The 114,031-nt window shown below is 50.6% G+C and carries 109 protein-coding genes, 1 other RNA gene, 4 pseudogenes and 1 other annotated feature (2 of these 115 only partly in view); of the genes and pseudogenes, 76 read left to right on the forward strand and 38 right to left on the reverse strand.

All coding sequences use genetic code 11. The features are described from left to right. From ACFK9X_RS10735 to ACFK9X_RS10765, 7 genes are all read left to right on the forward strand, one after another. Positions 1 to 1,156 carry the 3' portion of an MFS transporter gene (locus ACFK9X_RS10735; RefSeq protein WP_000435326.1) on the forward strand. The gene continues 224 nt to the left of window position 1, outside the view, so the window shows 1,156 of its 1,380 coding nt (coding positions 225-1,380); its start codon lies beyond the left edge, outside the window; the stop codon is at positions 1,154 to 1,156. Between the two features lie 10 nt (positions 1,157 to 1,166). After that, positions 1,167 to 2,210 (forward strand): NAD(P)-dependent alcohol dehydrogenase, encoded by a 1,044-nt coding sequence (locus tag ACFK9X_RS10740; RefSeq protein ID WP_001624385.1) that lies wholly within the window; start codon positions 1,167 to 1,169, stop codon positions 2,208 to 2,210. A 21-nt stretch (positions 2,211 to 2,231) separates the two neighbouring features. Beyond that, positions 2,232 to 3,068, forward strand: coding sequence for a ketose-bisphosphate aldolase (locus tag ACFK9X_RS10745; protein ID WP_000878870.1), 837 nt, complete (start codon positions 2,232 to 2,234; stop codon positions 3,066 to 3,068). Between the two features lie 4 nt (positions 3,069 to 3,072). Further along, positions 3,073 to 4,020 carry a sugar kinase gene (locus ACFK9X_RS10750; RefSeq protein ID WP_023210673.1) on the forward strand — a complete coding sequence of 316 codons (948 nt, stop codon included), beginning with the start codon at positions 3,073 to 3,075 and terminating at the stop codon, positions 4,018 to 4,020. Positions 4,021 to 4,029: 9 nt separating this feature from the next. Next, the gene (locus ACFK9X_RS10755) at positions 4,030 to 5,013 is read left to right on the forward strand and encodes an aldo/keto reductase (RefSeq protein WP_151116389.1); all 984 of its coding nucleotides are present in this window, start codon (positions 4,030 to 4,032) and stop codon (positions 5,011 to 5,013) included. Between the two features lie 129 nt (positions 5,014 to 5,142). After that, the gene (locus ACFK9X_RS10760) at positions 5,143 to 5,901 is read left to right on the forward strand and encodes a DeoR/GlpR family DNA-binding transcription regulator (RefSeq protein WP_000719104.1); all 759 of its coding nucleotides are present in this window, start codon (positions 5,143 to 5,145) and stop codon (positions 5,899 to 5,901) included. A 135-nt stretch (positions 5,902 to 6,036) separates the two neighbouring features. Further along, on the forward strand, positions 6,037 to 7,395 hold the full coding sequence (locus ACFK9X_RS10765) for an MFS transporter (RefSeq protein ID WP_057935504.1): 1,359 nt from the start codon (positions 6,037 to 6,039) through the stop codon (positions 7,393 to 7,395). Positions 7,396 to 7,497: 102 nt separating this feature from the next. Here the strand turns inward: ACFK9X_RS10765 and pncA are convergent, their stop codons facing one another. The 3 genes from pncA to sppA form a co-directional block, all read right to left on the reverse strand. Then, positions 7,498 to 8,154: a bifunctional nicotinamidase/pyrazinamidase gene (pncA, locus tag ACFK9X_RS10770; RefSeq protein ID WP_000184707.1), complete on the reverse strand. Its 657-nt coding sequence runs from the start codon at positions 8,152 to 8,154 to the stop codon at positions 7,498 to 7,500. Between the two features lie 26 nt (positions 8,155 to 8,180). After that, the gene (gene ansA / locus ACFK9X_RS10775) at positions 8,181 to 9,197 is read right to left on the reverse strand and encodes an asparaginase (protein WP_001170134.1); all 1,017 of its coding nucleotides are present in this window, start codon (positions 9,195 to 9,197) and stop codon (positions 8,181 to 8,183) included. Positions 9,198 to 9,292: 95 nt separating this feature from the next. Continuing rightward, positions 9,293 to 11,149, reverse strand: coding sequence for a signal peptide peptidase SppA (sppA, locus tag ACFK9X_RS10780; protein ID WP_023203937.1), 1,857 nt, complete (start codon positions 11,147 to 11,149; stop codon positions 9,293 to 9,295). Between the two features lie 173 nt (positions 11,150 to 11,322). On the opposite strand from sppA, the gene ACFK9X_RS10785 reads away from it, so the two are divergent. The 3 genes from ACFK9X_RS10785 (at position 11,323) to topB (ending at position 14,989) form a co-directional block, all read left to right on the forward strand. Continuing rightward, entirely contained in the window at positions 11,323 to 11,874 is a 552-nt protein-coding gene (locus ACFK9X_RS10785) for an NAD(P)H nitroreductase (protein WP_000339313.1), read from the forward strand. Positions 11,875 to 11,991: 117 nt separating this feature from the next. Further along, the gene (gene selD, locus ACFK9X_RS10790) at positions 11,992 to 13,035 is read left to right on the forward strand and encodes a selenide, water dikinase SelD (RefSeq protein ID WP_001294900.1); all 1,044 of its coding nucleotides are present in this window, start codon (positions 11,992 to 11,994) and stop codon (positions 13,033 to 13,035) included. A 4-nt stretch (positions 13,036 to 13,039) separates the two neighbouring features. Continuing rightward, positions 13,040 to 14,989, forward strand: a complete 1,950-nt coding sequence (gene topB, locus ACFK9X_RS10795) for a DNA topoisomerase III (RefSeq protein WP_151116391.1) — start codon at positions 13,040 to 13,042, stop codon at positions 14,987 to 14,989. A 29-nt stretch (positions 14,990 to 15,018) separates the two neighbouring features. Here topB and gdhA read toward each other — a convergent pair whose 3' ends face one another. After that, positions 15,019 to 16,362: an NADP-specific glutamate dehydrogenase gene (gene gdhA, locus ACFK9X_RS10800; protein WP_151116393.1), complete on the reverse strand. Its 1,344-nt coding sequence runs from the start codon at positions 16,360 to 16,362 to the stop codon at positions 15,019 to 15,021. A gap of 265 nt (positions 16,363 to 16,627) precedes the next feature. Here gdhA and ACFK9X_RS10805 point away from each other — a divergent pair, with 265 nt between their 5' ends. Then, on the forward strand, positions 16,628 to 16,876 hold the full coding sequence (locus ACFK9X_RS10805; protein WP_031619762.1) for a YnjH family protein: 249 nt from the start codon (positions 16,628 to 16,630) through the stop codon (positions 16,874 to 16,876). Here the strand turns inward: ACFK9X_RS10805 and ACFK9X_RS10810 are convergent. Both ACFK9X_RS10810 and xthA read right to left on the reverse strand, forming a co-directional pair. After that, the gene (locus ACFK9X_RS10810; RefSeq protein ID WP_000592135.1) at positions 16,836 to 17,252 is read right to left on the reverse strand and encodes a pyrimidine (deoxy)nucleoside triphosphate diphosphatase; all 417 of its coding nucleotides are present in this window, start codon (positions 17,250 to 17,252) and stop codon (positions 16,836 to 16,838) included. The two genes, ACFK9X_RS10805 and ACFK9X_RS10810, sit on opposite strands and share 41 nt — an antisense overlap. A gap of 72 nt (positions 17,253 to 17,324) precedes the next feature. Further along, on the reverse strand, positions 17,325 to 18,131 hold the full coding sequence (gene xthA, locus ACFK9X_RS10815) for an exodeoxyribonuclease III (RefSeq protein ID WP_000673954.1): 807 nt from the start codon (positions 18,129 to 18,131) through the stop codon (positions 17,325 to 17,327). Between the two features lie 445 nt (positions 18,132 to 18,576). Between xthA and ACFK9X_RS10820 the strand changes: the two genes are divergently transcribed. The 6 genes and pseudogenes from ACFK9X_RS10820 to spy all read left to right on the forward strand — a co-directional run bounded on the left by ACFK9X_RS10820 (position 18,577) and on the right by spy (position 25,424). Next, positions 18,577 to 19,803 carry an aspartate aminotransferase family protein gene (locus ACFK9X_RS10820; protein WP_151116395.1) on the forward strand — a complete coding sequence of 409 codons (1,227 nt, stop codon included), beginning with the start codon at positions 18,577 to 18,579 and terminating at the stop codon, positions 19,801 to 19,803. Continuing rightward, a pseudogene (gene astA, locus ACFK9X_RS10825) lies at positions 19,794 to 20,827 on the forward strand (arginine N-succinyltransferase). The gene ACFK9X_RS10820 and the pseudogene astA overlap by 10 nt, the downstream one beginning before the upstream one ends. Continuing rightward, positions 20,824 to 22,302, forward strand: a complete 1,479-nt coding sequence (gene astD / locus ACFK9X_RS10830; RefSeq protein ID WP_151116398.1) for a succinylglutamate-semialdehyde dehydrogenase — start codon at positions 20,824 to 20,826, stop codon at positions 22,300 to 22,302. The pseudogene astA and the gene astD overlap by 4 nt, the downstream one beginning before the upstream one ends. Next, a complete protein-coding gene (gene astB, locus ACFK9X_RS10835; RefSeq protein WP_000123949.1) occupies positions 22,299 to 23,642 on the forward strand; it encodes an N-succinylarginine dihydrolase in 1,344 nt (447 codons plus the stop codon). Before astD ends, astB begins: the two co-directional genes overlap by 4 nt. Beyond that, positions 23,635 to 24,603 (forward strand): succinylglutamate desuccinylase, encoded by a 969-nt coding sequence (gene astE, locus ACFK9X_RS10840; protein WP_151116400.1) that lies wholly within the window; start codon positions 23,635 to 23,637, stop codon positions 24,601 to 24,603. The genes astB and astE overlap by 8 nt, the downstream gene beginning before the upstream one ends. Positions 24,604 to 24,938: 335 nt before the next feature. Further along, a complete protein-coding gene (spy, locus tag ACFK9X_RS10845; RefSeq protein ID WP_001229001.1) occupies positions 24,939 to 25,424 on the forward strand; it encodes an ATP-independent periplasmic protein-refolding chaperone Spy in 486 nt (161 codons plus the stop codon). A 74-nt stretch (positions 25,425 to 25,498) separates the two neighbouring features. Here spy and cho read toward each other — a convergent pair whose 3' ends face one another. Both cho and nadE read right to left on the reverse strand, forming a co-directional pair. Further along, positions 25,499 to 26,380: an excinuclease Cho gene (gene cho / locus ACFK9X_RS10850; protein WP_001747715.1), complete on the reverse strand. Its 882-nt coding sequence runs from the start codon at positions 26,378 to 26,380 to the stop codon at positions 25,499 to 25,501. Positions 26,381 to 26,500: 120 nt separating this feature from the next. Next, on the reverse strand, positions 26,501 to 27,328 hold the full coding sequence (gene nadE, locus ACFK9X_RS10855; protein ID WP_000174981.1) for an ammonia-dependent NAD(+) synthetase: 828 nt from the start codon (positions 27,326 to 27,328) through the stop codon (positions 26,501 to 26,503). 218 nt (positions 27,329 to 27,546) lie between these two features. Here nadE and osmE point away from each other — a divergent pair, with 218 nt between their 5' ends. From osmE to chbG, 7 genes and pseudogenes are all read left to right on the forward strand, one after another. Next, entirely contained in the window at positions 27,547 to 27,888 is a 342-nt protein-coding gene (gene osmE / locus ACFK9X_RS10860; RefSeq protein ID WP_001039301.1) for an osmotically-inducible lipoprotein OsmE, read from the forward strand. 300 nt (positions 27,889 to 28,188) lie between these two features. After that, positions 28,189 to 28,509, forward strand: a complete 321-nt coding sequence (chbB, locus tag ACFK9X_RS10865; protein WP_000412161.1) for a PTS N,N'-diacetylchitobiose transporter subunit IIB — start codon at positions 28,189 to 28,191, stop codon at positions 28,507 to 28,509. A gap of 82 nt (positions 28,510 to 28,591) precedes the next feature. Next, positions 28,592 to 29,950 (forward strand): annotated as a pseudogene (gene chbC, locus ACFK9X_RS10870) (PTS N,N'-diacetylchitobiose transporter subunit IIC). A gap of 50 nt (positions 29,951 to 30,000) precedes the next feature. Then, positions 30,001 to 30,348 (forward strand): PTS N,N'-diacetylchitobiose transporter subunit IIA, encoded by a 348-nt coding sequence (gene chbA / locus ACFK9X_RS10875; RefSeq protein WP_000459883.1) that lies wholly within the window; start codon positions 30,001 to 30,003, stop codon positions 30,346 to 30,348. Between the two features lie 10 nt (positions 30,349 to 30,358). After that, positions 30,359 to 31,201, forward strand: coding sequence for a transcriptional regulator ChbR (chbR, locus tag ACFK9X_RS10880; RefSeq protein ID WP_000983393.1), 843 nt, complete (start codon positions 30,359 to 30,361; stop codon positions 31,199 to 31,201). Positions 31,202 to 31,325: 124 nt separating this feature from the next. Further along, positions 31,326 to 32,681 (forward strand): 6-phospho-beta-glucosidase, encoded by a 1,356-nt coding sequence (locus ACFK9X_RS10885; RefSeq protein WP_151116402.1) that lies wholly within the window; start codon positions 31,326 to 31,328, stop codon positions 32,679 to 32,681. A gap of 12 nt (positions 32,682 to 32,693) precedes the next feature. Then, complete coding sequence (gene chbG, locus ACFK9X_RS10890) at positions 32,694 to 33,452, forward strand: chitin disaccharide deacetylase (protein WP_000442730.1); 759 nt, start codon at positions 32,694 to 32,696, stop codon at positions 33,450 to 33,452. A gap of 43 nt (positions 33,453 to 33,495) precedes the next feature. Here the strand turns inward: chbG and katE are convergent, their stop codons facing one another. Continuing rightward, complete coding sequence (gene katE, locus ACFK9X_RS10895; RefSeq protein ID WP_151116404.1) at positions 33,496 to 35,748, reverse strand: catalase HPII; 2,253 nt, start codon at positions 35,746 to 35,748, stop codon at positions 33,496 to 33,498. Positions 35,749 to 36,112: 364 nt separating this feature from the next. Between katE and cedA the strand changes: the two genes are divergently transcribed. Beyond that, positions 36,113 to 36,355, forward strand: a complete 243-nt coding sequence (gene cedA, locus ACFK9X_RS10900) for a cell division activator CedA (protein ID WP_000977510.1) — start codon at positions 36,113 to 36,115, stop codon at positions 36,353 to 36,355. Between the two features lie 102 nt (positions 36,356 to 36,457). Here cedA and tcyP read toward each other — a convergent pair whose 3' ends face one another. The 3 genes from tcyP to hxpB form a co-directional block, all read right to left on the reverse strand. Next, positions 36,458 to 37,849 carry a cystine/sulfocysteine:cation symporter gene (gene tcyP / locus ACFK9X_RS10905; RefSeq protein ID WP_001010662.1) on the reverse strand — a complete coding sequence of 464 codons (1,392 nt, stop codon included), beginning with the start codon at positions 37,847 to 37,849 and terminating at the stop codon, positions 36,458 to 36,460. A 136-nt stretch (positions 37,850 to 37,985) separates the two neighbouring features. After that, positions 37,986 to 38,585, reverse strand: coding sequence for a metal-dependent hydrolase (locus tag ACFK9X_RS10910; protein WP_000505804.1), 600 nt, complete (start codon positions 38,583 to 38,585; stop codon positions 37,986 to 37,988). Between the two features lie 137 nt (positions 38,586 to 38,722). Further along, positions 38,723 to 39,391 (reverse strand): hexitol phosphatase HxpB, encoded by a 669-nt coding sequence (gene hxpB / locus ACFK9X_RS10915; RefSeq protein ID WP_000106848.1) that lies wholly within the window; start codon positions 39,389 to 39,391, stop codon positions 38,723 to 38,725. 148 nt (positions 39,392 to 39,539) lie between these two features. On the opposite strand from hxpB, the gene ACFK9X_RS10920 reads away from it, so the two are divergent. Continuing rightward, complete coding sequence (locus tag ACFK9X_RS10920) at positions 39,540 to 40,076, forward strand: YniB family protein (protein ID WP_151116406.1); 537 nt, start codon at positions 39,540 to 39,542, stop codon at positions 40,074 to 40,076. A 42-nt stretch (positions 40,077 to 40,118) separates the two neighbouring features. Here ACFK9X_RS10920 and ACFK9X_RS10925 read toward each other — a convergent pair whose 3' ends face one another. From ACFK9X_RS10925 to pfkB, 3 genes are all read right to left on the reverse strand, one after another. Then, a complete protein-coding gene (locus ACFK9X_RS10925; RefSeq protein ID WP_151116408.1) occupies positions 40,119 to 40,979 on the reverse strand; it encodes a fructosamine kinase family protein in 861 nt (286 codons plus the stop codon). Positions 40,980 to 41,085: 106 nt separating this feature from the next. Next, the gene (gene ghoS, locus ACFK9X_RS10930; protein WP_151116410.1) at positions 41,086 to 41,376 is read right to left on the reverse strand and encodes a type V toxin-antitoxin system endoribonuclease antitoxin GhoS; all 291 of its coding nucleotides are present in this window, start codon (positions 41,374 to 41,376) and stop codon (positions 41,086 to 41,088) included. Between the two features lie 96 nt (positions 41,377 to 41,472). Continuing rightward, positions 41,473 to 42,405 (reverse strand): 6-phosphofructokinase II, encoded by a 933-nt coding sequence (pfkB, locus tag ACFK9X_RS10935; RefSeq protein ID WP_000251706.1) that lies wholly within the window; start codon positions 42,403 to 42,405, stop codon positions 41,473 to 41,475. A 288-nt stretch (positions 42,406 to 42,693) separates the two neighbouring features. Between pfkB and ACFK9X_RS10940 the strand changes: the two genes are divergently transcribed. Then, a complete protein-coding gene (locus ACFK9X_RS10940; protein WP_000770981.1) occupies positions 42,694 to 43,452 on the forward strand; it encodes a YdiY family protein in 759 nt (252 codons plus the stop codon). A gap of 48 nt (positions 43,453 to 43,500) precedes the next feature. Here the strand turns inward: ACFK9X_RS10940 and ACFK9X_RS10945 are convergent, their stop codons facing one another. Further along, positions 43,501 to 44,460, reverse strand: a complete 960-nt coding sequence (locus ACFK9X_RS10945; RefSeq protein ID WP_001046438.1) for a lipid A deacylase LpxR family protein — start codon at positions 44,458 to 44,460, stop codon at positions 43,501 to 43,503. A gap of 141 nt (positions 44,461 to 44,601) precedes the next feature. Between ACFK9X_RS10945 and ACFK9X_RS10950 the strand changes: the two genes are divergently transcribed. The 3 genes and pseudogenes from ACFK9X_RS10950 to ACFK9X_RS10960 all read left to right on the forward strand — a co-directional run bounded on the left by ACFK9X_RS10950 (position 44,602) and on the right by ACFK9X_RS10960 (position 46,145). After that, complete coding sequence (locus tag ACFK9X_RS10950) at positions 44,602 to 44,916, forward strand: hypothetical protein (protein WP_024158272.1); 315 nt, start codon at positions 44,602 to 44,604, stop codon at positions 44,914 to 44,916. Then, on the forward strand, positions 44,913 to 45,767 hold the full coding sequence (locus ACFK9X_RS10955; protein WP_001044093.1) for a DNA/RNA non-specific endonuclease: 855 nt from the start codon (positions 44,913 to 44,915) through the stop codon (positions 45,765 to 45,767). The genes ACFK9X_RS10950 and ACFK9X_RS10955 overlap by 4 nt, the downstream gene beginning before the upstream one ends. Positions 45,768 to 45,939: 172 nt before the next feature. Beyond that, a pseudogene (locus tag ACFK9X_RS10960) lies at positions 45,940 to 46,145 on the forward strand (hypothetical protein). A 306-nt stretch (positions 46,146 to 46,451) separates the two neighbouring features. On the opposite strand, the gene ACFK9X_RS10965 reads toward ACFK9X_RS10960, so the two are convergent. Next, positions 46,452 to 47,675: an O-antigen polymerase gene (locus tag ACFK9X_RS10965; protein WP_023226934.1), complete on the reverse strand. Its 1,224-nt coding sequence runs from the start codon at positions 47,673 to 47,675 to the stop codon at positions 46,452 to 46,454. A gap of 890 nt (positions 47,676 to 48,565) precedes the next feature. Between ACFK9X_RS10965 and thrS the strand changes: the two genes are divergently transcribed. From thrS to selO, 14 genes are all read left to right on the forward strand, one after another. Further along, positions 48,566 to 50,494, forward strand: a complete 1,929-nt coding sequence (thrS, locus tag ACFK9X_RS10970; RefSeq protein ID WP_151116412.1) for a threonine--tRNA ligase — start codon at positions 48,566 to 48,568, stop codon at positions 50,492 to 50,494. Between the two features lie 3 nt (positions 50,495 to 50,497). Continuing rightward, entirely contained in the window at positions 50,498 to 51,040 is a 543-nt protein-coding gene (gene infC, locus ACFK9X_RS10975; RefSeq protein WP_001574431.1) for a translation initiation factor IF-3, read from the forward strand. Between the two features lie 95 nt (positions 51,041 to 51,135). Continuing rightward, positions 51,136 to 51,333 carry a 50S ribosomal protein L35 gene (gene rpmI, locus ACFK9X_RS10980; protein WP_001124225.1) on the forward strand — a complete coding sequence of 66 codons (198 nt, stop codon included), beginning with the start codon at positions 51,136 to 51,138 and terminating at the stop codon, positions 51,331 to 51,333. 50 nt (positions 51,334 to 51,383) lie between these two features. After that, positions 51,384 to 51,740: a 50S ribosomal protein L20 gene (gene rplT, locus ACFK9X_RS10985; protein WP_000124850.1), complete on the forward strand. Its 357-nt coding sequence runs from the start codon at positions 51,384 to 51,386 to the stop codon at positions 51,738 to 51,740. Positions 51,741 to 51,855: 115 nt separating this feature from the next. Then, positions 51,856 to 51,979, forward strand: a sequence feature (Phe leader region). Further along, positions 51,861 to 51,905, forward strand: coding sequence for a pheST operon leader peptide PheM (gene pheM, locus ACFK9X_RS10990; protein ID WP_001386830.1), 45 nt, complete (start codon positions 51,861 to 51,863; stop codon positions 51,903 to 51,905). It overlaps the preceding feature by 45 nt. 62 nt (positions 51,980 to 52,041) lie before the next feature. Continuing rightward, positions 52,042 to 53,025 (forward strand): phenylalanine--tRNA ligase subunit alpha, encoded by a 984-nt coding sequence (gene pheS / locus ACFK9X_RS10995; RefSeq protein WP_151116414.1) that lies wholly within the window; start codon positions 52,042 to 52,044, stop codon positions 53,023 to 53,025. Between the two features lie 15 nt (positions 53,026 to 53,040). Continuing rightward, positions 53,041 to 55,428, forward strand: a complete 2,388-nt coding sequence (gene pheT, locus ACFK9X_RS11000) for a phenylalanine--tRNA ligase subunit beta (RefSeq protein ID WP_000672408.1) — start codon at positions 53,041 to 53,043, stop codon at positions 55,426 to 55,428. A gap of 4 nt (positions 55,429 to 55,432) precedes the next feature. Further along, on the forward strand, positions 55,433 to 55,732 hold the full coding sequence (gene ihfA, locus ACFK9X_RS11005; RefSeq protein WP_001229266.1) for an integration host factor subunit alpha: 300 nt from the start codon (positions 55,433 to 55,435) through the stop codon (positions 55,730 to 55,732). A gap of 202 nt (positions 55,733 to 55,934) precedes the next feature. Next, positions 55,935 to 56,915, forward strand: coding sequence for a vitamin B12 ABC transporter permease BtuC (gene btuC, locus ACFK9X_RS11010; RefSeq protein WP_151116416.1), 981 nt, complete (start codon positions 55,935 to 55,937; stop codon positions 56,913 to 56,915). Positions 56,916 to 57,006: 91 nt separating this feature from the next. Next, positions 57,007 to 57,558 carry a glutathione peroxidase gene (locus ACFK9X_RS11015; RefSeq protein WP_001181565.1) on the forward strand — a complete coding sequence of 184 codons (552 nt, stop codon included), beginning with the start codon at positions 57,007 to 57,009 and terminating at the stop codon, positions 57,556 to 57,558. Beyond that, positions 57,558 to 58,307, forward strand: coding sequence for a vitamin B12 ABC transporter ATP-binding protein BtuD (gene btuD, locus ACFK9X_RS11020; RefSeq protein WP_000080607.1), 750 nt, complete (start codon positions 57,558 to 57,560; stop codon positions 58,305 to 58,307). The genes ACFK9X_RS11015 and btuD overlap by 1 nt, the downstream gene beginning before the upstream one ends. Positions 58,308 to 58,383: 76 nt before the next feature. Next, complete coding sequence (locus ACFK9X_RS11025) at positions 58,384 to 58,848, forward strand: C40 family peptidase (protein ID WP_001213256.1); 465 nt, start codon at positions 58,384 to 58,386, stop codon at positions 58,846 to 58,848. A 313-nt stretch (positions 58,849 to 59,161) separates the two neighbouring features. Beyond that, positions 59,162 to 59,875: an anti-FlhDC factor YdiV gene (gene ydiV / locus ACFK9X_RS11030; protein ID WP_151116418.1), complete on the forward strand. Its 714-nt coding sequence runs from the start codon at positions 59,162 to 59,164 to the stop codon at positions 59,873 to 59,875. A 61-nt stretch (positions 59,876 to 59,936) separates the two neighbouring features. After that, complete coding sequence (gene selO / locus ACFK9X_RS11035) at positions 59,937 to 61,379, forward strand: protein adenylyltransferase SelO (protein ID WP_151116420.1); 1,443 nt, start codon at positions 59,937 to 59,939, stop codon at positions 61,377 to 61,379. A gap of 34 nt (positions 61,380 to 61,413) precedes the next feature. Here selO and hemP read toward each other — a convergent pair whose 3' ends face one another. The 3 genes from hemP to ppsR all read right to left on the reverse strand — a co-directional run bounded on the left by hemP (position 61,414) and on the right by ppsR (position 63,797). Then, positions 61,414 to 61,605: a hemin uptake protein HemP gene (hemP, locus tag ACFK9X_RS11040; protein ID WP_000089115.1), complete on the reverse strand. Its 192-nt coding sequence runs from the start codon at positions 61,603 to 61,605 to the stop codon at positions 61,414 to 61,416. Positions 61,606 to 61,761: 156 nt separating this feature from the next. After that, entirely contained in the window at positions 61,762 to 62,808 is a 1,047-nt protein-coding gene (aroH, locus tag ACFK9X_RS11045; protein ID WP_151116422.1) for a 3-deoxy-7-phosphoheptulonate synthase AroH, read from the reverse strand. Positions 62,809 to 62,963: 155 nt separating this feature from the next. Further along, positions 62,964 to 63,797 carry a posphoenolpyruvate synthetase regulatory kinase/phosphorylase PpsR gene (gene ppsR, locus ACFK9X_RS11050; protein WP_000370992.1) on the reverse strand — a complete coding sequence of 278 codons (834 nt, stop codon included), beginning with the start codon at positions 63,795 to 63,797 and terminating at the stop codon, positions 62,964 to 62,966. A 336-nt stretch (positions 63,798 to 64,133) separates the two neighbouring features. Here ppsR and ppsA point away from each other — a divergent pair, with 336 nt between their 5' ends. Further along, positions 64,134 to 66,512 carry a phosphoenolpyruvate synthase gene (ppsA, locus tag ACFK9X_RS11055; RefSeq protein ID WP_000069340.1) on the forward strand — a complete coding sequence of 793 codons (2,379 nt, stop codon included), beginning with the start codon at positions 64,134 to 64,136 and terminating at the stop codon, positions 66,510 to 66,512. A gap of 99 nt (positions 66,513 to 66,611) precedes the next feature. Here the strand turns inward: ppsA and aroD are convergent, their stop codons facing one another. The 3 genes from aroD to ydiK form a co-directional block, all read right to left on the reverse strand. Next, complete coding sequence (gene aroD / locus ACFK9X_RS11060; RefSeq protein ID WP_000860215.1) at positions 66,612 to 67,370, reverse strand: type I 3-dehydroquinate dehydratase; 759 nt, start codon at positions 67,368 to 67,370, stop codon at positions 66,612 to 66,614. A gap of 59 nt (positions 67,371 to 67,429) precedes the next feature. Then, positions 67,430 to 67,537, reverse strand: an RNA gene (gene rprA, locus ACFK9X_RS11065) — antisense sRNA RprA. 182 nt (positions 67,538 to 67,719) lie between these two features. After that, positions 67,720 to 68,838 (reverse strand): AI-2E family transporter YdiK, encoded by a 1,119-nt coding sequence (gene ydiK / locus ACFK9X_RS11070; RefSeq protein WP_151116424.1) that lies wholly within the window; start codon positions 68,836 to 68,838, stop codon positions 67,720 to 67,722. A 264-nt stretch (positions 68,839 to 69,102) separates the two neighbouring features. Here ydiK and ACFK9X_RS11075 point away from each other — a divergent pair, with 264 nt between their 5' ends. The 3 genes from ACFK9X_RS11075 to ACFK9X_RS11085 all read left to right on the forward strand — a co-directional run bounded on the left by ACFK9X_RS11075 (position 69,103) and on the right by ACFK9X_RS11085 (position 72,853). Beyond that, on the forward strand, positions 69,103 to 72,159 hold the full coding sequence (locus ACFK9X_RS11075; protein ID WP_151116426.1) for an FAD-binding and (Fe-S)-binding domain-containing protein: 3,057 nt from the start codon (positions 69,103 to 69,105) through the stop codon (positions 72,157 to 72,159). Next, complete coding sequence (gene menI, locus ACFK9X_RS11080) at positions 72,156 to 72,566, forward strand: 1,4-dihydroxy-2-naphthoyl-CoA hydrolase (RefSeq protein ID WP_151116428.1); 411 nt, start codon at positions 72,156 to 72,158, stop codon at positions 72,564 to 72,566. The genes ACFK9X_RS11075 and menI overlap by 4 nt, the downstream gene beginning before the upstream one ends. A 98-nt stretch (positions 72,567 to 72,664) precedes the next feature. Then, entirely contained in the window at positions 72,665 to 72,853 is a 189-nt protein-coding gene (locus ACFK9X_RS11085; protein WP_001537749.1) for a YdiH family protein, read from the forward strand. Positions 72,854 to 73,140: 287 nt separating this feature from the next. Here the strand turns inward: ACFK9X_RS11085 and ACFK9X_RS11090 are convergent, their stop codons facing one another. Further along, on the reverse strand, positions 73,141 to 74,487 hold the full coding sequence (locus ACFK9X_RS11090; RefSeq protein WP_000261861.1) for an L-cystine transporter: 1,347 nt from the start codon (positions 74,485 to 74,487) through the stop codon (positions 73,141 to 73,143). 426 nt (positions 74,488 to 74,913) lie between these two features. Here ACFK9X_RS11090 and sufA point away from each other — a divergent pair, with 426 nt between their 5' ends. From sufA to ACFK9X_RS11125, 7 genes are all read left to right on the forward strand, one after another. After that, a complete protein-coding gene (gene sufA, locus ACFK9X_RS11095; protein ID WP_000418969.1) occupies positions 74,914 to 75,282 on the forward strand; it encodes a Fe-S cluster assembly scaffold SufA in 369 nt (122 codons plus the stop codon). Positions 75,283 to 75,290: 8 nt separating this feature from the next. Beyond that, entirely contained in the window at positions 75,291 to 76,778 is a 1,488-nt protein-coding gene (sufB, locus tag ACFK9X_RS11100; RefSeq protein ID WP_000089388.1) for a Fe-S cluster assembly protein SufB, read from the forward strand. A gap of 16 nt (positions 76,779 to 76,794) precedes the next feature. Then, positions 76,795 to 77,541: a Fe-S cluster assembly ATPase SufC gene (gene sufC / locus ACFK9X_RS11105; RefSeq protein ID WP_000948902.1), complete on the forward strand. Its 747-nt coding sequence runs from the start codon at positions 76,795 to 76,797 to the stop codon at positions 77,539 to 77,541. Continuing rightward, positions 77,516 to 78,787, forward strand: a complete 1,272-nt coding sequence (sufD, locus tag ACFK9X_RS11110) for a Fe-S cluster assembly protein SufD (protein ID WP_151116430.1) — start codon at positions 77,516 to 77,518, stop codon at positions 78,785 to 78,787. Before sufC ends, sufD begins: the two co-directional genes overlap by 26 nt. Then, positions 78,784 to 80,004 (forward strand): cysteine desulfurase SufS, encoded by a 1,221-nt coding sequence (sufS, locus tag ACFK9X_RS11115; protein ID WP_151116432.1) that lies wholly within the window; start codon positions 78,784 to 78,786, stop codon positions 80,002 to 80,004. Before sufD ends, sufS begins: the two co-directional genes overlap by 4 nt. A gap of 12 nt (positions 80,005 to 80,016) precedes the next feature. Beyond that, positions 80,017 to 80,433 carry a cysteine desulfuration protein SufE gene (gene sufE, locus ACFK9X_RS11120; protein WP_024158262.1) on the forward strand — a complete coding sequence of 139 codons (417 nt, stop codon included), beginning with the start codon at positions 80,017 to 80,019 and terminating at the stop codon, positions 80,431 to 80,433. Positions 80,434 to 80,587: 154 nt separating this feature from the next. Beyond that, entirely contained in the window at positions 80,588 to 81,589 is a 1,002-nt protein-coding gene (locus ACFK9X_RS11125; protein WP_000817060.1) for a L,D-transpeptidase family protein, read from the forward strand. Between the two features lie 66 nt (positions 81,590 to 81,655). Here ACFK9X_RS11125 and ACFK9X_RS11130 read toward each other — a convergent pair whose 3' ends face one another. The 10 genes and pseudogenes from ACFK9X_RS11130 to ttrB form a co-directional block, all read right to left on the reverse strand. Continuing rightward, entirely contained in the window at positions 81,656 to 81,898 is a 243-nt protein-coding gene (locus tag ACFK9X_RS11130; RefSeq protein ID WP_001521603.1) for a major outer membrane lipoprotein, read from the reverse strand. Positions 81,899 to 81,980: 82 nt separating this feature from the next. Then, complete coding sequence (gene lpp, locus ACFK9X_RS11135) at positions 81,981 to 82,217, reverse strand: murein lipoprotein Lpp (protein ID WP_001082307.1); 237 nt, start codon at positions 82,215 to 82,217, stop codon at positions 81,981 to 81,983. Positions 82,218 to 82,527: 310 nt separating this feature from the next. Then, positions 82,528 to 83,940, reverse strand: a complete 1,413-nt coding sequence (gene pykF, locus ACFK9X_RS11140) for a pyruvate kinase PykF (RefSeq protein ID WP_000751447.1) — start codon at positions 83,938 to 83,940, stop codon at positions 82,528 to 82,530. Between the two features lie 401 nt (positions 83,941 to 84,341). Then, the gene (locus ACFK9X_RS11145; RefSeq protein ID WP_000756089.1) at positions 84,342 to 85,685 is read right to left on the reverse strand and encodes an APC family permease; all 1,344 of its coding nucleotides are present in this window, start codon (positions 85,683 to 85,685) and stop codon (positions 84,342 to 84,344) included. Positions 85,686 to 85,706: 21 nt separating this feature from the next. Continuing rightward, positions 85,707 to 86,600, reverse strand: coding sequence for a proline iminopeptidase-family hydrolase (locus tag ACFK9X_RS11150; RefSeq protein WP_001000508.1), 894 nt, complete (start codon positions 86,598 to 86,600; stop codon positions 85,707 to 85,709). A 58-nt stretch (positions 86,601 to 86,658) separates the two neighbouring features. Beyond that, complete coding sequence (locus ACFK9X_RS11155) at positions 86,659 to 87,396, reverse strand: glutamine amidotransferase (RefSeq protein ID WP_000697187.1); 738 nt, start codon at positions 87,394 to 87,396, stop codon at positions 86,659 to 86,661. Positions 87,397 to 87,407: 11 nt separating this feature from the next. Continuing rightward, positions 87,408 to 88,634, reverse strand: coding sequence for a PfkB family carbohydrate kinase (locus ACFK9X_RS11160; RefSeq protein ID WP_000471809.1), 1,227 nt, complete (start codon positions 88,632 to 88,634; stop codon positions 87,408 to 87,410). A gap of 321 nt (positions 88,635 to 88,955) precedes the next feature. Continuing rightward, on the reverse strand, positions 88,956 to 92,018 hold the full coding sequence (gene ttrA, locus ACFK9X_RS11165; RefSeq protein ID WP_151116434.1) for a tetrathionate reductase subunit TtrA: 3,063 nt from the start codon (positions 92,016 to 92,018) through the stop codon (positions 88,956 to 88,958). Next, positions 92,011 to 93,033, reverse strand: a complete 1,023-nt coding sequence (ttrC, locus tag ACFK9X_RS11170) for a tetrathionate reductase subunit TtrC (protein ID WP_151116435.1) — start codon at positions 93,031 to 93,033, stop codon at positions 92,011 to 92,013. The genes ttrA and ttrC overlap by 8 nt, the downstream gene beginning before the upstream one ends. Beyond that, positions 93,034 to 93,767 (reverse strand): annotated as a pseudogene (gene ttrB / locus ACFK9X_RS11175) (tetrathionate reductase subunit TtrB). Between the two features lie 181 nt (positions 93,768 to 93,948). Here ttrB and ttrS point away from each other — a divergent pair. The 3 genes from ttrS (at position 93,949) to fumD (ending at position 96,632) form a co-directional block, all read left to right on the forward strand. Further along, positions 93,949 to 95,727 carry a tetrathionate respiration histidine kinase TtrS gene (ttrS, locus tag ACFK9X_RS11180; protein ID WP_001214415.1) on the forward strand — a complete coding sequence of 593 codons (1,779 nt, stop codon included), beginning with the start codon at positions 93,949 to 93,951 and terminating at the stop codon, positions 95,725 to 95,727. After that, a complete protein-coding gene (ttrR, locus tag ACFK9X_RS11185) occupies positions 95,702 to 96,322 on the forward strand; it encodes a tetrathionate respiration response regulator TtrR (RefSeq protein ID WP_000190927.1) in 621 nt (206 codons plus the stop codon). Before ttrS ends, ttrR begins: the two co-directional genes overlap by 26 nt. Before the next feature lie 97 nt (positions 96,323 to 96,419). Continuing rightward, positions 96,420 to 96,632 (forward strand): fumarate hydratase FumD, encoded by a 213-nt coding sequence (fumD, locus tag ACFK9X_RS11190; RefSeq protein WP_151116437.1) that lies wholly within the window; start codon positions 96,420 to 96,422, stop codon positions 96,630 to 96,632. A gap of 95 nt (positions 96,633 to 96,727) precedes the next feature. Here the strand turns inward: fumD and mlrB are convergent, their stop codons facing one another. The 4 genes from mlrB to ACFK9X_RS11210 form a co-directional block, all read right to left on the reverse strand. Beyond that, on the reverse strand, positions 96,728 to 97,687 hold the full coding sequence (mlrB, locus tag ACFK9X_RS11195; protein WP_001060717.1) for a transcriptional regulator MlrB: 960 nt from the start codon (positions 97,685 to 97,687) through the stop codon (positions 96,728 to 96,730). Positions 97,688 to 97,858: 171 nt separating this feature from the next. Next, entirely contained in the window at positions 97,859 to 98,587 is a 729-nt protein-coding gene (locus ACFK9X_RS11200) for a MerR family transcriptional regulator (protein WP_151116439.1), read from the reverse strand. A 178-nt stretch (positions 98,588 to 98,765) separates the two neighbouring features. Continuing rightward, on the reverse strand, positions 98,766 to 99,404 hold the full coding sequence (locus ACFK9X_RS11205; protein ID WP_151116441.1) for a two component system response regulator: 639 nt from the start codon (positions 99,402 to 99,404) through the stop codon (positions 98,766 to 98,768). 30 nt (positions 99,405 to 99,434) lie between these two features. After that, entirely contained in the window at positions 99,435 to 102,197 is a 2,763-nt protein-coding gene (locus tag ACFK9X_RS11210; protein ID WP_151116443.1) for a two component system sensor kinase, read from the reverse strand. Positions 102,198 to 102,597: 400 nt separating this feature from the next. On the opposite strand from ACFK9X_RS11210, the gene spiC reads away from it, so the two are divergent. The 18 genes from spiC to ACFK9X_RS11300 all read left to right on the forward strand — a co-directional run. Then, positions 102,598 to 102,999 carry an SPI-2 type III secretion system protein SpiC gene (gene spiC / locus ACFK9X_RS11215; protein WP_001539910.1) on the forward strand — a complete coding sequence of 134 codons (402 nt, stop codon included), beginning with the start codon at positions 102,598 to 102,600 and terminating at the stop codon, positions 102,997 to 102,999. A 1-nt stretch (position 103,000) separates the two neighbouring features. Beyond that, a complete protein-coding gene (gene spiA, locus ACFK9X_RS11220; protein WP_151116445.1) occupies positions 103,001 to 104,494 on the forward strand; it encodes an SPI-2 type III secretion system protein SpiA in 1,494 nt (497 codons plus the stop codon). Beyond that, positions 104,475 to 105,686, forward strand: a complete 1,212-nt coding sequence (gene ssaD, locus ACFK9X_RS11225; RefSeq protein ID WP_151116447.1) for a SctD family type III secretion system inner membrane ring subunit SsaD — start codon at positions 104,475 to 104,477, stop codon at positions 105,684 to 105,686. The genes spiA and ssaD overlap by 20 nt, the downstream gene beginning before the upstream one ends. 7 nt (positions 105,687 to 105,693) lie before the next feature. Next, positions 105,694 to 105,936, forward strand: a complete 243-nt coding sequence (gene ssaE / locus ACFK9X_RS11230; protein ID WP_000210201.1) for a YscE family type III secretion system co-chaperone SsaE — start codon at positions 105,694 to 105,696, stop codon at positions 105,934 to 105,936. 263 nt (positions 105,937 to 106,199) lie between these two features. Beyond that, positions 106,200 to 106,526, forward strand: a complete 327-nt coding sequence (sseA, locus tag ACFK9X_RS11235; protein ID WP_000972855.1) for an SPI-2 type III secretion system chaperone SseA — start codon at positions 106,200 to 106,202, stop codon at positions 106,524 to 106,526. 6 nt (positions 106,527 to 106,532) lie between these two features. Further along, positions 106,533 to 107,123 (forward strand): SPI-2 type III secretion system translocon protein SseB, encoded by a 591-nt coding sequence (sseB, locus tag ACFK9X_RS11240; protein WP_151116449.1) that lies wholly within the window; start codon positions 106,533 to 106,535, stop codon positions 107,121 to 107,123. Next, the gene (gene sscA / locus ACFK9X_RS11245; protein WP_000711025.1) at positions 107,120 to 107,593 is read left to right on the forward strand and encodes a SycD/LcrH family type III secretion system chaperone SscA; all 474 of its coding nucleotides are present in this window, start codon (positions 107,120 to 107,122) and stop codon (positions 107,591 to 107,593) included. Before sseB ends, sscA begins: the two co-directional genes overlap by 4 nt. Before the next feature lie 16 nt (positions 107,594 to 107,609). Beyond that, a complete protein-coding gene (sseC, locus tag ACFK9X_RS11250; RefSeq protein ID WP_151116451.1) occupies positions 107,610 to 109,064 on the forward strand; it encodes an SPI-2 type III secretion system translocon protein SseC in 1,455 nt (484 codons plus the stop codon). A 15-nt stretch (positions 109,065 to 109,079) separates the two neighbouring features. Next, a complete protein-coding gene (gene sseD / locus ACFK9X_RS11255; protein WP_151116453.1) occupies positions 109,080 to 109,667 on the forward strand; it encodes an SPI-2 type III secretion system translocon protein SseD in 588 nt (195 codons plus the stop codon). Positions 109,668 to 109,669: 2 nt separating this feature from the next. Next, entirely contained in the window at positions 109,670 to 110,086 is a 417-nt protein-coding gene (gene sseE / locus ACFK9X_RS11260) for an LcrR family type III secretion system chaperone SseE (protein ID WP_000249606.1), read from the forward strand. A 51-nt stretch (positions 110,087 to 110,137) separates the two neighbouring features. Continuing rightward, positions 110,138 to 110,572, forward strand: coding sequence for a SycD/LcrH family type III secretion system chaperone SscB (gene sscB, locus ACFK9X_RS11265; protein WP_151116455.1), 435 nt, complete (start codon positions 110,138 to 110,140; stop codon positions 110,570 to 110,572). A 15-nt stretch (positions 110,573 to 110,587) separates the two neighbouring features. Then, positions 110,588 to 111,370 carry a type III secretion systems effector SseF gene (gene sseF / locus ACFK9X_RS11270; RefSeq protein ID WP_000690722.1) on the forward strand — a complete coding sequence of 261 codons (783 nt, stop codon included), beginning with the start codon at positions 110,588 to 110,590 and terminating at the stop codon, positions 111,368 to 111,370. Further along, positions 111,367 to 112,056, forward strand: coding sequence for a pathogenicity island 2 effector protein SseG (gene sseG, locus ACFK9X_RS11275; RefSeq protein WP_151116457.1), 690 nt, complete (start codon positions 111,367 to 111,369; stop codon positions 112,054 to 112,056). The genes sseF and sseG overlap by 4 nt, the downstream gene beginning before the upstream one ends. A 93-nt stretch (positions 112,057 to 112,149) precedes the next feature. Beyond that, complete coding sequence (gene ssaG / locus ACFK9X_RS11280) at positions 112,150 to 112,365, forward strand: type III secretion system needle filament protein SsaG (RefSeq protein WP_000350226.1); 216 nt, start codon at positions 112,150 to 112,152, stop codon at positions 112,363 to 112,365. Continuing rightward, positions 112,343 to 112,633, forward strand: coding sequence for an EscG/YscG/SsaH family type III secretion system needle protein co-chaperone (locus ACFK9X_RS11285; protein WP_000444713.1), 291 nt, complete (start codon positions 112,343 to 112,345; stop codon positions 112,631 to 112,633). Before ssaG ends, ACFK9X_RS11285 begins: the two co-directional genes overlap by 23 nt. Before the next feature lie 11 nt (positions 112,634 to 112,644). Further along, positions 112,645 to 112,893 (forward strand): SctI family type III secretion system inner rod subunit SsaI, encoded by a 249-nt coding sequence (ssaI, locus tag ACFK9X_RS11290; RefSeq protein WP_001574409.1) that lies wholly within the window; start codon positions 112,645 to 112,647, stop codon positions 112,891 to 112,893. Beyond that, positions 112,890 to 113,639 carry an SPI-2 type III secretion system apparatus lipoprotein SsaJ gene (ssaJ, locus tag ACFK9X_RS11295; RefSeq protein ID WP_000862874.1) on the forward strand — a complete coding sequence of 250 codons (750 nt, stop codon included), beginning with the start codon at positions 112,890 to 112,892 and terminating at the stop codon, positions 113,637 to 113,639. Before ssaI ends, ssaJ begins: the two co-directional genes overlap by 4 nt. A gap of 17 nt (positions 113,640 to 113,656) precedes the next feature. After that, a protein-coding gene (locus tag ACFK9X_RS11300; RefSeq protein WP_001526945.1) for a type III secretion system domain-containing protein crosses the window boundary here: on the forward strand, positions 113,657 to 114,031 show its 5' portion. 174 nt of this gene lie beyond the right edge of the window; only the first 375 of its 549 coding nucleotides appear in the window; it begins with the start codon at positions 113,657 to 113,659; its stop codon lies off the right edge, out of view.

Below are 114,031 nucleotides of genomic sequence, written 5' to 3' on the forward strand. Positions count from 1 at the left end.
GCTGGTGGGCGGCATTATCGGCGATAAAACCGGACGCAGGAACGCCTTTATTCTTTATGAAGCGATTCACATTGCCTCGATGGTCGTGGGCGCATTTTCACCGAATATGATGTTCCTGATTGCCTGTCGTTTTGTGATGGGCGTGGGATTAGGGGCACTACTGGTCACGCTGTTCGCCGGATTTACCGAGTACATGCCCGGCAGAAACCGGGGAACCTGGTCGAGTCGTGTTTCGTTTATTGGCAACTGGTCATATCCATTGTGTTCCCTGATTGCAATGGGGCTGACGCCGCTAATTAGCGCGGAATGGAACTGGCGCGTGCAGTTACTGATCCCGGCTGTGCTGTCGCTGATTGCTACCGCGCTTGCCTGGCGATACTTCCCTGAATCTCCCCGCTGGCTGGAATCGCGCGGGCGTTATCAGGAAGCCGAAAAGGTTATGCAGGCCATTGAAGCAGGCATCGAACGTCAGACAGGAAAACCGCTGCCGCCGGTTGTTATTGAAAGCAGCGGCAAGCCGCCGCGTTCCGTACCGTATTCAGCGTTGCTCACTGGCGTATTACTGAAACGCGTTATTTTGGGTTCCTGCGTGCTGATTGCCATGAACGTTGTGCAATACACGTTAATTAACTGGCTGCCCACCATCTTTATGACACAGGGCATCAACCTCAAAGATTCGATCGTTTTAAATACCATGAGTATGTTCGGCGCACCGTTTGGCATATTTATCGCTATGCTGGTAATGGATAAAATTCCGCGCAAAACCATGGGTGTCGGTTTATTAATTCTGATTGCCGTGCTGGGATATATTTATTCGCTGCAAACCAGCATGTTGCTCATCACCTTAATTGGCTTTTTCCTGATTACCTTTGTCTATATGTATGTCTGTTATGCCTCGGCGGTCTATGTGCCGGAGATCTGGCCAACAGAAGCGAAACTTCGCGGTTCCGGCCTGGCGAACGCTGTCGGCAGAATCAGCGGTATCGCTGCCCCCTATGCGGTGGCGGTATTACTCAACGGTTATGGCGTGACGGGCGTTTTCGTCCTGCTGGGCGCTGTCTCGATTATCGTCGCCGTCGCAATAGCGACTATCGGAATCGAGACCAAGGGTGTTTCGGTCGAAAGTCTGGGCATTGATAAGGTCACGAGTAAATAAAGGAATAAAAATGAAAAATTCAAAAGCGATATTAAAAACGCCGGGCACCATGAAAATTATCGCAGCGGATATTCCGGTGCCAAAAGATAACGAAGTGCTGATCAAAGTGGAATATGTCGGTATTTGCGGTTCAGATGTTCACGGTTTTGAATCCGGGCCATTCATTCCGCCGAAGGATCCAAATCAGGAAATTGGCCTGGGGCATGAGTGTGCCGGAACGGTCATTGCGGTCGGCAATCGGGTAAGCAAATTTAAGCCAGGCGATCGGGTTAATATCGAGCCGGGCGTGCCGTGCGGCCACTGCCGCTATTGTCTGGAAGGAAAATACAATATTTGTCCGGATGTTGATTTTATGGCGACGCAGCCGAATTATCGCGGGGCCTTAACGCACTATCTGTGCCATCCGGAAAGTTTTACGTACAAGCTTCCGGACAATATGGACACTATGGAAGGTGCGCTGGTGGAACCTGCTGCTGTTGGAATGCACGCGGCAATGCTGGCGGATGTTAAACCGGGTAAGAAAATCGTCATTCTCGGCGCGGGCTGCATTGGTTTAATGACCCTGCAAGCGTGTAAGTGTCTGGGGGCGACCAATATCGCGGTAGTGGATGTGCTGGAAAAACGGCTGGCAATGGCTGAACGACTGGGAGCGACAACCGTTATCAATGGGGCGAAAGAAGATACTGTCGCGCGCTGCCAGCAGTTCACCGACGATATGGGCGCCGATATTGTGTTTGAAACCGCCGGTTCCGCCGTCACAACTCAGCAAGCGCCGTATCTGGTCATGCGCGGCGGGAAGATCATGATTGTTGGCACTGTCGCGGGAGATTCAGCGATTAATTTCCTCAAAATTAACCGTGAAGTCTCCATCCAGACGGTATTCCGCTATGCCAACCGCTATCCGGTGACTATTGATGCCATCTCCTCCGGGCGTTTCGATGTGAAATCAATGGTGACGCATATTTACGATTACAAAGACGTGCAACGTGCATTTGAAGAATCGGTGAATAACAAACGCGACATTATTAAAGGCGTTATTAAAGTTTGCGATTAATAAAAAACGGGAGAAACAGCGATGTTGGCAGATATAAAATATTGGGAAAATGATGCACAAAATAAACATTACGCGATTGCGCACTTTAACGTGTGGAATGCGGAAATGTTGATGGGAGTGATTGATGCGGCGGAAGAGGCAAATTCGCCGGTTATTATCTCCTTTGGTACCGGATTTGTGGGCAATACTTCATTTGAAGACTTCTCTCATATGATGGTTTCCATGGCTAAAAAAGCCTCTGTGCCGGTAATTACCCACTGGGATCATGGACGTAGCATGGACATTATCCATAATGCCTGGACGCACGGCATGAACTCGCTGATGCGTGACGCTTCATCCTTTGACTTTGAAGAAAATATTCGCCTGACCAAAGAAGCCGTTGATTTCTTTCATCCGCTGGGTATTCCGGTAGAGGCGGAGTTAGGGCACGTAGGGAACGAAACGGTGTATGAAGAGGCGTTGGCGGGGTATCACTATACCGACCCGGATCAGGCGGCGGAATTTGTAGCGCGCACCGGTTGTGACTCGCTGGCGGTCGCCATCGGCAACCAGCATGGCGTGTACACCTCTGAACCAAAACTGAATTTTGAGGTCGTGGAACGCGTGCGCCAGGCAGTTTCCGTACCGCTAGTGTTACACGGCGCTTCCGGTATTAGCGACGCGGATATCAAAAAAGCCATTTCGCTGGGCATCTCGAAAATCAATATCCACACCGAACTGTGTCAGGCCGCGATGGTAGCGGTAAAAGAGAATCAGGATCAGCCGTTCCTGCATCTGGAACGCGAAGTACGCAAAGCGGTAAAAGCCCGCGCGCTGGAAAAAATCAAACTGTTCGGTTCAGATGGTAAAGCGGAATGATGATATGGACGAAATCGAAGTTCTTTGCATAGGGGCGGCCATTGTCGACATTCCTTTGCAACCGGTTAGTAAAAATATCTTTGATGTCGATTCGTATCCATTAGAACGAATTGCCATGACCACAGGGGGAGATGCGATTAATGAAGCCACGATTATTTCGCGTCTCGGGCATCGCACTGCGCTAATGAGTCGCGTTGGCGACGATGCGGCAGGATATTTTATTCTCGACCACTGTCGGAAGGAGAATATCGATATTCAGAGCCTGAAGCAGGATGCTGATATTGATACCTCAATTAATGTTGGGCTGGTGACTGATGATGGTGAGCGCACCTTTGTCACTAACCGTAACGGCAGTCTGTGGAAGCTAAATATTAACGATGTCGATTTTGACCGTTTTTCTCAGGTCAGGCTGTTATCACTGGCAAGTATCTTTAACAGCCCGCTGCTGGATGGCAAAGCATTAACGGCTATTTTTACTCAGGCGAAAGCGCATCAACTGGTTATCTGCGCTGACATGATCAAACCGCGGCTGAATGAAACTCTGGACGATATTCGCGAAGCGCTAAGTTTTGTCGATTATCTGTTTCCTAATATTGATGAAGCCAAAAAACTGACCGGGAAAGAGACGCTGGATGATATTGCCGATTGTTTTTTGCAATGTGGCGTAAAAACAGTGGTGATTAAAACTGGCAAGAAAGGCTGCTTTATCAAAAGCGCCGATATAAAAATGGAGGTGCCTGCGGTGGCAGGCATTACCGCCATCGACACTATTGGCGCCGGCGATAATTTTGCATCGGGATTTATCACCGCGCTGCTGGAGGGAAAAACGCTGCGTGAATGCGCACGGTTCGCCAATGCGACGGCCGCGATATCGGTACTCAGCGTGGGCGCCACAACGGGCGTGAAAAACAGAATGCTAGTGGAACAACTCCTGAATGAATACGAAGGGTAATAGCGGCAGATGAAAATGATACCTTTAGGTAATACAGATATAGCGCTTTCCCGTATGGGACTCGGCACCTGGGCTATCGGCGGCGGTCCGGCATGGAATGGCAACCTCGATATGCAGGTCTGCATCGATACTATCGTTGAGGCGCACCGTTGCGGTATTAACCTGATTGATACGGCGCCGGGCTATAACTTTGGCAATAGCGAAGTGATTGTCGGCCAGGCGCTGAAAAAATTACCGCGTAACGAGGTGGTGGTGGAGACCAAATGCGGGATCGTCTGGGAGCGGGAAGGGAGCCTGTTCAATAAAGTCGGCGATCGCCAGCTTTATAAAAATCTTTCTCCGGACTCTATTCGTAAAGAAGTCGATGCCAGTCTCCAGCGACTAGGGATTGATTATATCGATATCTATATGACCCACTGGCAGTCGGTACCGCCGTTTTTTACGCCGATTGCAGAAACCGTTGGCGTGCTCAATGAGCTGAAAGCAGAGGGGAACATCCGTTCTATCGGGGCGGCGAATGTAGATGTCAGCCATATCCGCGAATACCTTAAACATGGCGAGCTGGACATCATACAGGCGAAATACAGCATTCTTGACCGGGCGCTGGAAACGGAGCTGCTGCCTCTATGCCGCGAGCACGGCATCGTGGTACAGGTTTATTCGCCACTGGAGCAGGGATTGTTAACCGGCACCATTACCCGTGACTATGTTCCCGGCGGGGCGCGAGCGAATAAACTCTGGTTCCAGCGTGAGAATATGTTGCGGGTTATTGATATGCTGGAGCAGTGGCAGCCATTGTGCGACAAATACCATTGCGCCGTCCCGACGCTGGCGCTGGCGTGGATATTGCGACAAAGCGAACTGATTTCGATACTGAGCGGCGCCACGTCGCCGGAGCAGGTACGAGAGAATATCGCTGCGCTGTCCATCACCTTAACGGATGACGATGCGTTATTGATGAGACAAATGGCGGAAGCGCTGGACAATCCATAAGCAATACATTACACCTCTTTTTTGGCGAAATGCAGATAAAATCTGTTATTCAAACGGCTTATTTTGAAAGTAAACATAGTCTGTGAGATACTCAACGTTTATCATGACGTCGAAAACAGAGGTGTAATCGTGGCGGCGAAAGACAGGATTCAGGCGATCAAACAAATGGTCGCTAATGATAAAAAAGTAACAGTCTCTAACTTGAGTTCAATTTTTCAGGTAACCGAAGAGACAATTCGACGCGATCTGGAAAAACTCGAAGATGAAGGCTTTTTGACTCGAACTTATGGCGGTGCGGTATTAAATTCGGCGGTGCTGGCTGACAATATCCATTTTTATAAGCGTGCAAAATCGTTCTATGAAGAGAAGCAAATTATAGCCCGTAATACGCTTCCGTTTATTAAAAACAAAACAACGATGGCCGCCGACTCCAGCAGTACGGTAATGGAATTGCTAAAACTGCTGAAAGACCGAAACGATCTTACTTTGTTAACTAATTCAGCGGAAGCTTTCCATGAACTGGCGCAATCGGACATTAATCTTGTTTCTACGGGCGGTGAGTTAAATAAAAATACGCTATCGCTGCAGGGGCGTATCACTAAAGAAATAATCAGCCGTTATCATGTTGATATTATGGTAATGAGTTGTAAAGGGCTGGATATGGCGAGCGGGGCGCTTGATTCTAACGAGGCGGAAGCTGAAATCAAAAAAACGATGATTCGCCAGGCCACAGAGGTGGCGTTATTGGTGGACCATTCAAAATTTGATCGCAAAGCGTTCGTGCGGTTGGTCGATTTTAGTCATATCCATTACCTGATAACGAATAAAACGCCAGGTGATGAATGGATCGCATTTTGCGATAAAAATAATATCCAGCTTGTCTATTAATCGATAGATTATCCTTGCCTGGATTGTTTTCGCCTGGACTATGCCAAAAAAAACGGCAGATGATAGCAAGTGCGGCAAATACCCCTTTGCCGCGAGACAATAATTTATTATTTTGCTGCGTTAGAGGCCATCCAGATGGAAGACAATGATCATATCGGCGCCAGACTAGACCGCTTACCTTTATCCCGGTTTCATTTTCGTATTTTTGGAATAATTAGTTTTGGCCTGCTATTAACGGGGTTTTTGAGTTACTCAGGAAATGTGGTTCTGGCCAAATTGATAAACAATGGTTGGTCGAATAATTATCTTAATGCCGCGTTCACATCGGCACTGATGCTTGGCTATTTTATTGGTTCGCTTACCGGCGGTTTTATTGGGGATTACCTGGGGCGTCGAAAAGCGTTTCGCATTAATTTGTTGCTTGTGGGCATCTCCGCAACGGCTGCCGCATTTGTTCCCAATATGTACTGGCTGATTTTCTTTCGTTGTCTGATGGGGACAGGCATGGGAGCATTGATTATGGTTGGATATGCTTCTTTTACCGAGTTTATCCCTCCCGTTGTACGAGGAAAATGGTCCGCGCGTCTCTCTTTTGTAGGGAACTGGTCACCGATGCTGTCTGCGGGGATTGGCGTAGTGGTCATTGCGTTTTTAAGCTGGCGGATGATGTTTCTTCTTGGTGGGATAGGGATGCTGCTGGCGTGGTCTCTTTCGGGGAAGTACTTTATCGAATCGCCCAGGTGGTTAGCAGGTAAAGGGCGGCAACGCGAGGCTGAACAGCAGCTTCTCATGATTGAATCGCAAATAGAAAAAGAAAAAAGTATTGTTTTGCCGCCGCATCAGGAAAGCAATAAATCCACGGAATCGCGCTTTGAAAACGGTACATTCTGGCTCTTATTCAAAGGACAAATGTTGCGGCGCACGTTAGTGGCGATCACTGTATTGATTGCGATGAACATTTCGCTTTATACCATTACGGTATGGATCCCGACAATTTTTGTTAATTCAGGAATTGATGTTACAAAATCCATTTTCATGACCGCCATCATTATGATTGGCGCGCCGGTGGGCATATTTATCGCCGCGCTCATTATTGATCATTTCCCCAGACGGTTATTTGGTTCGCTGTTGCTTATCGTTATTGCGGTAGTAGGATATTTTTACTCAATACAGACTGAGGAATGGGCCATTCTGGTTTATGGACTAGTTATGATTTCCTTTCTGTATATGTACGTCTGCTTTGCCTCGGCGGTTTACGTTCCCGAATTATGGCCTACGCACCTTAGACTACGTGGATCGGGTTTTGTGAATGCGGTAGGACGGATCGTCGCTGTCTTTACCCCCTACGGCGTGGCAGTTTTACTGACCCGGTATGGATCTGTCACCGTTTTTGTTGTGCTGGGTATGCTGCTGGCGGCGTGCGCGCTGATATTATTTTGTTTTGGCATTGAAACGAGAAGAGTTTCGTTAGAAGCGCTCTCCAGCCTGCGTTGAGCTTTGCCTGGTAGCGGCGCTGACGTGACGTATCCGGCCCAAAGATCTATGCAATGGTCTCACCGTTGCGTGATGTATTGACCGGATACGATACCTGCTCCGCTACCTGGCGACAGCCTGGCCCTGCGTCTCTTCCCAGTCTGCCAGCGTATACAGCGTCGCGCCTGCCGCCGCCATCTCCATAAACGCGTGTGCGCTATCCTGCGGGTGAATATTCACGCCGCGACAGCCATCGGTGATAACGTTAACGGCATAGCCCAACTCTAGCGCATCCAGCACCGTAAATTTTACGCAGTAATCGGTCGCCAACCCCATCACGATAAGCTCGGTAACGTCATGCTCGCGAAGCCAGGTATCAAGGGTAGTTTTCTGCCGATGTTCGTTGTCAAAAAACGCGCTGTAGCTATCAATCAGCGGGTTTTCACCCTTATAGATGCAGGCGTCAATCGCATGTTGGTTAAGCAGGGGATGTAACGCCGCGCCGTCGGTATGTTGAACGCAGTGATCCGGCCAGAGCGTTTGCGGCAGCCCGTCCAGCTTTCCCTGACTATAGGGTTCCGCCTGATGCTGGCTGGCGAAGCTGCCATGCTGCGCGGGATGCCAGTCCTGACTGGCCAGCACCGGAATCTGCCGGGGCTGGCACCAGTCAATAAGAGCGTTGGCGATGTCGATGGTGCTGTCGCCTTCCGCTACAGCCAGCGCGCCGCCGGCGCAAAAGTCATTTTGCAAGTCGACCAGTAATAAGGCCCGGTTTGTCATTATCTTCTCCTTGTCGTCGGGATTTTTTAATCATCCGGCGTCAATTCACCACGCAAGTTTTGCGCCATCGCGCTACGAATCGCCTGAGTGTCCAGCCCCTGGCTTAACAAATAATGCAGTTTGGTTAAGGTGGCTTCGACGGTCATATCGGCACCGCCAATCACGCCAGCGTGCGCCAGCGCATTACCGGTAGCGTACCCGCCCATATTGACTCGCCCTGACATGCATTGCGTCAGGTTAACCACCACGATGCCGCGCGAACTGGCCTCTTTCAGCTCCTGTAAAAACGCTTTATTTTGCGGCGCGTTGCCTACGCCATAAGAGCGCAGAATCAGCGCTTTTACCGGCTGACGCAGAAAGTTACGTACTACCTCGGCGGAAATCCCCGGATAAATCGTTACTACGCCTATCGGCTGCGGCGTAATAGGGTGAACGATTAATTCACCAGAACCGTAGGGCGCGGGAGGCGTATTTAAACGGCGAATGTGAATTCCTGCTTCCAGCAAGGGCGGCAGATTGGGAGAGGCAAAAGCGTCAAACCCATCCGCATGGGCTTTGGTCGTGCGATTACCGCGGAACAGACGATTATTAAAAAACAGCGTTACTTCATTAATAGGGTAGTTGGCGGCGACATAAAGCGCATTCAGCAAATTAATTTGCCCGTCGGAGCGCAGCTCAGCCAGCGGAATTTGTGACCCTGTCACAATAACCGGTTTACCCAGATTTTCCAGCATGAAAGAGAGCGCCGATGCGGTAAACGCCATCGTGTCGGTGCCGTGCAGAATAACAAAACCGTCATACTCATCGTAGTGCGCTTTGATATCTGCAGCGATATGCTGCCAGTCTTCCGGCGTCATATCTGATGAATCCATCAGCGGGGCATATTCATGGATGGTAAAATCCGGCATCTCCGGGCGGTGGAATTCCGGCATCAGCGCCAGCTGGCGCTGAAGGTGCCCGGACACCGGGATATACCCTTTATCTGAGCGCTGCATACCGATAGTACCGCCGGTATAGGCAACGTAAATTGATTTCTTTTGCATGATAATGTTCAGTCGTGTCGCGAAGGACGTATTAATGATTATCGGATGGCGGCTATGAGCAGACGCCGCCATCCGGTATGGCTATTGATGAAGCATTAGCGAACGTTCGCGCAAGTCAAACAGAACGCATAACGGTTTTGCGGATCGTTAAATGCCGCCAGTTTATCCCCCTCGGCCTTCACCGTGTTGGCGGCGGAAACGAGCGGCGCCGGGAGCATCGCCTGAATGGTCTCCGGCAGCATGGCGCGTACTGATCCGGTCATACTGTCCATGACCATATCAAGGACCGTCGGTTCGTCCTGATAGTAATCAAGATGCCACTGTTTCAGTTTCGCCAGCTCCGCCGCTTTGGCGACGGCGTCGTCAAAGTCGCCGAGACTGTCCACCAGACCATTGGCTTTCGCGTCTTCTCCGGTCCAGACATGGCCTTGTGCGATTTTATCAATCTGCTCCGGCGTACGCTTACGCGCGTCTGCCACCAGCGTGATAAAGCGTTTGTAGCCGTACTCAATACTGAGTTGCATCATCTGCTGCACTTCCGGTGACAGCGCTTTGGTCATCGAAATATCCGCCAGCGGCGAGGTGGAAACGCCGTCGCTGTGTACGCCAATCGACGACAGGCTGTTTTCTACCGTATTGATGACGCCGAAGATGCCAATTGAACCCGTCAGCGTGCTGGGGCTGGCCACGATATAGTTTGCCGGCGTAGAGATCCAGTAACCGCCGGAGGCCGCCATACCGCCCATTGAGACCACCACCGGTTTGCCAGCCGCTCTTGCTGCCGCCAGTTCGGCGCGGATAACTTCGGAGGCGTTGACGCTACCGCCTGGGCTATTGACGCGCAGCACAATCGCTTTCACTTTAGGATCAAGGCGTGCGTCGCGGATCTGCGATGCCGTAGTGTCGCCGCCGACATTCCCTGGCGTTTCTTCGCCATCCATAATCGCGCCATTGGCGAAAATAACCGCAATAGTACCGCCGGTATCCGCAGGCGTTTTCAGCGAATAATCGTAATAGCTGATCGCGCGATAGTTATTTTCGGTTTTGCTCCAGCCAAACTGCTTCGTCAGCGCTTTTTCAACATCTGCGCTGGAGGCGAGGGCGTCCACCAGTTTATGGTCGAGCGCATATTTGGCGGTGTCGCCGCCCACGCTGGTTAACCCGTCGATAATAGCCTGCGCGCCGGGGAAGAGTTGTTGCGGCGAAATCTGGCGATTGGCGGAAACGGTATGCAGGTAGTTCTGCCACAGTTCGCCTATCCAGCGGCTGTCGGCCTCGCGGGCGGCGGGCGACATATCGTCGCGGATAAACGGCTCGACGGCGGATTTATAGGTGCCGACCCGGAAAACGTGGGTAGAGACTTTCAGTTTATCCAGCAGCGTTTTGTAGTACAGGCCATTCGTAGCGAAGCCGTGAAGATCTACCTGACCCTGTGGGGAAAGCCAAATTTTATTAGCGAAACTGGCGAGATAATACTGACCTTGGCTGTAGTTTTCACCCACGGCGAAAACCGGTTTGCCGCTGTCGCGGAATTCGCGCAGCGCTTTACCGATATAGCGCATTGATGGCTGATCGGCGCCGGTGAAGTTTTTCAGATCCAGAACGATACCCGTGATGTTACGGTCATCTTTCGCCTGACGAATAGCGTTGACGATGTCAAACAGGGAGTTTTCCTGCAGACGGTCGGAGCTGGCGCCAAATAACTGGCGACCCAGCGCGCCCAGACGATGATTGGTGGACGGTTTATCCACAATGACGCCGGAAATATCCAGCAGCAGAGCGCCGCGCGCGGTTTGCTCACTGTTGTTGCCGTTACCGATCTGCATCCAGATCCCAACGCCCACCAGGACCAGAAAAATAAAGAACAGGTTGAGTACCATTTCACGGACGAAGTTCAACACTCGCCACGTCCATTTAAAAAATCCGGCAATAAATCGCCACAGGGTTCGCATGTATTCTCCCTATCTGAGTAACAACGCTTATACCTTGGTGAGGATAAAGCATTAAGATGTGGCTATCGTAATGACCCATCAGGCAGTTGTCAGCAGGAATCACTGCCTGAGCTGTAACAAAATCCGCTCCCGTGTTAATTTTGTGAATAAATATCATTGCTGGAGTTAATCAAATGGATGCACTAGAACTGCTGGTCAACCGTCGTAGCGCCTCTCGTCTCGCAGAACCGGCGCCTGTCGGAGAGCAATTACAGAACATTCTGCGGGCGGGAATGCGTGTTCCCGATCATAAATCTCTACAGCCGTGGCGTTTTTTTGTGATTGAAGGAGAGGGGCGCGACCGCTTCAGCGCCGTGCTTGAACAAGGCGCTGTCGCTGCCGGGGGCGATGAGAAAGCGATCGAAAAAGCGCGTAATGCGCCGTTTCGCGCACCGCTGATCATTACCGTGGTGGCGAAATGCGAAGAAAACCATAAGGTTCCGGTGTGGGAACAGGAGATGTCTGCCGGATGCGCGGTGATGGCGATGCAAATGGCGGCGATTGCGCAAGGGTTTAATGGTATCTGGCGTAGCGGCGCATTAACGGAGAGCGCTATCGTGCGGGAAGCCTTTGAGTGCCGCCCGCAGGATAAAATTGTTGGTTTTCTCTATCTCGGCACGCCGCAGCTCAAAGCGTCAACGACGATCAGTACCCCCGACCCCACGCCGTTTGTGCGTTATTTCTGACGCTGAGGGATAAAACTGTCTGGATTCTGAGCAAAGGCGCGGTAATTCAGACAGTGATACTTACCACATCAGGGAATGAGCGCTACCATAGCGCGAATGCAATGACAGGAGATGTCCATGAGCGAGCAAGCCATTCGTTTAACGCAATACAGCCACGGCGCTGGTTGCGGTTGTAAAATTTCCCCTAAAGTGCTGGAGACTATCCTGCATAGCGAGCAGGCGAAGTTCGTCGACCCGAATCTGCTGGTGGGTAATGAAACCCGCGATGATGCGGCGGTTTACGATCTGGGTAATGGCACCAGTATCATCAGCACCACCGACTTCTTTATGCCGATAGTCGACAACCCGTTTGATTTTGGCCGCATTGCGGCAACAAACGCCATCAGCGATATTTTTGCGATGGGCGGCAAACCGATTATGGCGATCGCGATCCTTGGCTGGCCGATTAACACCCTGTCGCCCGATATTGCGCGTGAAGTGACCGAGGGGGGGCGCTTTGCCTGCCGTCAGGCCGGTATCGCGCTGGCGGGCGGACACTCTATTGACGCCCCGGAGCCGATCTTTGGTCTCGCGGTCACAGGCGTAGTGCCGACCGAACGGGTGAAGAAAAACAGTACCGCGCAGGCGGGATGCAAACTCTTTCTGACCAAACCGTTGGGGATTGGCGTGTTGACCACCGCCGAGAAAAAATCGCTGCTTAAACCTGAACATCAGGGGCTGGCGACGGAAGTCATGTGTCGGATGAACGTTGCTGGCGCGGCGTTTGCCAATATCGACGGCGTAAAAGCTATGACTGACGTTACCGGTTTTGGCCTGCTGGGGCACCTGAGCGAGATGTGCCAGGGCGCAGGCGTGCAGGCGCTGCTTTGCTATCAGGACATCCCTAAACTGCCGGGCGTGGAAGAGTATATTGCTCTGGGCGCCGTACCGGGCGGCACAGAGCGCAACTTCGCCAGCTATGGTCATCTGATGGGCGACATGTCGCGTGAAGTTCGTAGCCTGCTGTGCGATCCGCAAACGTCAGGCGGTCTGTTGTTGGCGGTAACGCCGGACGCCGAAGACGATGTTAAAGCCACCGCGGCGGAATTTGGTATCGATCTGACCGCGATTGGCGAACTGGTCGAGGCCCGCGGCGGTCGCGCTATGGTTGAGATTCGTTAACCTGATGCGGTTGTTTATTGCCGAAAAACCGAGTCTGGGGCGCGCCATTGCGGATGTGCTGCCAAAACCGCACCGTAAAGGCGATGGTTTTATTGAGTGCGGAAACGGGCAGGTCGTCACCTGGTGTATTGGTCATTTGCTGGAACAGGCGCAGCCGGATGCGTATGACAGCCGTTATGCGCGCTGGAATCTGGCTGACCTGCCTATCGTGCCGGAAAAATGGCAGCTTCAGCCTCGTCCTTCCGTCACCAAACAGCTCAATGTGATTAAGCGCTTTTTGCGTCAAGCCGGTGAAATTATTCACGCCGGCGACCCGGATCGCGAAGGGCAGCTTCTGGTTGATGAAGTGCTGGATTATCTCCAGCTTCCTGCCGAAAAGCGCCAGCAGGTGCGGCGTTGTCTGATAAACGACCTTAACCCGCAGGCGGTCGAGCGTGCTATCGACAGGCTGCGAGCGAACAGCGACTTCGTGCCGCTGTGCGTATCCGCGCTGGCGCGAGCGCGAGCGGACTGGCTGTATGGCATTAATATGACCCGCGCTTACACGATCCTGGGCCGGAATGCCGGCTATCAGGGCGTGTTATCCGTGGGACGCGTGCAGACGCCGGTACTGGGGCTGGTGGTGCGGCGAGACGAAGAGATTGAGAACTTCGTCGCCAAAGACTTCTTTGAAGTGAAGGCGCACATCGTTACGCCTGCCGACGAGCGTTTTACCGCTATCTGGCAGCCGAGCGAGGCGTGCGAACCTTATCAGGATGAAGAGGGGCGCTTGCTTCATCGTCCGCTGGCGGAGCATGTAGTGAACCGAATCAACGGTCAGCCCGCGCTGGTAACCAGTTATAATGATAAACGGGAATCAGAATCCGCGCCGCTGCCGTTTTCGCTCTCGACGCTACAGATTGAAGCCGCCAAACGCTTTGGCCTGAGCGCGCAAAACGTGCTTGATATTTGTCAGAAGCTATATGAAACCCACAAACTGATTACCTATCCGCGTTCCGACTGCCGTTATCTGCCGGAAGAACACTTTGCCGGACGGCAGGCGGTCATGAACGCGATTAGCGTCCACGCCCCGGATTTATTGCCGCAGCCTGTGGTTAATCCTGATACGCGCAATCGCTGCTGGGATGACAAAAAAGTGGATGCGCACCACGCGATTATCCCGACGGCGCGCAGTTCTTCTGTCCATCTGACGGAAAACGAAGCGAAAGTGTACACCCTGATTGCGCGTCAGTATCTGATGCAGTTCTGCCCGGACGCGGTGTTTCGTAAATGCGTTATTGAACTGGAAATCGCCAAAGGGAAATTTGTCGCCAAAGCGCGTTTTCTGGCGGAGGCCGGTTGGCGGACGTTACTGGGCAGTAAAGAGCGCGACGAGGAAAACGACGGTACGCCGCTGCCGGTTGTCGCCAAAGGTGATGAGTTGCTGTGTGAAAAGGGGGAAGTGGTCGAGCGCCAAACCCAGCCGCCGCGTCATTTTACTGATGCGACATTGCTTTCCGCGATGACCGGAATTGCCCGCTTCGTGCAGGATAAAGATCTGAAAAAGATCCTGCGCGCGACCGATGGGCTGGGGACGGAAGCCACGCGCGCCGGGATTATCGAGCTGCTGTTCAAACGTAGCTTTCTGACCAAAAAAGGGCGCTACATTCATTCTACCGATGCTGGCAAAGCGTTAATACATTCGCTGCCGGAAATGGCTGCCCGTCCAGATATGACCGCGCACTGGGAATCTGTTTTGACGCAAATCAGCGAAAAGCAGTGCCGTTACCAGGATTTCATGCAACCGCTGGTCGGCACGTTATATCAGCTGATCGAGCAGGCTAAGCGCACGCCGGTGAAGCGCTTCAGAGGGATAGTCGCGCCAGGCGGTGGAGACAAGAAAAAGAGCGCGCCGCGTAAGCGAGCGGGCAAAAAAAGCCCGCCTGCTGAGGAGACAGGCCGTCAGACCGAATAAGCGTAAAGCTATCTGGCCTGACGACGGGATTAAATGACGCCCTGCGCCAGCATGGCGTCGGCGACTTTCACGAAACCGGCGATGTTGGCGCCCTGAACGTAGTTGGTATGCTTATTGTCGCCGCCGTACTCGACACAGGCGTGGTGGATATCCAGCATAATGTGATGCAGACGGGCGTCCACTTTCTCGGCTTTCCAGCTCAACCGCGCGGCGTTCTGCGCCATTTCCAGCCCCGATGTCGCCACGCCGCCCGCGTTGGCGGCTTTACCCGGCGCAAACAGTACGCCCGCTTCAAGGAAGAGATCGGTCGCTTCAATCGTGGTTGGCATATTTGCCCCTTCCGCCACGGCTTTTACGCCATTGGCAATCAGTACGCGCGCGGCGTCAACGTCCAGTTCGTTCTGCGTCGCGCATGGCAGGGCGATATCCACCGGTACGCTCCAGGGCTGCTGGCCTTCCAGATAGGTTAAGCCAAACTCACGGGCGTAGTCAGCGACGCGACCGTCACGGCTGGCTTTAATTTCACACAGACGCGCCAGCTTCTCTGGCGTGAAGCCACTTTCATCGACCACCGTCCCGCTCGAATCCGACGCGGTAACCACGCGCGCGCCAAAGGCCATCGCTTTCTCAATGGCGTATTGCGCTACGTTGCTGGAGCCGGACACGGCGACGCGCATCCCTTCGAAACCGAGACCATGACGTTTAAGCATCGCTTCGGTAAAGTAGACCAGGCCATAGCCCGTCGCCTCCGGGCGAATCAGGCTGCCGCCGAAGGAAAGCCCTTTGCCGGTGAAGACGCAGGAGCTGTTATTGGAAAGCTTGCGCATCATTCCCGCCATAAAGCCCACTTCGCGCCCGCCCACGCCGATATCCCCGGCAGGCACGTCGGTATCCGGCCCTAAATGGCGATACAGTTCAGTCATCAGCGCCTGGCAGAAACGCATCACTTCGCCTTCGCTTTTCCCTTTCGGATCGAAATCGCTGCCGCCTTTACCGCCGCCCATCGGCAACGTGGTGAGGGCATTTTTAAAGGTTTGCTCAAAGCCGAGGAACTTAAGGATGGAAAGGTTTACCGAAGGATGGAAGCGCATACCGCCTTTATAGGGGCCGATAGCAGAGTTGAACTGCACGCGCCAGGCGCGATTTACCTGCACCTGGTTTTTGTCGTCCAGCCACACTACGCGAAACTGGATTACGCGCTCTGGTTCAACCAAACGTTCCAGTAAAGACATGTGGCTGTAACGGGGGTTTTGTTCAAGAAACGGCCACAGGGTGGTCATGACTTCACGGACGGCTTGCGCGAACTCGGTTTGATGCGGGTCGCGCTTTTGTACATGCTTGAGGAACGATTCCAGAGAACATGTCTGATCCATAGATATAAAAACCTCTTATATATTAATGTGGTTGTATTTGCGTTTTATCAGAATATGTATTTGCAGTTTTCGACTATACCATCAGCAATGTGACGGTAAGCAAGAAAAAAATGACGCTGCTAAGTAAATTCATAACGGGGCGAGGGTCATAACTAAAAGCGATGACAAAAGAGGATTAAAGTTTTCACGGCGGCTTACCGTTATACTGAGAATATACCTGGAAAAATAAGGAAATCCTGTGCGCCGAAGCCTCGTGGTCGCCGTGATGGCGATAATGCCAATGGTCGGGCTGGCAAACCAAAACAGTCGTCCTGATATTCAGGTGAATGTCCCGCCGGAAGTTTTCAGCACGCGCGGTCAGTCATCCCAGCCATGCATTCAGTGCTGCGTTTACCAGGATCAGAATTACTCCGAAGGCGCGGTAATAAAAGTGGAAGGCGTCTTGCTCCAGTGCCAGCGTGACGAAAAAACCATCAGCACGAATCCGTTAGTCTGGCGTCGCGTAAAGCCATAAACGCCTGCAATAGCGGAATATCCGCCGGGGCGAGGGGGTATTCCAGCGCCTCTTCCGGCGTACACCAGGCTAAGGCCTGATGTTCCAACGCACGTATCAGACCGTTAAACGCAGGCACATGCCAGGCGTGCAAATGAATCCGTCGGCCAGATACGTCGCGTTGATGGCTGGCGATATAGACGCCGGGCGTGGCGTCAATCCCTAACTCTTCGCGTAGCTCGCGGATAAGCGCCTGCGGCTGGGTTTCGCCGGGTTCGACTTTACCGCCGGCAAACTCCCAAAAACCAGCTTGATCCGCATGAGCTGGGCGCTGGGCCAGCAGTATTTTGCCGTCGCGTTCAATGATGGCGGCAACAACATCGAGTTTTTTTATCATTGTCGTTAAGGTCGTTATTCCTGCCGGGAAGCGTCGCGCTATCCCGGCCTTACGGTTAATCAGAAAGCGGAATCAAACACGAAACGTCGCCCAGACCGGCGCATGGTCGGAGGGTTTTTCCATACTGCGAATGTCGTAGTCTATACCGGTTTCTGCGCAACGTTCCGCCAGCGGAGCGCTTGCCAGCAAGAGGTCAATGCGCAGTCCGCGATTATCCACGAAACCTTTTGAGCGGTAATCAAACCACGAAAATTTATCCATCGTTTGCGGATTCGCCTGACGGAACGTGTCCACTAATCCCCACTTCAGTAACCGTGACATCCATTCACGCTCCTCCGGCAGGAAGGAGCATTTACCGGTACGCAGCCAGCGTTTGCGGTTTTCTTCGCCGATGCCAATATCCAGATCGGTCGGGCTGATATTCATGTCGCCCATAATTAATACCGGATTATCGCACTTGAGTTCCGTTTCAAGATAGTTTTGCAAGTTCTGATAAAACTGCGCTTTCGCGGGGAACTTCAACGGATGATCCCGGCTTTCCCCCTGCGGGAAATAGCCGTTAATGACGGTGATATTACCCAGCGGCGAGGGGATTTCCGCCATGATAATGCGGCGTTGCGCCTCTTCGCCATCATCCGGGAAACCGCGTCTGACGGAAATGGGCGTGGCTTTTGTTAGCAGCGCGACGCCGTAATGGCCCTTTTGTCCATGATAGAAAACGTTATAGCCCAGCTTCGCGACCTCTTCGAGCGGGAACATTTCGTCGTGGACTTTTGTCTCCTGTAGACCGATCACATCGGGCTGGTGTTTTTCGACAATCGCTTCAAGCTGATGGGGACGGGCGCGCAGGCCGTTGATATTAAAAGAGACAAATTTCATAGTCACTGCCACTTTGCAAGGTGAATCGTGTTGGGATGGTAACAGAAATTTTACCGGGTGACTGCCACTCATCGTCAGATTCGGCTAATGGAAGCGTATGGTGTTTTCTATAGCGCGAAAATGGCACGGTTTGCGTGCAGATGCGCCAGAACGGGGCGGTAATTTCCAGTAAATTTCGTATAAGATCACAATTCCAGAATTATATTTGGCAACTGAATAATATTTCGCTTTTTCCTCTTTTTAGCCACCGATTATGCGGAAATATTCACTTTTCATGCAGTAAAAGTGAATATCGCTACGCTGTAACCCATTGATTTACCGTTTATCACTTCTGTTTATGCAATGTTAACGCTGGCTGGCACGAATGCTGCAATCTACATTTACAGCGCAAACACTCATATTAATTAACATATAAATAACTTTATTTTTACCAAAAGAGGTCGTTATGTCTCTGTCAGTTACGCGCGAAAAATTTGATGAATGGATGGTGCCGGTATATGTTCCCGCGCCTTTTATTCCTGTACGCGGAGAAGGCTCACGCCTGTGGGATCAGCAGGGGAAAGAGTACATTGATTTTGCTGGCGGGATCGCGGTCAACGCATTGGGACATGCGCATCCGGCGCTGCGCGAGGCGTTAAATGAACAGGCGAATCGCTTCTGGCATACCGGGAACGGTTACACCAATGAACCGGCGCTGCGACTGGCGAAAAAACTGATCGACGCGACCTTCGCCGAACGCGTTTTCTTTTGTAATTCAGGCGCTGAAGCAAATGAAGCTGCATTAAAACTGGCGCGCAAATATGCCCACGATCGTGTCGGCAACCATAAAAGCGGCATTGTGGCCTTTAAAAACGCGTTCCATGGCCGCACGCTCTTTACCGTCAGCGCTGGCGGTCAACCCACCTATTCACAGGACTTTGCGCCGCTGCCGCCGGATATTCGTCATGCAGCCTATAACGATCTGAACTCCGCCAGCGCGCTCATTGATGACAATACCTGCGCCGTGATCGTAGAACCGGTGCAGGGCGAGGGCGGCGTGATCCCCGCCACGAAAGCTTTTTTGCAGGGGCTGCGTGAATTGTGCGACCGGCATCAGGCGTTACTGATTTTTGATGAGGTGCAGACGGGCGTCGGACGTACCGGCGAACTGTATGCATATATGCATTATGGTGTTACGCCCGATATCCTGACGACCGCTAAAGCGCTGGGCGGCGGCTTCCCGATCGGCGCGATGCTGACCACGCAAAACTATGCCAGCGTCATGGCGCCAGGCACGCATGGCACCACCTACGGCGGTAATCCGCTGGCGACGGCAGTTGCCGGAAAAGTACTGGATATCATCAATACGCCGGAGATGCAAAACGGCGTCAGACAGCGCCACGATGCGTTTATTGAACGTCTAAATACCCTTAATGTACGTTTTGGCATGTTCAGTGAAATTCGCGGGCTGGGGCTACTGCTTGGCTGTGTGCTACAGACGGAGTTTGCCGGAAAAGCCAAACTCATCGCCCAGGAAGCGGCAAAAGCAGGCGTGATGGTGCTCATTGCCGGTGGCGACGTGGTGCGTTTTGCGCCAGCGTTAAATGTGAGCGACGAGGAGATAGCCACCGGGCTTGATCGTTTTGCCCTGGCGTGCGAACGCCTTCAGACGGGAGGCGCACCATGCGGGTGATTCGTCCTGTCGAACATGCGGATATCGCCGCGCTGATGCAGCTTGCAGGCAAAACGGGCGGCGGCTTAACCTCGCTACCGGCAAATGAAGCGACGCTGGCGGCCCGCATTGAACGCGCGCTAAAAACCTGGTCCGGCGAGCTGCCAAAAGGCGAACAAGGATATGTATTCGTTCTCGAGGATAGTGAAACGGGTGAGGTCGGCGGGATCTGCGCCATTGAGGTCGCGGTCGGCCTTAACGACCCTTGGTATAACTATCGTGTCGGTACGCTGGTTCATGCCTCCAAAGAGCTGAATGTATATAACGCGTTGCCAACATTATTCCTGAGTAATGATCATACCGGCAGCAGTGAGCTTTGCACGCTGTTTCTCGATCCCGAATGGCGTAAAGAGGGTAACGGCTACCTGTTGTCAAAATCGCGCTTTATGTTTATGGCCGCGTTTCGCGATAAATTCAATGAGAAAGTGGTGGCGGAAATGCGCGGTGTCATTGACGAGCACGGTTATTCTCCCTTCTGGCAAAGTCTCGGCAAACGCTTTTTTCTATGGATTTCAGCCGGGCGGATTTTTTATGCGGTACCGGGCAAAAAGCGTTTATCGCCGAGCTGATGCCCAAACATCCTATTTATACCCACTTCTTATCTGAAGAGGCACAGGCCGTGATTGGCGAAGTCCACCCGCAAACTGCGCCAGCCCGCGCGGTGCTGGAAAAGGAAGGCTTTCGCTATCGCCACTATATCGACATCTTCGACGGTGGGCCGACGCTGGAGTGTGATATTGACCGCGTGCGGGCTATTCGTAAAAGCCGACTGGTCGAAGTCGCGGAAGGGCAACCCGCGCCTGGCGACTATCCGGCATGTCTGGTCGCCAATGAAAACTATCACCACTTTCGGGCCGCTCTGGTGCGTGCCGATCCGCAGACTTCACGACTTGTACTGACCGCAGCGCAGTTGGATGCGCTGAAATGTCGCGCGGGCGACCACGTTCGGCTGGTACGCCTTTGCGCTGAGGAGAAAACCGTATGACGCTATGGATAAACGGCGACTGGATAACCGGTCAGGGCGAACGCCGCCGCAAAACGAATCCGGTGAGTGCGGAGATACTTTGGCAGGGGAATGACGCTAATGCGGCACAGGTCGCCGAGGCCTGTCAGGCGGCGCGCGCGGCGTTTCCTCGTTGGGCCAGACAGCCTTTTGCGGCACGACAGGCTATCGTAGAGAAATTTGCCGCCCTGCTGGAGGCGCATAAAGCCGATCTCACGGAGGTCATCGCGCGTGAAACCGGTAAACCGCGCTGGGAGGCGGCAACGGAAGTGACGGCGATGATCAATAAGATTGCCATCTCGATTAAGGCTTACCACGCCAGAACCGGCGCACAAAAAAGCGAACTTGTCGATGGCGCCGCGACGTTGCGCCATCGCCCTCACGGTGTGCTGGCGGTATTCGGCCCTTATAACTTTCCCGGCCATTTACCGAATGGACATATTGTGCCCGCGTTGCTGGCAGGCAATACGCTGATCTTCAAACCTAGCGAGCTAACGCCATGGACCGGGGAAACGGTAATAAAACTCTGGGAGCGGGCGGGGCTACCGGCAGGCGTTCTTAATCTGGTGCAGGGCGGCCGGGAGACCGGACAAGCGCTGAGTTCGCTCGACGATCTCGACGGACTGCTGTTTACCGGCAGCGCCAGTACCGGATATCAGCTTCATCGCCAGCTATCCGGCCAGCCGGAAAAAATACTGGCCCTTGAAATGGGCGGAAACAATCCGCTCATTATTGAGGATGTGGCAAATATAGATGCGGCGGTACATCTGACGCTGCAATCGGCGTTTATTACCGCCGGACAGCGCTGTACCTGCGCGCGACGCCTTCTGGTAAAACAGGGTGCGCAGGGAGATGCATTTCTGGCGCGGCTGGTTGACGTCGCCGGACGTCTGCAGCCCGGCAGATGGGACGACGATCCGCAGCCGTTTATCGGCGGACTGATTTCAGCGCAGGCGGCACAGCATGTGATGGAGGCCTGGCGTCAACGAGAGGCATTAGGCGGTCGCACGCTACTGGCGCCGCGGAAGGTCAAAGAGGGAACCTCTCTGCTGACGCCTGGCATCATTGAGCTGGCGGGCGTCGCGGATGTGCCGGATGAAGAGGTGTTTGGTCCGCTGCTGAACGTCTGGCGTTATGCGCATTTCGATGAGGCGATTCGTCTGGCGAATAATACCCGTTTTGGTCTGTCGTGTGGGCTGGTGTCGACGGATCGCGCGCAGTTCGAACAGCTCTTGCTGGAGGCGCGGGCAGGGATCGTTAACTGGAATAAACCGCTCACCGGGGCAGCGAGTACTGCGCCGTTTGGTGGTGTCGGCGCGTCTGGCAACCATCGACCCAGCGCCTGGTATGCCGCCGATTATTGCGCCTGGCCGATGGCCAGTCTGGAATCTCCCGAACTGACGTTGCCTGCGACATTAAGCCCTGGCCTCGACTTTTCTCGCAGGGAGGCGGTATGACGGCGCATGAAGTTAATTTTGACGGGCTGGTGGGGCTTACGCACCATTATGCCGGGCTATCCTTCGGCAATGAGGCATCGACCCGCCACCGTTTTCAGGTGTCGAATCCTCGTCTGGCGGTAAAGCAGGGGCTGCTAAAGATGAAAGCTCTGGCGGATGCCGGCTTTCCCCAGGCGGTGATCCCGCCGCATGAGCGGCCTTTTATTCCGGCGTTGCGTCAGCTCGGCTTCACGGGTAGCGATGAGCAGATTCTGGATAAGGTTGCGCGTCAGGCGCCACGCTGGCTTTCCAGCGTGAGTTCCGCGTCGCCAATGTGGGTTGCGAATGCGGCGACGGTTTGCCCATCGGCAGACGCGCTGGACGGGAAAGTTCACCTGACGGTGGCGAATTTAAACAATAAATTTCATCGCGCTCTTGAGGCGCCTGTTACCGAAGCGCTGCTACGTGCCATATTTCGCGATGAAAGTCAGTTTTCAGTGCATAGCGCGTTACCGCAGGTCGCATTATTGGGAGATGAAGGCGCGGCGAATCATAACCGTCTTGGCGGCGAGTATGGTTCGGCAGGCGTGCAGCTTTTTGTCTATGGGCGCGAAGAGGAGAATGAAATACGACCCGCTCGTTATCCGGCGCGCCAGAGCCGCGAAGCCAGCGAGGCCGTGGCGCGTCTTAATCAGGTGAATCCGCAACAGGTTATCTTCGCTCAGCAGAACCCGGAGGTCATCGATCAAGGCGTATTCCATAATGATGTCATCGCCGTTTCGAATCGACAGGTATTGTTTTGTCACGAAGCGGCGTTTGCCCGGCAGAAAGTGCTCATTAATCAGTTGCGTACGCGCGTTGACGGTTTTATGGCGATAGAGGTGCCCGCCGGAGAGGTTTCTGTATCAGATGCTGTGGCGACCTACCTGTTTAATAGTCAGTTGTTAAGCCGTGACGACGGCTCAATGCTGTTAGTGTTGCCGCGGGAATGTCAGGATCATGTCGGCGTCTGGCGCTATCTGAATAAGCTGGTGGCGGAGGATAACCCCATCAGCGCGATGCAGGTGTTTGATTTGCGAGAAAGTATGGCTAACGGCGGCGGGCCGGCCTGTCTGCGATTACGCGTGGTGTTAACAGAAGAAGAACGACGGGCGGTGAATCCAGCGGTAATGATGAATGACGCTCTGTTTACGGCCCTTAACGCGTGGGCGGATCGTTATTATCGCGATCGCCTGACCGCCGCCGATCTGGCCGATCCGTTATTATTGCGAGAAGGCCGGGAGGCGCTGGATGTGTTAACGCGTCTGCTGGATTTGGGGTCGGTTTATCCTTTCCAGCAAACGGGGGCGGCTGATGGATAACTTTCTGGCGTTGACGCTAAGCGGCACGACACCACGGGTGAGGCAGAGGAAGAGCGCGGGTTTTCGCTGGCGCTGGTTAGGCCATGGTCTGCTTGAACTCACGCCCGATGCGCCGGTCGACCGCGCGTTAATTCTTTCTGCGGGGATACACGGTAATGAAACCGCGCCGGTCGAGATGCTGGATAAGCTGCTGTCGGCGCTGTATTCAGGCAGCTTGACGTTAACGTGGCGAGTGCTGGTGGTACTCGGCAATCCGCAGGCGCTGGCGGCGGGAATACGCTATTGTCACAGCGATATGAACCGTATGTTTGGCGGGCGTTGGCAGTCCTTTGCCGAAAGCGATGAAACGCGGCGGGCGCGTGAGCTGGAGCTAAGTCTGGATACCTTCTTTTCATCTGGCCAGGCGCGGGTACGCTGGCATCTGGATCTGCATACCGCCATTCGTGGCTCGCATCATTTGCGTTTTGGCGTATTGCCGCAGCGCGACCGCCCGTGGGAGGCGGATTTTCTGGCGTGGCTGGGCGCGGCAGGACTGGAGGCGTTGGTATTTCATCAGGCGCCAGGCGGTACGTTTACGCACTTTAGCTCTGAACATTTCGGCGCGCTTTCCTGTACGCTGGAGTTGGGAAAGGCGTTGCCGTTTGGGCAAAACGATCTGACGCAGTTCAGCGTAACCTCGCAGGCGTTGTCGGCGTTGCTGAGCGGTGTCGAAACGTCAACCTCGTTTTCGCCGCCGCTACGCTATCGGGTGGTGTCGCAAATCACGCGTCACAGCGATAAGTTCGCGCTTTATATGGATGCGCAAACGCTGAATTTTACTGCCTTTGCGAAGGGAACGTTGCTGGCCGAGGAGGGGGATAAGCGTGTGACGGTGACGCATGACGTTGAATATGTTCTCTTTCCTAATCCCTCTGTCGCCTGCGGATTGCGGGTTGGATTAATGCTGGAAAGACTGCCCTGATAAACGTCCCTGTAAGCTCACGTTAGGATTACAGGGATGATTTGGGACACATTTTCATGCTATTACGGATTATTCCTGGAGAATTGCTTTATTAATAAGCGTTGCTGAGTTATAGTTCTGCATAATTTCTGCTATATCATGCTGTTGTATATTTCTCTTTCAACTCTGCGCAATTTATTCTTTTTTTCTTCACAATTGGCGAAAAAGTGTTTTTTATACTTTCATTGTTTTACCGTTGTTATGACTAATTGACGCTAAGACGGTTAAAGTTAATTACGACAACACGGCGCTGTTTTAAATATGCCGTAAAAATAACTGAAAGGAAGGATGGAAATATGCGTAAACTGACTGCTCTATTTGTTGCCTCTACCCTGGCGATGGGTGCTGCGAATCTCGCTCATGCCGCTGAGACTACCACCGCCGCGCCAGCGGATGCGAAGCCAATGATGCAGCATAAAGGTAAATTTGGCCCACATCACGATATGATGTTTAAAAACCTGAACCTGACGGACGCACAGAAGCAACAAATTCGCGACATTATGAAAGCGCAGCGCGAGCAAATGAAACGTCCGCCGCTGGAAGAGCGTCGCGCCATGCATGATATTATCGCCAGCGATACCTTCGATAAAGCCAAAGCCGAAGCGCAAATTACGAAAATGGAAGCGCAGCGCAAGGCCAATATGCTGGCGCATATGGAAACCCAGAATAAAATTTATAACGTTCTGACGCCGGAGCAGAAAAAGCAATATAACGCTAATTTTGAGAAGCGTCTGACAGAACGCCCGGCGCAAGAAGGTAAAATGCCTGCTGCGGCAGAATAACTTTCCGCATAATTTAAGACCGCCGGTCTTGTCGACAACACAATCGTTGAGGTGGACAGGATCGGCGGTTTTCTTTATGACTGGCGACAGTCGGTGTGCAGTTCAATGATCTCATATTGACCTGACATTAACGGTTTACAGAGAATCTTATAGCCGTCCTGATCAAAACCCGCAGGTGTGCGCACCAGGGTGGCGGCCTCATCCAGCGAGGGTACCGCCCCCAGCCATAACCAATTGTTGATAATGTGGAACTGGGTCATTTGTGGGCGGCTCTCTTTTAACGCGATAGCGCCTTTCCAGGGCCAGCAAACCACACGTAACCGTTCCAGCGAGGCCTGCAGACGAAGAAAATGCGCCTGCGGGGTTTCTTGCCCACAGCACGCGCCAGCGCAGCGCTTCAGAGCGAAACGAAAACAGGCGCGCCCACGGCTTACCGGTTCAAGCCCCAGCAGGCCATAACACAATTTTTGTTCATCGGCGAGGTTCTGTAAGCTTTGCAGCGCCGCCCGACGGTTGGCGAAGAGGCCAAACAGGTTTGGCTCATGGGAAAAATCGACGCTGCGGGCGGAAACGACCTCAATCTTTTGTTCGCTCAACTGTAGCGAGCAAAGCTGGCGATTACGACGTAACCGCTTGTTAAACAGCGGCTGTTGTTCTTTGATCAGCCGTGCCTCCAGCAGCAACGCGCCCATTTCCCCAGCGGTGCAGATCCAGCTTATCCGCCGCGCCTGTCGCAGCATAGTGGCCTCGTCAGGCGTTCGCAGATGTGAAAGCACCCGGCTGCGAATATTCACGCTTTTACCGATATAAAGCGGCAGCGTATCGCTTTCGCTATGAAATACATAGACGCCCGGTAAGGCTGGCAATTCGCTGAGGAAAGGACGTAAATGTTCTGGATATTCGTAAATGGCCGCCGCTTCAAACTCAAGGCGGGGGGCTGATTGACGCCGTACCACAGTGATCTCCGTTAACTGGTTATTCATCCAGTATAACAGCGGATGGGTGATTAAAAAAGAGGCTGGGAAGAGAGGAGGCCGGATAGACGAGAGATATCCGGCACAACAGTAGAAGTACGCTTACCTTTTCCAAAAGTCGTCGAATACCGTAATCGGTAAACGGCGCTTATGTTCAGTTTTTACATACCAGCCTTCGATAGTTTTAGCGATGGCGGGGTCCAGCGTTTTGCCTTCCAGGTAATCGTCAATATTGTCATACGTTACGCCCAGCGCGGCTTCATCAGGCAGTGAAGGGCGGTCGTCTTCCAAATCGGCAGTGGGGACTTTTTTATACAGATGCTCAGGACAGCCCAGCGCTGCGAGAAGCTGTTTGCCCTGGCGTTTGTTAAGGCGATGAAGCGGGTTAATATCGGTACCGCCGTCGCCATATTTGGTGAAGAACCCGGTTATCGCTTCCGCCGCATGGTCGGTGCCCACCACGACGCCGTGAGTCATACCGGCGATGCTATATTGCGCTTTCATTCGCTCACGCGCTTTTTCATTGCCGCGAACAAAATCGCTCAGCTCAATTCCCGCTTCGCGCAGCGCCTGTTCGCTGGCGAGGACGGCGCCTTTAATATTGACGGTGAGTACTCTGTCCGGCTGAATAAAAGCAATGGCGTCCTGGCAATCCTGTTCATCGGCCTGCACGCCATAAGGCAGACGAACGGCGATAAACTGCAGCGCATTATCACCGGTCTCTTCCCGCAATTCGGCGATAGCCATCTGGCTGAGTTTCCCGGCCAGCGTCGAATCCTGCCCGCCGCTGATGCCTAACACCAGCGATTTCAAAAAGGGATAGGTTTTCAGGTACGCTTTAAGAAAATCCACGCTGCGGCGAATTTCTTCTTCAGGGTTGATATGCGGTTTCGCGCCAAGCGCCTGGATTATCTCTTGCTGCAGAGTCATTTAACCCCCTTCGACATTAAAAAAATGAATCTTTACCCTGTTAAAGCTAACCCTTCTCCGCTGAAACAACAAGGTTTGGCGGGCTAAGCGGTGTTTAAAACAACATATCGCTGCGTTAGAGAATTTTCCGAAAGACTTTTTGTGGCGAGGCGCGGCTTGAAAAATGTTCTGATGTATTCCAGGCTTACATAACACGCTGATAAACAAGAGGACGGAAAATGAACAAGAACGTAGCAGGAATTTTAAGCGCAGCGGCGGTAATGACTATGCTGGCAGGCTGTACGGCGTATGATCGTACAAAAGACCAATTTGTTGAGCCTGTCGTTAAAGATGTTAAAAAAGGAATGAGCAGGGCGCAAGTTGCGCAGATTGCGGGCAAACCGTCATCTGAAGTGAGTATGATTCATGCGCGCGGTACCTGTCAGACCTACATCCTGGGTCAACGTGATGGTAAAGCGGAAACCTACTTTGTTGCGCTGGATGATACCGGGCACGTGATTAACTCCGGCTACCAGACCTGTGCGGAGTACGACACTGACCCACAGGCGCCGAAGCAGTAACAACTGTACATTGCCTGAACATTCAAGGAAACCGGCCTGCGAGCCGGTTTTTTTGTGCCTGCCATAACCTTATTTATTATCGCGAATTATTTGCCCGAAATGTGAGGGGGGGCATAACGCCAGGTCAATGAGAGACAATTTAGTGGGTCAAGGAAATACCATCCGGCGGTCCGATCCCGTATACTCATTTCAGCCACCTAAAAAAGTAAATCCGGTTACGCAAGTCGCCCAGAGTATGGATGCAGGTTGAGGCTTGCGGCGTATCTGGTTGACAGATAATTGCACATGAGGAAGGTTTTTATGGAAAAGAAACACATTTATCTGTTTTGTTCTGCGGGCATGTCAACATCGTTACTGGTATCAAAAATGCGCGCTCAGGCTGAAAAATATGAAGTGCCGGTGATTATTGAAGCATTCCCTGAAACCCTGGCCGGTGAAAAAGGCCCGGCAGCGGACGTCGTGTTATTAGGCCCGCAAATTGCTTATATGCTCCCCGAAATTCAGCGTTTATTACCCGGTAAACCGGTAGAAGTCATTGATTCAATGTTGTACGGCAAGGTAGATGGCTTAGGCGTGCTTAAAGCTGCGGTAGCGGCAATTAAAAAAGCCGCCGCGAATTAATTATTTTTTAATTTTTCCCGTCAAAGAGTTATTTCATACACTAACCGCAATATTTTATTGCGGTATTTAAGGGTATTTTTCTATGAGTAACGTTATTGCTTCACTTGAAAAGGTACTCCTTCCTTTTGCTGTAAAAATAGGAAAGCAGCCACACGTTAATGCAATCAAGAACGGCTTTATTCGTTTAATGCCATTAACCCTTGCGGGGGCGATGTTTGTATTAATTAATAACGTTTTCCTGAGCTTTGGGGAGGGGTCGTTTTTTTATTCCATGGGCATTCGGCTTGATGCCTCAACCATTGAAACACTTAATGGATTGAAAGGCATCGGCGGGAACGTCTATAACGGCACATTGGGCATTATGTCGCTCATGGCGCCATTTTTTATCGGCATGGCGCTGGCGGAAGAGCGCAAGGTTGATGCGCTGGCCGCCGGATTGCTTTCCGTGGCGGCATTTATGACCGTAACGCCGTATAGTGTCGGCGAGGCCTATGCCGTAGGCGCTAACTGGCTGGGCGGCGCGAATATTATCTCCGGTATTATTATTGGCCTGGTGGTCGCGGAGATGTTTACATTTGTTGTCCGGCGTAACTGGGTGATTAAGCTACCGGACAGCGTACCGGCTTCGGTGTCTCGTTCATTCTCAGCATTAATTCCCGGCTTTATTATTCTCTCTATTATGGGGATTATTGCCTGGGCGCTGTCTAATTACGGTTCTAACTTCCATCAGATTATTATGGACACTATCTCTACGCCGCTGGCATCGCTGGGTAGCGTGGTAGGGTGGGCATATGTCATTTTTGTACCGCTGCTGTGGTTCTTTGGTATTCATGGTTCGCTGGCGCTGACCGCGCTGGATAGCGGCATCATGACGCCCTGGGCGCTGGAAAACATCTCTATTTACCAGCAGTATGGCTCCGTCGATGCGGCACTGGAAGCCGGTAAAACGTTCCATATCTGGGCGAAACCGATGCTGGATTCTTATATCTTCCTCGGTGGTAGCGGCGCAACGCTGGGTCTGATCATCGCTATCTTCCTGGCATCCCGTCGCGCGGACTATCGCTAGGTGGCAAAACTGGCGCTGCCGTCAGGTATCTTCCAGATTAACGAACCCATCCTGTTTGGCCTGCCGATTATTATGAACCCGGTGATGTTTATCCCCTTCATTCTGGTTCAGCCGATTCTGGCGGCGATTACGCTGGTGGCTTACTATTTGGGTATTATTCCGCCGATTACCAATATTGCGCCGTGGACCATGCCAACCGGGTTGGGAGCGTTCTTTAACACCAACGGCAGTGTCGCCGCGTTGCTGGTTGCGCTATTTAACCTGGCGGTCGCTACCCTGATTTATCTCCCCTTCGTGGTGGTGGCTAACAAAGCGCAGAACGCCATCGAGCAGGAAGAAAGCGAAGAAGATATCGCTAACGCACTGAAATTCTAAACTCCGCGCCGGCATGGGATGCCATGCCGGGCTGAATCAGAGGAAAGACTATGTTTGATCTTGAAAATGTTGTAGATAACCAGACAGCGGCTGAGGAACTCGAAGAAGTCGTTATGGGGCTTATCATCAATTCTGGTCAGGCGCGCAGCCTGGCATATGGCGCGCTCAGAAAAGCGAAAGAAGGCGATTTTGAGGCGGCGAAAGCGATGATGGACCAGTCGCGCATAGCGCTCAATGAAGCGCATCTTGTGCAGACAAAACTCATCGAAGGCGATCAGGGCGAAGGCAAAATGAAAGTCAGTCTGGTCCTGGTTCACGCTCAGGATCATTTGATGACCTCAATGCTGGCTCGTGAACTGATCGCCGAGTTGATTGAGCTCCATGAGAAACTGAAATAACAGGGGGCGGATGATGCAGCTACAGGTTAACGCAACGGAAATCAAAACGGTTTATGAGCAGCAGCTCTTCAATGGCAAAAATTTCCATGTGTTTATCTATAACAAGACGGAAAGCGTCACCGGGCTGCATCAGCACGACTACTATGAATTTACCCTGGTATTAACCGGACGTTATTACCAGGAGATCAACGGGAAGCGTGTGCTGCTGGAACGTGGAGATTTTGTTTTTATCCCGGTGGGGTCGAATCACCAAAGTTTCTATGAGTTTGGCGCAACGCGTATTCTGAACGTAGGAATTAGTAAACGTTTTTTTGAACAGCATTATCTTCCGTTACTGCCGTTTTGTTTTGTGGCATCGCAGGTATACAGGGCGAATAGCACCTTCCTTACCTATATTGAAACGGTGATTGCGTCGTTGAATTTTCGCGGCAATGGGCTCGACGAATTTATCGAAGTGGTGACATTTTATATTATAAACCGCTTACGTCATTACCGCGAAGAGCAGGTTTATGATGATATTCCACAATGGCTGAAAGCAACCGTGGAGATAATGCATGATAAAACGCAGTTTGGCGAACATGCGCTGGAAAATATGGTGCGCCTGTCGGCAAAATCCCAGGAGTATCTGACGCGCGCCACCCGACGTTATTACAGCAAAACGCCGATGCAAATCATTAATGAGATTCGCATTAATTTTGCCAAGAAACAGTTGGAAATGACCAACTATTCAGTTACGGATATTGCTTATGAAGCCGGGTATAGCAGTCCAAGTCTGTTTATTAAAACGTTTAAGAAGATGACCTCATTCACGCCGAATAGTTATCGGAAGCGATTGACGGAAATTAATGAGTAACGGTTTACATTGCTCGATTAATTACATTTCACGCTTGCCCCAATAGCGCGGGGAACGTCACGCTATTTCTTACGAGCGGGCATAGCGTAATACATATCAGTGACATACACTGAAGGGAGATATTATGAGCCAGAAATTAAAAGTCGTCACTATTGGTGGCGGGAGCAGCTACACCCCTGAATTACTTGAAGGCTTTATTAAACGCTACCATGAATTACCTGTCACTGAATTATGGCTGGTTGACGTTGAAGACGGGAAAGAGAAGCTGGGCATTATTTATGATCTCTGCCAGCGAATGATTGATAAAGCAGGCGTTCCGCTAAAATTGTATAAAACGCTGGATCGCCGGGAAGCGCTGAAAGACGCTAATTTTGTTACTACCCAGCTACGCGTTGGTCAACTCAAAGCCCGTGAACTGGACGAGCGTATCCCGCTTAGTCACGGCTATCTGGGGCAAGAAACCAACGGTGCTGGCGGTTTATTTAAAGGGTTGCGTACCATTCCGGTTATTTTTGACATCATTAAAGATGTTGAAGAATTATGTCCGAATGCGTGGGTCATTAACTTTACTAATCCGGCAGGGATGGTGACGGAAGCGGTTTATCGTCATACCAACTTTAAAAAGTTCATTGGCGTATGTAATATTCCTGTCGGCATGAAAATGTTTATTCATGACGTGCTGGCGCTGAATGAGACTGACGATCTTTCCATTGACCTGTTTGGTCTAAACCATATGGTCTTTATTAAAGATGTGCTGGTGAATGGCACCTCACGGTTCGCAGAATTACTGGATGGCGTGGCGTCCGGTCAGTTGAAAGCGTCAACCGTAAAAAATATCTTTGATCTGCCGTTTAGTGAAGGATTGATTCGCTCGCTGAACATGCTGCCGTGCTCTTATTTGTTGTATTACTTCAAGCAAAAAGAGATGTTGGCGATTGAAATGGGCGAATATTACAAAGGCGGCGCGCGCGCTCAGGTCGTACAAAAAGTGGAGAAACAACTCTTCGACTTGTACAAAAATCCTGAGCTAAACGTGAAGCCGAAAGAGCTTGAGCAACGCGGCGGCGCTTATTATTCCGATGCCGCTTGTGAAGTCATTAACGCTATTTATAATGACAAGCAGACTGAGCATTACGTTAATATTCCACATCATGGGCATGTCGAGAATATCCCGGCGGACTGGGCGGTGGAAATGACCTGCATTCTGGGACGCAATGGCGCGACGCCGCACCCGCGTATCACCCGTTTTGACGAAAAAGTGCTGGGGCTTATCCACACTATTAAAGGATTTGAGGTCGCGGCCAGCAATGCGGCGCTGAGCGGAAACTTTAATGATGTGCTGCTGGCGCTTAACCTGAGTCCGCTGGTGCATTCCGACCGCGACGCAGATGTCCTGGCGCGTGAACTCATTCTGGCGCATGAAAAATGGCTGCCTAATTTTGCCGCTTGCATCGAAGCGCTTAAAGGTAAGCACCACTGACAGAGGTAGGCTATGGAACGCGTGTTGATTGTGAATGCCGATGATTTTGGCCTGAGTAAAGGGCAAAATTACGGCATTGTTGAAGCATATCGCAACGGCGTTGTGACCTCCACGACGGCGCTGGTCAATGGCGAGGCTATTGACCATGCGGCGCAGCTTAGCCGCGAGCTGCCTGCGCTTGGGGTGGGAATGCATTTTGTTTTGACGTTAGGCAAACCGGTGTCAGAGATGCCGGGCCTGACGCGAGACGGCCTGTTGGGGAAATGGATCTGGCAAATGGCGGAGGAGGATACGCTTCCGCTGGATGAAATTGCGCATGAACTGGCGTGTCAGTATCAGCGTTTCATCGACGTATTTGGCCGCGAGCCAACGCATCTCGACAGTCACCATCATGTGCATATGTTCCCGCAAATTTTCCCCATCGTCGCCCGCTTTGCGGCGCAGCGCGGGATTGCGTTACGTATTGACCGCCAGACGGTGTTGAACGCAGACGATCTGCCGTCGGATTTGCGCAGCACTCAAGGATTTAGTAGTGAATTTTACGGCGAGGAGATCACCGAAGCGTGCTTTTTACGCATTCTGGATGCCTCTGCGCATCGAGGAGAGGCCTCTCTGGAGGTGATGTGTCATCCGGCGTTTGTGGACAACATTATTCGCCAGAGCGCCTATTGTTACCCCCGCTTAACTGAACTGGAGGTATTGACGTCTGCGTCACTCAAGGCAGCGATTGCGGAACGTGGATATCGTCCTGGCAGTTTTCTTGATATTTAGCTCCTGAGTTTGCGGCGCAAGAATGCGCCGCATTTTTTGCTGTTTATGCAGGAATCGCGTTAATTTTCCCCGCACGCGACCAGACACGATGTGCCGCCATCAGCGTCAGCAGAGTGTCCATAAAGTGGTGGTCAACGTTATCGGCCTCAACAAGTCCTTCTTCCCCCTGGCTATCAATGTTTAAAAGCGCCTTAAACCGTCGGGCGTCGCCTGCCAGTGCGATGGGCTTCAGATGTTTGTAGGCTTCCAGAAGGTAGTAACGAGCATCGCCGCAACTCTCGATATCGGCAATATTGCCGCACGGTACTATTACCGCATCGACCGTTAGCGACGGCGCGCCGGCAAAGGTTGCCGCAATAGTTAATGTTGAACCGTCATCAGCCGTTACTTCACCCATCCGTGAATAGAGCAGTTTTACGTGGACGCCTTTGGCTTTTAAAGCCTGCAAAATGGTCAACAGTTCGGCGGCGTTAACCTTGTCGTTCAGCAGAATAGCGACCACTCGGCCTTTAACATCGCCGTCCGGCACCGCATACAGGCTGAGCGCCGGATCTTTTTTCAGACCGTTGACATCAGGAGGCGGGGCAATTTGCGTTTGCTCATGGGTGAGTGAAAAACCGAGATTATGCGCGACGCCCTGAGCCAGCGTGACATCAATATGCGCTAACTGATCGACCACCCGCTCCCGAATATACGCGCGGGCGACTTTACCCAGCTCAAAGCTGAACGCGTCAATAATATGCTGCTGTTCTATCGGCGTCTGACTGAGCCAGAACAGGCGAGGATGCGAGTAATATTCACCGAAAGAGGGGCTGCGTTCGCGGATTTTATTGCCATCCACGCGTTCCTGGTATGATTCGAAGCCGCCGCGTTTTGGCGCTGGCGGCGTTTCGCGTGGCCAGTTGTCATTAATGGAGTTTGGTTCATAGTTCGCCGGATTGGTGTCGATATCCATCCGGTGCATACCGTCACGCTGGAAGTTATGGTAGGGGCAGGTAGGGCGGTTAATCGGAATTTCGTGGAAGTTTGGCCCGCCCAGACGACTGATTTGCGTGTCGGTATAAGAGAACAGACGCCCCTGTAACAGCGGATCGTTGGTAAAATCAATGCCGGGAACAATATGCCCTGGATGAAATGCCGCCTGTTCGTTTTCAGCGAAAAAGTTATCCGGATTACGGTTTAACACCATTTTGCCGACGCGTTGTACTGGCACCAGCTCTTCCGGAATCAGTTTGGTCGGATCGAGCAGATCAAAATCGAATTTAAATTCATCCTCTTCGGCAATGAGTTGTAGGCCCAGCTCGTATTCCGGGAAATCGCCCGCTTCGATGGCCTCCCACAGATCCCTGCGGTGAAAATCCGGATCGCGACCGGTCAGTTTTTGTGACTCATCCCACACCAGCGAGGCTTTACCTGCCAACGGTTTCCAGTGGAAACGGACAAAGGTCGCTTTCCCTTGTGCATTGATCAGACGGAAGGTGTGAATGCCGAACCCTTCCATCGTCCGATAACTGCGTGGAATACCGCGATCCGACATTGCCCACATGACGTTGTGCAGCGTCTCAGGCTGTAAGGAAACATAGTCCCAGAAGGTGTCGTGCGCGCTCTGCCCTTGCGGAATAGCCCAATGTGGTTCGGGCTTAACGGCGTGCACAAAATCCGGAAACTTATGCGCATCCTGGATAAAAAAGATCGGCGTGTTATTACCGACGAGATCGAAAATTCCCTCTTCGGTATAAAATTTGGTCGCAAAACCGCGGATATCACGTACGGTATCAGCAGACCCCGCGCCGCCCTGTACTGTCGAAAAGCGAACAAAGACCGGGGTAATTTTCTGTGGATCGCACAGAAACGCGGCTTTCGTGATGTCGCTCAGGTCTTTATATGGCTGGAAATAGCCGTGCGCTGCAGATCCGCGGGCGTGAACGATCCTCTCCGGGATACGCTCATGGTCAAAGTGGGTAATTTTCTCGCGCAGGATAAAATCTTCCAACAGCGTAGGGCCACGGCTGCCGGCGCGAAGAGAATTTTGATCGTCGGCGATGCGCACGCCCTGATTGGTGGTCAGCGCATAATTTTCGCTGCCTTTACGAAAGGCGTCGAGGGCAGTGAGCTTATCATTCGCGGTCTCGGGCGCTTTTAAGCTGCCGGGGGCCGTCGGTTGCGCGCCCGGCGGCGTCGGTTCTGGCGTGGGGCGATGTGAACCGTCTGACGGCGCCAGGGAGTCCAGGCCGGGCTGTGATTCACGGGTATCATGCACGGGGGACTGATGGGGGGATTTCTCATTATGCGACATTGAACTCGTCTCCTGCTTTCATCACTGAAATGGGCGTGGTAGTAGTCAAAATCACTCTAACTATAGAACATTTCAGCAATTATGCCGGGGGAGAGCGGAACGGCAGACAAGGCTCAATAGGGAAATCGCACGCGCGGAACAGGACGTCGGGGGCGAAGATCGGCTAAAATAGTGTTTTTCTGATTTTTAGCCTTAGAGCCTATCCCAGTAGGCGTTATTGGCGCAGCCAGTTTGGACACGGACAGCGCGCAAAAACCGGAGCGTACACGTAGTACGTGAGGATTTTGAGCACTGCCCGGGACCAAAATGGCAAGTAAAATAGCCCTAATGGGATAGGCTCTTAGCCTCTTTTAGTGAAGCATTAATGATGAAACCTCTTCGCCAGCAAAATCGCCAGATTATTAGCTATATTCCGCGTGTTGAACCCGCGCCGCCGGAACATGCGATAAAAATGGATACGTTTCGCGACGTCTGGATACTGCGCGGTAAATATGTTGCCTTTGTTCTGACGGGGGAGTCATTTCAACGGTCGCCCGCCTTTAGCGTGCCAGAATCGGCGCAACGTTGGGCGAATCAGGTTCGCCAGGAAAACGAAATCGCTGACTAAGAAAAAAACAAAACGCCGGTACTGGAGACCGGCGTTTTTAGTGACAGACATTTTGAGTTGCCGATCGTCGTGTCTCAGACGATGTGAACTCCCGATAATGTATTATCGATGCGCCAGTTCAGCGTCTTCTTCGCTATCGAGAATGGTTTTATCGGTCTGCTTCAGCCACTGGCTGGTCAGCGTACCCGCGGTCATTGAGCCACTCACGTTCAGTGCGGTACGGCCCATATCAATCAACGGTTCGACGGAGATTAACAGCGCGACCAGCGTGACCGGTAAGCCCATGGCAGGCAGCACAATCAGCGCGGCGAAGGTCGCGCCGCCGCCAACGCCGGCAACACCCGCCGAACTTACAGTAACGATACCCACCAGCGTGGCTATCCATACGGGGTCTAAGGGGTTGATGCCGACCGTCGGCGCAACCATTACCGCCAACATCGCAGGATAAAGACCGGCACAACCGTTTTGGCCGATGGTCGCGCCAAAAGAGGCAGCAAAGCTGGCGATGGACTCCGGCACGCCCAGGCGGCGGGTTTGCGCTTCGACATTAAGTGGAATGGAGGCGGCGCTGGAGCGGCTGGTAAAGGCAAATGTCAGCACCGGCCACACCTTGCGGAAATATTTCAGCGGGCTAATCCCGTTCACGCCCAATAGTATGCCGTGAACCACAAACATTATCGCCAGACCAAGATATGACGCTACCACGAAGCTTCCAAGCTTAATGATGTCCTGCAAATTAGAGCCGGCAACCACTTTCGTCATCAGCGCCAGTACGCCGTAAGGCGTAAGTTGCATCACCAGACGCACCAGCTTCATCACCCAGCTTTGCAGGGTATCGATAGCAACAAGCACACGCTCGCCTTTTGGCGCATCATCTTTCAGCAGTTTAAGCGCGGCCACGCCCAGGAATGCGGCGAAAATCACCACGCTGATAATAGACGTAGGATTTGCGCCAGTCAGATCCGCAAACGGATTTTTCGGTACAAAAGACAGCACCAGTTGCGGCACGCTGAGATCGGCCACTTTGCCGACATAGCTCGTCTCAATGGCATTCAGACGCGCGGTTTCCGCGCCGCCCTGAACCAGACCTTCCGCCGTCAGTCCGAACAGATTGGTGACCAGCACGCCCACCAGCGCTGCGATAAGGGTAGTAAACAGCAGCGTGCCGATAGTCAGAAAACTGATTTTCCCCAATTGAGAGGCGTTATGCAGTCGTGCCACGGCGCTTAAAATAGAGGCGAATACCAGCGGCATCACAATCATTTGTAGCAATTGCACATAGCCGTTGCCGACAATATTGAACCACTGAATGGAGTCTTTTAACACCTGACTGTCAGCGCCATAAATGGTGTGCAGGGCCAGACCAAAGACCACGCCCATCACAAGGCCGACAAGCACTTTTTTAGCCAGACTCCACTGTTTATGACGGGCCTGCGCCAGTACAAACAGCAGAATGACGAACACCGCAATGTTCGCAATTAATGGAAAATTCATCCCCGTTCTCCTGATTTTTTTATTATGAAGCGCTGTGTTTTAGCGATTCTGTTCGCGCAAGATTAGCAGAACTGTGAGCTGGCTCTTATATTCAAATGGAATGGTTTATACCAAAAATGATTTTGGCGTTGATTTACTAATCAATCTGGTGATTTATAAAACGATTGAACTGCATTTGCAGGATAGTAATCATCTGCGAAGACCAGCGTATGACGTTGTTTTCCGGCATGGACTGTGGCATCCACACCGCCCAGGCAAACAACGCCATGCATAAAAATCGCTCCAGTTGATTGCCTTTGCGCGGCGCCAGAATAGGCAGGCGGAAACGCCAGCGGCACGGCCACAGTAAGGGAACGCCTGCGGGGGTGAGCATATCCGCGACGATATGGCTTAAATAGCCAAGTACCATGCCTTGCAGCGCATCCGCCGGGATAATCCACGTATCCGGTACCTTGAGATAAAAGGTCGCCAGTAGGGCAAAGACCGCCAGCAGACTATGGGTAAACCCCCGGTGACCGAACGCGCGGGCGATCGGTTTCGATACCCATTTCAGGCGCTGACCAAGAAAAGATTTGGGGTGGTCGATATCCGGCAGCAGACAGGTCAAAATAGCCGAAGGAATAATATGCCACCAGTCGCCGTGCGCAAGGACGGGCGTTAACTCGGCATTCTTGGCGAAAACCGCGCTGGCTATAGAAAAAAGAAGATGTCCTTCCGCCGTCATGATAAAACCCATTAAACTGTCAATTCATACAGTATAGGGTTTTTATACAGTAGGCGGAAGTGGTGACGTTGTAACTCTTTGTCTCTGTCAAAGCCGCTTGCCGTCTGGCTCAGCGGCTAATTGCCCGTTGACTTTGTTTCGGAAACATCTTAACCGAGTAGATGCGCCGCCGTCAGCTCTGTCAGTGAGTTAAGTTTGACATTCGCCAGCGCAAAGCGCGGATCAGGCTGGTTTTCTTCTGCTGGCACCACAATGGCGCGCATTCGCGCCGCCTTTGCCGCGATTAGACCATTCACCGAATCCTCCAGCGCCACGCAGGTTAATGGATCAACGCCTAATTTGGCCGCACAATCCAGATAGACCTGCGGGTGCGGTTTGCTGTAGGGCAATTTTTCCGCAGAGGCCAGCGCGTCAAAACTGTCGCGCAGTTCAAACATGGTGAGCACTTTTTCCAGCATATGCAGCGGCGATGCCGAGGCAAGCCCCACTAATAGCCCCTGCGCTTTACACAGCGCCACAGCTTCGCGCACACCCGGCAAAAGAGGGCGCGTCTCTTCGATAAGCGTAATCGCGCGGGCAATAACACGGTTTGTCACTTCCTGGCGATCGGGGCCGTTCCACGGTTGCTGCGCAAACCAGAGATCGACAACCATATCAATGCGTAGCCCAAGCGTGTCTGGCAGTTCATGGCGCCGAGTAATATCTACGCCTAAACTTGCCATCACGTCCAGTTCAGCGCGATCCCAGAGCGGTTCGGAATCGATCAGTAGTCCATCCATATCGAAAATTGCAGCAAGAATTTGACGTGGGGTTGACATCACAACCTCTCCTGTTGAGATTAAAAAATAACGAATTAAGCGTTCATTATGACCATGTTCTTAGTATATCGCCCTAAAAGATCAGGCGAAAACGGGAATCAACAGGTAGACTTAGGCCAAAACGACGCGTCTTTATCAAGGGGAACTCATGACGTATCAACAAGCTGGACGCATTGCAATCCTAAAAAGAGTTGTTGGGTGGGTTATTTTTATTCCGGCACTGCTTTCCACGCTCATCTCAGTCCTTAAATTTATGTATGAGCACAGTGAAAAGCAGGAGGGGATAAATGCGGTAATGCTGGATTTTACCCACGTAATGATAGACATGATGCGCGTGAATACGCCGTTTCTGAATGTTTTTTGGTACAACTCGCCGACGCCGAATTTTCAGGGAAGCCTGAATATCGGTTTCTGGCTCATTTTTATTCTGATTTTTGTCGGGCTGGCGATGCAGGATTCCGGCGCCAGAATGAGCCGCCAGTCACGTTTTTTGCGTGAAGGCGTGGAAGATCAGTTGATTCTGGAAAAAGCAAAAGGCGCGGAAGGGCTAACGCGTGAGCAGATAGAGTCACGTATCGTGGTGCCGCACCATACCATCTTTTTACAGTTTTTCCCGCTCTATATTTTGCCGGTCATTATTATCGTGCTCGGCTACTTTTTCTTTTCCTTGTTAGGCTTCATGTAAACTGAAAAATGCCGGATAGCCCGTATCCGGCATGGGCTGTACCTATACCGCAAGCAGCCGATCCATCGCTTTTTGCGCAGTAGCCAGGTGCTGACCGCCAAACAGCCTTGCCCGATTAAGCAGGGTGTAGAGCTGGTAAATCGGCTGCCTGTCGAGAAAATCCAGCGGTAGCGGCGAAACGGACTGATAGCCGTCATAAATCTGCGGTGGCTGATCGGTATGCAGCGGCAGCATCGCCAGATCGCATTCTCTGTCGCCCCAATAGCAGGCTGGATCGAAGATATAGGGGCCGTCAGGGCCAAGCGCGCAGTTCGCCGACCATAGATCGCCATGCAAAAGAGAAGGCTGCGGTTGATGCGACGCCAGACGTTGCTGAACATGTTCAACAATGGCGTCAATATTACCAAAGGTAATGCCTTTTTCCGCGGCGAGTTCAAGCTGCCAGCCAATGCGCTGTTCGGCGAAAAAAGTCGACCAACGGCGTTGCCAGGTATTCGGCTGCGGTGTGGTAGAAAGCGCGTTATCAAAATCGAGGCCGAATTGAGGTTGATCGCTCCATTGGTGCAGGCGCGCCAGCTGTTGCCCAAGAATAAACGTATTATGGGCATCCAGCGGGCGGGGCGAGAGGTAGTCCATGACTAAAAAGCTGTAATCCCGATCCGAACCTACCGCCCATACCTTAGGCACAACAACGGTTTTACTGCGGGAGAGCAGCTCCAGCTGATCGGCTTCAGCGGTAAAACCGCGAAGCATTTCTCGTTCATCGCACTTTACGAAAAAATCATGGCCTGCATAACGTAAATGCCATGCGGCATGAACTTCTCCGCCTGGCAGTTCATTACGCAGTTCGATTTCGCCTTCACCGACTTGCTCGCTTAAAAGACGACTGATAGCTTGCCACATATTGTCTCTCCCCACGTTGTCTGCCAGATCATAAGGTTAGCGCAAAAATGCGGTTAAAAAATACGAACTAACGCACATCGCGGACGCGCCGCGGCGGGAATGGCACTTATTGTGCTTTTTTACTCCACGCCTCCCAGGTCGCCACGGTAATGTCGACATCCTTATCTAACGCGCTTTTCGCAAGTCCGGCGACAAGCGCTTTGATTTCATCAGCGCTCTGAGCGCTAACAAAGCCAAACGTATTGGTGCCGAGCTCATGCACATTCCCTTCATCGTCCGTTAATGTCAGCAAAAAACCGCTGCGCGTCAGATGGTTATTGAGTTCGTTAATCTCGGTCAGGGAATCTTCATGGAAGGTTACGGTAATAACATAACGGGTAATATCGCCACTGGCCATCGTTCACCTCGTTGGGAGCAACTGTGTTTTTAACAGCGGTGGATGCGCCGCCCGTTAACCGATTTTCCGGTATCCCCCTCGGCGAGGGGGAAACGATTATTGCGCGGAAAGATAGGCGTATATTTTTTGGGTATCGTCATGAGAACACAGACGCGTACCTTGATTGAGCGTAGCGGCGCTGCCTGCCGCCACACCGAAGCGCACCATCTCTTCCAGCGACGCGTCTTGCGCCAGTTTTAACGTCATCGCGCCTACCATACTGTCGCCTGCGCCGACAGTACTTTGACTTTTCACCGGGGGAGGAACAACCTGGATGCAATTCTCACTATCTATGCCCAGCGCCCCTTGCGGCCCCAGAGAGACCACTACCCGGCGAGCCTTGCCGCTTTGCACTAATTCCTGGGCCGCTTTACGCACATCATCAGGCTGCGTCAGATCGCGATTAACCAACGCGCTCAATTCTTTCAGGTTAGGTTTCACCAGTTCGATATCGCCAAGCGCCAGCGCGGCGGTGAGCGCGTCGCCAGAGCTATCAATAATGCAGCGAATGCCTTGCTTCTGTGCGGCGGAAATCAGTTGCGTGAGTTTCTCGACCTTAACGCCGGGCGGAAGGCTGCCGCTGATAACCAGAATTGCCCCGGATTCAATTTCCAGTACCTGTTCTTCAAGCTGGCGAAATTCGTCATCGTCCAGCGTGGCGCCGGGCATAACAAAACGATACTGTTCGCCGCTGGACTCGACGTGGACGTGCAGGTTCTGACGCGTCCAGTCTTTCGCATCGACGGTAGACACGGGGACATTTTCGTCAGCCAGTAGTGCGACCAGATGTTCGCCGGTAGCGCCGCCAGCCGGGAAAATTGCGGTCGCGGTGCCGCCAAGATGCGCAATGGCGCGAGCGACATTAATACCCCCGCCGCCGGGTTCGAATACCGGCGCGGAGCACCGCAGTTTACCTTCGGGATAAATTTGCGGCGTGATTGTTGCGCTATCGAGAGAGGGCGCAAGCGTCAACGTATAGATACGTACCATCGTTACCTCCTGTTAGGCTGATTTCAGTCTGGCACTTAATCCCCGGAAAGTGAAGGAATTAACAATATGATTTTCCGGATCTTTATTTAAAGAAGTACGATGTAAAGTTATATAAATAAATGAATGCTTCGGGAGGGTTCTTATTCAAAAAATGAAATAGTAATTGATTGCTATGTTATTCGGGGCTTCTTATAATTCGCTACCTTTCCAGGGGCGTTTGTCATTGATCCCTATGAAAGTTTCCGGGACCGTCGTGGTCTCTTTTTTAGTTGTACGGACTCTATATAAATGAAGCTTTTGAAGGCAGTACCCGCTGTAGTTATGCTGGCGGGTGGCGTGTTCGCGTCTCTGTATGCCGCCGCCGATGATTCCGTTTTTACTGTCATGGATGATCCCTCCACCGCGAAAAAACCTTTTGAAGGTAATCTGAATGCGGGCTACCTTGCTCAGTCAGGCAATACTAAAAGTTCTTCCTTAACGGCTGACACGGCGATGACCTGGTATGGACAACGTACCGCCTGGTCATTATGGGGCAATGCCAGCAATACCTCCTCTAATGATGAACGCTCTTCAGAAAAATATGCGGTAGGCGCGCGTAACCGTTTTAATATGACGGATTATGATTATACCTTTGGCCAGGCCAGTTGGCTGACAGACCGTTTCAACGGTTATCGTCAGCGCGACGTACTGACCGCCGGTTACGGGCGGCAGTTCCTTAATGGTCCAGTGCACAGCTTCCGTTTTGAATTCGGTCCTGGGGTTCGCTATGACGAACATACGGACGATACCACTGAAACGCAGCCGTTGGGTTATGCTTCCGGCAGCTATGCCTGGCAGTTAACTGACAATGCTAAGTTTACACAGGGGGTGTCAGTATTTGGCGCAGAAGACACCACACTAAATTCGGAAACAGCCCTCAATGTCGCCATTAACGAACATTTTGGTCTAAAGGTGGGGTATAATTTAACGTGGAACTCGCAGCCGCCTGAATCAGCGCCTGAACATACCGATCGCCGCACTACGGTAACGCTGGGCTATAAGATGTAATATTGCGCCGGGTTACATTACGTAACCCGGTTATTCCGTGGTGACGCCTCAGAAGAAGAAGGTGATGTCGCCGTTGATATAAGAATAGTCGTCTCCGGTGCGAAATTCCGACGTGACTTTGTTTAAAGAAAGCGAAAATGCGACGGGAGAATAGCCGATGGTGGCACCGACGCGATATTCATCCACGGTTTTATTAATATCCACCGTTTCCATTTTTGTTTGCAGCGTTTTCCCCTGTAACGTGTAGTTTTTATCAACTTCCCTGCGCTCAACGCCAGCAAATACCTTATAGATCAATCCCTCTTTTTGAGTGTGTATTAACCCTCGGCGGGACAGTAACCCAAACCCATTATCAGAGTTGAAGGTCTTATCATTTCCCAGCGCAACGGTTGCGCCGTACCCCAAATACTGGAAGAGATTGCCGCCGACAGCAGAGACTTCTGGATAGAAGCCCACATTGACGCCCAGAATATCAATAGCTGGCGTAAGGGAGACCATTCCTTTTGCCGTATAACCATAACGGTTTTCAATTTGATCCTGCCAGGCAGGGTATTTTTCTGCGCCTATTATTCGATGCGCCCGATTCTGAACCTCCTGACCGCCTGCGTCAGGACCAATAACGCCAATATCGGTACCTAAACGATAACGTAACCAATTGGTGGCTAATGAATTCCACTCCAGTCCGGTATGAAGAAAGGCGCTGAACGCGCGGTCGCCTTTGACGGCTTCAGGCTTTCTCTTATTGGCACCTGATGGAGAATAAATATCTTGCGCGATATGAAAAGAGAGTTGACTGGCGTCAGTGAGATCGTGGCTGTAGCCTAAAAAGAGCCCGGCAGTATAATCACCCCGGTCTGCAGCCGGGTGCCCATAAAGGGCATTTAAGGATGGTTGAAATATACCTGCATCATCATTCGCCACTGAAATAGCAAGGCTACTGGCATTGGCCATTGTGGTCGTACTGAGTATGGCGGCAATCATCGTTGCGCAATAGCTGTATTTGTTCACTTTTTACCCCTGAATATGAAAGTGAATACTCTTATTTTTACAAAGTAATAAGCACAGCAGCATGATGCGCAGTGCTTATAAACCTTTAAATATAACTAAACTCCTGCCAGCAGCGAGTCATTGAGAGGATACGTTGCCTTAATGTTGAAAAATGGTGTTGAAAAACATGCGTCAGATATTATTGAATATCCATTTTTCATTCGCTATCTGAGTGCGAGAAATTATTGGCTTCACGATTATGCATATAATACGATGTTTTTGGGTATCAATATGAATATCACGTTGTATTCTTTTGAGCTCATTTTCTATGATGGCTTCGATGTTTATCTGTTATTAATTTTTACCGTGATAGTGTTGTCTTTAATGATGAGCGCATCTAACGGCTGGCAGGGTAATATAACCAAATTATTGCTACCTGAATTATTAGGGCAGTTATTATTAAGGAAGAAAAAATGAATAAAACCATTAATTTGCTAAAATTACTGCCCGTAGTATTATTAAGCGCATGTACTACATCGTATCCTCCCCAGGATACAACATCGGCACCCGAGTTACCCCATCGTAACGTACTCGTTCAGCAACCTGATAACTGTAGCGTTGGCTGTCCTCAAGGAGGAAGTCAACAAACAATCTATCGCCATGTCTATACGCTCAATAATAATAGCGCCACGAAATTTGCCAACTGGGTTGCCTATAGCGTGACAAAGACCAGCCAGGCAAGCGGTCGCCCGCGGAACTGGGCGCAGGACCCCGATTTACCGCCCTCGGATACGTTGGCCCCTTCGGCCTATAAAAATGCCCATACGCTATTAAAAGTCGACAGGGGACACCAGGCGCCGTTGGCAGGATTGGGCGGCGTTTCGGACTGGCCGTCGTTAAATTATTTATCGAATATTACGCCGCAGAAATCCGCCCTGAACCAGGGAGCATGGGCTGCACTGGAAAACCGGGTGCGCGAACTTGCTAAACAGGCTGATGTATCTGTAGTGCACGTAGTGACCGGCCCCCTTTTTGAGCGGCATATCGCCACATTGCCAGAAGATGCGACGGTAGAAATTCCCAGCGGGTACTGGAAGGTTTTATTCACCGGAACGGCGCCGTCAAAAAGTGAAGGAAATTACGCTGCGTTTATCATGGATCAGAATACGCCCCGTTCGGCGAATTTTTGCGACTATCAGGTTACCGTGGAGGCTATCGAACATAAAACGAAGCCAGTGCTGACGCTGTGGTCTGCCTTGCCTGAAGCGGTAGCCAGCGAGGTGAAAACGACAAAGGGGAGTCTGGCGCAGAAGTTAGGTTGTCGATGAGAAGCGCTATACGGCGCGTAGAAAGATAATGGAGAAACCCTGTCAAGGGTCTTGATTTGCTATAGAGTGATGCAATCTCCCTTTTTTTAGTGTTACCATCATCATGCCGGACGAAAATAGCGATTTTCGTCTGTGTCGAAGGTTGTGCGCCAATTTAGCAATGGTTGGCTAGATGGATACACAACTCACTGTCAATAAATTCATTTTCTCTTTGTATGTGATCTTGCGTATAAGTACTATCCTTCATTCACATCCATTCACGTTCGTTTAAACCTGTTTCACCAGTTCCGCGTCATTACTGGTAATAGCGGATATATATGTTTCATACCGTTTCATATTGTTCCCTTTCGCGCCGTAAGATGTGTGTACCTAATCTAGCTTAAGCAGGGAGCTGTCATTCATAACACAGAGTTTATTGGTATCAATGGTAGATTATATTACGGTGATAATCTCGGGATGATCCGCATATGAGTAGATGTGGATTAGGGCGGAGTAGCGGCAGGACTAATAATAACCGGCGGCGAGAAATACATAATTGAGGGGCTATTCATAAATCATTATTAGGAAACTCAAGCACTATCATGAATGCATCAAAAGTAATTTACGTTGGTAATGCTGTTCAGCAAACCCAACAGGATTTACTCTCCAAAACTAAATAAAACGGCGGCATTGCCGCCGTATAACTTATTTATCGCTTCTTAGTAAAACGAATCTTATATGCGCTGAAAAAACAAAGGAAGATGCAATGTATACCATAAAGGCAATCATCAAATGCTCAGGGAACAACCATCCCATGCTAACAGGAATCACACTTATTCCAATGCAAAATAGGAACATTATGAAATAATGCGCTGACTTTGTTTCCTGAGTTTTATTGGAGAAATACTTAGCCAGGGCGCCTTTAAATACTCCAGATATAACTAACCAAACTGGTGTAAAAAGCCCGAAATCTGCGTATAGTTCACCATACCCGAAAGCAGGAGCGCCCTGATTTCTGTAGAATGCATCAGGGAAAAATACTTTTGCCAGATACAATGCGCCAAAATCTTCAGGCTTATCAGGCCAAATAGCCCTCGGAATCCTCGAGTAAACCTCGCTCTCCATTAGTAATTTTCCGTACATAAAGTCAAAGTTTGAGGAAGCAACAAGAACAGCATTACGGGTATAATCCGAGTAATTCGCCATATTTTCTATCGGATTCCCATCAGTAAACGTATATGCAAAGAATGCCGTTACAATGACTGCTATAACAGCAAACGATTTCACCAGGAACATAAATTTAATTTTTTTATTTTCAATATATGAAAGGTAAAGGATGAATGCTATAAATATACTAAATATTGGTCCTTTGTTACCATGCAAGAAAATAAGTATACAGTTAAATAAAACTATGGAAATGCAAAATAACTTTGATTTTTTGTATGTAAAGAACGCGCAAATAGAAGCGACAAGAGAAAACATTAATGAAGGATAGAAGTATATACCATACCCTGTTCTGGTTAATTCGTATATTCTTCTTGGGTTAAGTATGTACTCTCTGAACTCCATCAACACTGGAAGGTAAATGATAAAAGCAAGGAAGGTGAATAACAATGAAGTAAACACATACCTTGGTTTATTTTTTGTGTTCGATTTATTGTATATTGATTTTCTTTGTGTGTAAAGATAAGAAATAACAAATGATGCTATGTATGTTATATAGCAAGTATAGAAAAACAAATATTCCACTGTATACTTCCGCACCTCTGAGAGGTATACAAATATACCTTCAAACACGTACAGTGTAGGCACTGTTATTATCAGGTATGGGACCATTACATTTATTATTTTCCCCTCAATTCTTACGGAAAGAGTATAGAGATAAACTATAAATAATAAGCATAATACAATGTATGAAATTATAAGCATATAGAGCCTTTAGAAAAAATGCTTAGTATTAATAATATTGCCATCAGGCAAACAAGGTGTGGTACGGAAAATCTTCTGGCAAGATATTCTGAATCTGGTAGTCTATAATCATTACTCATCACTATCTTCCCGATATCAAACCGTGTTATTGACATATTAACACTCATTAACACTTCTATCTACTGCGCCTCCGATAGCATGAAGCTATCAAGCGTTTGCAGCAAAAACATCAAGCAATGTAAATGCTTTTGATAATTACGCATGATTGTTACTGTGTTTATATACAGTGGCATTCGAAGGTTCATCATGAGTTTCCCGAGTCCTGTAAAAGACTATACAGAGAAAGAGCTATCACTCGACGAGTAATTCATCTCACATCGTGCCGCGACATACTTCAAGCAACACAGACGAATTACAAGTACGGCATCATAAGTGAGACGTTGCTAGTTATAGAAGCTTCATAGCAGCATGTAATGGCTCTTTGCTGGTATGTGCTTTGGAAAGTGGGTTTCGTATTGTGCGTTATTGCATGCTGCCAGGTCCCCATCTGGAGAATATAGATAGCTGTCGTCGTGAAAAGCTATCTGATGTGAATGCCTCATACGGTGGCAGTAAGCCGAGACTCAGAGTGACCATGTACATCATTAACGATACGCGTGCCGGGTAGTGTGTTGGGATTCAGGTTCTGTAGAACAGAAAGATGCAATCTCCCTTTTTTTAGTGTTACCATCGTCATGCCGGACGAAGATAGCGATTTTCGTCTGTGTCGAAGGTTGTGCGCCAATTTAGCAATGGTTGGCTAGATGGATACACAACTCACTGTCAATAAATTCATTTTCTCTTTGTATGTGATCTTGCGTATGGGTCACCACTGCAAATAAGGATATAACATGCCTGTTATTACTCTTCCTGATGGCAGCCAACGCCATTATGACCACCCTGTAAGCCCGATGGATGTTGCTCTGGACATTGGTCCTGGCCTGGCGAAAGCCACCATTGCGGGCCGTGTGAATGGCGAGCTGGTTGATGCTTCCGATCTGATTGAAAATGATGCGACGCTTGCCATCATCACCGCAAAAGATGAAGAGGGTCTGGAGATCATTCGTCACTCTTGCGCGCATCTGTTAGGTCACGCAATCAAGCAACTTTGGCCGCACACGAAAATGGCGATCGGCCCGGTTGTCGACAACGGTTTTTACTATGACGTTGATCTTGACCGCACGCTAACTCAGGAAGATGTCGAAGCGCTCGAAAAGCGGATGCATGAGCTCGCCGAGAAAAATTACGACGTTATCAAGAAAAAGGTGAGCTGGCATGACGCGCGCGAAACCTTCGTGAAGCGCGGCGAGACTTACAAAGTCGCTATTCTTGATGAAAATATCGCCCATGATGATAAGCCAGGCTTGTACCATCATGAAGAATATGTCGACATGTGTCGTGGTCCGCACGTGCCGAATATGCGTTTCTGCCATAACTTTAAACTGATGAAAACTGCCGGCGCATACTGGCGCGGTGACAGCAATAATAAGATGTTGCAGCGTATTTACGGTACGGCATGGGCAGATAAAAAAGCCCTGAACGCTTATCTGCAGCGCCTGGAAGAGGCCGCAAAACGCGACCACCGTAAAATTGGTAAGCAGCTCGACCTGTATCATATGCAGGAAGAAGCGCCGGGCATGGTGTTCTGGCATAACGACGGCTGGACTATCTTCCGCGAGCTGGAGGTCTTTGTTCGTTCTAAACTCAAAGAGTACCAGTATCAAGAAGTTAAAGGCCCGTTCATGATGGACCGTGTGCTGTGGGAAAAAACCGGGCACTGGGACAACTATAAAGATGCGATGTTCACCACATCTTCAGAAAACCGCGAATATTGCATCAAGCCGATGAACTGCCCGGGCCACGTTCAGATCTTTAACCAGGGTCTGAAATCCTATCGTGATTTGCCGCTGCGTATGGCGGAATTCGGTAGCTGCCACCGTAACGAGCCATCAGGCGCGCTGCATGGTCTGATGCGCGTACGCGGCTTTACGCAGGATGATGCGCATATCTTCTGCACCGAAGAGCAGATCCGCGATGAAGTTAACGCTTGTATTCGTATGGTCTACGATATGTACAGCACCTTTGGCTTCGAGAAGATCGTCGTCAAGCTTTCCACTCGTCCTGATAAGCGTATCGGCAGCGATGAGATGTGGGATCGTGCTGAGGCGGATCTGGCGGTTGCGCTGGAAGAAAATAATATCCCGTTTGAGTATCAACTGGGTGAAGGCGCATTCTACGGTCCGAAAATTGAATTTACCTTATATGACTGCCTCGATCGTGCATGGCAGTGCGGTACAGTACAGCTGGACTTCTCCTTACCGTCTCGTTTGAGCGCCTCCTATGTAGGCGAAGACAACGAGCGTAAGGTGCCGGTAATGATTCACCGTGCGATTCTTGGATCGATGGAACGCTTCATCGGTATCCTGACCGAAGAGTTCGCTGGTTTCTTCCCGACATGGCTCGCGCCTGTTCAGGTAGTCGTGATGAATATTACCGATTCGCAGTCTGAATACGTTAACGAATTGACGCAGAAACTACAAAATGCGGGCATTCGTGTAAAAGCAGACTTGAGAAATGAGAAGATTGGCTTTAAAATCCGCGAGCACACTTTACGTCGTGTCCCTTATATGTTGGTCTGTGGTGATAAAGAGGTGGAAGCAGGCAAAGTTGCCGTTCGCACCCGCCGCGGTAAAGACCTGGGCAGTCTGGACGTAAATGACGTGATTGAGAAGCTGCAACAAGAGATTCGCAGCCGCAGTCTTCAACAACTGGAGGAATAAAGTATTAAAGGCGGAAAACGAGTTCAAACGGCGCGTCCGAATCGTATTAATAGCGAAATTCGCGCGCAAGAAGTTCGCTTAACAGGTCTGGAAGGCGAGCAGCTTGGTATTGTGAGTCTGAGAGAAGCTCTGGAAAAAGCTGAAGAAGCCGGAGTAGACTTAGTCGAAATCAGCCCTAACGCCGAGCCGCCGGTTTGTCGTATAATGGATTACGGCAAATTCCTCTATGAAAAGAGTAAGTCTTCTAAGGAACAGAAGAAAAAGCAAAAAGTTATCCAGGTGAAGGAAATTAAATTCCGTCCTGGGACAGATGAAGGCGACTATCAGGTAAAACTCCGCAGCCTGATTCGCTTTCTCGAAGAGGGCGATAAGGCCAAAATCACGCTGCGTTTCCGCGGTCGTGAAATGGCCCACCAGCAAATCGGTATGGAAGTGCTTAATCGCGTGAAAGACGATTTGCAAGAACTGGCAGTGGTCGAATCCTTCCCAACGAAGATCGAAGGCCGTCAGATGATCATGGTGCTTGCTCCTAAGAAGAAACAGTAAGGCCTTCAAGTAACAATTCTGTGAAGCCTTCGGGCTTCACAGGTTTTGTTCGCCTATGTTTCGTTTATTAACAATGCGAAGTGGAAGTTATTAAAATGCCAAAAATTAAGACCGTACGCGGAGCTGCTAAGCGCTTCAAAAAAACCGGTAAAGGTGGTTTTAAGCACAAGCACGCTAACCTGCGTCACATTCTGACCAAAAAAGCGACTAAACGTAAACGTCACCTGCGTCCGAAAGCCATGGTTTCTAAAGGCGATCTGGGCCTGGTTATCGCGTGCCTGCCGTACGCATAAGCCGTTAACGTTTTTAACTTTTTAATTAGAATAGATACAGGAGAGCACATATGGCTCGCGTAAAACGTGGTGTAATTGCACGCGCACGTCACAAGAAAATTTTGAAACAAGCCAAAGGCTACTACGGTGCGCGTTCTCGCGTATACCGCGTTGCCTTCCAGGCAGTTATCAAAGCTGGTCAGTATGCTTACCGTGACCGTCGTCAACGTAAGCGTCAGTTCCGTCAACTGTGGATTGCGCGTATCAACGCAGCAGCACGTCAGAACGGTATTTCTTACAGCAAATTCATCAACGGCCTGAAAAAAGCCTCTGTTGAAATCGACCGTAAGATCCTGGCTGATATCGCCGTATTCGACAAAGTCGCGTTCACCGCGCTGGTTGAAAAAGCGAAAGCAGCTCTGGCATAAGCCAGTGAAAAGAGGGAGCCTGGCTCCCTCTCTTTTATTTACTGTTCAGTGAGTTGACAATTGACCTGTAACCCTTTTCAATAAAGGATATCTGGTTTTACCACATAAGGTAACGCAAGCATGAACGCTGCTATTTTCCGTTTCTTTTTTTACTTTAGCACCTGATTCCAGGAGGCTAGCGCGTGAAAAACGAAACGAAAAACAGCGCAAAAAAGCCTCCTGATGGAGGCTTTTTTTGTATCTGAAATCGAGAGATTACGTCCAATGAACCGGTGTCTTCACCGACACAATGAGGAAAACCATGTCACATCTCGCAGAGCTGGTTGCCAATGCAGCGGCCGCCATTAACCAGGCGTCAGATGTTGCCGCGTTAGACAATGTACGCGTCGAATATTTGGGCAAGAAAGGGCATTTAACCCTTCAGATGACGACCCTACGCGATCTGCCGCCGGAAGAGCGTCCGGCAGCCGGGGCAGTCATTAACGCCGCGAAAGAGCAGGTACAACAGGCGCTTAACGCGCGTAAAGTCGAGCTGGAAAGCGCAGCGCTTAACGCCCGTCTGGCCGCTGAAACCATCGATATCTCCCTGCCGGGGCGCCGTATTGAGAACGGCGGTCTGCATCCGGTCACGCGTACCATTGACCGTATTGAAAGTTTCTTCGGCGAGCTTGGTTTTACCGTGGCGACTGGCCCGGAAATCGAAGATGACTACCATAACTTCGATGCGTTAAACATTCCGGGTCATCACCCGGCCCGCGCCGATCATGATACCTTCTGGTTTGACGCGACCCGTTTGCTGCGGACCCAGACGTCTGGCGTCCAGATCCGGACGATGAAAGCGCAGCAACCGCCGATCCGTATTATTGCGCCGGGCCGTGTATACCGTAATGACTACGACCAGACGCATACTCCGATGTTCCATCAGATGGAAGGTCTGATTGTTGATACCAACATCAGCTTCACCAACCTCAAAGGTACGCTGCACGACTTCCTGCGTAATTTCTTTGAGGAGGATCTGCAGATTCGCTTCCGTCCTTCTTATTTTCCGTTTACCGAACCTTCTGCGGAAGTGGATGTGATGGGTAAAAACGGTAAATGGCTGGAGGTGCTGGGCTGCGGGATGGTGCATCCGAATGTGCTGCGTAATGTCGGTATCGATCCGGAAATCTATTCTGGCTTCGCTTTTGGTATGGGGATGGAACGTCTGACCATGTTGCGTTACGGCGTCACCGACCTGCGTTCATTCTTCGAAAACGATCTGCGTTTCCTTAAACAGTTTAAATAAAGGCAGGATAAAACAATGAAATTCAGCGAACTGTGGTTACGCGAGTGGGTTAACCCGGCAATTGATAGCGATGCGTTGGCTAACCAGATTACGATGGCTGGCCTGGAAGTAGACGGCGTTGAGCCGGTCGCGGGAAGCTTCAATGGCGTTGTGGTTGGGGAAGTGGTTGAGTGCGCCCAGCATCCGAACGCTGACAAATTGCGTGTAACGAAAGTCAACGTCGGCGGAGAACGCCTGTTGGATATCGTCTGCGGCGCGCCAAACTGTCGTCAGGGGTTGAAAGTAGCGGTGGCCACCATTGGCGCTATTCTGCCGGGCGATTTCAAAATTAAAGCGGCGAAACTGCGTGGCGAACCGTCTGAAGGAATGCTGTGCTCCTTCTCCGAACTGGGGATTTCCGACGATCACAGCGGAATTATCGAACTGCCGGCGGATGCGCCGCTGGGTACCGATATCCGTGAATACCTGAAGCTCGACGACAATACCATCGAAATTAGCGTCACGCCGAACCGTGCGGATTGCTTAGGTATCATCGGCGTTGCGCGTGATGTGGCGGTACTGAACAAAGCGCCGCTCCAGGAGCCTGAAATGGTGCCGGTTACGGCAACCATCAGCGATACGCTGCCGATTACGGTAGAGGCCGCTGATGCGTGTCCTCGCTATCTTGGTAGGGTGGTAAAAGGCATCAATGTTAACGCGCCGACGCCGCTGTGGATGAAAGAGAAACTGCGTCGCTGCGGTATTCGCTCCATCGATGCGGTGGTTGACGTCACGAACTATGTGCTGCTCGAACTGGGTCAGCCAATGCATGCTTTCGATAAAGATCGCATTGATGGCGGTATTGTCGTGCGGATGGCAAAAGAGGGTGAAACCGTCGTCCTGCTGGACGGTAGCGAAGCGACGTTAAATGCGGATACGCTGGTGATCGCCGATCACCATAAGGCGCTGGGGATAGCCGGTATTTTTGGTGGCGAACATTCCGGCGTGAACGGCGAAACGCAAAATGTGCTGCTGGAGTGTGCGTACTTTAATCCGCTGTCTATCACCGGTCGCGCTCGTCGCCACGGTCTGCATACCGATGCGTCTCACCGCTACGAGCGCGGGGTGGACCCGGCGCTGCAATATAAAGCGATAGAGCGCGCTACTCGTCTGCTTCTTGATATCTGTGGCGGTGATGCGGGTCCGATAATTGATGTGAGCAACGAAGCAACGTTGCCGAAACGCGCCACCATTACGCTGCGTCGCAGTAAACTGGATCGCCTGATCGGGCATCATATTGCGGATGAGCAGGTCAGTGATATTCTGCGTCGTCTGGGCTGTGAAGTGACCGAAGGGCAGGACGAGTGGAAAGCCGTGGCGCCGACCTGGCGTTTCGATATGGAGATTGAAGAAGATCTGGTGGAAGAGGTGGCCCGCGTTTACGGCTATAACAATATTCCGGACGAGCCAATCCAGGCCGGTTTAATCATGGGAACGCATCGTGAAGCCGATCTGTCGTTGAAGCGGGTTAAAACCATGCTGAACGACAAAGGCTATCAGGAAGTGATTACCTATAGCTTTGTCGATCCTAAAGTACAACAGCTCATCCATCCAGGCGCAGAAGCGCTGCTGCTGCCGAACCCTATCTCCGTTGAGATGTCGGCGATGCGTCTGTCGCTGTGGAGCGGATTGTTGGCGACGGTGGTCTATAACCAAAACCGTCAGCAGAATCGCGTGCGTATTTTTGAAACCGGTTTACGTTTCGTTCCGGATACACAAGCCAATCTGGGTATTCGACAGGATCTGATGCTGGCTGGCGTGATTTGCGGTAACCGCTATGATGAGCACTGGAACCTGGCAAAAGAGACCGTTGATTTCTATGATTTGAAAGGCGATCTGGAAGCAGTATTGGATTTAACCGGCAAACTGGGTGATATCCAGTTTAAGGCGGAGATGAATCCGGCTCTGCATCCGGGACAGTCTGCGGCGATTTATCTGAAAGATGAACGTATTGGTTTTATTGGGGTTGTTCACCCTGAACTGGAACGTAAACTGGATCTGAATGGTCGTACGCTGGTGTTTGAACTGGAATGGAATAAGCTCGCAGACCGTATCGTGCCGCAGGCGCGGGAGATTTCACGCTTCCCGGCTAACCGTCGCGATATTGCGGTTGTTGTTGCAGAAAACGTTCCCGCAGCGGATATTTTATCCGAATGTAAGAAAGTTGGCGTAAATCAGGTAGTTGGCGTAAACTTATTTGACGTGTACCGCGGTAAGGGTGTTGCGGAGGGTTATAAGAGCCTCGCTATCAGCCTGATCCTTCAGGATACCAACCGTACACTCGAAGAAGAGGAGATTGCCGCTACCGTCGCCAAATGTGTAGAGGCATTAAAAGAGCGATTCCAGGCATCATTGAGGGATTGAACCTATGGCGCTTACAAAAGCTGAAATGTCAGAATATCTGTTTGATAAGCTTGGGCTTAGCAAGCGGGATGCCAAAGAACTGGTTGAACTGTTTTTCGAAGAGATCCGTCGTGCTCTGGAAAACGGTGAGCAGGTGAAACTCTCTGGTTTTGGTAACTTCGATCTGCGTGATAAAAATCAACGTCCGGGGCGTAACCCGAAAACGGGTGAAGATATTCCTATTACAGCACGGCGCGTGGTGACCTTCAGACCCGGGCAGAAGTTAAAGAGCCGGGTCGAAAACGCTTCGCCCAAAGAAGAGTAATCAGATCCAGGCATAACATCCATCAGGGTGTATTGCGGCAGATACGCTGCCATCCCGAAAGTAGAGCAGCGGGATGACAGCGTATCTGTCAGCCTGAAAGATGACCCGTATAACTAAAAAGGCCGCATTGCGGCCTTTTTTCTTTCAAGTAAAGGATACCCACCGTAAAATCACGCTACCTCTTTTCAGCTGAATGGATAACATGCTGACTTTTGCCCGCCAACAACAGCGACGAAACGTTCGCTGGCTTCTGAGCCTGTCACTGCTGGTGCTACTGGCTACACTTCTGAGCTTATGCGCAGGCGAACAGTGGATTGCCCCCGGTGACTGGTTAAGCGCCCGGGGGGAACTGTTTGTCTGGCAAATTCGCCTTCCCCGCACGCTTGCGGTATTGCTGGTTGGCGCTGCGCTGGCGCTATCTGGCGCTGTGATGCAGGCGCTGTTTGAAAACCCACTTGCTGAACCGGGTCTGCTCGGCGTTTCGAATGGGGCCGGTGTTGGGCTTATTGCCGCCGTCTTACTGGGGCAGGGGCAACTGCCAGGATGGGCGCTGGGACTGTGCGCTATAGCCGGCGCGCTCATTATTACGTTAATTCTGCTGCGTTTTGCGCGTCGCCATCTTTCTACCAGCCGCTTGTTGTTGGCGGGCGTCGCGCTGGGCATTATCTGTAGCGCGCTGATGACGTGGGCTATCTATTTTTCCACCTCTTTCGATCTGCGGCAATTAATGTACTGGATGATGGGAGGATTCGGCGGCGTTGACTGGCAGCAGAGCTGGCTAATGATTGCGCTCATCCCGGTACTGATCTGGATATGTTGCCAGTCGCAACCGCTGAATATGCTGGCGCTAGGGGAAACCTCGGCGCGGCAGCTTGGCCTGCCGCTGTGGTTCTGGCGCAATTTGTTGGTCATCGCCACCGGCTGGATGGTGGGCGTCAGCGTGGCGATGGCGGGGGCGATTGGTTTTATCGGTCTGGTTATTCCGCACATCCTGAGCTTATGTGGTTTAACCGATCACCGGGTTTTACTTCCCGGCTGCGCGCTGGCCGGGGCTATCGCCCTGCTATTGGCTGATGTGGTCGCCCGACTGGCGCTGGCGTCGGCTGAACTGCCTATCGGGGTGGTCACCGCCACATTGGGGGCACCAGTGTTTATCTGGCTGCTACTCAAATCCGCGCGTTAGCGCATCGGTAAACAACTGCTTTCATCATTCGCAGTCTATGATTAAAGGCTAACGATGAAACCCGCTATTCTACCGACATCAGGGAGACACCATGCAAAACTCGCTTCTTAATACTCACGTTACGACGATTGATGGAGAGGTCACTACACTTGAAAAATACGCCGGAAAAGTGCTGCTCATTGTAAACGTCGCCTCCAGATGTGGCCTGACGCCGCAATATGAACAGTTGGAAAATATCCAGAAGGCGTGGGCAGATCAGGGGTTTGTCGTGTTGGGTTTTCCCTGCAACCAGTTTATGGGGCAGGAGCCAGGCAGCGAAGAGGAGATTAAAACCTATTGTGCCAGCACCTGGGGCGTCACGTTCCCGATGTTCAGTAAAATTGATGTGAATGGCGACGCGCGCCATCCGCTGTATCAAAAACTGATAGCCGCTGCGCCAACGGCAGTCGCGCCGGAGAAGAGCGGCTTTTACGAACGGATGGTAAGCAAAGGGCGTACGCCACTCTATCCGGATGATATTCTGTGGAATTTTGAAAAATTTTTGGTAGGCCGGGATGGTCAGGTGGTACAGCGTTTTTCGCCGGATATGACGCCTGAAGATCCTATTGTGATGGAAAGCATAAAAATCGCGTTGGCAAAATAATGTCTCAATTGATGCAATTAAAGGACGTCGCCGAGAGCACCCGCCTGGGGCCGCTTTCCGGCGAAGTAAGCGCAGGAGAGATCCTTCATCTTGTCGGGCCGAACGGTGCCGGGAAAAGCACGCTACTGGCGCGTATGGCGGGGTTAACCTCCGGCGAGGGGAGTATCAGGTTTGGCGGAGCGCCGCTGGAGGCATGGGCGACGGCAACGCTTGCCCAACACCGCGCTTATCTTGCGCAACAGCAAAATCCGCCGTTCGCCATGCCGGTCTGGCATTACCTGACATTGCATCAACCTGATAAAACGCGAACCGGGCAGCTTAACGAGGTGGCCGATATGCTTGGATTGGGCGACAAACTGGGGCGAAGCGTGAATCAGCTTTCCGGTGGCGAGTGGCAGCGTGTTCGCCTTGCTGCCGTTGTACTACAAATTCATCCCGACGCTAATCCGGTCGGTCAATTATTGCTGCTTGATGAGCCGATGAACAGTCTCGATGTTGCGCAACAAAACGCTCTGGATCGGGTATTACATCATTTATGTCAGGCAGGAATTGCGATTGTGATGAGTAGCCACGATCTGAACCACACGCTGCGCCATGCGCATAAAGCCTGGTTACTAAAGCGCGGTAAACTCATTGCCTGCGGCCGCCGGGAAGAGGTGCTCACCCCCTCTTATCTGGCGCAAGCCTACGGTTTGCGCTTTCGACGACTCGACGTCGAGGGGCATCCAATGCTCATTTCGGCCACTTAAGTAAAATCGTTTCTTGAAAAGCAGGTAATTTCGACGCTAAATTAATACCAAAATAAAAACAGAGGATTGTTGCGGCATGCGTTTTTGGCTTCTTGTTATCACAGCATTGTTCCTGGCAGGATGCAGTACTCATCGGGCACCGGCGCCAAACGCCAGATTATCAGACTCCATTACCGTCATTGCGGGTCTGAACGATCAGTTGCAGTCCTGGCGTGGTACGCCATACCGTTACGGCGGCATGAGTCGCAGAGGCGTGGACTGTTCCGGCTTTGTGGTAGTCACTATGCGCGACAAGTTTGATTTGCAGTTGCCTCGTGATACGCGTGAACAATCAAAAATCGGCACCAGAATCGATAAAGATGAATTGCTGCCCGGAGATTTGGTTTTCTTTAAAACCGGTTCGGGCGAAAGTGGTTTACATGTTGGTATTTACGATACAAATAATGAGTTTATTCATGCCTCTACCAGTCGTGGCGTGATGCGTTCATCGCTGGATAATGTGTACTGGCGAAAAAACTTCTGGCAGGCACGGCGAATTTAACCCCGCAGACGATATAAATTTTATAGTCTATTTTTAACATATCGCCGGTTGAACTTATGACATCTGTTGTCATCATATATAATGATATAACCGTAGCATTTACAAACGTACTTTTATTAAAAACGGGCGTGTTCACGCCCTGTTAAAAGTACAAGATTGAATATTGGTTTATAATCAGAGTAAGTTAAAAAAAGGAACCGGTTCACCGGTAAACAAGAAAAATGATGACGCTTCAATTAGTATCTGAAGTTACGTCTGTTTCCGTCCGTAGTGACTGGATGGCGAATAGCGCCCTAACCATGGGACTGGCGTAATGATTGCTTCACTTGATGAGCTTTACCATTCCGAACTCTTTTTCCTTCCCGTCATGGATGAAAACGCTCGGCTTGTTGGTTTAGAGATTATTGCAACGTTTGCCGCTGAAGACGGCGCCGTGCGGATGCCGACTGAGTTGGTAGCGCCTCGCCTTTCGGTGGAGGAACAATACTGTCTGTTTGTTGAAAAACTGGCGTTGTTAGAAACCTGTCAGCACTTTTTTATTCAGCATAAACTTATTGCATGGCTTAATTTACCGCCTGCAATTAGTGTCTTATTATTATTAGATAGCGAACTTTTTTCCCGGGCAGCGCGCTTTCCGTTTCTTGAATTAGCTATAAATGAGAATTATCCTGGGTTAAACCAGGGCAAAAACAATGAAACGTTAGCTAATCTGGCAATGCATTTCCCATTAATGCTGGCAAATTTTGGGGCAGGCGAGGCGTCGACTAAAGCTATTTTCGATGGGCTTTTCAAACGAGTCATGTTGGATAAAAATTTTATTCAGCAGCGAGCTGAAATGATCTCATTCGAACCATTCATGCACGCTATTGTTGCCCAGATCTCCTCCAGCTGCGAGTCGCTGATGATTGCCGGTATTGATAATGAGGCGATGTTTTCGCGCGCAGCGCCATTGGGATTTAGCGCATTCCAGGGCGGACTATGGCCTCCGGTGCCGGTAAGCCAGCTCATTAAACTCGTTCAGCGATAACCTTTCTGTTTGCCGGTGTTTAACCGGTGATTAACCGTCTACACTGAAGACAGGAGGCCCTATGACCCTGTCTTTTACTGCCCGTTGGCGCGATGAACTGCCAGCAACGTATACCGCGCTTTTACCCACACCGTTAAAAAATGCGCGACTGATTTGGTATAACGACAAACTGGCGCAGCAGTTAGCCATTCCCGCGTCGTTATTTGACGCTACCAATGGCGCTGGCGTTTGGGGCGGCGAAACCTTATTACCCGGTATGTCGCCTGTCGCGCAGGTATATAGCGGGCATCAGTTCGGCGTCTGGGCGGGACAACTCGGCGACGGACGCGGTATTTTGCTGGGCGAACAGCTCCTGGCGGATGGCTCGACCCTCGACTGGCATCTGAAAGGCGCCGGATTAACACCCTATTCGCGAATGGGGGATGGACGCGCCGTCCTGCGTTCAACCATACGAGAAAGCCTTGCCAGCGAAGCCATGCATTATCTGGGTATTCCCACTACGCGCGCGTTATCTATCGTAGCCAGCGATACGCCGGTTCAGCGAGAGACGCAGGAAACGGGCGCGATGTTAATGCGTCTGGCGCAAAGTCATATGCGTTTTGGTCATTTCGAACATTTCTACTACCGCCGTGAGCCGGAAAAAGTTCAGCAACTGGCTGATTTCGCTATTCGTCATTACTGGCCGCAATGGCAGGATGTCCCGGAAAAATATGCTTTGTGGTTTGAAGAGGTGGCGGCGCGTACCGGAAGACTCATCGCCGAGTGGCAAACCGTCGGTTTTGCGCACGGCGTTATGAATACGGATAACATGTCGATTCTGGGGCTGACCATCGACTATGGTCCCTTTGGTTTTCTCGATGACTACGATCCCGGCTTCATTGGTAACCATTCCGATCATCAGGGACGTTACCGCTTCGATAATCAACCGTCGGTGGCGCTGTGGAATTTACAACGTCTGGCGCAGACGTTAACCCCTTTTATTGAGATCGACGCGTTAAACAGAGCGCTGGATCGTTACCAGGACGCGTTGTTAACGCACTATGGGCAGCGAATGCGCCAGAAGCTGGGTTTCTTTACCGAGCAAAAAGACGATAACGCTTTACTGAATGAATTGTTTAGTCTGATGGCGCGCGAAGGAAGTGACTATACCCGTACATTTCGGATGTTAAGCCATACGGAGCAACAGAGCGCTTCCTCGCCGTTGCGGGATACGTTTATCGATCGCGCGGCGTTCGATGCCTGGTTCGATCGCTACCGGGCGCGATTGCGCACAGAGGCGGTGGATGACGCGCTGCACCAGCAGCAGATGCAACGCGTGAATCCTGCGGTTGTGTTGCGCAACTGGCTGGCGCAACGCGCGATAGATGCGGCTGAACAAGGAGACATGGCGGAACTGCATCGGTTACATGAAGTTTTACGTCAACCTTTTACCGATCGAGATGATGACTATGCCAGCCGACCGCCGGAGTGGGGAAAGCGGCTGGAGGTCAGTTGTTCAAGTTAGCCTGACGCCAGCAGCATCGTCTGCTGGCGGAGCGTTATTTGGTTAACAGTAGCTTACCAGCCTGAGTTTTACGCAACAGATACTCCTGACCGTTGTGATCGATAATGACTTTGCCGTCCGGACCTAATAGCGCCTGACTGTTGACGCGCCGTTCAGCGGCAGGGAGAAGCGTTTCATTGTCTATTTCCTTAGGGTGAGGCAGCTCGGTGTTATCCATACGCGACATGTTATTTATTAATAATCAAACTCACAATGATTATTATTATCAATAATTAATGCGATAACAGCAAGTGCTAATTCTGTGGAGTGATATACGCGCGGGGAGAGAAAAGGGCGGGTAACGCATCGAAGAAACGCCCATCCCGGCAGGATGGGCGAGCTATTAAAAGCGGCTGTCTACCGCTGCGGCAAGTTTTTCCAACAAAACTTCCGTATCTTCCCAGTTCAGGCAGGGATCGGTAATGGACTGACTATAGATTAATGGTTGACCGCTGATAATTTTTTGCGTGCCTTCCCGTAAAAAACTCTCGGTCATAATCCCGGCAATTGCCGTGGAGCCATTACGAATCTGCTGGCAAATATCATCACATACCTCCAGCTGTCGGCGATGCTGTTTTTGACAGTTGCCGTGGCTGAAGTCGACGACCAGATGTTCCGGCAGATCAAATTCATGCAACGTATCGCAGGCGGCGGCAATATCTTCAGCGTGGTAGTTCGGTTTTTTACCGCCGCGCATGATGATGTGCCCATACGGGTTGCCACTCGTCTGGTAGATGGTCATCTGTCCGTCTTTATCCGGCGAGAGAAACATATGGCTGGCGCGGGAGGCGCGAATAGCGTCAACGGCAATGCGAGTATTGCCATCCGTACCATTTTTAAAGCCGACCGGACAAGAGAGCGCAGAAGCCATTTCCCGATGGATTTGGCTTTCGGTGGTACGCGCGCCAATCGCTCCCCAACTGATCAGATCGGCAATAAACTGGCCAGTGACCATATCAAGAAATTCTGTGGCGGTCGGTACTCCCAGTTCGTTCACCTGCAATAGCAAGCGACGCGCCAGTTCAAGCCCATAATTGACGCGGTAACTTCCATTCAAGTCAGGATCGGAAATCAGGCCTTTCCATCCCACAACGGTGCGCGGTTTTTCAAAATAGGTGCGCATGACGATTTCCAGACGCGCCTGATGCTTTTGGCGTTGTGCCTGGAGCTGCGTCGCGTATTCCATGGCAGCATTCAGATCGTGAATCGAACAGGGGCCAATGACGACCAGTAGCCGTGGATCTTCACCATTTAAAATCTTTTCTATCCGGCGTCGGGAGTCGGTAACATGACTGGCGACGGAGGACGATACAGGATACCGCTGCGCGAGTTCGGTCGGTGTTACCAGGCTGTCGATACGCGCAGTACGGAGTTCGTCGGTTCTGTTCATTACAAGTCTCAGAAATTTGTTGCTTCAACGGCAGGACTACCGGGAAGTGATGGGCATCACGATAAACCAATCCCTGCTGATTTCAAGTGCGAGGCGTGTCACACCTCGCAGGCAGAACGGCATGATAACAAAAACCAATCCATTAAACTAGTTTGCTAGTACATCCTGCGGTTAAGCCCCATAATATCGAGAATCTTGGTGGCTATCTCTTCAACGGAATAATTGGTGCTGTTCAGGCAGGGGATCTGATTTTTACGATACAGCGCTTCGACCTCTGCCACTTCCATGCGGCACTGACGCAACGAGGCATAGCGACTGTTTTCACGGCGTTCTTCGCGAATAGCCGCCAGGCGTTCAGGGTCAATTGTCAGGCCGAACAGTTTATGTTGTAGCGGTTTTAACGATGTGGGCAGCGTCAAATTATCCATATCATCGGCGATGAAAGGGTAGTTAGCCGCACGAATACCGAATTGCATTGCCAGATAGAGGCTGGTGGGCGTTTTTCCACAGCGCGAAACGCCAAGTAAAATGACCTGGGCCTGATCGAGGTTGCGCAATGAAATGCCATCATCATGCGCCAGGGTATAATCGATAGCGGCAATACGCGCGTCATACTTGTTCAGGTTACCCGGATTAAGCCCATGAGTACGATGAGCGATCGGCGTCGGATCCAGTTTCATCTCCTGCTGAAGCGGCGCCACCAGCGCCTGGACGATATCCTGGCAGAAACCTTCGCTCTGTAAGATGATGGCGCGAATTTCAGGTAAAACAATCGAGTAAAACACCAGCGGGCGAACGCCGGTTTGCTGATAAATGGCGTCAATTTGGTCTTTGACGGCGCGGGCGCGACTTTCGTTTTCCACGAATGGCAGCGTGATGCTGCTGATCGTCACCGGAAACTGCGACATAACCGCGTGACCCAGGACCTCGGCGGTGATGGCGGTACCATCAGAAATATAGAAAACATGGCGATCAACAACATTATCCATTCTGTTCATCCTGAAGAGTAAACATAATTATCTGAAAGCATAAATTAAAAGTAACGGGAAACTTATAACTTGTCGCTTATTTTATAAAATGACAGGCACTTTTTATAATTAATGAAAAGTGTGTTTCATTTCCTGGAAACGCAGTTTATACCGGGGGTGATTAAGGGAATGCCGTGCTATGCGCGGGTTTGCGCAACTACGTAAACAATCTGAAAAAATGAAAAAATAAATTTGCTTGAACGATTCACCGTTTTTTTCGCGGGTTTAAGTATGCCAGGATAAATACGCAACTATGTGTTTCTTAAACTCGTTCATTTATCACAAAAGGATTGTTCGATGTCCAACAATGGCTCGTCACCGCTGGTGCTTTGGTATAACCAACTCGGCATGAATGATGTAGACAGAGTTGGGGGCAAAAATGCCTCCCTGGGTGAAATGATTACTAACCTTTCCGGCATGGGCGTATCCGTTCCGAATGGTTTTGCAACCACTGCCGATGCGTTTAACCAGTTTTTGGATCAAAGCGGCGTAAACCAGCGCATTTATGAGCTGCTGGATAAGACAGATATTGATGATGTCTCCCAGCTGGCGAAAGCGGGCGCGCAGATCCGCCAGTGGATTATCGACACTCCTTTCCAGCCGGAGCTGGAAAACGCCATCCGCGATGCCTATGCGCAGCTTTCGTCGGATGATGAAAATGCCTCTTTTGCCGTGCGTTCCTCCGCCACGGCGGAAGATATGCCAGATGCTTCGTTTGCGGGTCAACAGGAAACGTTTCTTAACGTTCAGGGCTTCGACGCGGTGCTGGTGGCAGTGAAACACGTATTTGCTTCTCTGTTTAACGATCGCGCCATCTCTTATCGCGTTCACCAGGGATATGATCATCGCGGCGTAGCGCTTTCCGCTGGCGTGCAGCGAATGGTTCGCTCCGATCTCGCCTCGTCAGGGGTGATGTTCTCTATCGATACCGAATCCGGCTTTGACCAGGTGGTCTTTATCACCTCGGCATGGGGACTGGGTGAAATGGTGGTGCAGGGCGCGGTTAACCCGGATGAATTTTATGTCCATAAGCCAACCCTGGCGGCAGGCCGTCCGGCCATCGTACGCCGCACCATGGGGTCGAAAAAAATCCGCATGGTTTACGCCGCCACCCAGGAGCACGGCAAGCAAGTGAAGATTGAAGATGTGCCGCAGGAACAGCGCGACATTTTCTCGCTCACCAACGAAGAAGTGCAGGAACTGGCGAAACAAGCGGTGCAGATTGAGCAGCACTATGGTCGTCCGATGGATATCGAATGGGCGAAAGACGGTCATACCGGTAAGCTCTTTATTGTGCAGGCACGTCCGGAAACCGTGCGCTCCCGTGGCCAGGTGATGGAGCGTTATACGCTACATGCGCAGGGGAAAATCATTGCCGAAGGTCGCGCCATTGGTCATCGTATCGGCGCAGGTACGGTAAAAGTTATTCACGATATCGGCGAAATGAACCGTATTGAGCCTGGCGATGTGCTTGTCACCGATATGACCGACCCGGACTGGGAACCGATCATGAAAAAAGCGGCGGCGATTGTCACTAACCGTGGCGGGCGCACCTGTCACGCGGCGATTATCGCCCGCGAATTGGGCATTCCGGCGGTAGTCGGCTGCGGCGACGCCACCGAACGCATGAAAGATGGCGAAAAAGTAACCGTCTCCTGTGCGGAAGGTGATACCGGTTATGTGTATGCCGACATGCTGGATTTCAGCGTAAAAAGCTCCAGCGTAGATACCATGCCAGAGCTACCGCTGAAGGTCATGATGAACGTCGGCAACCCGGACAGGGCATTTGACTTTGCCTGCCTGCCGAATGAAGGCGTAGGTCTGGCGCGACTGGAATTCATCATTAACCGTATGATTGGCGTTCACCCGCGCGCGCTGCTGGAGTTTGACGACCAGGATGCCGCGCTGCAAAACGACATTCGTGAGATGATGAAAGGGTTTGACTCGCCGCGTGAATTTTACGTTGGTCGACTGACGGAAGGGATCGCGACGTTAGGCGCCGCCTTCTACCCGAAACGCGTCATCGTTCGCCTGTCTGACTTTAAGTCCAACGAATACGCCAACCTGGTCGGCGGCGAACGTTATGAGCCGCATGAAGAAAACCCGATGCTGGGCTTCCGCGGCGCGGGTCGTTACGTCGCAGAAAGTTTCCGCGATTGTTTTGCGCTGGAATGCGAAGCGGTGAAACGCGTGCGCAACGATATGGGCCTTACCAACGTCGAAATCATGATCCCGTTCGTGCGGACGGTCGACCAGGCGAAAGCGGTCATCGAAGAGCTGGCGCGCCAGGGGCTTAAACGCGGCGAGAACGGGCTGAAGATCATCATGATGTGCGAGATCCCGTCCAATGCCTTGCTGGCTGAACAGTTCCTCGAGTATTTTGATGGCTTCTCGATTGGTTCTAACGACATGACGCAGCTGGCGCTGGGGCTGGATCGCGATTCCGGCGTGGTGTCTGAACTGTTTGACGAGCGTAACGACGCGGTGAAAGCGCTGCTGTCGATGGCGATCCGCGCGGCGAAAAAACAGGGCAAATATGTTGGAATTTGCGGTCAGGGTCCGTCCGACCATGAAGACTTTGCCGCCTGGCTGATGGAAGAGGGGATCGACAGCCTGTCGCTGAACCCGGATACCGTGGTTCAGACCTGGCTGAGTCTGGCGGAACTGAAGAAGTAAACCGCGACCAGATAACGCTATGCTTATCCGGCCTGCACAAGAAACATGTTGTGTAGGCCGGATAGGGCGTAAGTTGCCCGGCGCCTGCATAATGCCGGGTCAGGCGTTGTGCAGAATCATTAATACACTGCGTAGATCATTTACGGCGATTTGCCCCGGCGCTGAAGCCTGCTTCACCGCGCCAAACGTGGCGGCAGAGCCAAACACTTCCCCTGCCAGACGTGAAATGACACCCTCTTTCGCCATTGACATAGTAATTACCGGACGGTCGGCGTAATGTTGCTGCATCTCCAGCGTGGCAGTGAGTAACGTTAATACATCATGTTTGCTTTGCGGCATAACGGCAATCTTGGGTATATCCGCGCCGAGCGCTTGCATTTTACGTAGCCGCAGAACCATTTCCTCTGCGGACGGCGTCTGGTGAAAATCGTGGTTAGACATCACGACATAAACATTATGCGCATGGGCATAATCGACAGTGGCTTTAACGTCAGCATCACCGGTAAATAGCTCAAGATCGATCATATCGACCAGGCCGCTGTCGATTGCGGCACGATTAAGCGTGAGATAATGCTGAGTGGTTATTGTCTGCTCGCCGCCTTCTTTGGCGCTGCGGAAAGTAAACAGTAACGGAATGTCAGGCATCGCATCGCGGATAACACGCGCAGCGGTAAGAACGGATTGAGTCGATGCGATATCCATAAAGTGATCCACGCGCCACTCCAGAATATCGAATGTAGCTTCGCGGTAGGCCAGCGCCTCCGCTTTCACGCTATTGATGTCTCTTCCCATCAACGACACGATAATTTTGGGCATCCCTTCGCCAATGATAAGATTTTTTACGGTGACGGTTTTCATGCGTGTCCTGTCAGTTTTTTTTCTTCTCGCCATTATGAACGGTGAGGCTGGCCGCTTGAAGTAAAAAAAGCCCATCGTAGGAGACGGGCAAAGACTACACACAGCAATTCGTTGTTTCACTCAGGGGATTTCCATGCTTATAAATCAATGTGTTGATTTATAACCGTGTGCTAATAGTAGGCATGAGCACTTTTTGCGTCGATCAGATTCGTCTCAATAGTTTAAAAACTGTAACGGATTTGCGACAGAAATGAGATGCGGCGGGGAACAGACGGGCGAATCAAAATGGAGTGTGCGTTGAATTGATAAACGTCGCTAAAGCATCGGGCGGCAATGCCGCCCGACGGGATTATGACTGCTTGTTGGCTTCCTCGATATCATCCAGCTTTTCAAGGATCTCCTCTGGTTCATTCGTCGGCGCCGGAACTTCATGTACCCATGCGGAGAACAAACGCCAGGTCACGGCCAGAAGCACCGGTCCAATAAACAGACCAATCATACCGAATGCAATCAGGCCGCCGATTACCCCGGAAAGGATCAGAAGCAGCGGTAAATCGGCGCCCATGCGGATGAGTACCGGGCGAATCACGTTATCCAGAGTGCCGACGACGGCGCTCCAAACCAGCAGCACGGTGCCCCAGGTGGTGTCGCCTGTCCAGTAAAGCCAGATAATGGCTGGAATCAATACCGGCAACGGCCCCAACTGAACCAGACACGAAAGGATCATCACTACCGTCAACAGGGTAGCGTAAGGCACGCCGGAAATCGCCAGCCCGACGCCGCCAAGTACCGCCTGTACCAGCGCGGTGACCACCACGCCAAGCGCCACGGCGCGGATCGCCTGGGCAGCCAGCAGAACCGCCGCATCGCCGCGTTTAGCCGCGAGACGACAGGCAAAATGGCGTATACCCATCGCCACTTGTTCGCCGCGCCAGTAAAGCAGGGCGCTAAACAACAGCATCAGGGCGCAGTGCATCATAAAGCGTCCGATATGCGCCGCCTGACCGACAAACCAGGTCGTGGTTGTGCCGATATAAGGCCGCACTTTCGCCATAATAGCGCTACCGCCCATATCCAGCAGGCTATGCCATCCGGCATACAGTTTGGCGCCAACCAACGGAATATTATTTAACCATGCCAGATCGGGTAGCGTCATATCGCCGCCGGTCACTGCATGGATGAGCGGGCCGCTACCATCGACAATGCTGTTCACCAGCAAGGCGACGGGAATAACGAAGAGCAGCACTAACAGCAGCGTCATGACCAGTACGGCAAGCGAGCGGCGGCCCCACAATATTTTTTGTAATTTCAGCAAAACGGGCCAGGTCGCGATAACAATCGTACCTGCCCATGCAAACCCCAAAATAAAAGGCTGTACTATCCACAAACAGGCCACAATCATGATGGCTAAAAACAGCACCGATAGCAGCACTTGCGCAATATCCCTGGGCTGACGAACATTTACCATAAATACTTTTCACCTTTGTCTTTGCGCCAGAACGTTGGCGCGACGTGAACATGCAAACCACACCCTATAATGATGAGCAATTTCAGCGGTTTTTAACAGGCCGATTCTGCATGTAATTCTGTTGGGCGCACAGGAAAAAAATGTGATACAACAAATAACGCAACACGCAAACGATTAAGCATCCCTTCCTGTGCGTAGACCGCTCGCGCTCGCCGGGTTGGGCGCCACCGTTCACAACATAGACCGCAGGAAAAGGTCAATATAATGATTCCACAAATTTCTCAGGCACCCGGCGTCGTTCAGCTGGTGCTCAATTTTTTGCAGGCGCTGGAGCAGCAAGGGTTTACGGGCGATACGGCAACCAGCTATGCCGACCGTCTGACAATGTCGACCGATAACAGTATCTACCAGCTTCTTCCCGATGCTGTTGTGTTTCCCCGTTCTACGGCGGATGTCGCGCTTCTTGCCCGTCTGGCGGCGGAGCCGCGCTTTACGTCGCTGATATTTACCCCTCGAGGCGGCGGTACTGGCACGAATGGCCAGGCGCTAAATCAGGGCATTATTGTTGATATGTCCCGCTATATGAACCGCATTATTGAAATTAATCCTGAAGAGGGATGGGTGCGGGTAGAGGCGGGAGTGATAAAAGATCAACTTAATCAAGCGTTAAAGCCGTATGGCTATTTTTTTGCGCCGGAACTTTCCACCAGTAATCGCGCCACGCTTGGCGGTATGATTAATACCGATGCCTCTGGTCAGGGTTCGCTGGTCTATGGAAAAACGTCAGATCACGTCTTAGGCATACGGGCCGTATTGTTGGGGGGCGATATCCTTGACACGCAATCGATGCCCGTAGAGCTTGCCCGGACGTTGGGTGAAAACACGACGACGCCAGGCCGCATCTATCAGGCCGTCTATCAGTCCTGCCTGGAAAACCGTCAACTTATCCTCGATAGCTTTCCAAAGCTCAATCGTTTCCTGACAGGCTACGATTTACGCCACGTCTTTAACGATGACATGACCCGCTTCGATCTCACCCGCATCTTAACGGGGTCGGAAGGGACGCTGGCGTTTATTACTGAAGCCCGGCTGGATATTACCCCGATACCCAAAGTCCGCCGTCTGGTGAATGTAAAATACGACTCCTTTGATTCCGCGCTGCGTAACGCCCCTTTTATGGTTGATGCGCGCGCCTTATCCGTCGAGACGGTCGATTCCAAAGTCCTTAACCTCGCGCGGGAAGATATTGTCTGGCACTCCGTTAGCGAATTGATTACCGATGTGCCGGATAAAGAAATGCTTGGCCTGAATATCGTGGAATTCGCGGGTGACGATGAAGCGCTTATTGACGGACAGGTCGAGGCGCTGTGCCACCGGCTGGATGGTCTGATGGCGCGAGCGGAAGCGGGCGTGATCGGCTGGCAACTTTGTACCGATTTGACGGGTATTGAGCGTATTTACGCGATGCGCAAAAAAGCGGTAGGGCTGCTGGGTAATGCGAAAGGTGCTGCCAAACCGATTCCTTTTGCGGAAGATACCTGCGTGCCGCCTGAACATCTGGCCGATTACATCGCCGAATTTCGCGCCCTGCTGGATGGTCATGGCTTAAGTTACGGCATGTTCGGCCACGTGGATGCCGGGGTGCTGCATGTGCGTCCGGCGCTGGATATGTGCGATCCGCAGCAGGAACTGTTGATGAAACAGATCTCCGATGAGGTCGTCGCGCTGACCGCCAGATACGGCGGGCTGTTGTGGGGCGAGCATGGAAAAGGTTTTCGTGCGGAATACAGCCCGGCCTTTTTCGGCGAAGTCCTGTATGGCGAGCTGCGCAAAATAAAAGCGGCTTTTGATCCGCATAATCGACTTAACCCGGGTAAAATCTGTCCACCGCAGGGGATAGAGGCGCCGATGATGAAGGTGGATGCGGTAAAACGCGGCACCTGGGATCGGCAAATCCCGCTGGCGGTACGGCAGACCTGGCGCGGCGCTATGGAGTGTAATGGTAACGGCCTGTGCTTTAATTTCGATGCGAAAAGCCCAATGTGCCCGTCGATGAAAATTAGCCTTAACCGGATCCACTCGCCGAAAGGGCGGGCGACGCTGGTGCGGGAATGGTTCCGTCTATTGGCCGATCGCGGCGTCGATCCGTTGAAGCTGGAAAAGGAGTTGCCAGAAAAACGCGCCAGCTTACGCACGCTGATTGCCCGCACCCGGAATAGTTGGCACAAACGCAAAGGCGAGTATGACTTTTCCCATGAAGTTAAAGAGGCCATGTCCGGCTGTCTGGCGTGTAAAGCCTGTACGACCCAGTGTCCGATTAAAATCGATGTTCCGGAGTTTCGTTCACGTTTCTTACAGCTTTACCATACGCGTTATCTGCGCCCGGTACGCGATCATCTGGTGGCGACGGTCGAGACCTACGCGCCGCTGATGGCGCGTGCGCCAAAGACCTTTAACTTTTTTATTAACCAACCGATGGTTCGCAATCTGGCGAAAAAACATATCGGTATGGTGGATTTACCTCTGCTTTCTGCCCCTTCATTGCAACAGCAACTGGTGGGCCATCCGTCCGCTAATATGACGCTTGAGCAACTGGAGCGCATGAGCGCCGAGCAAAAAGCGAAAACGGTACTGGTGGTTCAGGACCCGTTTACCAGCTACTACGACGCCCGGGTCGTAGCGGACTTTATCCGCCTGGCGGAAAAACTGGGTAGGAGGCCGGTATTGTTACCGTTCTCGCCGAATGGTAAGGCGCAGCATATTAAAGGTTTTCTTAATCGCTTTGCGAAAACGGCGAAAAAAACCTCTGAATTCCTTAATCGGATCGCCGCGTTGGGGATGCCAATGGTGGGCGTCGATCCGGCGCTGGTCCTGTGTTATCGCGACGAATACAAACTGGCGCTGGGCGAACAGCGCGGCGATTTTCATGTGTTGCTGGTGAATGAATGGCTGGCGCAGGAAATAAATGCAAGACTGTCCGTCGAGGTGAGCGGCGAACCGTGGTACTTTTTTGGTCATTGTACGGAAGTCACGGCTTTACCCGGCGCGCCTGCGCAGTGGGCCGCCATCTTTGCCCATTTTGGCGCGAAGCTGGAAAATGTCAGCGTAGGCTGCTGCGGTATGGCGGGCACTTATGGACATGAACTCACCAATCATAAAAATTCGCTGGGAATTTATGAGCTATCCTGGCACCAGGCGATGCAACGTCTACCGCGAAATCGCTGCCTGGCAACCGGCTATTCCTGCCGAAGCCAGGTCAAACGCATTGAAGGTACGGGCGTGCGTCACCCGTTGCAGGCATTACTGGAGATTATAGGTTGATCTGGAAACGTGAAGTGACCCTCGATGCGCTTAATGCGATGGGGGAAGGGAATATGGTTTGCCTGCTTGATATCCGCTTTGAGCGTATTGGGGACGATACGCTGGAAGCGACAATGCCCGTCGATCATCGCACCAAACAGCCGTTCGGCTTGCTGCATGGCGGAGCGTCTGTGGTGCTGGCGGAAAGTATCGGCTCGGTCGCAGGTTATCTGTGTACGCAGGGGGAGCAAAAGGTGGTGGGGCTGGAGGTGAATGCCAACCATGTACGGTCGGCGCGTCAGGGGCGCGTACGAGGCGTCTGTAAAGCGTTGCATACCGGGGCTCGCCATCAGGTCTGGCAGATAGAGATCTTTGATGAACAGGGACGTCTGTGCTGTTCTTCGCGTCTTACTACAGCGATTGTGTGACGTTGTCACCATAAAAGTGTGATGCATATTGCTTTTGGTCAAAATGTGCGCAGAAAAAGGTGATATACTGTGCACGTTTACACATAAGCGAGGATGATATGTCTACTGATTTGGACCCAACCCAACTGGCGATTGAATTTTTACGCCGTGATAAAACCGAACTTTCTCCCGCGCAGTATTTGAAGCGTTTAAAACAGCTGGAGTTAGAGTTTGCCGATCTCCTCACCCTCTCTGCAACCGAACTGAAAGAAGAGATCTATTTCGCCTGGCGGTTGGGCGTGCATTAATAAAGTCTGTGTAGGCCGGATAAGGCGTTAGCCGCCATCCGGCTATGTTACCAGGCAATCTCACCAGACACTGTCCCCAGGTAATAGATAACCCCCTTGATTTTGTTTAAAAAAAATACAGATCGCCATTTGTGCTAAAAAGGCGCGCTCTCTTTATGAGATTATTCTTATGCCCCTTCAAGAGCTAAGCCATTAAGAGTGCCGGAGATAAGCGCCGGATGGGGCCGGAACCCTTAAGCCTGTATTGAACAGACTTAAGGGTTTTTCTTTTCCGGGCGCGTAAAAAACTAAGGTCTGTCAATAACCGCCGGCATGTCGTCAGCCGTATGATTATTCAAAATACGGTTAGCCAGCACCCCTGACATCATCGATCCGTTAACGTTCAGTGCCGTGCGGGCCATATCAACGATAGGTTCGATGGCAATAAAAATACCGACCAGCGCAACGGGAAAATTCAACGTCGACAGGACAATCAGCGCCGCGAACGTACCACCGCCGCCGACGCCGGCTACGCCAATAGACCCTAGCGCAATGGCAGGCAACATCGCGGCCAGAAAATGCAGCGAGAGCGGATCGATGCCGATGGTGGGCGCAATCATCGCTACCATAATAGCCGGATAAATCCCGGCGCAGCCATTTTGCCCCATACTGGAGCCAAACGAGGCGGAAATATTGGCAATGGTGCTTTGTACGCCAAATTTTTCCTGGGCGGAAATGGCCAGCGGGATAGAGGCTGCGCTGCTGCGGGAAACAAACGCAAAGGTTAAGACGGGCCAGACCATTCTGAAATAACGCGCTGGATTATTACCGCTGAGGATCAGCAAGATGGCATGCACGATAAACATCATAAAAATCGCGATGTAACAGGCACCGATAAAACCAAGTAAGCTGGCGAATTGTTCAAAGTGGTATGATGAAAATACGGTAGTCATTAATGCCATGACGCCATAGGGCGTTAATGCAATAACGATACGTACCATCTTCATGACCCATATCTGAATAGCGTTAATGCCTGCGCTTAATTTCTGACCTTCTTCCGGCGCCTCTTTTTTGACCTTTAACAGAGCGATCCCCGCTATTAGCGTGAAGATAACGATGCCGATAACGGAAACACTTCTGGCTCCCGTAAGATCAAGAAAAATATTAGTCGGGATCAGCGATGTCACTAACTGGGGAATCGACACCGCGGCAGTCTTATTGACTTCTTCTGTAGTTAACATTGACGGCATGTGCACAAAAGCGCTGGCGTCAAGCCCCAGCACATGAGCGGTCAGTAATCCGATAAAACCGGCAACCATCACCAGGCATAACATGCATCCGACGATCGTCAGCGACATTTTTCCGATGCCGGCACTATTTTCCAGTTTATTGATGGCGGAAAGAATAGAAATAAAAATTAGCGGTATAGCGACCAGTTTTAGCAGGTGGACGTAACCATTGCCGACGATGCTATACCATTCGATAATAGTTTTAGTGTGATTTGCTGAAATAAAATGCAGGGATAAACCAATAACAGCCCCTAAAAAGATAGCGATAAAAACGCTTTTCGACAGGGAATCGCTTTTTTGATTAATTCTCAAGATGACCCACGAGAAAACCAAAAAAAGTGCGATATACGCGAGCGTAACAACCATATTTTAAGCCTCTTGCCTCATTCAGCACCTGAAATGCCGGAAAGAGTTTACATAAACCTATAGCTCAAACTGAGTTATAGAACCGCAGCGGATTATAAAGAGCGCAACGCCAGGTATCCATACAAAAAATGGGGTTCTGACCTCGCCGCCCGGCAATGTCGACAGCCTATTAATTAAATAGTCATTTTCTATACATCTTTTCGTTTTTGACCTGCCAGAACGGTTAATGTCTTATAAATCATTACTTATCAAAATGTTAAGTGGTTTTTTGTCTGTCGTATGACCTGGCGGACAGGGTCTATGCTTAATAAAAGGCGCTCAATATGACCATTTGTTGGAAAGCCCCTGCGGTTAAGGGGTTGAAGTGATAATCATTATCACTAACATGCTGTTATATCCTGGTGATTTAGAACGCGAGGTAACTCTATGGAATTGCATTCAGACACGTTTAACCCGGAGGACTTCCCCTGGCAAGGGCTGACGCTAACGCCAGCGGCGGCAGCGCACATACGTGAACTGGCAGCAAAGCAGCCGGGCATGTTGGGCGTGCGGTTAAGCGTAAAACAGACGGGATGTGCCGGATTTGGCTATGTTCTGGATACCGTTCGGGAGCCGGATAAAGACGATCTGGTTTTTGAAGCCGAAGGCGCAAAGCTTTTCGCACCGTTACAGGCGATGCCTTTTATTGACGGAACAGAAGTGGATTACGTACAGGAAGGGCTGAACCAGTTATTTAAATTTCATAACCCCAAAGCCCAGAATGAATGCGGCTGCGGTGAAAGTTTTGGGGTATAGGCGGTACTATGTCTCGTAACACTGAAGCAACGGAAGAGGTCGGCATCTGGACAGGCGGACGCCTTAATTACAAAGAAGGATTTTTCACGCAACTACCCACTGATGAACTGGCAAAAGGCATCAGCGAAGAGGTGGTGCGCGCGATTTCCGCAAAGCGTAACGAACCTGAGTGGATGCTGGAATTTCGTCTCAATGCCTATAGAGCCTGGCTGGACATGGATGAACCGCACTGGCTGAAGGCGTACTACGATAAACTGAACTATCAGGACTACAGCTATTACTCTGCGCCATCATGCGGAAACTGCGACGATAACTGCGTTTCCCAGCCGGGAGCCGTACAGCAAACGGGCGCGAATACCTTTTTGAGTAAAGAGGTTGAAGACGCCTTCGAGCAACTTGGCGTTCCGGTTCGCGAAGGGAAAGAGGTCGCCGTCGATGCGATTTTTGACTCGGTCTCCGTAGCGACCACATACCGTGAAAAACTGGCGGAACAGGGCATTATTTTCTGTTCTTTTGGCGAAGCGATACACGATCACCCTGACCTGGTCAGGAAATATCTTGGCACCGTCGTGCCGGGGAACGATAACTTTTTTGCCGCGCTGAATGCGGCAGTCGCTTCCGATGGGACATTTATCTATGTTCCCAAAGGCGTGCGTTGCCCAATGGAGTTATCCACCTATTTTCGCATTAACGCCGAGAAAACCGGTCAGTTTGAGCGCACGATTCTGGTGGCGGATGAAGGCAGCTATGTGAGTTATATCGAAGGCTGCTCCGCGCCCGTACGCGACAGTTATCAGCTCCACGCCGCGGTAGTGGAAGTCATCATCCATAAAGATGCTGAAGTAAAATATTCCACCGTACAAAACTGGTTCCCGGGCGACAACAACACGGGCGGCATTCTGAACTTTGTGACCAAGCGGGCGTTGTGCGAAGGGGAAAACAGCAAGATGTCGTGGACCCAGTCGGAAACCGGTTCGGCGATTACCTGGAAATACCCGAGCTGTATCCTGCGCGGTGATAATTCTATCGGCGAGTTCTATTCCGTTGCGCTGACCAGTGGACATCAGCAGGCTGACACCGGCACCAAAATGATCCATATCGGTAAAAACACGCGCTCAACCATTATCTCAAAAGGCATTTCTGCCGGCCACAGCCAGAACAGCTACCGTGGGCTGGTAAAAATTATGCCGACGGCAACCAACGCCCGAAATTTCACCCAATGCGACTCCATGTTGATTGGCGCGGACTGCGGCGCGCATACGTTCCCGTATGTTGAATGCCGCAATAACAGCGCGCAGCTGGAGCACGAGGCGACAACATCACGCATCGGTGAAGATCAGCTTTTCTATTGTCTGCAACGCGGCATCAGCGAAGAAGACGCTATTTCGATGATCGTCAACGGTTTCTGCAAAGACGTTTTCTCGGAACTACCGCTGGAGTTCGCCGTTGAAGCGCAAAAACTGCTGGCGATTAGCCTTGAGCACAGCGTCGGTTAATGATGAAGGAAAAACCATGTTAAGCATTAAAGATTTACAGGTCAGTGTGGAAGAAAAAGCGATTTTGCGTGGCCTGAATCTGGAGATTCGCCCCGGCGAAGTTCATGCCATTATGGGGCCGAACGGTTCCGGGAAAAGCACGCTCTCCGCCACTCTGGCGGGACGTGAAGATTATGAGGTCACCGGCGGCTCGGTTACGTTCAAAGGTAAAGATCTGCTTGAACTGTCGCCGGAGGAACGGGCGGGCGAAGGGATTTTTATGGCCTTCCAGTACCCGGTAGAAATCCCCGGCGTCAGTAACCAGTTTTTCCTGCAAACCGCGCTGAATGCCGTGCGCGCCTACCGCGGGCAGGCGTCGTTGGATCGCTTTGATTTTCAGGATCTGATGGAAGAGAAGATCGCATTGCTGAAAATGCCGGAAGATTTGCTGACCCGTTCGGTAAACGTCGGTTTTTCCGGCGGGGAGAAAAAGCGCAATGATATTTTGCAAATGGCGGTGCTGGAGCCGGAACTGTGCATCCTTGATGAGTCGGACTCCGGACTGGATATCGATGCGTTGAAAATTGTGGCGGAAGGCGTCAACGCGTTACGCGACGATAAACGCGCTTTTATTATCGTGACCCACTATCAGCGCATACTGGACTACATCAAGCCCGATTACGTCCACGTCCTCTATCAGGGGCGAATTGTCCGTTCCGGCGATTTTACTCTGGTCAAACAACTGGAGGAGCAGGGTTATGGCTGGCTTACCGAACAGCAGTAAAGCGCTACAGCAATGGCAACATCTCTTTGAAGAAAAAGGAGAAAGTCGAACTGAGCAGGCAAGACAACATTTACAACAGATGTTACGTCTGGGATTGCCGACGCGTAAACATGAAGACTGGAAATACACGCCGCTGGAGGGCTTAACCCATAGCCAGTTTATCCAGCAGTGTGCGACTATCAGCGCCGCACAGCGTGATGCGTTGGCGCTGCAAATCGATGCCGTGCGGCTGGTGTTTGTCGATGGTCGGTTTATGCCAGAGCTCAGTGATAGCACGCAAAACAGCGGATTTGACGTAAGCGTCAGGGATGAGCGCCAGACGCTTGCCGCGCCGGTACATCCCGAGGTTTTTCTGCATCTGACGGAAAGCCTGGCACAATGTGTCACGTATATACAGGTACGGCGAAATCAGCGTCCGACCAGGCCGCTACTGTTAATGCATATCACGCAGGGCGTGGATGGCGACGAGCTGAACACCGCGCATTATCGCCACCATCTGGCGCTGGCGGAAGGCGCGGAAGCGACGGTTATTGAGCATTATGTCAGCCTTACAGCGGCAAAACATTTTACCGGCGCGCGTCTGACGATGAACGTTGCAGACAATGCGCAACTGCGTCATATCAAACTGGCGTTTGAAAATGCGTCCAGCTATCACTTTGCGCATAACGATCTTCTGCTGGCGACAGACGCCTCGGCGTTTAGCCACAGTTTTCTGCTGGGCGCCGCAGTACTACGTCACCACAGCAGCTCACAACTGAATGGTGAAAACGCGACGCTTCGACTGAATAGTCTGGCGATGCCGGTGAAAAATGAAGTCTGCGATACGCGGACATGGCTGGAACATAACAAAGGCTACTGTAACAGCCGCCAGTTGCACAAGACCATCGTCAGCGACAAAGGACGCGCGGTCTTTAATGGCCTGATTAACGTGGCGCAACACGCCATTAAAACCGACGGTCAGATGACCAATAATAACCTGTTGTTGGGGAAACTGGCCGAAGTCAATACCAAACCGCAATTAGAGATCTATGCCGATGACGTGAAGTGCAGCCACGGCGCGACGATCGGGCGTATTGACGATGAGCAGATGTTTTATCTGCAATCACGCGGCATCAGGCAGCAGGAGGCGCGGCACATGATTCTTTACGCGTTTGCCGCAGAGTTAACGGAAGCTATCCATGATAGCGCCCTTAAACAGCAGGTGCTGGCGCGAATCGGCCAGCGACTGCCCGGAGGCCTGGTATGACATTTCCTGTAGAAAAAGTACGGGCGGATTTTCCCATACTGCAGCGTGAAGTTAACGGCCTGCCGCTGGCTTACCTGGACAGCGCAGCCAGCGCTCAAAAACCTAATCAGGTGATTGATGCTGAATCTGCCTTCTACCGTCACGGCTATGCTGCGGTACATCGGGGTATCCATACGTTAAGCGCGCAGGCGACCGAAAGCATGGAGAATGTGCGTAAGCAGGCGTCGCGGTTTATTAACGCCCGCTCCGCAGAAGAACTGGTGTTCGTGCGCGGTACGACGGAGGGCATTAACCTTGTCGCCAACAGTTGGGGAACGGAAAATATTCGCGCCGGGGATAACATTATCATCAGCGAGATGGAGCATCACGCCAACATCGTTCCCTGGCAGATGCTGTGCGAGCGCAAAGGCGCTGAACTGCGCGTGATCCCATTGCATCCTGACGGTACGCTGCGGCTGGAGAGCTTAGCTGCGCTGTTCGATGACCGGACCCGACTGCTGGCCATTACCCATGTTTCCAATGTGCTGGGGACGGAAAACCCACTGCCGGACATGATTGCGCTGGCGCGCCAGCATGGGGCGAAAGTGCTGGTGGATGGCGCCCAGGCCGTGATGCACCATGCTGTTGACGTCCAGGCGCTGGACTGCGATTTTTACGTTTTCTCCGGCCATAAACTTTACGGGCCGACCGGCATCGGCATTCTGTATGTTAAAGAGGCGTTGCTGCAAGAAATGCCGCCGTGGGAAGGGGGCGGGTCGATGATCTCGACCGTCAGCCTGACGCAGGGAACGACATGGGCGAAAGCGCCCTGGCGTTTTGAGGCGGGAACGCCGAATACTGGCGGCATCATCGGTCTCGGCGCGGCGATTGATTATGTGACGTCGCTGGGACTGGATAAGATTGGCGATTATGAGCAGATGCTGATGCGCTATGCGCTGGAGCAACTGGCGCAGGTGCCTGATATCACGCTATATGGCCCGGCGCAGCGGTTGGGCGTCATCGCGTTTAATCTGGGTAAACACCACGCTTACGACGTCGGCAGCTTTCTTGATAATTACGGTATCGCGGTACGAACAGGGCATCACTGCGCAATGCCGCTCATGGCCTGGTATGGCGTGCCGGCAATGTGCCGGGCTTCGCTGGCGATGTATAACACCCATGAAGAAGTGGACCGACTGGTGGCAGGATTAACGCGTATCCACCGCTTATTGGGATAACAGTGAGGTTTTATGGCTGCTCTACCGGATAAAGAAAAATTGCTGCGTAACTTTACGCGTTGCGCTAATTGGGAAGAGAAATATTTATATATTATTGAGTTGGGGCAGCGCCTGGCGGAGTTAAATCCGCAGGATCGTAATCCGCAAAATACGATTCATGGCTGTCAGAGCCAGGTGTGGATCGTGATGCGGCGAAACGCCAACGGCATTATCGAATTGCAGGGCGACAGCGACGCGGCGATCGTTAAAGGCCTTATGGCGGTGGTATTTATTTTGTACCACCAGATGACGGCGCAGGATATTGTGCATTTTGATGTCCGGCCATGGTTCAAAAAAATGGCGCTTACGCAGCACCTCACGCCTTCTCGTTCTCAGGGGCTGGAAGCAATGATTCGCGCAATTCGCGCTAAGGCCGCCACTCTTAGCTAAACTGTACAGACAGCGTTCTACCTGATGTCAAATCCTTTGTCGGACGGCGACGTCGCTTTATCCAGAGTGGACAGAGCGTATATTTTGTTGTTCTGATAAGCGAAGCGCTACCAGTCGTCGCAGAGGGCATCACCAGGAATACAGGAGGTTTGGTATGAAACGTGCGTCTTTCATTACGCTAACTATTATCGGCGCGTATAGCGCGTTACAGGCAGCCTGGGCGGTTGATTATCCATTACCGCCCGAAGGCAGCCGTCTTATTGGTCAGAATCAAACCTATACCGTACAGGAAGGTGATAAAAACCTGCAGGCTATCGCCCGGCGTTTTGATACGGCGGCGATGCTCATTCTTGAAGCGAACAATACGATTGCGCCGGTGCCTAAGCCCGGTACGCTAATTACCATTCCCTCGCAGATGCTATTGCCGGATGCGCCCAGGGAAGGCGTTATCGTCAACCTCGCGGAGCTACGGCTGTATTATTACCCGCCGGGAGAAAACCGCGTTCAGGTGTATCCCATCGGCATCGGTTTGCAGGGACTGGAAACTCCCGTCATGGACACCCGGATAGGGCAAAAGATCCCCAACCCGACGTGGACGCCGACGGCGGGCATACGCCAACGTTCGCTTGAGCGGGGGATCACGCTGCCACCGGTGATCCCTGCCGGGCCAAATAACCCGCTGGGACGCTATGCGCTGCGTCTGGCGCACGGTAATGGGGAATATCTCATTCATGGCACCAGCGCGCCGGATAGCGTGGGTCTGCGCGTGAGTTCCGGTTGCATTCGCATGAACGCGCCGGACATCAAGGCGTTATTTGCGCAGGTCAGAACGGGGACGCCGGTAAAAGTGATTAACCAGCCGGTGAAATTCTCTGTCGAGCCGAATGGCATTCGTTATGTAGAGGTACACAGGCCGCTATCGCCGGAAGAAGAGCAAAACGTGCAGACGATGCCCTACGTGTTGCCTGCGGAATTTACCGCGTTCAGAAACGCACAAGGGGTGGATAGTCGCCTGGTCGATAAGGCGCTATACCGGCGAGCCGGGTATCCAGTCAGCGTGAGCGCCGGGCAGACGCCAGCGGTAAATACGACCGCAGTCGAATCCGCTCAGAACGGTTTTGTCGGAGAAGAGGGGCAAACGCGCGTCACGCAGTAGCCTTCGCAGCAAACGACGGACAAAAAAATGGCGCACGATGTGCGCCATTTTATATCGTGCGTCAAATTACTTACGGACGTGGGATACTACTTTGTTGTCCAGACGCTGGTTCGCGCGAGCTGCGTCGTCTTTAGCAGCCTGAACGTCGGAACGCATTGCATTTACGTCATTACTCAGTTGCTCAACTTTAGCGCTCAGCGTCTGTACATCGGAAGACAACTGATCGATTTTAGCGTTGCTTGAACAACCTGCCAGTAACGTGGAACCCAGAACTACTGCACCTAAGATCAGCTGGTTAGTACGGTTCATAACAATAACATTATACTTTGTGTGGTTATGTGGGTAAAAAAAATGGCGCACGATGTGCGCCATTTTTATTACGCAGGTACTATTACTTACGGTATTTAGTAGCCTGGTTGTCCAGACGCTGGTTAGCGCGAGCTGCGTCGTCTTTAGCAGCCTGAACGTCGGAACGCATTGCGTTTACGTCGTTGCTCAGCTGGTCAACTTTAGCGTTCAGAGTCTGAACGTCAGAAGACAGCTGATCGATTTTAGCGTTGCTGGAGCAACCAGCCAGCAGAGTAGAACCCAGGATTACCGCGCCCAGTACCAGTTTAGTACGATTCATTATTAATACCCTCTAGATTGAGTTAATCTCCATGTAGCGTTACAAGTATTACACAAACTTTTTTATGTTGAGAATATTTTTTTGATGGGAATGCACTTATTTTTGATCGTTCGCTCAAAGAAGCATCGAAATGCATGAAAGTCCCTAAAAAACCGAAAGAAAACAGGGGGCTTCCATCGGATTCTTCTTAGATAATCCGCAATTAGATAGTAAAATCCGATTTGATTTTTTTATTAATAGTGGCTATCGATTAAATAAAAAAAGCGCCGGAAGGGCGCTTTTTTAAACAAATTAATTCACACAACAATTATTACAGTACGTGAACAGAGGCGGTGTTAGTGGTGCCGCTTGGAACCAGCGCGCCGGAGACCATCACTACGACGTCGCCTTTCTGGGCGAGGCCGCTTTGCAGGGCGACATCTTTGCCCAGACGGTAGAAATCATCAGTAGAATTGATTTCTTTCACCAGCTGCGATACCACGCCTTTGCTCAGTACTAACTGACGGGCGGTCACTTCATTGGTGGTCAATGCCAGGATGGTGGCGTCCGGGAAGTATTTACGCACGGCGCGAGCGGATTTACCGCCCTGGGTCGCTACCACGATCAGCGGCGCTTCCAGTTTTTCGGCGGTTTCTACCGCGCCGCGGCATACTGCTTCCGTAATGCGCAGTTTACGGCTGTCGTTGTTGTAGTCCAGACGACTGTTCATGACGCGGTCGGTACGTTCGCAGATGGTCGCCATGATAGAAACGGCTTCCAGCGGGTATTTCCCTTTTGCGGATTCGCCGGACAGCATAACCGCATCCGTACCGTCGAGGATGGCGTTCGCAACGTCGCCTGCTTCTGCGCGGGTCGGACGCGGGTTTTTGATCATAGAATCCAGCATCTGAGTCGCGGTGATCACGACTTTACGTGCGCGGATACATTTTTCGATCATCATTTTCTGCGCAAAAATCACTTCTTCAACCGGGATTTCTACGCCCAGGTCGCCACGCGCAACCATGATGCCGTCGGAAGCTTCGAGAATTTCATCGAAGTTGTTCAGGCCTTCCTGGTTTTCGATCTTAGAGATAATCTGGATATTTTCGCCGCCGTGAGCTTTCAGATGCTCGCGAATTTCGACAACGTCAGAACGTTTACGGATAAAGGACGCCGCAACAAAGTCAACGCCCTGTTCACAACCGAAGATCAGGTCCTGTTTGTCTTTTTCAGCCAGCGCCGGCAGAGCAATAGAAACGCCCGGCAGGTTAACGCCTTTGTTCTCGCCCAGATCGCCGTTGTTCAGCACCTTACAAATGACTTTATTGCCTTCGATGGCGGTCACTTCCATACCGATCAGACCATCGTCAACCAGGACGGTGTTGCCAACGCTCAGGTCGCTGGTGAAGCCTTCATAGGTGACGGCAACGATTTCATTATTACCGACCACGGATTTGTCGGTGGTAAAAGTAAAGGTTTGGCCCGCTTTCAGCGAAACGTCGTTACCGCCTTCCAGTTTAATGGTGCGGATTTCTGGTCCTTTAGTATCAAGCAGAATAGCGGCTTTTTTACCGGTTTTGCTCATCACGTTGCGCAAGTTCTGGATACGCTGACCGTGTTCTGCATAATCGCCATGAGAGAAGTTCAGACGCATCACGTTCATGCCCGCGTCCAGCATTTTGCTTAACATCTCTTCGGATTCGGTTTTCGGACCGATAGTACAAACAATTTTCGTCTTTTTCATGACAGTCTTAGTCTTTAAGTTGAGGAGGATATGGAAATCTGGCTTCGGGCGCGCACGGCCCGGAAGCTAAGCCTGTGTTGCTAAAGTGATGATGCCTCGCTCTAAGGATAGGTGACATCGAAAGAGCGTGCAGAGGAATGTGTGCTCGCGTTTCAGCCCAACGGGAAGGGGATAATTTTAGTCGTTGAGTTTTACAGTCCAATGCGCTGAAACCATTCAAGAGACAATTGGCGCGCATTATACGCTGAAATTTACAAAAAAGGAAAATGAAAACCCTGTTTCAAAAGACATCTGTGCAGATCCACAACGGTTTGTTATTACGCTGTTTACGATGTCGCTGGCGATAACGCCGCCCGAACAGGGGCGGCGTTGCGCAACAGAGGGTGTTGTTGCGCATAATGTCAATCGAGCAACTTTTTGCCTTCCAGGTCGATGGCGATGTTTTGGTTGTGTGCTTTTCGATAGCACAGTATCGCTATCCCGATGGCCGCCCAGCTAATTCCGAGTATCAGAGCGTGAATGTTCATGTTTAAACAGACGTAGCCGATGACGATCATCCCCATGATCGGCGAAATGACATGGGCGAAAATGCGCCGCTGGGCTTTCATCCGGAAATTGAACAGGATAAACACACACAGGTTCACGACAAAAAAAGCGAAAAGCGCGCCAAAGTTCACCAGCGTGGAGATAGACTCAATCTTGCCGGAAAACAGGTAGCTGAGCAGCAGGGTGACGCCGCCGGTAAACAGAATGGCATAATCCGGCGTTTTACGCGTGGTATGGACGTGAGCGAGGAAGGCGGGCAACATTCGGTCGCGCCCCATTGAAAATAGCACTCTGGACACCGCCGTTTGCGCGGTAATAATGTTGCCGACGGCGCACACAAACGCCACAATGATGGAAAATGCCACTTTGAGCCAGATACCGCCAACGTTGCCGGCAATGGTGAAAAATGCTTCATTCGTCGCATTGCCTTCCGCGAAGCGGTCGACATTACCGGTGGCGAACGCCGCAAACGCCACAACGATAATAAACAGTACCGTCGCCAAAACTAACGCCAACAGCGTTGCTTTACTGACGGCGCGTCCCCCGCCTTCGCTTTCTTCACTTAATGTACTGATAGCGTCAAAGCCGAGAAAGTTCAGCGCAGCCACCGAAATCGCCGTCGCGATGAGCCCTGGGGTGAACCACTGTGAATCGAAAAAAGGCCGGAAGGAAAGCGTTATCTGACTACTGTCCAGCAGCATCAGACGGACAATGAGTAGCACGAAAATCGCCAGAATACCGAGTTGAATAAAGACCAGTAACTTATCGAATTTCGCCGTTTGCTGTATCCCGAGATAGTTGACTCCGGTGCCAATAGCCACATAAATCAACGGCCAGACCCAGACCGGGATTTGCGGTAAAATAGCGTGGACCGCGACGCCGCCCAGCACTGCCACGAGCGTAGGGAACAAAAGATAATCCAGCAGTAATATCCATCCGGTCAGAAACCCTACGGCGGGATTAATGCATACGCCAGCATACGCATAGGCCGAACCCGACGAGGAGATATGTTGCGATAAGGTAGAGTAGCTGTACGCGGTAAAAAACATCGCGATCGCGCCAATAATATAAACCAGCGCAACCATACCGTGCGAAAGATTATAAACGACGCCATAAAGAGAGACTGGCGCGATAGGCACCATAAACACCAGACCATAAAGCACTAAATCGGTAAGAGACAATTTTTTGACTTTTTTCATGATAAATACCTTAATGGCTTTTTATGCCAGATCGCGTAAAAACGCGCTTACCGCTGCGAGGCAGGGCGCGATATTTTCTTCATGCGGGTTATGGCTGCTGCCGGGAATAGTGACCGCGCGGCAGTCTGAAATGTGAGAGAGAAGCGGAGAGACGACGCGCTCGGTTGCCTGATCGTTTTCGCCGCGTAGTACCAGAACAGGACAGCGTATCTGGCACAAATGGGGCGTAATATCCCAGTCGGCAAGTTTGCCATTTGCCGCCAGTTCATTGGTTCCCCATAAAATGTGATAACCCGTAGGGTCGGCGGCGAACTGCGCATTAGAGCGCTGAACATGAACGGCTTCTTCCGCGAGGGTATAAACGTGTCTGGCATAATAAGCGACCAGCTGTTCCGGTGGGTTTTGATAAATGACGGCGGGCATAATGACGTTTTTGATATCGTCATCGGACATTGGCGTCAGAGCGTTAAAGAGCCGTATGGCTTCCTGTTGCCACAGGGCGATACTGGCCGGCGAACTGGCCAGTATCGTCCCGCGAAGCCCGGCAGGCTGTAAGCAGGCGTGCTCTGCGGCAAGCATTCCGCCCCAGGAATGTCCCAGTATCGAATACCCGTGTCCAATACCTAGGTGATGAATTAATTGGGTTAATTGACGGAGATAACGCGCAATAGTCCAGAAAGACGCGTCAGCATGAGGAAAATGCGTTGAACGACCGCAGCCATATTGATCGTAAAATATTACCATGCGCCCGTCATCAGCCAGACGGCGATAATTTAATAAATAATCAAAGCCGCCAGAAGGGCCGCCATGAAGGATAATGAGCGGCGTGAGTAATGATTTTCTGTCTCCATAAATCCGATAGCTTGTCAATATGTTTTCAGAAAACATTTCGCCATAGAGATAAGTATCATTCATATTCTTAATGACTCAGTGTGTGGCAGGGCAGGCGAAATTTATATTCGCCTGGGTAATATTATTTTTTTATTGTGTGTAAAACATTACACCAGAAGGTGGCGTAATGTTCCCATTGCAGAAACTGCGGGCTTCCCCAGTGCGGCGAACAATCACTGGCAAAGCAACATACTTTCCCTTTATGGTAAGTACCCATAACTAACAGTGGATCGCCATTAATTTCAGCAAGGACTTGACTATTTTCTTTGGCGATAAGCTTGTTATAGCCCAACAGCGGCGGCCATTCGCTAAATGGCTGGGTAATAACATGCTCTACCGCAGTATTTACTGCTTTACATCCTTGCGGTAGTTCTACGCGGTCATCTACATCCAGCATATCAACCGGCAATACCTCTGCCAGAACCGTATTTTTATAATTGGCTTTTGCTTCTATTCCCGTAAAGGATAAATACCCGCCGATCATCAACAGACCGCCGCCCTCAGCAACATAATCTGCGATAAGTTGTAATGCATCAGGAATAATGTCCATATTATAAAACGTTCTGTTTTGTAACAGGAACGTATTGCTACCGATATCACTGATGACGATCGCATCATAGCAGGCTAATGCTTCGGCAGTTTGTGGAAAACGAGTTTGCACAATATGGGCAGGCATGTAGTCTACATCGATATTACCCTGGCGCAAGCAGGATAATAAATAGTCTGCGCCTTCTTCATATTTGCTCGATGTAAAGCTATCAAAACCTTTAGAGTGAATCATATGAATGTGCCATGATTCGCCAATAAATAAAATTTTCATTATGTCACCTGTTAATTAATGTTAATGACTTTATTAGATTGGGTACGCATTCGATGTAAAACCTGCAAGTGCTGAGGCATACTCGACGCACCGACTTGTTCCACCGCCAGAGAAGCGAAAGCGGAGGCATATTGAATGGCTGCGACCATATCTGCTTGTCGCGCCAGCGCGGCGGCTAAGGCGCCATTAAAAGCGTCACCGGCCCCAGCAGCATCTTTTACCACGGCGCTCCATGCAGGAATATACAACGTGCGGGCGTGCTCACAGAGCAGAGAACCACGGGCGCCAAGGGTAATGATGACTTTTTTCACCCCGGATTGCAGAATAATATTTCCGGCTTTTTTCGCATCATTAATATCAGTAATGGTTACGCCGGATAAAAAAGAGGCTTCAGTTTCATTCGGCGTGATGATGTCAATATCAGATAATAAATGCGTCACCTGTTTCGTATAGGGGGCAGGATTCAGCATGATCATTTTATTTTCTTGTTTGCCCAGACGAATAAATTCAGTCAACGCTTCAATGTTCGTTTCGAGCTGCATTAACATAACGTCAGACTCGGCGATATAACGGTGTTGCTCGTTAATCTCTTGCGTGGTGAGCATCATATTGGCGCCAGGGTAGATGGCGATAATATTATCGCCATCCACGGCGGAGACATAGATCAATGCGCTACCGGTGGGCGCTTTATCTGTTTGATACGCGCTGTATGAGGTGATGCCTGATTGAATAATATGATTCATAGCAAATGCGCTGAACTGATCTTTGCCCACTTTAAAAATAAAATGTGCCGCAGCGCCGGCATTGTTTGCCGCTAAAGCCTGGTTGGCTCCTTTACCTCCAGGATAGAATCCAAATTGACTGGCCAGAATGGATTCTCCGCTTTGTGGAAACCACGGCACGGTTGCTGAAACATCAATATTGAATGAGCCTAAAACACACACCTTGCCTGCTTTTTTTGGGTTTTCCCGGCGCAGTTTTGCATCCTGATGGATTGGCGTGGCGATAGTGCTGGAGATATCAATCTTATTTTCAGTGATAAGCTTACTCAGCGCGTCACGGTTTAAAATCCCTCCGCCATAGCAACGCTGAAGCATACCTGATTTCTGGAAATAGCGTAGATCGGAACGAATAGTCTCCTGGCTAACCTTATAAAGGTCTGAAAGTTTACTGACGCTAACACTATTATCCTTTATCAGTAAATTAATGATGGCATGACGTCTTTCTTCTTTAAACATATTGCCTCCGGGTAGTGAGTTGAATTGTATTTATGGCAATGTTGTCATGCGGTGAATTCAATCACAGATTATGCGGTCAACCGGAAGTAACCCCAAATGAATGTCAATAATCAGAAGCGCAGCCAATGTGTTAAATATTAATTGCTTACAGAAGGGGAAAATAGTTTTGTGAGTGTTGTCATATATTTTCTATGTAATATGACGGGGTGAACGTAAAATAGTTGGGCTTGCACGATTCAGTGAGTATATGCAGCCGGACAGCGTTCGCTTATCAGTCGCTACCCTCGACGAAATAAGACGATATCGCTCTCCGGCCCGGGGTTATATACGCTCGATTTTTGCCGGCAGCCCCTGACGTACTGCCGCGCCAGAAACCCAGTCGAGCCAGGTGTTGGTAATGGTTCTTGTCGGATCGGCAAAGCCCAGATCGTTAAGATTTATGCCTGCCCTGATTTGTGGATCATACGGCATAGGCACGCCATCCAGAGAGTGCTGCGTTGCGCCCATCTCGCGGTGGCCATATCCGTGTTCGATGGCGATGACGCCTGGCATCACGCCATTTAACAAACTGATTTGCGCCACGACCTGACCGCCCGGCGTAATGATCCGTACCCGATCGCCATGTTGCAGTCCATAACGCTCGCCGTCTTGCGGATTCAGCGCCACCAGGTTTGCTGGCTTCACATGGTGTAAGCGCGGGATGACGGCTGTTGAGCTGGACATGGTATTTGATTTAAATGAAATCAGTTTCAGCGGCCATTGCCCAATGGGAAACTGATCGTCAATCGCACGACCATCTGACAAACGCGCCGGATACCAGACCGGGCAACCGCTGAAGCGCTCCCCGGTGATGGCGTGACGGTGGGCGGCGACATCTGCATTCCAGATCTGTAAGGGTTTTTTCCACGCGTTACCTAACCGTTGCTCCGTATAGCCGCTATCCTCGGGCGCAAACCGGCCGCCACGCGAGTAGATAAACGCCACGCGACCGACCTCATCAGCTTTAAGCGTGTGCTGAATTGCTGGCAGAATGCGGCTGACGCCGGTAAGCGAAATATCTTCCTGATTTGCCAGCGCGACCGGCGTCTTGCCCATAAAGGCGATATTAGCGGCTACGCGCAGATAGAAGTCTTCCGCCCGGTTCAGTGGAAAAGTATTGCCCTGCGGATCGGTTATCGCCCGGTCGCCGAAGCCGGGCAGATGGAGCCGTTTTGCTACCGCAATACAAAATGCTTCCATTGAGACAGGTTGCCCGTCCACCGTTCGGCGAGTGGCGGGGGCGACAACCGGCCAGCGGGCGGTAGTGGCTTTACTGGCTACGCCGCCCCAGGGCGCCGTAAAGCCCCAGCTCTCAAAATTGTGCGTATCCGGCACAATGTAATCCGCCAGCGCCGTCGTTTCATTCATAAAGGCGTCAATCGCGATAAAGAGCGGCAGTCGGCGAGGGTCTTTTAGCTTTTCTTCCGCCACGGCGCGTAGACCGGGAACACCGTAAAACGGGTTGCTCATATTGGAAATCCAGGCTTTAAGCGGATAAGGATAGCCTTCGAGCGCGGAGGTCAACAGTTCGGTAAGCTGGCCTGCCACAAAGGGATACCACGGCGCTTTGGCTGGATAAGGGGATTGCCCGCCGGCAATTTTGTCGCGGTATTCTTCCGATGCTTCATAAGCGGTTTTGCTACGGGCAATACTTAACCCGGACGGTTTCACTTTTCCGGCAAAACTGTTCATGTTGTAGCGGGGGCCGTCGCTAACGCCGTTGAATTTGCCGCCGCCGACAAAGACGCCGCCGGACAAGCTGAGGTTGCCGATCAGCGCGTTAAGCATCATGACCGACCAGGCGTTATAAAACCCATTGCCGGCCATCATGCCGCCGTGACTGATGACCGCAGCTTTACGTCCGTGACTGGTAAAGGTTTCCGCCAGCGCGATAATTTGCGCTTCCGGCACGCCGCACTGTTCGCTGTATTGCGCCAACGAGAGCTTTTCTGCCGCCTCTTTCAGGCGTTGCAACCCGCTCTTCACCGTGACCCGTTGGCCGTCGGCGAGCGTAACGTACTGCGTCACGAAAAGCCGTGCCTGTCGGCAAGTGGACGCATCGACCAACTCGCCGTCGGTATTCAGCATGACGGGGGGCTCTTCGCCATCGGGCGTAAGATGGCGCAGCGTCAGGTGTTGTCCGGCAAGCGTCGGCAGTTCATCCGCAATGACCAGGTGCGTGGCGTTGGTCCAACTTTGCTCGCCGGCCTGCTGCATCGCCTGTACGCCGGGAATCGCCAGATAATCAGCATTATAACGTTGATTATCCATGATCCAGCGGATCATCCCCATTGCCAGCGCCGAATCGCTGCCGGGCATGACCGGTTGCCAGCGACCGCGAGGATCGGCGAGCACCGTTGATAAGGGGAGGGCGGGGGCGACCACGACGTATTGAAAATTCTCACGCAGTCGGGCGCTCGCCAACTGACGTGCCTGGCGTTTAAACGGATTGCCGGACTGTGCCGGGGAGGTGCCCATAAAGAGCGCAAACTCCACGTTTTCCCAGTCGGGTTTGACATGCGGGTTTTTATCCAGATCGCCCATCAATGCCCCGGAGCCGGCCCGGTAAGCCAGTCCACAGTAGGCGCCATGCGCGCCGAAATTCTTGCTGCCGAAGCTATTTAGCGCAAAACGACGCAGAAACGCATCGCGGCCTTCGTCGCTGGTATTCGTGACCAGTAACTGATTGGTTTTGGGCCCGAAACTGGGGTGCTTTGCGTCAATTGGCGTATCCGGCGCATGAATAGCGCGCAGTCCGTCCACATGACCTTCGCCAAACAGATCGCCGCCTTCCACGACTTCTTCAATAAGTTGCTCAAAGCTGATGCGCTGCCATTTCCCTTCGCCGCGTTTACCCACGCGTTTCATCGGTTCAAGCAGTCGTAGCGGACTGTACAGGCTTTCCAGCAGCGTGGCGCCGCGCGCGCAGGCGGTTGAGCGGGCGTCAAGACCGTTTTCTCCCGCCAGTTGCTCCATGGCTTCGCTAAAAGGGACGGACGAGTCAATCGGGTGTTCCTGCGACAAGGGGTGATAGGGATTGCCGGCGATGCGTATCACTTTGCCATCGGCATTAACCCGGGCGCGGATACCGCACTGTGTCCAACAGCCGAAGCATTGCGTCATGGCGATGGTTTGTTGTGGATTTTGCTGCCAGTGTGTTTGCGCCTGCGCCTCCGGAATTAACGCATTGCCAAAGATGCGGTCGCGCGTTACCTTGCCGGACGTCCCGTTTAACAGGCCATCAATTGCGCGTTTCGCCACATCACGGTAGCTCAGACCAAAAGTGACCATCCCACCGACGGCGAGACCGACTTTTAGCCACTGACGACGGGTTAAATTAGCCATGTTGTAATCTCCTGGTGAGTCCGTTCAGCGTTTCACGAATAATAATCAGTAGCGCTATCCACAGGCCGAAGGTGCCGAGAATAGCCAGCCAGCCATCCGTTCCGCCTGGTAACGAGTAAGGGTTAAATTGCGCGTTGAACTTGGGGACGGTTTGTACCTGAATCAACAATGTCCAGCGCATCAGCCAACATAGCGCCAGCGCGCTGAGAACCAGCAGGACGCGTCTTAGCTGTGATAACGGATGGCGTAGCGCCAGGCTACAGAACAGCAGTGTGAATACCCACAGCGCCACCCAGCCGACAGCGTAATATTTGGCTGACAGGGCGACGGTAATCCACTGACGGATTGCCGTGCCGGAAAGCGTATCGCCGCTGACCCACATGGCCACCACCAGCCTCAGCGCCGCCAGCGTCCAGATTTGTCCCCACAATATTTTTGGCAGCCTTACCGAGTCGCGTCGGGCGGCGACAATCATCAGCGCGAAGAACGCCTGTAAGGCGCTAAGAAACATCGCCACGGGGAAGGCGTAGCTAAACCAGATTGGGCGCGCCAGCACAACGGAGACTTCGCGGCCGGTATAAATCAACAGGCCCACCGCGCAAAGCGCGCTGGCTAACGCCAACCATTTTGTGACGTTGTAACTTTTATTGAATAATCGTTTTATTTGCTGCGCCAGGAACCATAGGGCGAGAAAGCCGGTAAACAGCGGCAGAAATAATGCTCCCCAGGGCATCCACGACCAGGGCGTCGGCCAGGCATAGAAATGCCAGACGCGGGCGGTCTGGTGCAGATCCGCCGTCAGCGCCAGCGGTGCGGTAATCGCACAGGTAATGGCAATCAGTAATGCCCGATTTTCTTCTGTTGCGGCGTCTTTTTTCCGCCAGTGAAGATAACAGGCAAACAGTGCGGCGCAGGAGGCAATGCCAATAAAAAAGAAATATTGTACCGCCCACGGCAGCCAGCTAATGTCCTGCGGGTGAGCCAGCACTTCTTCAATGATGAGTGAATGCGTCATTCAGACCTCCTGCCAAAGCGCGGGCTGCGCACGGCCCATTAATGGGGTGACAAAGGCGTCGTCCAGACCAGGTAGAAAACATGGGGCGACGTGCCGTTTTCCGGCTTTAATACCTTGATAGCGTCGCGATGCTGATGAAGCATGGTGGCGATGCGGCTATGGGGATCTTTGATATCGCCAATAATACGCGCGCCGCCGACGCAGGACTCTACGCAAGCGGGTAACAGTCCGGCTTCCAGACGATGGACGCAAAACGTGCATTTATCGGCAGTTTGCGTTTCATGATTGATAAATCGGGCGTCGTAAGGACACGCCTGGACACAATAGGCGCAGCCGACGCAGCGTTTGTTATCCACCACCACAATGCCATCTTCCCGCTGAAAGGTGGCTTGTACCGGGCAGACCGGCACACAGGGGGGGTTATCGCAATGGTTGCACAGACGCGGCAACAGCACATTCGTGACTTCCTGACTACCTTCACGCTGGACCTGGTATTGGTTCACCGTCGTACGAAACGCGCCCTGCGGCGTTTGGTTTTCAATAGTGCAACTTACGGTACAGGACTGACAGCCGATACAACGCCGCAGGTCGATAAGCATGGCGTAACGGTGTCGGGGAGAGCCTTCATGCCGCTCCGGCGAAAAAGGAAATTTCGCTTCAGCCAGCGGAACCAGCGAGGCGCCAGCGGTCAGGACGCCAAGCTGCTGGAGAAATTGCCGTTTACTGCTGTCCATATTGACTCCCGTCCACATTGCCAACAATGAAACATTTGTCACGATGTTGGTTCATGTGTAATGAATAAAAAATGTCGATGATTTACAGTGTAAAAATCGAGGCGGGGTGCGCTCTATTGTGGTTAACCACATACCCGGCTTGTTGTTGATCTAAAACAACATAATTGACAGGGATATTAGGGTGAGAGGTAAAACCGTAAGGCGCCTGGCGGTGTTGGCGGCAGTAGGGCTACTTTGTCATGGCGCGTGGGCAGGGACGTGGAATATCGGTATTTTGGCCATGCGCGGCGAGGCGTCTACGCGTAGCCACTGGCAACCGTTGGCAAAGACATTAAGCCAACAGCTTCCAGGCGAAACCTTTCACATCCAGCCGCTGGATCTGCATCAAATGCAGGAGGCTGTTAACCAGGGAACCGTGCAGTTTGTGATAACCAACCCGGCGCAATTTGTCCAACTGAACAGCCATGCGCCGCTGCGCTGGTTAGCTTCCCTGCGCTCCACGCGCGATGGGAAAGCAGTGAGTAATGTTATCGGCAGCGTGATTTTGACCCGACGCGATAGCGGCATCACCACGGCGCATGATCTCATCGGTAAGACCGTCGGCGCGATTGATGCTCAGGCGTTTGGCGGCTATTTATTAGGCTATAAAGCGCTCAGCGACGCGGGCTTACGCCCGGAGCGCGATTTTCATCTCCGTTTTACCGGATTTCCTGGCGATGCCTTAGTCTATATGCTGCGCGAAAAAGCGGTGCAGGCGGCAATTGTGCCAGTGTGCCTGTTAGAAAATATGGATCAGGAAGGATTGATTAATAAAAAGGACTTTATCGCGCTGCTTTCCCGACCGACGCCCCTGCCTTGCTTAACCAGTACGCCGTTATATCCTGACTGGTCGTTCGCGGCGCTACCTGCGGTAAGCGATGCGCTGGCGGATCGCGTAACGCGAGCGCTATTCAACGCGCCCGCCGCCGCGTCATTTCACTGGGGCGCGCCTGCGTCCACCAGTCAGGTGGAAGCCTTGCTGCGTGATGTTCGTCAGCACCCTCAGCAGCGTCGACTGTGGCTGGATGTCAAAAGTTGGTTAATCCAGCACCAGCTAATGGTCGGCGGCGTGATTCTGGCGTTCCTGTTGCTCACGCTCAATTATATTTGGGTCATGCTGCTGGTGCGTCGACGTGGAAAGCAACTGGAACGTAATAGCGTAGTTCTTCATCAGCATGAGCGGGCGCTGGAAACTGCCCGGCAAATGAGCGTGTTGGGTGAAATGACCTCCGGGTTTGCCCATGAGCTTAATCAGCCGCTTTCCGCGATTCGACATTATGCCCAGGGGTGCCTGATTCGACTGCGCGCTGCAGATGAACAGCATCCCTTGCTGCCGGCGCTGGAGCAGATTGACCAGCAGGCGCAACGCGGTGCGGATACTCTGCGTAACCTGCGTCACTGGGTCAGCCAGGCGCAGGGCAACCCGGTGCTAACCGAAGCGTGGAAGGCCATAGCCATTCGCGAGGCGATTGATCATGTCTGGCAATTGTTGCGTATGGCTCAACAGTTTCCGACAGTGACTCTGCATACCGAGGTTAGCGCTGCGCTGCGCGTAACGCTGCCGTCAGTGCTGCTGGAACAGGTGCTGGCGAATATCATTCTTAATGCGGCTCAGGCGGGCGCCACCCATTTATGGGTCGTTGCTGAACGCACTGAAAACGGCATCAGTATCGCTTTACAGGATAACGCCGGGGGAATCGATGAGGCGCTATTACGTCAGGCGTTTCAGCCGTTTATGACCACCCGCAAAGAGGGGATGGGCTTAGGGTTGGCGATTTGCCAGCGGCTGGTGCGGTATGGGCGGGGCGATATCAGTATCAGGAACCAGACCGCGCCGGACGGTCTGTCGGGAACGGTGGTCACGATACATTTCTTACATGAAAATGGGGGCAGGGATGGCGACAATTCATCTACTGGATGATGATACGGCGGTCACTAACGCGTGCGCGTTTTTACTGGAAAGTCTGGGATATGACGTAAAATGCTGGACGCAGGGGGCGGATTTTTTGGCGCAGGCCAGTCTGTATCAGGCCGGGGTCGTATTACTGGATATGCGAATGCCGGTACTGGATGGGCAGGGCGTTCATGATGCGTTGCGCCAGTGCGGAAGTACCCTGGCGGTTGTTTTTCTTACCGGGCATGGCGATGTACCGATGGCCGTGGAGCAGATGAAACGCGGCGCCGTCGATTTTCTGCAAAAACCGGTATCGGTAAAACCGTTACAGGCGGCGCTGGAGCGTGCGCTGACGGTTTCATCGGCAGCGGTGGCGCGTCGTGAGATTATACTGTGTTACCAGCAGTTGACGCCGAAAGAGCGTGAGCTGGCCAGCCTGGTGGCAAAAGGATTTATGAACCGTGAAATTGCGGAAGCGATGAATATCGCGGTGCGTACCGTAGAGGTGCACCGCGCCAGAGTCATGGAAAAAATGCAGGCCGGTAGCCTGGCGGAACTGATTAGGCGTTTCGAAAAAATGGCCTCGCCAGAGACCAGAATACGAACAACGTATGAGCCATGAATAATAAACTGCGTTATTTCTTTGATTTGCATCAAATTTTGTTTAATTGAGAAGACTGTTATATTCTGTTGGTTTGAGCTGGCGACGAGTAAAACGTATGACAAAACCGACAAAAGATGACGAACTGTACCGCGAGATGTGCCGGGTGGTGGGCAAGGTCGTGCTGGAAATGCGCGATCTGGGGCAGGAGCCTAAATATATTGTTATTGCGGGCGTGTTCAGAACCGCGCTGGCGAATCAACGCATCCAACGTAGCGCGTTAGAAAAACAGGCTATGGAAACCGTGATTAACGCTCTGGCGCGGTCATAGCCGCTATCAGGGTGGCAATAACGAAATCGCCTTTGAATCGTCGCGATTGTCACCATGGCGGGCGGGTTGCCCGCCGTTAGCGATGCGCAGGGTTATCAGGTGATGGCTAAGCGCAGCCCTAATGTATCAGGGTACGGCTCAAAATAATTCTGGCTGCGTAGATAGTCATCCGGATGTTCCGCCAGATAGTGCTTCAGCAGCGTTAACGGTGCCAGGATAGGTAGTCGGCCCGCCCGGTAGCCGAGAATCACCTCGCGTAATTCCGCGCGTTGCCTGCTGTTCAACGCGCGGTGAAAATAGCCCTGGATATGCATCAGCACATTGGTGTGATTTTTACGTGAAGCGGGGTGGCGCAGGATAGCCATCAGTTTTTCTCTGTATCGGACAAAGAAGGCATCCAGATCGTCCCACTCATGCAGACGCGCGACGAAAGGGCCAATTTCGCGGTAGCCGGCCTGGTGGTGGGCGAGAAGCTGAAGTTTGTATCGGCTATGAAACGCGAGCAAACTGTGACGACTCAAGCCCTGCGCGCGTAGCGCATTTAATTCATGTAGCGCGAAGATACGTGCGATGAAGTTCTCGCGTAGTACCGGATCGTGCAGGCGACCATCTTCCTCTATCGGCAGCCAGGGATATTTGTCCATCATCGCGGCGGTAAACAGCCCCGTGCCAGCTTTGCGGCCCCTGTTACCCTTTTCATCATACAGGCGAACGCGCTCCATTCCGCAACTGGGCGATTTTGCACACACAATAAACCCCGCCAGTTCGCCTATTGTTGGCAGAAACCGATCGGCAAAGGCATTCATTCGCTCGGTGACGTCATCGTGCGGGGCATGGCTATAGCGCATCCGAATGTCGCCACAGGTCGTCTGGATAAGACGCAGCGCAGGGCGGGGCACGGGCAGGCCGATCGCCACCTCCGGGCAGATCGGTTTGTAGGCCACCCACGGTGCCAGAGAGTTCATGACAAAATCCATACGCTTATGTCCGCCATCAAAGCGTACCGCGGCGCCAGTCAGACATCCGCTAATGCCGACTACGGGTTTGTTATTCATGATTCCCCCTTATTGAAAGTACGACGACTGACGCCAATGGCGCAAAATGTTATCTCACGCTGATTTAAAACTTACACAACTTTGTTTTTTTGTCTAAGTTTTCGCGGAGATTTTTTTGATGTACTTAAATATCAATAAGATAGAATTAGGGGAAGAAATCTATTTCAGCGCTTATAGTGTGATAACCTCCAGCGAAGCGACCACGTTGCGCCACTGGGCAAGCTGTTTTTTCTGTCCGGCAGTGAGCTTTCCGGTGGTCACCAGGAACCATTTTCTCTGGGCGAACAGCTCGGGCGCCAGCACGGCTGGTGGAGAGGGAAGCACATTGAGCCGCAGCTCTTGTCCGGTACGAGTCAACGCTTCCAGCCAGATTTCACAGTGATCCGAGAGATGCCATCCGCTAATAAAGGCATTGTTGCTAGGCGCTTTTCTGTCGCCTTCAAGGCAAAAAGAGGTGTAGGCAATAATGATGCCATCCAGTATTTCGCGCAGCGTCATCACGGCGGGAAGGTGCGCGGACACTTTGCTGCGCAACGGACGCAATAAATGGGTCACCAGTTCTGCGCGAGGATATTCCCGGCCACAGTCATAAATCAACTGCCGCAGCGCGTCAATTCGCCCTTCGTGGAGATGTTGGAGCATCGTCTCCTGGATCGTTATCCAGTTATCGCCCAGGCGAATGACCGGACGCGACAGTAAGGGTTTGACCTGGCTTATCGGTACGCCTTTTCTCACCCAGTCGAGGATGCTAAGCGCTTGTCGAATATCGTCATCGCTGTATAAGCGATGCCCGCCATCAGTACGCTGCGGTTTCAATAAACCATAGCGTCGCTGCCATGCCCTTAGCGTGGCGGCATTGATACCGCATAGTCTGGCAAATTCGCCGATAGAATACGACATGGTAAAGCCCGTTAAATAAGGGGATTCTACTATATCATGATCAAATGAAGACTAAGGTAGTGATAAATGGTGCGGCATACCAAGGCATCCGTATGGATTTTGTCGATGATGAGCAATACTGCGTGGCGTAAGGCTCATCAAAATATGACCAATGCTTAATATCATCGGACGCCCCTGGTTAATACTCTATTAACCTCATTCTTCGGGCACAGTTAAGTAACTCTGTCACTTTATGAACCTGTAGCTTTCTCATCATATTCATCCGGTGTGTTTCGACGGTTTTTATACTGATATGTAGCTTTTCGCTGATCCCATGATTGGTATACCCCTCGTCAATAAGTTTAAGAACCTGACGCTCGCGCAAAGTAAGCAGTTGATGATTGGTCGTGTCAGCGTTTAATTCAGCCAGGATAGCTTCCCGATTCAACGTTGGGTCAATGTAACGCTTGTTTACTGCTACTGTTTGCAATGCCGCTAACAGAACTTGCTGACTACTGCTTTTTAAAACATAGCCATTAGCACCTGCGGCTAAAGTTTTAATGGTCATATACTCTTGTTGGTATGCTGTGTAAACCAGAATATTCATTGCTGGCCAATGCTGATGTAATTGAGGAATGATATCCAGGCCATTGATGCCAGGTAGACTAAGATCAAGGATAAGTATGTCAGGCTCGTATGCACAACAGGCATTATAAACCTCAAGACCATTTTTCACATGCTCTACAATTTTAAAATGAGGCCAGGGTAATAAGGCATTCATAATGCCGTTAATGATGATTTCATGATCGTCTACTAATAAGATCTTATATTCTTTCATTTTGCTGCCCTCGCGAAAATTAAGATAATATTAAGTAATGGTGTAGTTTTTGAAGATCATACGTATTTTCTGGCGTAAGTCGGTTAGTTCCTCCAGCGCGATGATTTTCCCCATTTTTACGCGATTCTCAATGTCTATGACATAGCATACCAATTCAGTCTGCCCTATTTGACCTAAACAGCCTTTTAATGTGTGAATTAACTGATCGATTTTTTCTCCAGCCGATACGGCATTTTCAATATCAGCCAGCAAGAGGTCCAGTGATTGGAAAATCTTGCTATTAATGACCATATCATCTGTCGCCAGTAGCGCTGAGCAGCGACTTGGATCCTGCTCCTGTAGCTCTATATTTCGTAAAAGTTGGTATTCTGCGGCAATACTGATATAGCGAGCTAAGGTAGCCAACGTCACTGGTTTGGTAATGTAATGATGAATCCCATTTTTTTTACAACGATGAATATCTTCTGTCGCTACGCTAGCGGATAGCGCCACAAACATGCAGTCAGGATCTAAATTATTCGGCTCATCGTGCCATAATTGTACACATTCAATACCATCTATTTCTGGCATTCTAATGTCAATCAGTACTAAATCGAATCGTTGCTGTTGTGATAAAGTCAGAGCCTCGTTACTACTGGCGGCAACAGTGACGTGTTGTCCCAGGCTGACAAGCATTTTGCCGATGATATCCCGATTAATATCGGCATCATCAACCAAAAGAATCTGCAACTGCCAGGGAGGTAACAAATTATTTATTACTGGTATATTTGGTGTACACAATATTAACTGTTGCGCCAGGTCGTAGAGTTTTCCGGGGAAATACAAAAGCTCTGCGTTGAGAAGCGCATTTTGCTGGTGGGGTGGTTCGCCGCGTATTCCCCAGCAAGCCAGTTGCCGATGCAGGCAGAACGGCGCTGATAGTGTCCCTTTAATTGGTTGAGGCGGCTGGAATTCTTGTAAGGGTAATACTAGCGAGACACAGGTTCCAACCCCGAGGACACTTTTTAGTGTCAGATTACCGCCCATCATTTTAGCCAGGCTTGACGCAATAGTCAGTCCAATTCCTGTACCTTGCGAATTTGTGTCTGCTTGATAAAAAGCAGTAAAGATTTGAGACTGCTGCTGTATTTCAATCCCTTTACCGCTATCGCTAACCAGAAATATTAATTGTTCCTCATGACGCTTGACCGTCAGACGTATCCCTCCGGTTTCGGTAAATTTTACCGCGTTCCCGAGTAAATTAACCAAAATTTGCCGTAAACGGATACTGTCGGTATGAAAATAGAGAGGGACATGTTGACCGACAAAAGTACGTAATGACAGTTTTTTGCTTTGCGCTGGCCCCTGGATGGTTTGCATTGCTTGGTCCAGTAACGGCAGTAACGCTGTTTCTTCCATATGTAATGTGAAATGACCAGACTCGATGCGTGAAAAATCCAGCAGATTATTAATAATAGCTAACAAAGACAGTGTACAATTTCTGGCGGTATCAGCTAATCCTTGTTGCTCTATGTTTAAAGGGGTGGTTTGTAATAATTCAATTGCACCGAGTACGCCATTCATCGGAGTACGTAACTCATGACTTATTACCGTAAGATGAATGCTTTTACGTTTGTTAGCTCGCTCAGCGCGTTTTTTTGCTTCATTTAGCGCCTGGGTGCGCTCTGCGACTTTGTTTTCCAGATTGTCGTATTGGACTTGTAGAGTATCAAGCAGTTGGTTAAAAGCACCGGCAATACTATCTAATTCATCCAGTCGTTGTGCTGGTAAACGTGTGCTCAGCGGTGCAGTTGCGGTTTTATTAATGACATCGACAAAACGCCATAACGGTTTGGCCAGTGAGCGATGTAGTAACCAGCAAAAAGCCGACGTCATCAACACCAATGCTGTTAATGTAAAGGGGATTTGTTGAAGGATAATTTTTAAGATGCGATTATGTAGATTACCGTATGGGTACAGCGTAACCAGACTCCATCCGGGGCCATGCAAGGTTGTGCGTAATATCAGAAATCCGGGAATTTGCTGCCATCCATCATGCAGCGTTACATTTTCTAACTGTGTACGTATTTTTTGCGGGATGTATGAAAACGGCAATAAGTGGTTGTTTTGATCCAGCCATACTCGAATACTATCATCTAATGGTAGGTGGCTCTTAGTAATGAGATCGGGAAGTTTAACCGTCACCCCAAAAAATACGCCTTGCTGATCGGCAACCGCAACGGAAGCGTGCCATCCTTTGCCGTTTATGTATTCTGGTTCACTCCAGTAAAACCCGGCATGGGTTGGGTATAAAGGAAAGCTTTTTCGCGTTAAAGGCTGTAGAGTTGAATAATCTGAAGGGTTATCAGTAGATAATAACGAAATCTCATTTTTATGATTAAGAATAAAACTATCGCGACGAAAGCTTTTTTCATCGATATCAGAGGACTGCAGAAAGAGACGGTGCTTCTCTCCGTTTAGCGTCGGCGTGCAATTTGAAGGACCGACAGATAGATGCCGGCTCACCTCATGGAAAATATCGTTATGATGAATCTCAGTCGCTAATGAGCATTGATACATTAAATTTTTAGCGTCACGTTCAGCCTCTTCAAACCGTTGATTGCTTAGTACAATATTCATCTCGGATAGAACGGATAAATCCTCTATTATATGCTGCCGTTTCTGAACCATTGATATATAAGCTGCGGTAAGCACAGATAGCAGCCAAATAATTATTGTTGTTAATAAAAATAAAAAAGTTAGCCTGATTACTAAAGATGTTTGCAGCGTATTCTTGAGATTGAGCAAATTCATAATGCTTCCCTCCAGTTGCCTGTTGCAAAATCTTTGGCACTTGATCACTATCGCAGTACATATAGTTTCATCAGAAGATTAATCGATGGTGTTATCATTAGGAAGATAAATGTCTTCATATATAACCCAGTCGATGACTACAATTACTTTTTAATAAGATGGCGATGTAAAAACATCGTAACAGTTTATTTAATAAATAATTTTTCAAATTGTAATTTTTTATGTCAATGCTGAGAGTGTAATTGTGAATTTATCGGAAAATCCGAATGATAGAATCGCCTGTGACAAGGTATATGTAGACAGCATCCTGATATTGTACAAGAAGAGTATAGTCGAAATAAATGTGAATCAGGCTTTTTACGGATGTGGTTGTGAGCGAATTTGATAGAAACTCCCATTTATGTCTGAGGAGGGATTCATGCTGGCAGTTTTAAAAGGCATTCCATTAATTCAGGATATCAGGGCCGAAGGTAATAGCCGATCCTGGATAATGACTATTGATGGGCATCCTGCCAGAGGAGAAATCTTCTCAGAAGCATTTTCTATTTCTTTGTTCTTAAATGACCTGGAAAGCTTACCTAAGCCTTGTCTTGCCTATGTGACACTACTGCTTGCAGCACACCCGGACGTCCATGATTATGCTATACAGCTCACAGCGGATGGGGGATGGTTAAACGGTTATTATACCACAAGTAGTAGCTCTGAGCTTATTGCTATTGAGATAGAAAAACACCTGGCTTTAGCTTGCATTTTAAAAAATGTAATACGCAATCACCATAAACTTTATTCGGGTGGGGTATAAAATGGTAGTAAATAAACGTTTAATCTTAATTTTACTATTTATACTCAATACAGTAAAGAGTGATGAGTTATCATGGAAAGGTAATGACTTCACCCTTTATGCCAGACAAATGCCATTAGCAGAGGTTTTACATCTGCTCTCAGAGAACTATGATACGGCTATTACTATTAGCCCATTGATAACAGCTACATTTAGTGGAAAAATTCCGCCTGGACCACCAGTCGATATTTTGAATAACCTGGCAGCACAATATGATTTGCTTACCTGGTTTGATGGCAGCATGTTATATGTATATCCTGCATCGTTATTAAAACATCAGGTTATCACTTTCAATATTTTATCTACTGGACGGTTCATTCATTACTTACGCAGCCAGAATATCCTTTCATCACCGGGATGCGAGGTTAAAGAAATTACCGGTACCAGAGCTGTGGAGGTGAGCGGTGTTCCCAGCTGTCTGACTCGTATTAGTCAATTAGCTTCCGTGCTGGATAATGCGTTAATCAAACGAACAGACAGTGCGGTGAGTGTAAGTATATACACGCTTAAGTATGCCACTGCGATGGATACCCAATACCAATATCGCGATCAGTCCGTCGTGGTTCCAGGGGTCGTTAGTGTATTGCGTGAGATGAGTAAAACCAGCGTCCCGACGTCATCGACGAACAATGGTTCACCCGCTACACAGGCATTGCCCATGTTTGCTGCCGACCCACGCCAGAATGCAGTGATCGTTCGTGATTATGCGGCCAATATGGCCGGGTATCGGAAACTCATCACAGAATTAGATCAACGCCAGCAGATGATAGAGATTTCGGTGAAAATTATCGATGTTAATGCTGGAGATATTAACCAGTTAGGCATCGACTGGGGAACGGCAGTGTCGCTGGGTGGCAAGAAAATTGCGTTCAATACAGGTTTGAATGACGGTGGTGCTAGTGGTTTTTCAACGGTAATCAGCGATACCTCAAACTTTATGGTGCGTTTGAATGCCCTGGAAAAAAGCTCTCAGGCTTATGTACTTTCCCAGCCATCTGTGGTGACTTTAAATAATATCCAGGCTGTGCTGGATAAAAATATTACTTTCTATACCAAACTGCAGGGAGAAAAAGTGGCTAAACTTGAATCCATCACTACGGGCTCTTTGTTACGCGTTACACCTCGCTTGTTAAATGACAATGGCACGCAAAAAATAATGCTTAATCTTAATATTCAGGATGGACAACAAAGTGATACGCAAAGCGAAACAGACCCGCTGCCCGAAGTGCAAAATTCTGAAATTGCTTCGCAGGCCACATTATTGGCCGGACAAAGTCTATTGCTGGGAGGGTTTAAACAAGGTAAACAAATCCACTCGCAAAACAAAATCCCTTTATTGGGCGATATTCCTGTTGTAGGTCATTTGTTTCGCAATGATACGACTCAAGTACATAGTGTAATCAGGCTTTTTTTGATTAAAGCCTCAGTAGTAAATAATGGCATATCTCATGGTTAATCCAAAGAGTTCCTGGAAAATACGTTTTTTAGGTCACGTTTTACAAGGCCGGGAAGTATGGCTGAATGAAGGTAACCTGTCACTGGGGGAGAAGGGATGCGATATTTGTATTCCGCTGGCTATAAATGAAAAAATTATTCTGAGAGAACAGGCAGATAGTTTATATGTTGATGCCGGGAAAGCCAGAGTTAGAGTTAATGGTCGCAGATTTAATCCAAATAAGCCGCTACCATCCAGTGGGGTTTTGCAGGTTGCGGGAGTGGCTATCGCGTTTGGTAAACAGGATTGTGAACTTGCTGATTATCAAATACCCGTTTCCAGATCAGGGTACTGGTGGTTGGCTGGCGTATTCTTGATTTTCATCGGTGGAATGGGTGTCCTGTTAAGTATTAGTGGTCAGCCTGAAACGGTAAATGACTTACCTTTGCGGGTTAAGTTTTTATTAGACAAAAGCAATATTCATTATGTGCGGGCGCAATGGAAAGAAGATGGAAGCCTGCAGTTGTCCGGTTATTGCTCGTCAAGCGAACAGATGCAAAAGGTGAGAGCGACTCTCGAATCATGGGGGGTCATGTATCGGGATGGTGTAATCTGTGATGACTTATTGATACGAGAGGTGCAGGATGTTTTGATAAAAATGGGTTACCCGCATGCTGAAGTATCCAGCGAAGGGCCGGGGAGCGTGTTAATTCATGATGATATACAAATGGATCAGCAATGGCGTAAGGTTCAACCATTACTTGCAGATATTCCCGGGTTATTGCACTGGCAGATTAGTCACTCTCATCAGTCTCAGGGGGATGATATTATTTCTGCGATAATAGAGAACGGTTTAGTGGGGCTTGTCAATGTTACGCCAATGCGGCGCTCTTTTGTTATCAGTGGTGTACTGGATGAATCTCATCAACGCATTTTGCAAGAAACGTTAGCAGCATTAAAGAAAAAGGACCCCGCTCTTTCTTTAATTTATCAGGATATTGCGCCTTCTCATGATGAAAGCAAGTATCTGCCCGCGCCAGTGGCTGGCTTTGTACAGAGTCGCCATGGTAATTACTTATTACTGACGAATAAAGAGCGTTTACGTGTAGGGGCATTGTTACCCAATGGAGGAGAAATTGTCCATCTGAGTGCCGATGTGGTAACGATTAAACATCATGATACTTTGATTAACTATCCATTAGATTTTAAGTGAGTGGAAAATGACAACTCTGACCCGGTTAGAAGATTTGCTGCTTCATTCGCGTGAAGAGGCCAAAGGCATAATTTTACAATTAAGGGCTGCCCGGAAACAGTTAGAAGAGAACAACGGTAAGTTAAAGGATCCGCAGCAATATCAGCAAAACACCTTATTGCTTGAAGCGATCGAGCAGGCCGAAAATATCATCAACATTATTTATTATCGTTACCATAACAGCGCACTTGTAGTGAGTGAGCAAGAGTAAAGTAAAAATATCTTAGAGCCTATCCCACCAGGCGTTAATTGGCGCAGCCAGCCTGGACACGGACAGCGTGCAAAAACCGCAGCGTACACGTAGCACGTGAGGTTTGACTCGCTACGCTCGCCCTTCGGGCCGCCGCTAGCGGCGTTCAAAACGCTAACGCGTTTTGGCGAGCACTGCCCAGGTCCAAAATGGCAAGTAAAATAGCCCTAATGGGATAGGCTCTTAGTTAGCACGTTAATTATCTATCGTGTATATGGAGGGGAATGATGATAAAGAAAAAGGCTGCGTTTAGTGAATATCGTGATTTAGAGCAAAGTTACATGCAGCTAAATCACTGTCTTAAAAAATTTCACCAAATCCGGGCTAAGGTGAGTCAACAGCTTGCTGAAAGGGCAGAGAGCCCCAAAAAGAGCAGAGAGACAGAGAGTATTCTTCATAACCTATTTCCACAAGGCGTTGCCGGTGTTAACCAGGAGGCCGAGAAGGATTTAAAGAAAATAGTAAGTTTGTTTAAACAACTTGAAGTACGACTGAAACAACTTAATGCTCAAGCCCCGGTGGAGATACCGTCAGGAAAAACAAAAAGGTAAAGCATAATGTCTTCAGGAAACATCTTATGGGGAAGTCAAAACCCTATTGTGTTTAAAAATAGCTTCGGCGTCAGCAACGCTGATACCGGGAGCCAGGATGACTTATCCCAGCAAAATCCGTTTGCCGAAGGGTATGGTGTTTTGCTTATTCTCCTTATGGTTATTCAGGATATCGCAAATAATAAATTTATTGAAGTCCAGAAGAACGCTGAACGTGCCAGAAATACCCAGGAAAAGTCAAATGAGATGGATGAGGTGATTGCTAAAGCAGCCAAAGGGGATGCTAAAACCAAAGAGGAGGTGCCTGAGGATGTAATTAAATACATGCGTGATCATGGTATTCTCATCGATGGTATGACCATTGATGATTATATGGCTAAATATGGCGATCATGGGAAGCTGGATAAAGGTGGCCTACAGGCGATCAAAGCGGCTTTGGATAATGACGCCAACCGGAATACCGATCTTATGAGTCAAGGGCAGATAACAATTCAAAAAATGTCTCAGGAGCTTAACGCTGTCCTTACCCAACTGACGGGGCTTATCAGTAAGTGGGGGGAAATTTCCAGTATGATAGCGCAGAAAACGTACTCATGAAAAAAGACCCGACCCTACAACAGGCACATGACACGATGCGATTTTTCCGGCGTGGCGGCTCGCTGCGTATGTTGTTGGATGACGATGTTACACAGCCGCTTAATACTCTGTATCGCTATGCCATGCAGCTTATGGAGGTAAAAGAGTTCGCCGGCGCAGCGCGACTTTTTCAATTGTTGACGATATATGATGCCTGGTCATTTGACTACTGGTTTCGGTTAGGGGAATGCTGCCAGGCTCAAAAACATTGGGGGGAAGCGATATACGCTTATGGACGCGCGGCACAAATTAAGATTGATGCGCCGCAGGCGCCATGGGCCGCAGCGGAATGCTATCTCGCGTGTGATAACGTCTGTTATGCAATCAAAGCGTTAAAGGCCGTGGTGCGTATTTGCGGCGAGGTCAGTGAACATCAAATTCTCCGACAGCGTGCAGAAAAGATGTTACAGCAACTTTCTGACAGGAGCTAAATGACAGGAGCTAAAAATGAATCGAATTCACAGTAATAGCGACAGCGCCGCAGGAGTAACCGCCTTAACACATCATCACTTAAGCAATGTCAGTTGCGTTTCCTCGGGTTCGCTGGGAAAGCGCCAGCATCGAGTGAATTCTACTTTTGGCGATGGCAACGCCGCGTGCCTGTTATCAGGGAAAATTAGTCTTCAGGAGGCAAGCAATGCGTTGAGGCAACTGCTTGATGCCGTACCCGGAAATCATAAGCGTCCATCATTGCCTGACTTTTTGCAGACCAATCCCGCGGTTTTATCAATGTTGATGACGACATTAATACTCAGCGTTTTTGGTAATAACGCTCAATCGTTATGCCAACAGCTTGAGCGGGCAACTGAGGTGCAAAATGCATTACGTGATAAGCAGGTAAAGGAGTATCAGGAGCAGATCCAGAAAGCGATAGAGCAGGAGGATAAAGCGCGTAAAGCGGGCATTTTTGGCGCTATTTTTGACTGGATTACCGGCATATTTGAAACTGTGATTGGCGCCTTAAAAGTTGTGGAGGGTTTTCTGTCCGGTAATCCCGCAGAAATGGCTAGCGGCGTAGCTTATATAGCCGCAGGTTGTGCAGGAATGGTTAAAGCCGGAGCCGAAACGGCAATGATGTGCGGTGCTGACCACGATACCTGTCAGGCAATTATTGACGTGACAAGTAAGATTCAATTTGGTTGTGAAGCCGTCGCGCTGGCACTGGATGTTTTCCAGATTGGCCGTGCTTTTATGGCGACGAGAGGTTTATCTGGCGCAGCTGCAAAAGTGCTTGACTCCGGTTTTGGAGAGGAAGTGGTTGAGCGTATGGTAGGTGCAGGGGAAGCAGAAATAGAGGAGTTGGCTGAAAAGTTTGGCGAAGAAGTGAGCGAAAGTTTTTCCAAACAATTTGAGCCGCTTGAACGTGAAATGGCTATGGCGAATGAGATGGCAGAGGAGGCTGCCGAGTTTTCTCGTAACGTAGAAAATAATATGACGCGAAGCGCGGGAAAAAGCTTTACGAAAGAGGGGGTGAAAGCCATGGCAAAAGAAGCGGCAAAAGAAGCCCTGGAAAAATGTGTGCAAGAAGGTGGAAAGTTCCTGTTAAAAAAATTCCGTAATAAAGTTCTCTTCAATATGTTCAAAAAAATCCTGTATACCTTACTGAGGGATTGTTCATTTAAAGGCTTACAGGCTATCAGATGTGCAACCGAGGGCGCCAGTCAGATGAATACTGGCATGGTTAACACAGAAAAAGCGAAGATCGAAAAGAAAATAGAGCAATTAATAACTCAGCAACGGTTTCTGGATTTCATAATGCAACAAACAGAAAACCAGAAAAAGATAGAACAAAAACGCTTAGAGGAGCTTTATAAGGGGAGCGGTGCCGCGCTTAGAGATGTATTAGATACCATTGATCACTATAGTAGCGTTCAGGCGAGAATAGCTGGCTATCGCGCTTAATCTGAGGATAAAAATATGGAAGCGAGTAACGTAGCACTGGTATTACCAGCGCCTTCCTTGTTAACACCTTCTTCCACTCCATCTCCCTCCGGGGAGGGAATGGGTACTGAATCAATGCTTCTGTTATTTGATGATATCTGGATGAAGCTAATGGAGCTTGCCAAAAAGCTGCGCGATATCATGCGCAGCTATAACGTAGAAAAACAACGGCTGGCCTGGGAACTGCAAGTCAATGTTTTACAGACGCAAATGAAAACAATTGATGAAGCGTTTAGAGCATCAATGATTACTGCGGGTGGCGCAATGTTGTCGGGTGTGCTGACGATAGGATTAGGGGCCGTAGGCGGGGAAACCGGTCTTATGGCGGGTCAAGCCGTAGGCCACACAGCTGGGGGCGTCATGGGCCTGGGGGTTGGTGTAGCGCAACGTCAAAGTGATCAAGATAAAGCGATTGCCGACCTGCAACAAAATGGGGCCCAATCTTATAATAAATCCCTGACGGAAATTATGGAGAAAGCAACTGAAATTATGCAGCAAATCATCGGCGTGGGGTCGTCACTGGTCACGGTTCTTGCTGAAATACTCCGGGCATTAACGAGGTAAACATGGTGCAAGAAATAGAGCAATGGTTGCGTCGGCATCAGGTGTTTACTGAGCCTGCATATTTAGGGGAGACCGCCATATTACTTGGGCAGCAGTTTATATTATCGCCTTACCTGGTGATCTATCGTATTGAGGCAAAAGAAATGATTATTTGTGAGTTCAGGCGCCTGACGCCCGGGCAACCTCGACCACAGCAATTGTTTCACTTACTGGGACTTTTACGCGGGATATTTGTGCATCACCCGCAGTTAACATGTTTAAAGATGTTGATAATCACCGACGTTCTGGATGAAAAAAAAGCCATGCTACGCAGGAAATTATTGCGCATCCTGACAGTAATGGGAGCGACCTTTACACAGCTTGATGGCGATAACTGGACAGTTTTATCCGCCGAGCATCTTATCCAGCGACGTTTTTAAATGACCTTCCTGACGTAAATCATTATCACGTGAAAATAACAATCAATAGGTATGATGATGAAAGAAGATCAGAAAAATAAAATACCCGAAGACATTCTGAAACAGCTATTATCCGTTGATCCGGAAACCGTTTATGCCAGTGGTTACGCCTCATGGCAGGAGGGGGATTATTCGCGCGCCGTAATCGATTTTAGTTGGCTGGTGATGGCCCAGCCATGGAGTTGGCGTGCCCATATTGCATTAGCTGGCACCTGGATGATGCTTAAAGAATACACGACGGCCATTAATTTCTATGGACATGCCTTGATGCTGGATGCCAGCCATCCAGAGCCGGTTTACCAAACGGGCGTCTGTCTCAAAATGATGGGGGAACCCGGGTTGGCGAGCGAGGCTTTTCAAACCGCAATAAAGATGAGTTATGCGGATGCCTCATGGAGTGAGATTCGCCAGAATGCGCAAATAATGGTTGATACTCTTATTGCTTAAATAACAGAACGAAATATGAAAATTCATATTCCGTCAGCGGCAAGTAATATAGTCGATGGTAATAGTCCTCCTTCCGATATACAAGCGAAGGAGGTATCGTTTCCTCCCCCTGAAATTCCAGCCCCTGGCACCCCTACAGTTCCTGTGGTGCTTACGCCTGAACAAATAAGGCAGCAGAGGGATTATGCGATACATTTTATGCAATACACGATTCGTGCGCTGGGTGCGACAGTCGTGTTTGGATTATCGGTCGCTGCAGCGGTAATTTCTGGCGGGGCAGGATTACCCATTGCTATTCTTGCGGGGGCGGCGCTCGTGATTGCTATTGGGGATGCTTGCTGTGCGTATCATAATTATCAATTGATATGTCAGCAAAAGGAGCCGTTACAAACCGCCAGTGATAGCGTTGCTCTTGTGGTCAGTGCGCTGGCCTTAAAATGTGGGGCAAGTCTTAACTGCGCTAACACCCTTGCTAATTGTCTTTCTTTATTAATACGTTCAGGAATCGCTATTTCTATGTTGGTTTTATCCCTACAGTTTCCACTGCCCGCCGCTGAAAATATAGCGGCCTCTTTGGACATGGGGAGTGTAATTACCTCCGTTAGCCTGATGGCGATAGGTGCGGTACTGGATTATTGCCTTGCCCGCCCCTCTGGCGACGATCAGGAAAATTCTGTTGATGAACTTCATGCCGATCCCAGTGTGTTATTGGCGGAACAAATGGCAGCGCTCTGTCAATCTGCTACTACACCTGCATTAATGGACAGTTCTGATCATACATCTCGGGGAGAACCATGAAACCTGTTAGCCCAAATGCTCAGGTAGGAGGGCAACGTCCTGTTAACGCGCCTGAGGAATCACCTCCATGTCCTTCATTGCCACATCCGGAAACCAATATGGAGAGTGGTAGAATAGGACCTCAACAAGGAAAAGAGCGGGTATTGGCCGGACTTGCGAAACGAGTGATAGAGTGTTTTCCAAAAGAAATTTTTAGTTGGCAAACGGTCATTTTGGGCGGACAGATTTTATGCTGTTCCGCTGGAATAGCATTAACAGTGCTAAGTGGTGGAGGCGCACCGCTCTTAGCCCTGGCGGGAATTGGCCTTGCTATTGCCATTGCGGATGTCGCCTGTCTTATCTACCATCATAAACATCATTTGCCTATGGCTCACGACAGTATAGTCAATGCCGTTTTTTGTATTGCTAATTGTTTTGTCAATCAACGCAAAAGCATGGCGATTGCTAAAGCCGTCTCCCTGGGCGGTAGATTAGCCTTAACCGCGACGGTAATGACGCATTCATACTGGAGTGGTAGTTTGGGACTACAGCCTCATTTATTAGAGCGTCTTAATGATATTACCTATGGACTAATGAGTTTTACTCGCTTCGGTATGGATGGGATGGCAATGACCGGTATGCAGGTCAGCAGCCCATTATATCGTTTGCTGGCTCAGGTAACGCCAGAACAACGTGCGCCGGAGTAATCGTTTTCAGGTATATACCGGATGTTCATTGCTTTCTAAATTTTGCTATGTTGCCAGTATCCTTACGATGTATTTATTTTAAGGAAAAGCATTATGGATATTGCACAATTAGTGGATATGCTCTCCCACATGGCGCACCAGGCAGGCCAGGCCATTAATGACAAAATGAATGGTAATGATTTGCTCAACCCAGAATCGATGATTAAAGCGCAATTTGCCTTACAGCAGTATTCTACATTTATTAATTACGAAAGTTCACTGATCAAAATGATCAAGGATATGCTTAGTGGAATCATTGCTAAAATCTGAAGTTATTAGCGACGATGTTCGACGGTTGCTGCTGGAAATCATGTTTGCGGGCGTTAACCATAGCCTGATTTCCCAGGTACATGCGATGTTACCAGCGCTAACGGTTATTGTTCCGGATAAAAAATTACAGTTGGTATGTCTGGCATTATTGTTGGCGGGTTTAAATGAGCCGCTAAAAGCCGCGAAAATTTTATCGGATATTGATTTGCCAGAGGCTATGGCGCTGCGTCTGTTATTTCCTGCACCAAATGAGGGGTTTGAAAATTGAATATTTCTGATATGAGCGTAGTGCCTGTAAGCACTCAATCTTATGTAAAGTCCTCTGCAGAACCGAGCCAGGAGCAAATTAATTTTTTTGAACAATTGCTGAAAGATGAAGCATCCACCAGTAACGCCAGTGCTTTATTACCGCAGGTTATGTTGACCAGACAAATGGATTATATGCAGTTAACGGTAGGCGTCGATTATCTTGCCAGAATATCAGGCGCAGCATCGCAAGCGCTTAATAAGCTGGATAACATGGCATGAAGGTTCATCGTATAGTATTTCTTACTGTCCTTACGTTCTTTCTTACGGCATGTGATGTGGATCTTTATCGCTCATTGCCAGAGGATGAGGCGAATCAAATGCTGGCATTACTTATGCAGCATCATATTGATGCGGAAAAAAAACAGGAAGAGGACGGTGTTACCTTACGTGTCGAGCAGTCGCAGTTTATTAATGCGGTTGAGCTACTTAGACTTAACGGTTATCCGCATCGTCAGTTTACAACGGCGGATAAGATGTTTCCGGCTAATCAGTTAGTGGTATCACCCCAGGAAGAACAGCAGAAGATTAATTTTTTAAAAGAACAAAGAATTGAAGGAATGCTGAGTCAGATGGAGGGCGTAATTAATGCAAAAGTGACCATTGCGCTACCGACTTATGATGAGGGAAGTAACGCTTCTCCGAGCTCAGTTGCCGTATTTATAAAATATTCACCACAGGTCAATATGGAGGCCTTTCGGGTAAAAATTAAGGATTTAATAGAGATGTCAATCCCTGGGTTGCAATACAGTAAGATTAGTATCTTGATGCAGCCTGCTGAATTCAGAATGGTAGCTGACGTACCCGCGAGACAAACATTCTGGATTATGGACGTTATCAACGCCAATAAAGGGAAGGTGGTGAAGTGGTTGATGAAATACCCTTATCCGTTGATGTTATCGTTGACAGGACTGTTATTAGGAGTGGGCATCCTGATCGGCTATTTTTGCCTGAGACGCCGTTTTTGAGCCGACCTGATCCCGAGGTGTTGCAACTTTATCGTTATTTCTGGCAACCTGCTCGTTACGCTGTACCGGAATGGCTGGATAAGCTGGGCTTTCATCTTTCAAACTGCTGGCGTTATGGCGATCGGCCCGAGTTGGATCGTCTTCTTGACAGAGCGTTAAATAGACTAAGAGGAAGCTCTGTTATTCCAGCCTGTTTAAATGACAGGCAAAAACGGCAGGTTCGTCTTGCGCCGCGTATATCGGCATTTGCCTTTGGGCTGGGATTATTCAAACTCAGGTGTAGTGACTATTTTATGCTACCAGAGTATCGGCAATTGCTTCTACAGTGGTTTAGCGAGGATGAGATCTGGCAGCTATATGGTTGGTTGGGGCAAAGAGATGGCAAATTACTT

The sequence above is a fragment of the Salmonella sp. WC3 genome, assembly GCF_042932255.1.
Classification (GTDB): Bacteria; Pseudomonadota; Gammaproteobacteria; order Enterobacterales; family Enterobacteriaceae; genus Salmonella; species Salmonella enterica.

What these genes read in the sequence shown, in the direction of transcription:
- ACFK9X_RS10740 (WP_001624385.1), top strand. Translation starts at nt 1,167, where the DNA reads ATGAAAAATTCAAAAGCGATATTAAAAACGCCGGGCACCATGAAAATT.
- ACFK9X_RS10745 (WP_000878870.1), top strand. Translation starts at nt 2,232, where the DNA reads ATGTTGGCAGATATAAAATATTGGGAAAATGATGCACAAAATAAACAT.
- ACFK9X_RS10750 (WP_023210673.1), top strand. Translation starts at nt 3,073, where the DNA reads ATGGACGAAATCGAAGTTCTTTGCATAGGGGCGGCCATTGTCGACATT.
- ACFK9X_RS10755 (WP_151116389.1), top strand. Translation starts at nt 4,030, where the DNA reads ATGAAAATGATACCTTTAGGTAATACAGATATAGCGCTTTCCCGTATG.
- ACFK9X_RS10765 (WP_057935504.1), top strand. Translation starts at nt 6,037, where the DNA reads ATGGAAGACAATGATCATATCGGCGCCAGACTAGACCGCTTACCTTTA.
- pncA (WP_000184707.1), bottom strand. Translation starts at nt 8,154, where the DNA reads ATGACAAACCGGGCCTTATTACTGGTCGACTTGCAAAATGACTTTTGC.
- ansA (WP_001170134.1), bottom strand. Translation starts at nt 9,197, where the DNA reads ATGCAAAAGAAATCAATTTACGTTGCCTATACCGGCGGTACTATCGGT.
- sppA (WP_023203937.1), bottom strand. Translation starts at nt 11,149, where the DNA reads ATGCGAACCCTGTGGCGATTTATTGCCGGATTTTTTAAATGGACGTGG.
- ACFK9X_RS10785 (WP_000339313.1), top strand. Translation starts at nt 11,323, where the DNA reads ATGGATGCACTAGAACTGCTGGTCAACCGTCGTAGCGCCTCTCGTCTC.
- selD (WP_001294900.1), top strand. Translation starts at nt 11,992, where the DNA reads ATGAGCGAGCAAGCCATTCGTTTAACGCAATACAGCCACGGCGCTGGT.
- topB (WP_151116391.1), top strand. Translation starts at nt 13,040, where the DNA reads ATGCGGTTGTTTATTGCCGAAAAACCGAGTCTGGGGCGCGCCATTGCG.
- gdhA (WP_151116393.1), bottom strand. Translation starts at nt 16,362, where the DNA reads ATGGATCAGACATGTTCTCTGGAATCGTTCCTCAAGCATGTACAAAAG.
- ACFK9X_RS10805 (WP_031619762.1), top strand. Translation starts at nt 16,628, where the DNA reads ATGGCGATAATGCCAATGGTCGGGCTGGCAAACCAAAACAGTCGTCCT.
- ACFK9X_RS10810 (WP_000592135.1), bottom strand. Translation starts at nt 17,252, where the DNA reads ATGATAAAAAAACTCGATGTTGTTGCCGCCATCATTGAACGCGACGGC.
- xthA (WP_000673954.1), bottom strand. Translation starts at nt 18,131, where the DNA reads ATGAAATTTGTCTCTTTTAATATCAACGGCCTGCGCGCCCGTCCCCAT.
- ACFK9X_RS10820 (WP_151116395.1), top strand. Translation starts at nt 18,577, where the DNA reads ATGTCTCTGTCAGTTACGCGCGAAAAATTTGATGAATGGATGGTGCCG.
- astD (WP_151116398.1), top strand. Translation starts at nt 20,824, where the DNA reads ATGACGCTATGGATAAACGGCGACTGGATAACCGGTCAGGGCGAACGC.
- astB (WP_000123949.1), top strand. Translation starts at nt 22,299, where the DNA reads ATGACGGCGCATGAAGTTAATTTTGACGGGCTGGTGGGGCTTACGCAC.
- astE (WP_151116400.1), top strand. Translation starts at nt 23,635, where the DNA reads ATGGATAACTTTCTGGCGTTGACGCTAAGCGGCACGACACCACGGGTG.
- spy (WP_001229001.1), top strand. Translation starts at nt 24,939, where the DNA reads ATGCGTAAACTGACTGCTCTATTTGTTGCCTCTACCCTGGCGATGGGT.
- nadE (WP_000174981.1), bottom strand. Translation starts at nt 27,328, where the DNA reads ATGACTCTGCAGCAAGAGATAATCCAGGCGCTTGGCGCGAAACCGCAT.
- osmE (WP_001039301.1), top strand. Translation starts at nt 27,547, where the DNA reads ATGAACAAGAACGTAGCAGGAATTTTAAGCGCAGCGGCGGTAATGACT.
- chbB (WP_000412161.1), top strand. Translation starts at nt 28,189, where the DNA reads ATGGAAAAGAAACACATTTATCTGTTTTGTTCTGCGGGCATGTCAACA.
- chbA (WP_000459883.1), top strand. Translation starts at nt 30,001, where the DNA reads ATGTTTGATCTTGAAAATGTTGTAGATAACCAGACAGCGGCTGAGGAA.
- chbR (WP_000983393.1), top strand. Translation starts at nt 30,359, where the DNA reads ATGATGCAGCTACAGGTTAACGCAACGGAAATCAAAACGGTTTATGAG.
- ACFK9X_RS10885 (WP_151116402.1), top strand. Translation starts at nt 31,326, where the DNA reads ATGAGCCAGAAATTAAAAGTCGTCACTATTGGTGGCGGGAGCAGCTAC.
- chbG (WP_000442730.1), top strand. Translation starts at nt 32,694, where the DNA reads ATGGAACGCGTGTTGATTGTGAATGCCGATGATTTTGGCCTGAGTAAA.
- katE (WP_151116404.1), bottom strand. Translation starts at nt 35,748, where the DNA reads ATGTCGCATAATGAGAAATCCCCCCATCAGTCCCCCGTGCATGATACC.
- cedA (WP_000977510.1), top strand. Translation starts at nt 36,113, where the DNA reads ATGATGAAACCTCTTCGCCAGCAAAATCGCCAGATTATTAGCTATATT.
- tcyP (WP_001010662.1), bottom strand. Translation starts at nt 37,849, where the DNA reads ATGAATTTTCCATTAATTGCGAACATTGCGGTGTTCGTCATTCTGCTG.
- ACFK9X_RS10910 (WP_000505804.1), bottom strand. Translation starts at nt 38,585, where the DNA reads ATGGGTTTTATCATGACGGCGGAAGGACATCTTCTTTTTTCTATAGCC.
- hxpB (WP_000106848.1), bottom strand. Translation starts at nt 39,391, where the DNA reads ATGTCAACCCCACGTCAAATTCTTGCTGCAATTTTCGATATGGATGGA.
- ACFK9X_RS10920 (WP_151116406.1), top strand. Translation starts at nt 39,540, where the DNA reads ATGACGTATCAACAAGCTGGACGCATTGCAATCCTAAAAAGAGTTGTT.
- ACFK9X_RS10925 (WP_151116408.1), bottom strand. Translation starts at nt 40,979, where the DNA reads ATGTGGCAAGCTATCAGTCGTCTTTTAAGCGAGCAAGTCGGTGAAGGC.
- ghoS (WP_151116410.1), bottom strand. Translation starts at nt 41,376, where the DNA reads ATGGCCAGTGGCGATATTACCCGTTATGTTATTACCGTAACCTTCCAT.
- pfkB (WP_000251706.1), bottom strand. Translation starts at nt 42,405, where the DNA reads ATGGTACGTATCTATACGTTGACGCTTGCGCCCTCTCTCGATAGCGCA.
- ACFK9X_RS10940 (WP_000770981.1), top strand. Translation starts at nt 42,694, where the DNA reads ATGAAGCTTTTGAAGGCAGTACCCGCTGTAGTTATGCTGGCGGGTGGC.
- ACFK9X_RS10950 (WP_024158272.1), top strand. Translation starts at nt 44,602, where the DNA reads ATGTTGAAAAATGGTGTTGAAAAACATGCGTCAGATATTATTGAATAT.
- ACFK9X_RS10955 (WP_001044093.1), top strand. Translation starts at nt 44,913, where the DNA reads ATGAATAAAACCATTAATTTGCTAAAATTACTGCCCGTAGTATTATTA.
- ACFK9X_RS10965 (WP_023226934.1), bottom strand. Translation starts at nt 47,675, where the DNA reads ATGCTTATAATTTCATACATTGTATTATGCTTATTATTTATAGTTTAT.
- thrS (WP_151116412.1), top strand. Translation starts at nt 48,566, where the DNA reads ATGCCTGTTATTACTCTTCCTGATGGCAGCCAACGCCATTATGACCAC.
- rpmI (WP_001124225.1), top strand. Translation starts at nt 51,136, where the DNA reads ATGCCAAAAATTAAGACCGTACGCGGAGCTGCTAAGCGCTTCAAAAAA.
- rplT (WP_000124850.1), top strand. Translation starts at nt 51,384, where the DNA reads ATGGCTCGCGTAAAACGTGGTGTAATTGCACGCGCACGTCACAAGAAA.
- pheS (WP_151116414.1), top strand. Translation starts at nt 52,042, where the DNA reads ATGTCACATCTCGCAGAGCTGGTTGCCAATGCAGCGGCCGCCATTAAC.
- pheT (WP_000672408.1), top strand. Translation starts at nt 53,041, where the DNA reads ATGAAATTCAGCGAACTGTGGTTACGCGAGTGGGTTAACCCGGCAATT.
- ihfA (WP_001229266.1), top strand. Translation starts at nt 55,433, where the DNA reads ATGGCGCTTACAAAAGCTGAAATGTCAGAATATCTGTTTGATAAGCTT.
- btuC (WP_151116416.1), top strand. Translation starts at nt 55,935, where the DNA reads ATGCTGACTTTTGCCCGCCAACAACAGCGACGAAACGTTCGCTGGCTT.
- ACFK9X_RS11015 (WP_001181565.1), top strand. Translation starts at nt 57,007, where the DNA reads ATGCAAAACTCGCTTCTTAATACTCACGTTACGACGATTGATGGAGAG.
- btuD (WP_000080607.1), top strand. Translation starts at nt 57,558, where the DNA reads ATGTCTCAATTGATGCAATTAAAGGACGTCGCCGAGAGCACCCGCCTG.
- ACFK9X_RS11025 (WP_001213256.1), top strand. Translation starts at nt 58,384, where the DNA reads ATGCGTTTTTGGCTTCTTGTTATCACAGCATTGTTCCTGGCAGGATGC.
- ydiV (WP_151116418.1), top strand. Translation starts at nt 59,162, where the DNA reads ATGATTGCTTCACTTGATGAGCTTTACCATTCCGAACTCTTTTTCCTT.
- selO (WP_151116420.1), top strand. Translation starts at nt 59,937, where the DNA reads ATGACCCTGTCTTTTACTGCCCGTTGGCGCGATGAACTGCCAGCAACG.
- hemP (WP_000089115.1), bottom strand. Translation starts at nt 61,605, where the DNA reads ATGTCGCGTATGGATAACACCGAGCTGCCTCACCCTAAGGAAATAGAC.
- aroH (WP_151116422.1), bottom strand. Translation starts at nt 62,808, where the DNA reads ATGAACAGAACCGACGAACTCCGTACTGCGCGTATCGACAGCCTGGTA.
- ppsR (WP_000370992.1), bottom strand. Translation starts at nt 63,797, where the DNA reads ATGGATAATGTTGTTGATCGCCATGTTTTCTATATTTCTGATGGTACC.
- ppsA (WP_000069340.1), top strand. Translation starts at nt 64,134, where the DNA reads ATGTCCAACAATGGCTCGTCACCGCTGGTGCTTTGGTATAACCAACTC.
- aroD (WP_000860215.1), bottom strand. Translation starts at nt 67,370, where the DNA reads ATGAAAACCGTCACCGTAAAAAATCTTATCATTGGCGAAGGGATGCCC.
- ydiK (WP_151116424.1), bottom strand. Translation starts at nt 68,838, where the DNA reads ATGGTAAATGTTCGTCAGCCCAGGGATATTGCGCAAGTGCTGCTATCG.
- ACFK9X_RS11075 (WP_151116426.1), top strand. Translation starts at nt 69,103, where the DNA reads ATGATTCCACAAATTTCTCAGGCACCCGGCGTCGTTCAGCTGGTGCTC.
- ACFK9X_RS11085 (WP_001537749.1), top strand. Translation starts at nt 72,665, where the DNA reads ATGTCTACTGATTTGGACCCAACCCAACTGGCGATTGAATTTTTACGC.
- ACFK9X_RS11090 (WP_000261861.1), bottom strand. Translation starts at nt 74,487, where the DNA reads ATGGTTGTTACGCTCGCGTATATCGCACTTTTTTTGGTTTTCTCGTGG.
- sufA (WP_000418969.1), top strand. Translation starts at nt 74,914, where the DNA reads ATGGAATTGCATTCAGACACGTTTAACCCGGAGGACTTCCCCTGGCAA.
- sufB (WP_000089388.1), top strand. Translation starts at nt 75,291, where the DNA reads ATGTCTCGTAACACTGAAGCAACGGAAGAGGTCGGCATCTGGACAGGC.
- sufC (WP_000948902.1), top strand. Translation starts at nt 76,795, where the DNA reads ATGTTAAGCATTAAAGATTTACAGGTCAGTGTGGAAGAAAAAGCGATT.
- sufD (WP_151116430.1), top strand. Translation starts at nt 77,516, where the DNA reads ATGGCTGGCTTACCGAACAGCAGTAAAGCGCTACAGCAATGGCAACAT.
- sufS (WP_151116432.1), top strand. Translation starts at nt 78,784, where the DNA reads ATGACATTTCCTGTAGAAAAAGTACGGGCGGATTTTCCCATACTGCAG.
- sufE (WP_024158262.1), top strand. Translation starts at nt 80,017, where the DNA reads ATGGCTGCTCTACCGGATAAAGAAAAATTGCTGCGTAACTTTACGCGT.
- ACFK9X_RS11125 (WP_000817060.1), top strand. Translation starts at nt 80,588, where the DNA reads ATGAAACGTGCGTCTTTCATTACGCTAACTATTATCGGCGCGTATAGC.
- ACFK9X_RS11130 (WP_001521603.1), bottom strand. Translation starts at nt 81,898, where the DNA reads ATGAACCGTACTAACCAGCTGATCTTAGGTGCAGTAGTTCTGGGTTCC.
- lpp (WP_001082307.1), bottom strand. Translation starts at nt 82,217, where the DNA reads ATGAATCGTACTAAACTGGTACTGGGCGCGGTAATCCTGGGTTCTACT.
- pykF (WP_000751447.1), bottom strand. Translation starts at nt 83,940, where the DNA reads ATGAAAAAGACGAAAATTGTTTGTACTATCGGTCCGAAAACCGAATCC.
- ACFK9X_RS11145 (WP_000756089.1), bottom strand. Translation starts at nt 85,685, where the DNA reads ATGAAAAAAGTCAAAAAATTGTCTCTTACCGATTTAGTGCTTTATGGT.
- ACFK9X_RS11150 (WP_001000508.1), bottom strand. Translation starts at nt 86,600, where the DNA reads ATGAATGATACTTATCTCTATGGCGAAATGTTTTCTGAAAACATATTG.
- ACFK9X_RS11155 (WP_000697187.1), bottom strand. Translation starts at nt 87,396, where the DNA reads ATGAAAATTTTATTTATTGGCGAATCATGGCACATTCATATGATTCAC.
- ACFK9X_RS11160 (WP_000471809.1), bottom strand. Translation starts at nt 88,634, where the DNA reads ATGTTTAAAGAAGAAAGACGTCATGCCATCATTAATTTACTGATAAAG.
- ttrA (WP_151116434.1), bottom strand. Translation starts at nt 92,018, where the DNA reads ATGGCTAATTTAACCCGTCGTCAGTGGCTAAAAGTCGGTCTCGCCGTC.
- ttrC (WP_151116435.1), bottom strand. Translation starts at nt 93,033, where the DNA reads ATGACGCATTCACTCATCATTGAAGAAGTGCTGGCTCACCCGCAGGAC.
- ttrR (WP_000190927.1), top strand. Translation starts at nt 95,702, where the DNA reads ATGGCGACAATTCATCTACTGGATGATGATACGGCGGTCACTAACGCG.
- fumD (WP_151116437.1), top strand. Translation starts at nt 96,420, where the DNA reads ATGACAAAACCGACAAAAGATGACGAACTGTACCGCGAGATGTGCCGG.
- mlrB (WP_001060717.1), bottom strand. Translation starts at nt 97,687, where the DNA reads ATGAATAACAAACCCGTAGTCGGCATTAGCGGATGTCTGACTGGCGCC.
- ACFK9X_RS11200 (WP_151116439.1), bottom strand. Translation starts at nt 98,587, where the DNA reads ATGTCGTATTCTATCGGCGAATTTGCCAGACTATGCGGTATCAATGCC.
- ACFK9X_RS11205 (WP_151116441.1), bottom strand. Translation starts at nt 99,404, where the DNA reads ATGAAAGAATATAAGATCTTATTAGTAGACGATCATGAAATCATCATT.
- ACFK9X_RS11210 (WP_151116443.1), bottom strand. Translation starts at nt 102,197, where the DNA reads ATGAATTTGCTCAATCTCAAGAATACGCTGCAAACATCTTTAGTAATC.
- spiC (WP_001539910.1), top strand. Translation starts at nt 102,598, where the DNA reads ATGTCTGAGGAGGGATTCATGCTGGCAGTTTTAAAAGGCATTCCATTA.
- spiA (WP_151116445.1), top strand. Translation starts at nt 103,001, where the DNA reads ATGGTAGTAAATAAACGTTTAATCTTAATTTTACTATTTATACTCAAT.
- ssaD (WP_151116447.1), top strand. Translation starts at nt 104,475, where the DNA reads ATGGCATATCTCATGGTTAATCCAAAGAGTTCCTGGAAAATACGTTTT.
- ssaE (WP_000210201.1), top strand. Translation starts at nt 105,694, where the DNA reads ATGACAACTCTGACCCGGTTAGAAGATTTGCTGCTTCATTCGCGTGAA.
- sseA (WP_000972855.1), top strand. Translation starts at nt 106,200, where the DNA reads ATGATGATAAAGAAAAAGGCTGCGTTTAGTGAATATCGTGATTTAGAG.
- sseB (WP_151116449.1), top strand. Translation starts at nt 106,533, where the DNA reads ATGTCTTCAGGAAACATCTTATGGGGAAGTCAAAACCCTATTGTGTTT.
- sscA (WP_000711025.1), top strand. Translation starts at nt 107,120, where the DNA reads ATGAAAAAAGACCCGACCCTACAACAGGCACATGACACGATGCGATTT.
- sseC (WP_151116451.1), top strand. Translation starts at nt 107,610, where the DNA reads ATGAATCGAATTCACAGTAATAGCGACAGCGCCGCAGGAGTAACCGCC.
- sseD (WP_151116453.1), top strand. Translation starts at nt 109,080, where the DNA reads ATGGAAGCGAGTAACGTAGCACTGGTATTACCAGCGCCTTCCTTGTTA.
- sseE (WP_000249606.1), top strand. Translation starts at nt 109,670, where the DNA reads ATGGTGCAAGAAATAGAGCAATGGTTGCGTCGGCATCAGGTGTTTACT.
- sscB (WP_151116455.1), top strand. Translation starts at nt 110,138, where the DNA reads ATGATGATGAAAGAAGATCAGAAAAATAAAATACCCGAAGACATTCTG.
- sseF (WP_000690722.1), top strand. Translation starts at nt 110,588, where the DNA reads ATGAAAATTCATATTCCGTCAGCGGCAAGTAATATAGTCGATGGTAAT.
- sseG (WP_151116457.1), top strand. Translation starts at nt 111,367, where the DNA reads ATGAAACCTGTTAGCCCAAATGCTCAGGTAGGAGGGCAACGTCCTGTT.
- ssaG (WP_000350226.1), top strand. Translation starts at nt 112,150, where the DNA reads ATGGATATTGCACAATTAGTGGATATGCTCTCCCACATGGCGCACCAG.
- ssaI (WP_001574409.1), top strand. Translation starts at nt 112,645, where the DNA reads ATGAGCGTAGTGCCTGTAAGCACTCAATCTTATGTAAAGTCCTCTGCA.
- ssaJ (WP_000862874.1), top strand. Translation starts at nt 112,890, where the DNA reads ATGAAGGTTCATCGTATAGTATTTCTTACTGTCCTTACGTTCTTTCTT.